This window comes from Leifsonia sp. EB41 (genome assembly GCF_041262565.1).
Lineage (GTDB): Bacteria > Actinomycetota > Actinomycetes > Actinomycetales > Microbacteriaceae > Leifsonia.
Genome location: NZ_JBGCCJ010000001.1, coordinates 789,740 through 901,429 on the forward strand (window position 1 = coordinate 789,740; position 111,690 = coordinate 901,429).

The following is a 111,690-nucleotide window of genomic DNA, read 5'->3' on the forward strand; positions in this document are numbered from 1 at the left end:
GACGAGCGCAGGCTCGTCGAGCTGCACCCACGGCGCGCCCGCCGCGGCCAGGCGGGCCAGCAGCTCGCGGTAGACCGGCAGCAGGTCGCCGAGCCGCGACAGCGGCCGGAAGCCCTCCGGCGCCTCGTCGCTAGCCTTGCTCAGCAGCAGGAAGGTGACCGGGCCGACGATCACCGGGCGGGTGACGTACCCGGCGGCGCGGGCCTCCTCGAACTCCCGGACGATGCGGTCGGACGCGAGCCGGAAGGCCGTCTCGGGACCGAGCTCGGGCACGAGGTAGTGGTAGTTGGAGTCGAACCACTTGGTCATCTCCAGCGGGGCCTTGTCGCCCTCGCCGCGGGCGATGGTGAAGTAGCCGGCCAGGTCGACAGAGCCGTCCGCCGCGGCGAGCCCGGCGAACCGGGACGGGATGGCGCCGACGGTCACAGCGGCGTCGAGCACCTGGTCGTAGAAGCTGAAGCTCTCCGGGATCGCGGCGTCGTCGCGGCCGAGCCCGAGCGCGGCGAGCCGCTCCCGGGTGGTGGCGCGCAGCGCGGCGGCCGTGGCCTCCAGCTCCTCGGCGGTGGTCTGCCCGGCCCAGAACGCCTCGACGGCCTTCTTGAGCTCACGGCGCCGGCCGATGCGCGGGTAGCCGATGATGGTGCCCACCGGGAAGGCGGAACGGGTGGTGGTGTCGGTCATGCGGGGTCGCCTGCTTTCTGCGAGGGGGTGGAGGTGGTCGATGTGGCCGGGTCCAGCAGCCCGACCCTCTCGAGGACCGAGAGGACGGCGGAGTGCTGGTTGAACGTGTAGAGGTGGATGCCGGGGGCGCCGCCGTCGAGCAGCCGCTGCGCCAGGCGCGCCGTCCACTCGATGCCGAGCTCGCGGCGGCCCTCGTCGTCCGGCTCGACCTCGAGCTGGATGGCGAGGTCGCTCGGGAGGTCCTCGCCGCTGAGCTCCAGCATCCGCGCGAGCCGCGCGGGCGAGGTGACCGGCATGATGCCGGGGAGGATGGGGAAGGCCACGCCGGCCTCCTTCGCCCGCTGCGCGAACGAGAGGTAGTCCTCGGCGTGGAAGAAGAGCTGCGTGATCCCGAGATTCGCGCCGGCCGCCTGCTTGGCGAGCAGGGCGTCGATGTCCTGCGACACGGACCGGGACGGGTGCCCGTGCGGGAACGCCGCGACCGCGATCTGCACGTGCTCGCGCTGCGAGAGCACGGCCTGCGCTCGCAGCCCCGGCACGGGGAGCGCGTCGTACGGGACGCGCTCGGCCTGCACCCGGTGAATGAGCTGCACGAGTTCCGCGGAGCTCTTGATATCGCCCAGGCCGTCGTCCCCGGGCTCGAGGCCCGCGGGCGGGTCGCCGCGCACCGCCAGGAAGCGCCGGATGCCGGCGTCCAGGAACTCGCGGATCAGCCGGTTCGCCTCGGTGTGCGTCGACCCGACGCAGGTCAGGTGCGCCATCGGGCTGACATCGGTCTGCTCCAGGATGTAGCGGAGCACCTCCAGCGACGACGACCGGGAAGAGCCGTTGGCCCCGTAGGTCACCGAGATGAAGTCGGGACCGGCGGCGGCGAGGCGGTCGATCGTCGCGGGCAGCGCGGCTGCGGCGCGTTCATTGCGCGGCGGGTACAGTTCGAATGAGAACCGCGCGTCGGTACAGTCCATGATTCCTCGGGTGTCGATCAGCGTCACAGGCGGCCTCCTCCGGTCGACGTCGGAACGTCGATATGGAGGGGGCGGGCGGGTGCCGGGCTCGGCTGTCGCACCACGTCAGCGGTCGCCCGCTTCGGTTGTGTAGGCACAGTAACAACGACGGAGGCCGGGCGGAACCCGCTGCGTCATCTGGCGACACAGTGGTTCCGCCCGGCCTCTTCTGCCGGCTTCTCGCCCGCTCTAGACGGCGAACGGCTCGAACACGGACTGGTACTCGGGCATGATCCGCGCCCGCACGCGCGTGCCGTCCTCCACGTACTCGGTGGAGAGCACGCGGCCGCGCTCGTGCAGCGCAGAGATGAGGTCGCCGCGGTCGTACGGGACGACGAGCTCCACCTCGACGGACGGGTCCGGCAGCAGGCGCGCGATCGCGGCGAGCACCTCGTCGATGCCCTCACCGGTCCGGGCGGACGCGAAGATCGCGCCCGGCTCCAGGCCGCGCAGCACGAGCCGGTCGTCGGCCGGGATGAGGTCGGCCTTGTTGAACACCACGATCTCCGGGATGTCCCTGGCGCCGACCTCTCCGATCACGTCCCGGACGGTCGCGAGCTGCGACGCCGGGTCGGGGTGCGAGCCGTCGACCACGTGCAGGATGACGTCGGAGTCGGCGACCTCCTCCAGCGTCGAGCGGAACGCCTCCACGAGCTGGTGCGGCAGGTTGCGCACGAAGCCGACCGTGTCGGCCAGCGTGTACAGCCGGCCGTCGGCGGTCACCGAGCGGCGCACGGTCGCGTCCAGCGTCGCGAACAGGGCGTTCTCGACGAGCACGCCCGCTTTGGTCACCCGGTTCAGGAGGCTGGACTTGCCCGCGTTCGTGTACCCGGCGATCGCGACGGAGGGCACCGAGTTGCGGTTGCGGTTCGCGCGCTTCGCCTCGCGCGCGGGCTTGAACCCGGCGATCTGCTTGCGCAGCTTCGCCATCCGCGAGTGGATGCGGCGCCGGTCGAGCTCGATCTTCGTCTCGCCCGGTCCGCGCGAGCCCATGCCGGCACCCGCGCCGCCCACCTGGCCACCGGCCTGGCGGGACATCGACTCGCCCCAGCCGCGCAGGCGCGGGAGCAGGTATTCGAGCTGCGCGAGCTCGACCTGCGCCTTGCCCTCGCGACTCTTGGCGTGCTGGCTGAAGATGTCGAGGATGACGGCCGTGCGGTCGATCACCTTCACCTTCACCACGTCCTCCAGCGCACGCCGCTGGCTGGGCGCGAGCTCCGTGTCGGCGATGACGGTGTCCGCGCCGAGCGCCCGGACGACCCCGGCCAGCTCCTCCGCCTTGCCGCGGCCGAGGTACGTGCTGGGGTCGGGATGCGGCCGCCGCTGGAGGAGGCCGTCGAGCACCGCGGCGCCCGCGGTCTCGGCGAGGGCGGCGAGCTCGCGCAGCGAGTTCTCCGCGTCCTGCAACGAGCCCTGCGAGTACACGCCGATGAGCACGACGTTCTCCAGCCGCAGCTGCCGATACTCGACCTCCGTGACGTCCTCGAGCTCGGTCGAGAGCCCGGCGACACGGCGGAGCGCCGCACGCTCCTCGCGCTCGTACTGCTCGCCGTCGTGGCCGTCGCCGTCGGTGTCGTTGGACTGGAGCGCCTGCGCTCCGGAGCCGAACAGCGTCACGGTGGCGCGGTTCTGCTGGGTGGCGAGCACGCGCGCGACGACGTCGTCGACGGTGTGTTCTGCGGTCTGCTCTGCGGTCGCTTCCGCGGTCTGCTCTTCGAAATCTGTTCGTTCGGTCATTCACTGTCCCCTGATCCAGGTGGGGTACACCCTAGTCGGTCTGTTCTGCCGTGTTTGTCTGAAGGTCCGCGTCCTGTACGGTCCTCTATATGGCCAGCGGAGATCACTACTTCTCACCCGCTCCCGAGAGCGAATTGAACCTGCGGCCGTTCACCGCACGCCTGGCGGGCCAGACGTACGAACTGGTGACGGCGAACGGGATCTTCAGCCCCGAGCGCATCGACATGGGTACGCGAGTGCTCCTCGACCATGTCCCCTCCGCGCCGCCCGGCGGTCAGTTCCTCGACCTCGGCTGCGGCTGGGGACCTCTGGCTCTCACACTTGCTCTCGAATCCCCTCATGCGACCGTCTGGGCGGTCGACGTCAACACCCGAGCACTGGACGTGGTGCGCCGGAATGCGCAGAAGCTCGGTCTCACCAATGTAAACCCCGTGACGCCGGACGATGTTCCCGAGTCGCTGGAATTCACGACGATCTGGTCCAATCCGCCCATCCGGGTCGGCAAGAACGAGCTCCACGACATCCTGGAGCGCTGGCTGCCGCGACTGGAGCCGGGGTCGGACGCGTGGCTGGTCGTGCAGCGCAACCTCGGCAGCGACTCGCTGCAGCGCTGGATCCAGGCGACCATGCCCGAGCTGACGACGACCCGCGCCGCCATCTCCAAGGGCTACCGCGTCCTCCGCACGCGGCGCGCGGCGGAGGCCTGAGCGCGCCTCAGCCACCGCAGCTCAGGCGAGTTCGAGGGTGCCCGTGTAGACCAGCTCGGCCGGGCCGGAGAGCGCGACGTGCTCGCCGTCCTCGGTCGGGAACATGCGCACGCCCACGGTGCCGCCCGGCACCTCCACGCGCCACTGGTCGGGAGCACCGGAGCCGGCCCAGTGCCGCACGGCCAGCGCCGCCGCGGCCGCACCCGTGCCGCAGGAGAGTGTCTCGCCGCTCCCGCGCTCGTGCACGCGCATGCGGATGCGGCCCACGCCGTCGCGCACCAGCGGGTCCTGCGGAACGACGAACTCGACGTTCGCGCCGTCCTCGGGCTCCGGCTCGATGTGCGGGATGTAGGTGAGGTCGGCGGCCTCCAGCTCGGACTCGTCGGCGACCGCGACGACCACGTGCGGATTGCCCATGTCGATGCCGAGACCGGGGCGCGCGACCGGCAGCTCCTTGGCGCGCACCAGCGGTTCGCCGCCGTCGAGGCTCCACCGGCCGAGGTCGACCTGGAACCCGGTCAGGTTGCGCTGCACATCGCGCACACCGGAGCGGGTGCCGATCGAGAGGGTGTCTCCGTCGGCGAGCTCGGCGAGCCCGGACGCCAGCAGGTAGCGCACGTACACGCGGATGCCGTTGCCGCACATCTCGGCGACGGACCCGTCGGCGTTGTAGTAGTCCATGAACCACTCGGCGCCGTCGTCCTCCGCCAGCGCCTCTGCGCCCTCCGGCAGGTGCGTGGATCGGACCGCGCGGATCACGCCGTCGGCGCCGATCCCGAAGTGCCGGTCGCAGATCGCGGCGATCTGCTGCGGCGTCAGCGGCTGTCGCCCGTCCGGGTCGGAATAGAGCACGAAGTCGTTGCCGGTCCCCTGACCCTTGGTGAAGTGGAGCGTCGCCATCGCTCCAGCCTATCGGGCGCCGGCTCAGCGAGTGCCGAGCGCGTCCAGGGCGGTGGCCGTCAGGTCCGGATCGTCGTAGCCGAGCCAGTGGATGCCGGCGTAGCGCTTGAACCAGCTCACCTGCCTGCGCGCGTACCGTCGGGTGAGCTGCTGCGTGGCCGCGACGGCCTCGGCACGGGTCAGCTCGCCCTTCACCTCCGCGAGCGCCTGGGCGTACCCGATCGCGCGGCGGGCGGTCACCCCGTCCTCCAGGCCGAGCGGGATCAGCCGCCGCACCTCATCGGTGAGCCCCTCGTGCCACATCCGCTCGACGCGCGCGTCGAGCCGGAGGACGAGCTCCTCGCGCGGCGCCGCAAGCCCGAGCACGACGGTCGGCCGCCAGTACTGCGGCTCGTCCGGGAGGGCGCCGCTGACGGACTGCCCGGTGAGCTCGGCGACCTCCAGCGCGCGGACGATCCTCCGCCCGTTGGACGACCCGATGCGCTGCGCCGCTTCCGGGTCGACCTCCACCAGCCGACGGAACAGTATCCCCGGCCCCTGCGCCGCGAGCTCCTCCTCCAGCCGTGCCCGGAGCTCCGGGTCGGTGCCGGGGAACCGGAAGTCGAAGATCACGCTGGACACGTACAGCCCGGACCCGCCGACGAGGATGGGCGTCGCCCCGCGCCCGAGGATCTCCTCGACCACCCGCCGCGCCTCCGGCTGGTAGCGCGCGACGGTCGCCTCCTCCGTCACGTCGAGGACGTCGAACAGGTGGTGCGGCACGCCGCGCCACTCGGCCTGCGGAAGCTTCGCCGTGCCGATGTCCATGCCGCGGTAGAACTGCATCGCGTCCGCGTTGACGACCTCGGCGGCGCGGCCGTGCGCGCGCAGGGCCTCCGCGAGTGCGAGCGAGAGCTCGGTCTTGCCGGTGCCGGTGGCGCCGACGATGGCGATGATGCCGGCCGGGGCCTCGGCGTCGCCGCTCAGCGCTGGCCGTCCGACGGGTCGTAGATCGGCATGGTGCCGACACCCGGCGAGGTCAGCGGGTCGCGCGGGCGCAGCGCGGGCAGGCCGAGCGACACCCGGCCGGCCGTCTGCGCTCCGTCGCCGTGGGACGGCACCGCGCACGACTCGGCCTCCGCACGGTCCCACGCGTCGCCCGCGCGGGTGCGGCGGATGGCGAGGGGCGCGCCGTCGACGCTGTCCGCGATCAGGTAGTGCGGCGCCGCCTGCGTGATCCTCACTGTGACCACGTCGCCGGGACGCGGGCCGTCGGAGCCGTCCGGCAGCTCGAAGTGGACGAGGCGGCTGTCGCGCGCCCGGCCGCTCAGGCGGTGCGTGTCGGCGTCCTTGCGGCCCTCCCCGTTGGCCACCAGCAGCTCGACCTCGCGCCCGATCAGGCGCTCGTTCTCCTCCAGGGAGATGCGCTCCTGGAGGGCGATCAGGCGCTCGTAGCGCTCCTGCACGATCTCCTTCGGCACCTGGTCGGCCATGTCGGCCGCCGGGGTGCCCGGGCGGATGGAGTACTGGAACGTGAAGGCGGACGCGAAACGGGCCTGCTCGACGACGCGCATCGTCTCCAGGAAGTCCTCCTCGGTCTCACCGGGGAAGCCGACGATGATGTCGGTGCTGATCGCCGCGTCCGGCAGCTTGGCGCGCACGCGGTCGAGGATGCCGAGGAACTTCTCCGACCGGTACGAGCGGCGCATCGACTTGAGGATGCGGTCCGAGCCGGACTGCAGCGGCATGTGGAGCTGCGGCATGACGTTCGGCGTCTCCGCCATCGCGTCGATGACGTCGTCCGTGAACGCGGCCGGGTGCGGGCTGGTGAAGCGGATGCGCTCCAGGCCCTCGATCTCCCCCGCCGCGCGCAGCAGCTTGCTGAACGCCTGGCGGTCGCCGAACTCGACGCCGTAGGAGTTGACGTTCTGGCCGAGCAGCGTGACCTCGATGGCGCCGTCCTCGACCAGCGTGCCGATCTCGGCGAGGATGTCGCCGGGACGACGGTCCTTCTCCTTGCCGCGCAACGACGGCACGATGCAGAAAGTGCAGGTGTTGTTGCAGCCGACCGAGATCGACACCCAGCCCGAGTAGGACGAGTCGCGTTTGGTGGGCAGCGTGGACGGGAAGGTCTCGAGGGACTCCAGGATCTCGATCTCCGCCGCGTCGTTGTGCCGCGCGCGCTCGAGCAGGCCGGGCAGCGAGCCCATGTTGTGCGTGCCGAAGACGACGTCGACCCAGGGCGCCTTCTCGAGGATGACGTTCTTGTCCTTCTGGGCGAGGCAGCCGCCGACCGCGATCTGCATGCCCGCGTGGCGGCGCTTGACCCCGGCGAGGTGGCCGAGGTTGCCGTAGAGCTTGTTGTCGGCGTTCTCGCGCACCGCGCAGGTGTTGATCACGACGATGTCCGCCTCGGCGCCGTCCGCCGGGACGTAGCCGGCGGCCTCCAGCGAGCCGCTGAGCCGCTCGGAGTCGTGCACGTTCATCTGGCAGCCGAACGTGCGCACCTCGTACGTCCGCGGACGCCCGTCCTCGGTGAGCGCGGCCGGCGACGGCTCGAAGACGCGGGAGTGTTCGGCGGTGCTCGACTCTGTGGTGCTCGGCTCGGCGCTGATCGACTCGATGGTGCTCATGATGCGTACGATTCTACGTTCGACCGGGACCGGAATCGAACGACCGCCCGGCCCCCGTTCGCGCCTACTGGAATCGCACTCCGCCGCGACGCCCACGCGTGGCGAACGCCGCGTCCATCGCCTGCCGGACCACCGAGGAGTCGTAGCCCTTGCGCGCGAGGAACGCGTGCAGCCGCCGACGCGCGGTCTCGTCGTCGTACGACGAGAGCTGCCCGATTCGTTTGACGGCCAGCTCGGTCGCCCGCTCCACCTCGTCCTCGTCCGCGATGTCGGCGAGCGCCTCCTCGATCAGCTCGGGAGCGATGTGCCGCCGCTTCAGGTCCAGCTCGATCGCCGACCTCCCGAGCCCTTTCCGGCTGTGCTGCGTGAACGCCAGCGACGCCGCGAGCGATGCGTCGTCGATCACGCCCATCGCGGCGAGCCGATCGAGCTCCGGACCGAACACTTCCGGAGCGATCTCACGTTTGGTCAGGAGCTGCTCCAGCTCCCACCGCGACATCCCCCGCCGCGCAAGCTGCCGGATCGTGACCCCCGACGCCTGCCGTGCCAGCCGCTCGGTCTCCTCGTCGTCCGCGGACGCCATGCCGGTTTCGGGCGAAGCGCTCGGGTCGGGCGAAGAGGTGGCATCCACCGCCGTGGAACGTCGCACCGGCTCACCCGCCCACGTGTTGTTCCACCGCTCGGACGCTTCATCCGAACCCGCAGCCGCAGCCTCCTGCGCTCCCGGAAGCTCCGCCACCGGCCGCACCACCCCCGGCTCACCCGAGCGCTCACGCTTCGAGCTCGCCGACCCCGACTTCGCCGCACGACGCAACGGCGTCACTGGAGCCACGTGGTCAGCCCCGTCGCCCCCGGTACCCGACGCTTCGGAAGGAAATCTCACGACCACGACGGCCCCTCCACATTCTTCTCCCGCTGACGTCAGTGCTGCTCGCTGTCGATGCCCGGCTCACGCCGAGCCCGCGATCACGCCCCCTTGCGAGCCTGCAGCTTCTTCTCCAGCGAGTCCACGTTGTCCGCTTCCGCCGGCGCCGCGACCGCATTCGGGTCCGCGACGATGCCGAGCTTGATCAGGATCTTCTTCTCGATCTCGGCGGCGATGTCGGGGTTCGCGATGAGGAAGTTGCGCGCGTTCTCCTTGCCCTGGCCGAGCTGGTCGCCCTCGTACGTGTACCAGGCGCCGGACTTCTTGACGATCGCGTGCTCGACACCGAAGTCGATCAGGCTGCCCTCGCGCGAGATGCCCACGCCGTAGAGGATGTCGAACTCGGCCTGCTTGAAGGGCGGCGCCATCTTGTTCTTCACGACCTTGACGCGGGTGCGGTTGCCGACCGCCTCGGTGCCGTCCTTCAGGGTCTCGATGCGGCGGATGTCGAGTCGCACCGACGCGTAGAACTTGAGCGCCTTACCACCGGCGGTGGTCTCGGGGCTTCCGAAGAATACTCCGATCTTCTCGCGCAGCTGATTGATGAAGATCATCGTGGTATTGGTCTGGTTGAGCCCACCCGTGAGCTTGCGGAGCGCCTGCGACATGAGGCGCGCCTGGAGACCGACGTGGGAGTCACCCATCTCGCCCTCGATCTCGGCGCGGGGCACGAGCGCGGCCACGGAGTCGATGACGATGAGGTCGATGGAGCCGGAGCGCACGAGCATGTCGGCGATCTCGAGCGCCTGCTCACCGGTGTCGGGCTGTGACACGAGGAGGGCGTCGATGTCGACGCCGAGCTTGCGGGCGTACTCCGGGTCGAGCGCGTGCTCGGCGTCGATGAAGGCCGCGATGCCGCCGGCCCGCTGGGCGTTGGCGATGGCGTGCAGCGTCAGCGTGGTCTTACCGGAGGACTCCGGACCGTAGATCTCGACGATGCGGCCGCGGGGCAGACCCCCGATGCCGAGGGCCACGTCGAGTGCGATCGACCCGGTGGGGACGACCTCGACGGGGGCGCGCTCGTCGCTGCCCAGTCGCATGACCGAGCCCTTGCCGAACTGACGGTCGATCTGGGCGAGCGCGGTCTCGAGCGCCTTCTCGCGGTCTGCGGGTGATGGCATTGCGGTTCTCCTTCGTGGGCTTCGCTGACGAGTTCGACTGTATGGCCGACCGCCGACACTCCGGGTGTCGGCCGATGGATCCGTGGACAACTCGTTTTCGATTGCTGCCTGTGCAGGAGTCTACCCAGTTCCGAACATATCTTCGAGCGACTCGCCCCGGCGTGTCGCTAGCGTTTCGGGGCCGGCTTGCCTGCGCCGTACCAGTGCGACTGCGGCACACCGGTCTCGCGGCACAGTGCGAACCAGACCTCGCGCGCCGGGGTGCCGGCGTTCAACGCATCCTGGGCGGTGCGTCCGCCGAGCTCGCCGAGCACCAGGTCGGTCAGCAGCGCCTGCCCGTATCCCGAGCCGAACTCGTCGGTGACGGCGCGCTGGAACTCGCTCAACTTCATGGGTTCACCTTAAACGAGGGGCGCCCCGCATCGTGCGGGGCGCCCTTTCGGAATGTCGTGGATGTTCAGCGGGAGACGAGGTTCGCGTCCATGGCGGAGACGAAGTCGTCGGGGATGGTGTCGGGGATGACCGGCTCGAGGCCTTCGAGCACCGCGATGCGGTCGCCGACCTCGCGCATGATGACGGAGACCGGAGTCTCCAGAGCGTCGGCCACGGAGGCGAGGATCTCGCTCGAGGCCTCCTTCTGACCGCGCTCGACCTCGCTGAGGTAGCCGAGGGCGACACTCGCCTTGCTCGCGACCTGGCGGAGGGTGCGGCCCTTCTGCAGGCGGAAGTCCCTGAGCACGTCGCCGATTTCCTGACGTACAAGAATCATTTCGGAGCCTCCTTCTTCTACCCTGCCGACGTATCGAATTGGATGCCAACTGTACCGCATCCATGTCAGTCACGATATCCGCGACGACTGGGCTTTCGTTGTGAATGCAAGGAGGTGTAACCGAACGGAAACACCAGCTATTCCCTGGGCTGCAGCCGAATCCGGAAGCACCCCCGAAGGGGTGTCAGCCCTCCACGATCCCGAGCTCCACGGCCAGTTCGCGCACCGCCCGCGAGACGGTCTGCGAGCGGATCGACTGCCTGTCCCCCGCGAGCCTCAGCTCGACGGAGCGCACTCCCGCCGCCGACGCGACACCGATGAAGACCGTGCCCACCGCCCGGCCGCCCTGCGGGTCGGGGCCGGCCACACCGGTCGTCGAGAGGCCGAGGTCGGCCGGCCGCCCGTCGATGGCGAGCCGCTCCCGCACCCCGGCCGCGAGCTGGCGCGCGACCTCGGGGTCGACGGGCCCCTCCCGCAGCAGGAGGTCGGCCTCCACCCCGAGCAGCGTGTGCTTGAGCTCGGTCGCGTAGACGACGGCCGCGCCGAGCACGACCGCCGAGGCGCCGGGGACGCGGGTCAGCTCGGCCGCCAGGCCGCCCCCGGTCAGCGACTCCGCGACGGCGATCGTCTGGCGGCGCTCGATGAGCGTGCGCACCACCCGGAAGGTGAGGTCGGCGTCGGCGACGTCGTCAGGCCCCCGCACGCTTGGCCCTCCGGCCGCGGTAGGCCTGCCAGAGATAGTCGAAGCCGGTCACGACAGTGAGGATCACGGCGGCGGTCATCAGGATGCCGTTCACCCAGAAGATCCAGTCGCCGAAGATCGTCCACAGCGGGAACAGCGCGAACGAGATGGCCACCGACTGCACGATGGTCTTGATCTTTCCGCCGCGGGACGCCGCGATGACGCCCTGGCGGATGACGACGAACCGATAGACCGTGATCCCGATCTCGCGCACCAGGATGACGATGGTGACCCACCAGGGCAGCTCGCCGAGGATCGAGAGGGACACCAGCGCGCCGCCGGTCAGCACCTTGTCGGCGATCGGGTCGAGCAGCTTGCCGAGGTCGGTGACCAGGTTGTTGCGTCGCGCGATGGCGCCGTCCACGCCGTCGGTGGCGATGGCGAGCACGAACAGCACCGCCGCCGTCCAGCGCAGCGGGCCGTCGTGGCCGGCGTCGGCGAGCAGCATCCAGATGAACACCGGCGCGAGGAGGATGCGCACCACCGTGATCAGGTTGGGCACGTTCCAGTTGCTCGCACGGTTCGTGCTGCCGTCCGCCGCGGCAGGCGGAGGCGCGTCAGGAACCGACATGCGATCTACTCCCTGTCGGTCAGCTGCCAGGCGTCCTCGTCCGAGTCGCCGTCCACCTCAGGATAGCCCTCGGTCATCGCAGCGACGGGATCGACCCCGTAGCGGTCGCCGTCGTCGTGGACGCCGGCGGTCGGCTGCGGGGCAGGCTGTCCGGCCGGCGCAGGCGCGGCGGCGGGACGCGACGGCGGCTCCTCCCCGCGCAGGCGTGCCAGCACCTGCGGGAGCTGCTCCGCTGTCGCCAGCACGTCACGGGCCTTCGAGCCCTCGGACGGCCCGACGATCTCGCGGGACTCCAGGAGGTCCATGAGCCGGCCTGCCTTGGCGAAGCCGACCCGCAGCTTGCGCTGCAGCATCGACGTCGAGCCGAACTGCGACGAGACGATGAGCTCGGCGGCCGCGAGCAGCAGCTCCAGGTCGTCGCCGATGTCCGAGTCGATCTGCTTCTTCTCGGCCCCGACCGTGACGTCCTGCCGGTACTCCGGCCGGGCCTGGCGGGTGACGTGCTCCACGACCTTCTGGATCTCGTCCTCGTTCACCCACGCGCCCTGCACGCGCAGCGCCTTGGAGGCGCCCATCGGCAGGAACAGTGCGTCGCCCTGGCCGATGAGCTTGTCGGCGCCCGGCTGGTCGAGGATGACGCGCGAGTCGGTGACGCTGGTCACGGCGAACGCGAGGCGGGACGGGACGTTGGCCTTGATGAGACCGGTGACGACGTCCACCGACGGGCGCTGCGTCGCGAGCACCAGGTGGATGCCGGACGCGCGCGCGAGCTGGGTGATGCGGACGATGGAGTCCTCGACGTCGCGCGGGGCGACCATCATCAGGTCGGCGAGCTCGTCGACGACCACGAGGAGGTACGGGTAGGGCTTGAGCTTGCGCTCGCTGCCCTCCGGCAGCACGATCTCGTTGTTGACGACCGCCTTGTTGAAGTCGTCGATGTGCCGGAAGCCGAAGCTCGCCAGGTCGTCGTACCGCATGTCCATCTCTTTGACGACCCACTGCAGGGCCTCCGCGGCCTTCTTGGGGTTCGTGATGATGGGCGTGATGAGGTGCGGGACGCCGCCGTAGATGGTGAGCTCGACGCGCTTCGGGTCGATGAGCACCATGCGAACCTCCGACGGCTTCGCGCGCATCAGGAGGCTGGTGATCATCGAGTTGACGAAGCTCGACTTTCCGGAGCCGGTCGAGCCGGCCACCAGGAGGTGCGGCATCTTCGCGAGGTTCGCGACCACGAACCCGCCGCCGACGTCCTTGCCGACACCGATGGTCATCGGGTGCACGCTCTTGGCGGCAGCCGGGGAGCGCAGGATGTCGCCGAGCGAGACGATCTCGCGGTCGCTGTTCGGGATCTCGATGCCGATGGCGGACTTGCCGGGGATGGGCGAGAGGATGCGGACCTCGTTGCTCGCGACCGCGTAGGAGAGGTTCTTGCTGAGCGCCGTGACGCGCTCCACCTTGACGCCGGGGCCGAGCTCGATCTCGTACTTGCGTGACTGTCGGGCCGCGGGAGTACCCGGTCACCTTGGCGTCGACGCCGAACTGGGTCAGCACCTCCGTGATCGCGGCGACGATCTCCTCGTTCGCGCTGGAGCGGGTCTTCGCGGGCGTGCCCGCCGCGAGCATGGAGGCCGAAGGAAGGTTGTAGGGCGCGGTCGGCTGTGCGACCCCCTCGTCGACCGCGACGGTCTCGTCGAAGTCGTCGGCGCCGGCCTGGAATCCGGGCAGCACCGCGGGAGCGGTCGGCACGAGCGGAGCAGCGGCCGCGGTCGGCGGCAGCTCGCCGGTGAAGCGCTGCAGCACGGTCTCGGCGTTGGCGAGCTCGCTGAGCACATCGGTGTTGTAGTGGTCGCTCGCCGGGTCGGGCTCCAGCGCGGAGGCGAACTCGCCCTTGCCGCGCGCGGGGGCGCCAAACACCTCGGTGAGGTCGGCAGGGGCCTCGTAGTCCGGGTCCTCCTCGCGCTGGGACTTGTTGCGCCGCCACCAGGGCAACGCGGTCTCGCCCTCCGGCTCGTCCAGGCCGTCGAGCTCGACCTGCTCCGTGCGCTGGTTCTTTCGCTCGTCCTTGGCCTCCTGGCGCTCCTCCTCCGTGGGGAGCTGCGCGCCGAACAGGTAGGCGTACAGCTCGCGGATGCGCGCGGGCAGCTTGTTGGGCGGCGTCTTGGTGATGATGAAGAGGCTCAGGATCAGCAGCAGGATGATGACCGCGGCGGCCCCGTACGGCGTGATCAGCCAGGAGAGCGGGGCGGCGATGAGCCAGCCGAGCATCCCGCCGGCCTGCGCCAGCGCGGCGACGCCGTCGGTGGGCGTCGGGTGGTGGCTGAACAGGTGGCAGAGGCCGGAGATCATCAGCAGCAGGATGCCGAGGCCGATCCCGATGCGCGTGTTGTCGTGCACGGAGCTGGGATGCCGGAACAGCCAGGCGGCGAAGACCACCATGATCACCGGGAGGGCGAACGAGACGCGGCCGAAGAGGAGGCCGAAGGTCCACGAGTCGAGCGTGCGGGCGACCTGGTCGTTGATCAGGAACCATTCGACGACGACCCCGGCGACGGCGAGCAGCACGAGGAAGAACGGGAAGCCGTCGCGGCGCTCCTCCTTGCTCAGCTTCTCCGGCCCGAGCGCGCGGAACGCGCCGCCGGTGAGGTGCGCCAGGCCCATCCAGGCGCGGACGAGCGGACTCGGCGCGTCGTCAGCTGCCGGGTACGCGACGGTCTTCTGGTTCTGCGTCTTCGTCGGGGTCTTGGCGGCCGTCTTGCGCGCCGTCGAGCCGCCGCGACCGGACCCCCGGGCGGACGAAGTCGACTTGGTGCTCGTAGCCATAGGTTCAACGCTACTTCGGACCCCCGGCAGGGGGACGGATCACGCGCTGATATCGGGGAAAATCGGCGGCGACGGGCGGGCTGTGAGGGACAGGCTGTGCGGGACGGGCCGCTCAGCGCACCGCGCGCATCATCGTGTCGGCCGTCGCGCGCGACTGGACCGTCACATACCCCTCGCTCACGTAGAGCCGCTGGGCGAAGTTCGCGCGCTCGACGCTGAGGCTCAACCGGTTCGCGCCCGAGGCGGCGGCCTGCCTGCCCAGCTCCTGGAGCAGAGCACGGCCGACGCCCTGCGCGCGCCACTGCGCGTTGACGCCGAGAGTCAGCTCCGGGACGCCGACGGCGACGAAGCCCTTGCCCGGCGCGTCGGCCGGGAACAGCCGTGCCCAGCAGGCTCCCACAGCGGCGCCGTGGGCGTCTTCCGCGACGCAGCCGAAGTCCCCCGGCCGCTTCCAGCCGGCGACATAGCGCAGGACGGCCGGGTCCTCCAGAACCGCGACGCGCGGACGTGCGCGCGAGACGTTCCAGTTCGCGGCCTCCACGAGCATGTCCGAGAGGACGCGCGCATCCTCGCGGTTCGCCGGGCGGATCCGGAACCCTGTCATGGCTGAACGCTACTCGCCGGCGTGTTTCGTGCGGGTTACAGGAGCGACTGGCCCCCTCCGGATCACGCCTCGATGACGAGCGGGACGATCATCGGCCGGCGGCGGTAGCTGGTGTTCACCCAGCGGCCGACCGTGCGGCGGACCACCTGGGAGAGCGCGTGCGAGTCGCGGACGCCGCTGTGGGCCGCGTCGGCGAGCGCCGCCGCGATCTTCGGCTTGACGGCGTCGAACACCGCGTCGTCCTCCGCGAAGCCGCGGGCGTGGATCTCCGGACCCGTGACGATGCGGCCGCTGGCGGCCTCCACCACCACGATGATCGAGATGAAGCCCTCCTCGCCGAGGATCCTGCGGTCCTTGAGGTCGGCGTCGGTGATCTCGCCGACGCTGGAGCCGTCCACGTAGACGAAGCCGAGGTCGAGCTGGCCGACCACGCGGGCGACGCCGTCGCGCAGGTCGATGACCGTGCCGTCCTCGGCGATGATCGTGTTCTCCTCCGGCACGCCGGTGTCCATCGCGAGGCGCGCGTTGGCGACCAGGTGGCGGTACTCGCCGTGCACCGGCATGACGTTGCGGGGCTTCAGGATGTTGTAGCAGTAGAGCAGCTCGCCCGCGGCCGCGTGGCCGGAGACGTGCACCTTGGCGTTGCCCTTGTGGACGACGTTGGCGCCGAGCTTGGTCAGGCCATCGATGACCCGGTAGACCGCGTTCTCGTTGCCCGGGATGAGGCTGGAGGCCAGGATGACCGTGTCGCCGTGGCCGACCTCGATCTGGTGGTCCATGTTCGCCATGCGCGCGAGCACCGCCATCGGCTCGCCCTGGGAGCCTGTCGACATGTAGACGATCTCGTCGTCCGGGAGGTCGGCCGCCTTCTTGTAGTCGATGAGCACGCCCTCGGGCACCTTGAGATAGCCGAGCTCGGAGGCGATGGTCATGTTGCGCACCATCGAGCGGCCGAGCAGCGCGACGCGGCGGCCGTTGGCGGCGGCGGCGTCGAGCACCTGCTGCACGCGGTGCACGTGGCTGGAGAAGCTGGCGACGATCACCCGGCGCGGGGCGCGCGCGATCACGTTGTCGAGCACAGGGCCGATGGAGCGCTCGAGCGGCGTGAAGCCGGGAACGTCGGCGTTGGTGGAGTCGGCCATGAACAGGTCGACGCCCTTCTCGCCCAGGCGGGCGAAGGCGCGCAGGTCGGTGATCCTGTCGTCCAGCGGGAGCTGGTCCATCTTGAAGTCGCCGGTGTGCAGCACCGTGCCGGCCGGCGTGGTGATCGCGACGGCGAGCGCGTCGGGGATGGAGTGGTTGACCGCGACGAACTCCAGGTCGAACGGGCCGAGCTGCTCGGTGCGGCCCTCCTTGACGGTGAGCGTGTACGGCTGGATGCGGTGCTCCTTGAGCTTCGCCTCCACGAGCGCGAGGGTGAGGCCGGAGCCGATCAGCGGGATGTCGGCGCGCAGCTTGAGGAGATACGGCACCGCGCCGATGTGGTCCTCGTGGCCGTGCGTCAGCACAACGCCGAGGATGTCGTCGAGACGGTCGCGAACCGGCTGGAAGTCGGGCAGGATCAGGTCGACGCCCGGCTGGTCCTGTTCGGGGAAGAGGACGCCGCAGTCGACGATGAGGAGCTTGCCTTCGTATTCGAAGACGGTCATGTTGCGGCCGATCTCGCCGAGACCGCCGGTGGGGATGATTCGGAGCGTTCCCGGTTCGAGTGCCGGGGGCGCGGAGACGAGGTTGGGCATCTGCCCTCCAATGTTCAGGTGTGTACGTGCGTCCGGGCGTCGTGCCCGGGGTGGATCCGGCCGCAGAGCGGCCCTAGCGTGTGGCGCCGGCGATCTTGGGCAGCGCGCCGCCGGCGGCGGCGTTGCGATCGGGGCGGAAGTTGCGGAAATCGGCGCCCGGGATGTCGCGGACGAGGTCGAGCTCGTCCTCGATCTGGGCGGCCTCCCACTCCTCCGGGCCGACCAGCGGGAGTCGGACGCGCGGGCTGGAGATGCGCCCCAGGCCGTGCAGGATGTACTTGGCCGCGACGGTGCCGGGAACGTGTGTCATGACGGCGCGGACCAGCGGCTCCAGCTTCTGGTGGGCGGCCGTCGCGGTGGCCAGGTCGCCGGCGTTGACCGCGTCCACGATCTGGCGGTACGGGGTCGCGGTGATGTTGGCGGTGACGCCGATGAGGCCCGTGGCGCCGATCGCCAGGTGCGGGAGGACGTTGGCGTCGTCGCCGGAGAAGTACATGAGGTCGGTCTGGTTGAGCACCCGGCTGACCTCGCTGAAGTCGCCCTTGGCATCCTTGATGGCGAGCACGTTGGGGTGCTTGGCGATGCGCAGGATGGTCTCGTACTTGATCGGGACGCCGGTGCGGCCCGGGATGTCGTAGAGGATCACCGGCAGGTCGGTGGAGTCCGCGATCATGCGGAAGTGCGTGAGGATTCCGGCCTGCGTCGGCTTGTTGTAGTACGGCGTGACGATCATGACGCCGTCGGCGCCGGCCTTCTCGCTCTGCTTGTAGAGCTGGATGGCGTGCGCGGTCTCGTTGGAGCCGCCGCCGGTGATGATCTTGGCCCGGCCTCCCGCGACGTCCTTGCCCACCTCGACCAGGCGCAGCTTCTCGGCGTCGGTGAGGGTGGAGGTCTCCCCCGTGGTGCCGGTGACGACGATGCCGTCCGCGCCGGCGACGATCACGTCGTCCATGTGCTTCTCCACGCCGGCCCAGTCGACCTCGCCGTCGGCGGTGAAGGGCGTGACCAGGGCGACGAGCACCTGGCCGAAGGGATTAGCGGGAGCAGCCATGAAGTAAAGGCTATCGGGTCGGGCCAGGCGACCGCTTCCCCGCCGTCCGATCTGTGGAGAGGTCGCGCCGGGGCCGGGGCTGTGGAGGACGAGGCCGTGGAGGACGCGGCCGTGGAGGACGAGGCTGTGGAGGACAGCCGCCGTCATGTTCGTTCACACTGCCTTCAGCCGACCCCGCGGCGCGCGTATCGTCACGCTCACCATGTCCGCATCCTCCGCCCTCCTCGTCCTGCTCGGACTGGTCGCCGTCGCGACGGCGGCCGGCCTCCTCTGGCGCGCCCGCACCGGCCGGGTCCGCTCGGCACGGGCCGACCGCGTGACCGCCGCCGAAGTGGGCGCGGCCGGGCTCGGCTCGCGCGCGACGCTCGTCCAGTTCTCCACCGCCTTCTGCGCCCAGTGCCCGTCGACTGCGCGTGTGCTGCACGGCGTCGCGGGCGAGCACGACGGCGTCGAGCACCTGGACGTCGACCTGACCGTCCGTCCGGAGCTCGCCCGCCGGTTCGGCGTGCTGCAGACACCGACCACCCTGCTGCTCGACGCCCGCGGCACCGTCCGTGGCCGCATCGCCGGGGCCGCACGGCCCGGCGATGTGCGCAGCGCCCTCGACCGCATCCTGACGGAGTGACCATGACCGACGCCCCGAAGACCGCCCGCACCACCCAGCAGGGCATCGACCCGCGCTCGCCGCGGTTCGGCGCCGCGATCACGGCCGTCCTGCTGCTGATCGACCTCTTCCTCGCCCTCACCGGCGCGACCGTCGCCGCCGCTGTGCTGCTGCTCCTGATCGCCGCCCTGTTCGCCTGGGGAGCCTTCGCCGGCGTGCGCCGCCATCCGTACGGCCTGCTGTACCGCGTGGCGGTGCGCCCCCGGCTCGCGCCGCCGACCGAGCTGGAGGACCCGGCTCCGCCGACGTTCGCGCAGGGTGTCGGGCTCGTCGTCACCGGCCTCGGCCTCCTGCTGTTCGTGCTGGGCGTGCCCGCCGCGCTGCCGATCGCCGCCGCGCTCGCGTTCGTCGCGGCCTTCCTGAACGCTGTGTTCGCGTACTGCCTGGGCTGCCAGATCTACCTGCTGCTCGTGCGGGCCGGCGTCATCCGGAGGCCCGCGAGCGCGGCCTGAGGGCCGAAACCGGGAATCCCCCGGACGGGGGTCGACGCGTCGGACGCCGCCAGTAGTCTGGTCGGACCCGCGGCATTCCGCCGAGGGAACAACAGGAGGTCTCATGGCAGTCACCAGCGAATCCACCACGGTCTGGACCGGCGATCTGAAGTCCGGCTCGGGGACGGTCTCGCTCGACTCGTCGGGAGCGGCGACGCTCTCGGTGAACTGGAAGGCGCGCTCGGAGGGCGGCGCGGAGACCTCCACGCCGGAGGAGCTGCTGGGCGCCGCCCACTCCGCCTGCTTCTCGATGGCGTTCTCGAACGTCCTCGCAGCCTTCGGCACCGCGCCGGAGAGCATCCGCACCACCGCCGCGGTGACCTTCGACCCCGCCGAGGGCATCACCGGCAGCCACCTCCTGGTCGAGGCGACCGTGCCGGGGCTCGGCGAGGAGGACTTCCAGCGCCTCGCCGACGAGGCGAAGCGCACCTGCCCGGTCTCGCGGGCGCTGGTCGGCATCCCGATCACGATCGAAGCCACGCTGGCCTGAGACGATGGCGTCTGAGCCGATGCGGGTGCTCGTGGCCGGCGCGTCCGGCATGATCGGCACCGAGCTCGTCCGCGCGCTGCGGGCGGAGGGCCACGTCGCCCTCCGCCTGGTGCGGCGGGAGCTGGCCGCCGCGGACGAGCGCGCCTGGGCCCCCTCGGCGCGGAGCATCGACCTGCGGCTGCTGGACGACGCGGACGCCGTGGTGAACCTCTCCGGGGCCTCCCTCAACCGGCTGCCGTGGACGGCCGCGCACAAGCGCCGCATCCTCGACTCGCGGCTGGCCGCGACGGGAACCCTCGCGGACGGGATGCGCCAGGCCGCGAACCCGCCGGGCGTCTTCGTCAGCGGCGCGGCGGTCGGGTACTACGGCGACCGGCCGGGACAGACCCTGACCGAGGACTCCGCCAAGGGAACCGGTTTCCTGTCGGACGTGGTGGAGGCCTGGGAGACCGCGGCGCACCTCGCGCCCACCGGCACCCGCGTCGTCACCCTCCGCACCGGCGTCGTCGTCGGGCCCGGCGGCGCGATGGCGCCGCTGCTGCCGCTCGCGAAGCTCGGGCTCCTCGGTCCGATCGCGGGCGGCCGGCAGCACTGGCCGTGGGTGAGCCTGCACGACGAGGCGGCCGCGATCGTCCACCTCCTGACCTCCGGCCTGAGCGGACCGGTCGATCTCGTCGGGCCGCAGCCCGCCACCGCCGGCGAGGTGCTGCGCGCGCTGGCCAAGGCGGTGCACCGCCCGTACGGCCTCCCGCTACCGCGGCCGGTCGTGACCCTCGCGCTCGGCGAGGCCGGGCGCGAGCTGCTGCTCGCGGATCAGCGGGTGCTGCCGCAGCGCCTGCTCGACGACGGCTTCGTGTTCCGCGACGCGACGGTGCAGGAGGCGATGGCCCGGCTGGTGGAGCGGGCGGCCTAGCGGGCCGTGCGCGCCTGCGACCGGTACAGCCCGATCGCCTGCCGCAGCGCCGCGCGCGCCCGGCGCCGGTCGCCGCTCGCGTCGTAGGCCAGCCCGAGCCGGAACCACGCGCGCCAGCTCTCGGGCGCGGCCTCCACTTCGGCCTTGAACTGCGGGAACTCCTCGTCGGCGGCGTCGCGCAGCGGGCGACCGGAGGCGCGGTGCGGGAGGTCGTCGACCGGCAGCGTCCCCTCGGCCGCCATCAGCTTGACGAGCTTCTCGGTGCGGAGGCCGAACAGCAGCTCGCGGACGAGCGCCCAGGCCGCGACGAGCCCGATCACGATCAGCGCGACGCTCATCGCGATGCCGACGGCCGACCCCGAGGCGAAGAGCAGCACGGCCCGCTGGAAGACCAGCACGAGGTACACGACGAGCAGCAGCGCCATGAACAGCGCCGAGAGACGGTTGCGCATCGGGCGGCCTACACCTCGCGGACGGTCGGGCGCGGCGGCTCCCCGTCCGGCTCGGAGATGCCGAGGTCGACCAGCTTGTCCAGGCCGACGAGCACGCCGGTGGTCGTCGCGGCGGCGCGGAGCGCGAGCAGGATGCCGGTCTCGTAGGCCTCCTGCCCGTTCGCGTCGTGGCGGATGGTGAGGGTCTCCCCCACCCCGCCGAAGATCACCTGCTGCTGGGCGGAGACGCCGCGCATCCGGAGGCTGTGGATCGGCACGCTGCCGACCTGCTGGCCGCGCGCCCGCTGGTCGGTGTGCGGCGCGTCCACCGGGCCGCGCTGCAGCCGGGCGGCCGCGATCAGCTCGGCGGTCCGCACCGCGGTGCCGGAGGGCGAGTCGACCTTGCCCGGGCCGTGCGTCTCGACGATCTCGATCGAGTCGAAGAACCGGGCGGCGACGGTCGCGAAGGCGGTGCCGAGCGCGGAGCCCAGGGAGAAGTTCGGGATGACGACGGCGCCCGCGCCCTCGTGCTCGGCGACACGGCGCTCCAGGTCCAGGATGCGGTCGGCCGACCAGCCGGAGGTCCCGACCAGCACGTTGAGGCCGTGGTCGACGGCGAAGGCGACGATCCCCGGGCTGACCTGCGGGAGCGTCATGTCCACCAGCACGTCGGCGCCGAGCATCGCGTCGAGCGGGGTGCGGGAGTCGAGGGCGGCCACCAGCTCCAGGTCGTCGGCCGCCTCGATGAGACGGACCGCCACGGATCCGAGCTTGCCGGTCGCCCCGGCAACGGCCACGCGAATAGTCACCCGTCCACCCTACCCGCGCACATTCTGCACGAATGCCGCATAACGCGCCGCCGAACGCGACATTCGGCACGAATGCCCGCCGGTTACGCTGGGACGATGGTGTCCTTTGCCGATGTCGCCGTCACCGACGCGACCGCCCACCGGATGCTCGCCGACTACTTCGCCGAGCGCGCCGAGACGTTCCCCGCCTCCCAGGGCGCGTACCGCACGACCTTCCCCGACCCCGGCCAGTTCGTCCCGCCGACCGGCGTCTTCCTGCTGGCGTACGACGACGGGGAGGCCGGCTGCGGCGGCGTCCGCGAGTTGAGCGTCCCGCTGTCGGAGACCGACGACGGAGAGCAGATCGTCCGCTACGAGATCAAGCATCTCTGGGTGGCGCCCGCGCACCGCGGTCAGGGCCTGGGCCGCGCCATCCTCGCCGAGCTCGAGCACCGGGCGCGCGGCTTCGGCGCGACCGAGGTCGTCCTCGACACCAACGCGAGCCTGGAGGCCGCCGCCGGCCTCTACCGCTCGCACGGCTACGAGAGCATCCAGCCGTACAACGACAACCCGAACGCGACGGACTGGTTCCGCAAGCGGCTCGGCCCGAACGTCACGCCGGAGTGAGTCGCTAGACCGGCTGCAGCTCCGGCAGGCCGGTGCGCAGCTCGACCGGCAGGTGGCCGAGGTCGTTGTGCACCACCAGCACGGGCGGCTTCGCCGAACGCACCCGGATGATGGTGAGCCCGCAGTTGGCCTGGTTGAGGCCGAGCCAGCGCCAGGCCGGCGCGTCGAACACGTGCCGGACGAACCAGCCGATCACGAAGTTGTGCGTCACCAGCAGGTCGTGCCTGTCGCCCATCGCCGGCGTCAGGAACTCGTTGACCGCGTCATCCATCTGGGCCCGGCCCGCGTCGATCTCGGCTTCCGTGACGGAGCCGAAGAACGACTCGAACGCCTTGGGCATGTCGGGCGTCGGCCCGGACGGGATGCAGTCGAACAGCAGGCTGGACGGCTCCGGCTCCACCGCCGGCATCCGTTCGGCGATGATCGAGGCCGTCTGCTCCGCGCGCACGAGCGGCGAGTGGTACATGCCGGTCAGCGGCAGCCCGCTCAACCGGTCGGCGATGAGCTGCGCCTGGCGCTTGCCGCGCGGCGAGAGCGGGCCGTCGGGGAGGCCGTGCTGGGCGTCCTGCTGCTCGCCGTGACGCACCAGGTAGAGGTAATGGGGCACCGGTAGACCTTTCGAGGTAACGGGAATGGAGGCAGGCGGTCAGGCCACGAGGCCCGCGAAGACGTCATCGTCGACGCCACCCACCGCGGAGATCGAGACCGGGCGGTCTGCCAGGTCACGTGCGAGTTCTTGGACGTCACCGGCGGTGACGAGGTGCAGCCGCCGGAGGCTCTCGTCGAGGTCGGCGAACTCCCCCAGGCTGATCTCGGCGCGGCCGAGCCGCGACATCCGGGTGTCGGAGTCCTCCAGCGCGAGCGCCGCCCCGCCGGAGAGCTGGCCGACGGCGCGGCGGAGCTCGTCCGCCGTCACCCCGCCGTCGGCGAGGCGGTGCAGCTCCGAGAGCATCAGCTCGGCGACCTGCCTGGCCTTCGCCGGGGCGCAGCCGGAGAACAGCCCGAAGACGCCGGCGTCGGAGTAGGAGCCGGAGAACGAGTAGACGGCGTAGGCCAGCCCGCGCTTCTCGCGGACCTCCTGGAACAGCCGGCTCGACATCCCGCCGCCGAGGATGGAGTTGAGCACGCTCATCGTGGTGCGGCGCTCGTCGGTCGCGACGATGCCGGGCATGCCGATGATGAGGTTCGCCTGCTCGATCGGCCGGGAGACGGTCACCACCGAGGCGCCGCGCTCGACGGTCGCGGCCGCGGTCGGGCGACGGTCGACCGGCACGGCCTCCTCGTCGCGGTCCCAGCCCGCGGCGTCGAGCGCGCGCCGCACGCCCGCCACGAGCACGTCGTGGTCGACCGCGCCCGCGGCCGTCACGACCAGGTCGCGCGGCCGGTAGTTGGCCCGGTAGTGGCTCCAGACGGCGTCACGGGTCGCGGCGCGGATGGTGTCGGGACGGCCGCCGATCGGCCGCCCGAGCGGATGGCCGCCGAGCACCGCGGTGAAGAGCCGCTCGTTGGCGACATCGGCCGGGTCGTCCTCCGCCATCGACAGCTCTTCGAGGATGACGCCGCGCTCGTTCTCGAACTCCGTCGAGTCGAGGACCGACGAGGTGAGCATGTCCCCGATGACCTCCACCGCCATCGGGAGGTCGCGGTCCTGCACCTTGGCGTAGTAGCAGGTGTACTCCTTGGCCGTCATGGCGTTGTGCTCGCCGCCGACCGAGTCGAAGGACACCGCGATGTCGAGGGCCGTGCGCGTGCGCGTGCCCTTGAAGAGGAGGTGCTCGAGGAAGTGCGTGGAGCCGAGGCTGCCCGCCACATCGGCGGTCTCGTCGCGCGAGCCGACGGCCACCCAGTAGCCGAGGGTCGCGCTGCGCGCACCGGGAACCTGCTCGCTGAGGATGCGGACGCCGTTCGGCAGAATCGTGCGGCGGACGAGGGCCTCACCGGAGGCGGCGAATGCGAGGTCGGCCAGACCGAGCGGGAGGTCGACTGCGCTGTTCATCCCCTCCACCCTACGCCAGCGGTCGTTCGAACGCGGAGACTGGGAAATTGAGGACAAACAGACTGGTCTGTCTACCACTATACTGAAGTGACCACCCCGACCGGTCGTCCCCCCTCGGACCGGTCGGGGGGTTCTCATGGACGAGTGGAGGCCGCCGGCCTCCCGGAGAAGAGGAGACGACCCGATGGTCATCAGTGCCCGCGCCACCATCCGGCCGCCCGCACCGTCGAAGATCAAGATCCTCGCGACCGCCGACGAACTCTTCTACGAGGAGGGCATCCACACGGTCGGCGTCGACCGCATCATTGCGGGCGCGCGGGTGACGAAGGCGACCTTCTACAAGCACTTCCGCTCCAAGGACCTCCTGATCATCGCCTACGTCGAGGGCCGGGACCGCCAGGTGCGCGACTGGTTCGCCGAGAAGGAGGCAGAGCTGTCCGACCCGACGGCGATCGCCCGCGCCCTCGTGGACTCCATCAACTCCGAGGCGGTGCGTCCCGGCTTCCGCGGCGACCCGTTCATCAACGCCGCCGCGCAGTTCGCCGACGAGACCCACCCCGTGCGGGTCGCCGTGACCGTGCACCGGGACTGGTACGCGAAGCGCATCGAGGAGCTGTTCCGTCAGATCGGTCACCCGCGGCCGGGCGACGCGGCGGACGACCTCATCCTCGCGCGCGACGGCGCCCTGGCCGGCGGCTACGTGGGCGACCCGATCGCGGCGGGCGCGGCTCTGCACCGCGCGCTGGACCACATCCTCTCCGAGTCGTAGGTCGCGGCTAACGGAGGACATCGGGCGCGCAGCACCTCCCGATCACTGCTACCGGAGGAGATCCGGCCTGGATTGGGGAGGAAGTCCTCCGTTGCTGACGCGCGAACGGAGGAGTTCGGGCCCGGATCGGGACGGGAGTCCTCCGTTAGCTGCGCAAGGGGCAGAGCTCCGGCCGGAAGTCCTCCGTTAGCGACGCGCTACTCGGAGACGCGGTCGAGGTCGAGCATCTGGGCCCGGGTGAGGCGGATGCCGGCTGCGGCCATCAGGCCGTCGACCTGCTCGGGGCGGCTGGCGCTCGCCACCGGGGCCACGATGGTGCGCTTGGCCAGCAGCCACGCGATCGCGACGCTCGCCGCCGACACGCCATGCTCGGCGGCGATGCGGTCGATGACCGCCAGCACGCGCATGCCCTTGCGGTTGACGTACGCCGAGGCGCGCACGCTGCGGGCGTCGGCGCTGAGGTCGGACTTCGAGCGGTACTTGCCGGTGAGGAAGCCGTTGGCCAGCGCGTAGTACGGCATCACGGCGAGGCCCTGGGCGGCCGCGACGATGCGCAGCGCGCTCTCGAACTCCGCACGGTGCATGAGGTTGTACTGGGTCTGGATGGCGACGAACTTCGGCAGGCCGGCCGACGCCAGCACGCGCGCCTCGATGAGGCGGTCCGCGCTGAAGTTGGACGCGCCGAGGTAGCGGACCTTGCCGGTCTCGATGAGCCACTCCGCGGTCGCCAGGCTGTCCTCCAGCGGCACCTCGGGATCGTCGTCGTGGAAGTACAGCAGGTCGATGTGGTCGGTCTGCAGGCGCTCGAGGGAGGCCTCCACAGCGCGCACGATGCTCACCGAGCCGAGGCCCTGGTTCTCGTGGTGGCGGCCGACCTTGGTCGCGACCACCAGGTTGTCGCGGTTGCGGCGCTCCTGCATCCACTTGCCGATGAGGACCTCGCTGCGGCCGCCGACGTAGCTGTCGGCGGTGTCGATGAAGTCGCCGCCGCGCGAGGCGAAGCGGTCGAGGATCGCCAGGGAGGTGTCGCCGTCGGCCGTCCAGCCGAAGACGCTGGCCCCGAGCGACAGCGGGTACACCGCGAGGTCGCTCTCGCCGATGCGGCGCGGGGCGATGATCGAGAGCGGGCCGGTGCGCTCCAGGCCGCTGTCGATGTCGAGGGGGCCGCCGGTGTCGGTGGACGGCTCGGAGAAGGTGATGGCCGGTGACGCGGGAGCAGGAGCGGCGGGCCGCTGCGAGGTCGTCGCGGGCCGCGCAGGCGCCGGAACCGATGTGCCGTCAGCGCCCGACGCGACCGCGGCGGCGGGAGTGCGGAGGCCGACGCTCTCGAGCAGGCGCAGGGGAAGAAGCTGTGGCATCTCGTCCCCCTTCCAGTCGTTCGAGCGGGTGTTCACGCTGCCGACCGATTCGTGGCTCGAATCGATTCGAGGGTGCTCTTCTCTGGAACGTTAAGGGCAGAGTACGGCATGCCGCCGACACGGCACGACCAAACCGGTGAACGGCGTAAAAATCGTTCATCACGGTTTCATCACAACGTGCTGGTCGCCCTCCGGAGCACCGATCGCGCGTGCGAAAGCACCGGTCCGTCGACCATCCGGCCGTTGTGGCGGAACACTCCCCCGCCTGCCGCGCGTGCCGCCTCCAGCAGCTCGACGGCCTCCGCCACCTGGGCATCGTCCGGCCGGTACGCGGCTCGCACGGTCTCCACCTGCGAGGGGTGGATGCACGCGGTCGCGGCGAACCCGACGGCGACCGCGTCCTCGGCCTCCGCGGCGAGCCCGTCGAGGTCGGCGATGTCGAGGTGCACCGTGTCGACGGCCGGTTTTCCGGCGGCTCCGGCGGCGAGCAGGACCGCGGACCGCGCGTGCACGGCGACGTCGCGGTACCTGCCGTCGGCGTGCCGGCTGGAGGTCCCGCCGAGGGAGGCGACCAGATCCTCCGCGCCCCACATCAGCGCGACGACCTCCTCCGCCGCCGCGAGCTCGGCCGCCGCGAGGACGCCGGCCGCGGTCTCGCACAGGGCGATCACGCGCAGCCCGGCGAGAGCACGCAGGTCGGCGGCACGCTCCGCCTTGGGCAGCATCACCGCGGTGTACGGGGTGAACGAGAGCGCGGCGAGGTCGGCTGCCTGGTCCTCACTGCCGGCCTGATTGACCCGCACGATCACCCGCGCAGGGTCGAGGTCGGAGGCGGCGAGCGCCTCCCTGGCAGCCGGCCGGCGTGCAGGGTCGACGGCGTCCTCCAGGTCGAGGATGACCGCGTCCGACCGCTCCAGCGCCTTGGCGTACCGGTCGGGCCGGTCGGCCGGGCAGAACAGCAGCGCGGAGCCCCACGGGAACGTCGTCATACGTCGCTCGTCCCGAGGTGCGCGTCGCGGCACCACACCATCACCTGCCGGATCGCGGAGGCGACCACCACGCCGTCCTGGTTGCGGCCGGTGTGCTCCAGCGTCACGATCCCCTGGCCCGGGCGGGAGGCCGACAGCCGCTTGGCCGTCACCGTCGTCTCCGAGTAGAGCGTGTCGCCGTGGTACAGCGGATGCGGGAAGGAGACCTCCGAGAAGCCGAGGTTCGCGACGATCGTGCCCTGCGTGAGCTGGGCGACGGATGCGCCGACGATCGTCGCGAGCGTCCACATCGAGTTCATCAGCCGCGTGCCGAACGGCTGCCGCGCCGACCACGCCGCGTCCAGGTGCAGCGCCTGGGTGTTCATGGTCAGCGTGGTGAAGAGGACGTTGTCGGCCTCGGTCACCGTGCGCCCGGGGCGGTGCAGGTAGCGGGTCTCCAGCTCGAACTCCTCGTAGTAGAGGCCGCGCTGCTCGATTTCTTTCATGATGCCGCCTCCAGCTCCACCGCGAGCGGCGCGCCCGTCGCGGCCACGACCTCCTCGACCGTCACGCCCGGAGCGGTCTCGCGCAGCACGAGCCCGTCCGGCGTCACGTCGATCACGGCGAGGTCGGTGATGATGCGGTCCACGCAGCCGGTGCCGGTGAGCGGGAGGCTGCACTCGGCGAGGATCTTGGGCCGGCCCTCCTTGTCGACGTGCTCCATCATCACGATCAGCCGCTTGGCGCCGAAGACGAGGTCCATCGCGCCGCCCATGCCCTTGACCATCTTGCCGGGGATCATCCAGTTGGCCAGGTCGCCCGTCGCCGAGACCTCCATCGCGCCGAGCACGGCGACGTCGACGTGGCCGCCGCGCACCATCCCGAACGACAGCGACGAGTCGAAGTAGGCCGCACCGCGCTTGACGGTGACGGTCTCCTTGCCCGCGTTGATCAGGTCGGGATCCACGTCGGCGTCGGCCGGGTACGGGCCGACCCCGAGCACGCCGTTCTCGGAGTGCAGGATGACCTCCACGCCCTCCGGGATGTAGTTCGGGATGAGCGTCGGCATGCCGATGCCGAGGTTGACGTACTGGCCGTTCTCCAGCTCCAGCGCCACGCGGGCGGCGAGCTCGGTGCGGGTGAGGCTCATCGGACGCTTCCTTCCTGGGCCGCGGCGACCGTGCGCCGCTCGATCCGCTTCTCCACGTCGGGCGCGTGCACGACGCGCTGGACGAAGATCCCGGGCAGGTGCACCTCCCCCGGTGCGAGCTCGCCGGGCTCGACCAGCTCCTCCACCTCGGCGATGGTGATGCCGCCGGCCATCGCGGCGAGCGGGTTGAAGTTCATCGCGGCGGCATGGAACACCAGGTTGCCGTGCCGGTCGCCCTTCGCGGCGTGCACGAGCGCGAAGTCGGGACGCAGCGAGCGCTCCAGCACGTAGGAGGCGCCGTCGAACTCGCGCACCTCCTTCGGCTCGCTCGCGACCGCGACCGACCCGTCCGCGTTGTAGCGCCGAGGGAGGCCGCCGAGCGCGATCTGCGTGCCGACACCGGCGGGTGTGTAGAACGCCGGGATGCCCGCGCCGCCCGCCCGCAGCTTCTCGGCGAGCGTGCCCTGCGGGGTCAGCTCCACCTCCAGCTCGCCGGAGAGGAACTGCCGCGCGAACTCCTTGTTCTCGCCGACGTACGAGCTGATCATCTTGCGGATGCGGCGCTGGGCGAGCAGGAGCCCGAGCCCCCAGTCGTCCACGCCGCAGTTGTTGCTGACCACCTCCAGGTCGCTCGTCCCGGCCTCCAGCAGCGCCTGGATGAGCGCACTCGGGATGCCGCACAGCCCGAAGCCGCCGACCGCCAGCGAGCTGCCGCTCGGGATGTCCGCGACGGCCTCCGCCGCGCTCCCCACCGTCTTATCGATCACGCTCTCACTCCCTTGTCTCTCGCCGTCGAGAAGGCACAAAATACGCCGTATCCCGCCGAGAAGGCAGATTATTCGCCTTCTCGGCGGGTGGATAGGTCACGCCTCGAAGCCGAGGGCGCGGGAGATGATCATGAGCTGGACCTCGCTGGTGCCCTCGCCGATCTCCAGGATCTTCGAGTCGCGGTAGTGGCGCGCGACCGGGTTCTCGTTCATGAAGCCGTAGCCGCCGAAGATCTGGGTCGCGTCGCGCGCGTTGTCCATCGCGGCCTCGCTGCCGACGAGCTTGGCGATGGAGGCCTCCATCTTGAAGGGGACGCCCGCCATCAGCTTGAACGCGGCGTCGTAGTACGCGAGGCGAGCCGCGTGCACCCGGGCCTGCATCCGCGCGATCTTGAAGGCGATGTACTGGTTCGAGCCGATCGACCGGCCGAAGACGTTGCGCGACTTCGCGTAGCGCAGCGCCTCCTCCAGGCATCCCTGCGCGGCGCCCGTGCAGAGGGCGGCGAAGGCGACCCGGCCCTCGTCGAGGGTCTGGAGGAAGTTGGCGTAGCCGCGGCCGCGCTCGCCGAGGAGGTTGGCCTCCGGGACGTGCACGTCGGTGAGCGTCAGCGGGTGGGTGTCGGAGGTGTGCCAGCCGACCTTGTCGTAGACCGGCTCGGCGACGAAGCCGGGCGTGCCGGTCGGGACGATGATCGCCGACAGCTCCTTCTTGATCGAGCCGTCAGCGCGCCGCTCCTCGCCGGTCACGGCCGTGATCGTGACCAGCTTGGTGATCTCCGAGCCGGAGTTGGTGATGAACTGCTTGGTGCCGTTCAGAATCCACTCGCCGTCGCGCAGGATCGCCGTGGTCTTGGTGCCACCGGCGTCCGAGCCGGCGTCGGCCTCGGTCAGGCCGAACCCGGCGAGCGCCTCGCCGCGGGCCAGCATCGGCAGCCACTCCTGCTTCTGCTCCTCGGTGCCGCCGCGGAAGATCGGCATCGCGCCGAGGCCGACGCCGGCCTCCAGTGTCACGCCGATGGACTGGTCCACCCGGCCGAGCTGCTCGACCGCGAGGCAGAGCGAGAGGTAGTCCTTGCCCTGGCCGCCGTACTCGACCGGGAACGGGAGGCCGAACAGGCCCATCCGGCCCATCTCGGCGATGATGTCGTACGGGAGGCTGCGCTTGGTGTCGTACTCGTACGCGGCGGGAGCGACGACGGTGTCGGCGAAGTCGCGCACCTCGTCGCGGAGCCGGCGCTGCTCGTCGGTGAGCTCGAAGCCGGCGACGGCGAGGTCGGGGCTGGACATCATGGTCATCGGAGATTCCTGTCTGTTGTGGTGACGGTCCCTGCCGCGGCGTGCTCGCCGAGGGGTGCGGGGGCCGATTCTGTCGGCTCTGGGATGTCCGCCGGGGTCGGCGGGACGTTCGGTGTGCTGGATGCGTCGTCCACTTCTGGCGCGTCGACGACGGCCACGAGTTGGTCGAGTTTCACGAGGTCGCCCGGCGCGACCTTGACGGTCACGGTGCCCGCGATGGGGGCGAGGAGGCGGTGCTCCATCTTCATGGCCTCCACGACCGCAACCGTGTCGCCGGCCGCGACCTCCGCACCGGACGCGATCGGCACGGCCACGACGGTGCCCGGCATGGGCGAGCGGACCTCGGGGTGCGCGGCCGCCTCGCCCCGCTCCCGGGCGGCGAGCGCCGCGGCCAGCCGCTCGGCGGGCGTGCGCAGCCGCAGGGCACGCGAGCGGCCCCCGTGTGCGAGCCAGACGGTGCCGCCGTCGCGGGCCGCGTCGAAGCGGGTGACCACTCCGTCGAGGTCGAGCACGACGGAGTCCGGCTCGCCGTCCGCACCGGGCTGCACGGCGATCCGGGCGGTGTGCTCGTACACCTCGTCGTCGGGCCCGGCGACGGTCACGCGGTCGCCGTCCACCTGCACTGTCGTCGCGTCCACGTCGTACCGGACCGGCCGCGCCGAGCCGAGCCGCCAGCCACTGGGCGCGCCCCACAGCGCGCCGACGCCGCCCGGGGTCGCGGTCTCCCGCTGCAGGTGCGCCAGCAGCGCCGCCGCAGCGAGCTCGGCGGCGGAGGCCGGAACCGGCTCCAGCGCGGAGAAGCGCCGGTCGATCAGCGTGGTGTCCATGCTGCCCGCGCGGACGTCCTCGTCGGCCAGGAGGTCGCGCACCCAGGCGATGTTGGTCACCAGGCCCAGCACGGCGGTGCCGGCGAGGGCGCGGTCGAGCCGGGCCAACGCGCCCGCACGGTCGGGCGCCCAGGCGATGACCTTCGCGAGCATCGGGTCGTAGTCGGTGACGACGCGCATCCCCGCCTCGAGGCCGCTGTCCACGCGAATGCCCTCGCCGGCCGGCTCGCGCAGCGCGAGCACCGCGCCGTCGCCGGGCAGGAAGTCGCGCTCCGGGTTCTCCGCATACACCCGCGCCTCGACGGCGTGGCCGGAGAGCCGGATGTCGTCCTGCACGAAGCCCAGCGGCTCCCCCGCCGCGACCCGCAGCTGCCACTCCACCAGGTCGACGCCCGTCACCAGCTCGGTGACGGGGTGCTCGACCTGCAGGCGGGTGTTCATCTCCATGAAGAAGAACTCGTCCGGTCGCTCGGCGGAGACCAGGAACTCGACCGTTCCGGCTCCGACGTAGCCGACGCTCGCCGCCACCCGGCAGGCGGCCTCGCCGATCCGGGAGCGCGTCGCCGCGTCGAGCAGCGGCGACGGCGCCTCTTCGACCACCTTCTGGTGGCGGCGCTGCAGGGAGCATTCGCGCTCGCCGAGGTGGACCACCGCGCCGTGACGGTCGGCGATGATCTGCACCTCGATGTGCCGGGGCGACTCCACCAGCCGCTCCAGGAAGAGCGTGTCGTCGCCGAAGGCCGCGGCCGCGACGCGACGGGCCGCGCGCAGCGCCTCCGGGAGGTCGGCGGCGACGTGCACCGCCTGCATCCCCTTGCCGCCGCCGCCCGCGGAGGGCTTGACCAGCACGGGGTAGCCGATGCGCTCGGCCGCCGCGACGAGCTCGTCGTCGCCGAGGCCGGGTTCCGCGATGCCGGGGATGGTCGGCACGCCGGAGCGGCCGACCTCCTGCTTGGCCGAGATCTTGTCGCCCATGACCTCCAGCGCATGCACGCCGGGGCCCACGAACACGATGCCGGCGGCCTCGCAGGCGTCGGCGAGCGCGGCGTTCTCGGAGAGGAAGCCGTAGCCGGGGTGCACCGCCGCGGCGCCCGTGCGGCGCGCGGCGTCGACGATCGCCTCGACGGAGAGGTAGCTCTCCCGCGCCGGAGCGGGCCCGATGCGGACCGCCGTGTCCGCGAGCCGCACGTGCGGGGCGTCTCGGTCGGCGTCGCTGAAGACGGCCACCGAGCGGATGCCGAGCCGGCGCAGCGTGCGGATGACGCGGCACGCGATCTCGCCGCGGTTCGCCACGAGCACGGACTCGAACGGAATGGAGGAGTAGTCGGTCATCGTCGTCACATCCGGAAGAGGCCGAAGGCCGTGTCGGGCAGCGGGGCGCGGGAGCAGACGTCGAGCGCCAGCCCCAGCACGGTGCGGGTGTCCGCGGGGTCGATCACGCCGTCGTCCCACAGCCGGGCGGTCGAGTAGTAGGGGTTGCCCTGGTCCTCGTACTGCGCGGTGATCGGCGCCCGGAAGGCCGCCTCGTCCTCGGCGCTCCACTCCTCGCCGCGGGCGTCGAGCTGGTCGCGCTTGACGGTGGCGAGCACGCTGGCCGCCTGCTGGCCGCCCATCACGGAGATTCGCGAGGCCGGCCACATCCAGAGGAACCGCGGCGAGTAGGCCCGCCCGCACATCGAGTAGTTGCCCGCGCCGAAGGAGCCGCCGATCACGACGGTGAGCTTGGGCACCCGGGTGGTGGCGACCGCGGTCACCATCTTGGCGCCGTTCTTGGCGATGCCGCCCGCCTCGTAGTCGCGGCCGACCATGAAGCCGGAGATGTTCTGCAGGAACACCAGCGGGATCCCGCGCTGGTCGCACAACTCGATGAAGTGCGCGCCCTTGAGCGCGGACTCGCTGAACAGCACGCCGTTGTTGGCGACGATCCCGACCGGGTGGCCGTGGATGTGGGCGAAGCCGGTCACCAGCGTGGTGCCGTAGTCCGGCTTGAACTCGCTGAACTCCCCCGCGTCCACCAGCCGGGCGATGACCTCGTGCACGTCGTAGGGCGCCTGCACGTCGACGGGGACGACGCTGTAGAGCTCCTCCTGGTCGGCGATGGCGGCGCGCGTGGCCAGCACCTCCCATGCCGGCGCGGCGGGCTGCGGGAGGGTGGCGACGATCTCGCGGACGATCCCGAGCGCGTGCTCGTCGTCCTCCGCCAGGTGGTCGACCACGCCGGAGGTGCGGGCGTGGAGGTCGCCGCCGCCGAGCTCCTCCGCCGTCACGATCTCGCCGATGGCGGCCTTCACCAGCGGAGGGCCGCCGAGGAAGATGGTGCCCTGGTTGCGGACGATGACCGTCTCGTCGCTCATGGCCGGGACGTATGCGCCGCCGGCGGTGCAGGAGCCGAGCACCGCGGCGATCTGCGGGATCTTCGCCGCCGAGAGCCGGGACTGGTTGTAGAAGATGCGGCCGAAGTGGTCGCGATCGGGGAAGACCTCGTCCTGCATCGGCAGGAAGGCGCCGCCCGAGTCGACCAGGTAGACGCAGGGGAGGCGGTTCTCAAACGCGATCTCCTGCGCGCGCAGGTGCTTCTTGACGGTCATCGGGTAGTAGGTGCCGCCCTTCACCGTCGCGTCGTTGCAGACGATCATGACGTGGCGGCCCTCGACGAGGCCGATGCCGGCGATGACGCCCGCCGCCGGGCTCTCGTCGCCGTACATCCCGGTCGCGGCCAGCGGGGCGATCTCGAGGAAGGGGCTGCCCTCGTCGAGCAGCGCGTCGATGCGGTCGCGCGGCAGAAGTTTGCCCCGGGCGACGTGGCGCTCGCGAGCGCGCTCGGGGCCGCCTGCCGCGGCGACGGCGAGGCGCTCGCGGAGGTCGGCCACCAGCGCGCGCTGGGCGGCATCGTTCCCCGCCAGCGCGCTCGCGCCCGCGGTGGTGCTCTGGTCGGGCATCGTGCTCAGGGCAGGCATCGTGCTCCCGTGTCCTCGTCGACATGAGTTAGTGGTCACTAACTCGAATTTAGGTTAGTGTTCATTAACCCGAATGTCCAGCCCGCACCTGGGAGTCCTAGAGAGAATGACCGAGACCGTACCGGCCGACCCGCTCGCGCGGCCGACCCAGCGCAGTCAGGCGAAAGCCGACCGGCGCGCCGCGCTCCTGGAGGCCGCGGCAGGCAAGTTCGCCGAGCGGGGCTTCAACGGCGTCTCGATCGAAGACCTGGGCGCCGCCGCCGGAGTCAGCGGCCCGGCCGTCTACCGGCACTTCGCGTCCAAGCAGGCCGTGCTCGCCGCCCTCCTGGTCGGCGTCAGCGAGACCCTCCTCGACGGCGGCGCCGCGGTCGAGCGGGAGGCCGCCGACCCCGCAGGCGCGCTGCGCGGGCTGATCGCATTCCACGTGCACTTCGCGCTGACCGAGGCCGACACCATCCGCGTGCAGGACCGCGACCTCGACGCCCTCGCCCCGGAGGACCGCCGAGCGGTCCGCACCCTGCAGCGCCGCTACATCGAGCTGTGGATGCGCGTGCTCGGCGAGCTGCACCCGTCGCTCGCCGCCGACGAGCTGCGCGTGCGCGTGCAGGCGACCTTCGGACTGATCAACTCCACACCGCACTCCGCACGCGCCGGAGCCGCGCACACGACCGACGCCTCGGTGCGCCCTGTGCTCGAACGGATGGCCTGGGCGGCGCTGACCTCGCGGTGACCTCCCGACCGCCCGAACCGCCTCTTCGGTACGACACCCGCGTGGGCTAGAGTCCGAACACGCGCCGGGCCACGCCCCCGGCGGATTCGACGGGAGGCGACGTGGGCGACGACACTCCCCGGCTGAGGCTGCACCATCGGGTGCTGCGGACGCTCGGAGTCACCCTCGCCGTACTGCTCGTCCTCGTCCTCCTCGCCGGCGGCCTCGCGGTGTGGACGGTCACCCTCTCGTTCCCGCAGACCTCCGGCTCGCTGCAGGTCCACGGCCTGAGCGCTCCGGTGACCGTGACGCGCGACTCCGCCGGCGTCCCGCAGATCACCGCGCGCACCGCCGACGACCTGTTCCGCGCGCAGGGCTACGTGCACGCGCAGGACCGGTTCTGGGAGATGGACTTCCGCCGCCACGTCACCGCCGGCCGGCTCTCCGAGCTGTTCGGAGCGAGCCAGATCCCCACGGACACCTTCATCCGAACGCTGGGCTGGCGGGACGTCGCCGAGCAGGAGGTGAAGCAGCTCGACAAGACGTCGCTGCGCTACTACCAGGACTACGCCGACGGCGTGAACGCCTACCTGAACACGCACTCCGGCCCGCAGCTGTCGCTGGAGTACGCCATCCTCGGCATCCAGAACCCGGACTACCACCCGGAGCAGTGGACGCCGGCCGACTCGATCGCCTGGCTCAAGGCGATGGCCTGGGATCTCCGCTCCAACCTGGAGGACGAGATCGACCGGGCGCTGCTGGCCACCAAGCTGACGCCCCAGCAGATCGCCGAGCTGCACCCCGCCTACGACTACAGCGCGCACCCGACGATCACGGCGCTCGGCGGCGGCACTCCCGCCACGATGACCCCGGACGCCGCCCCGGCCGGCTCGACGGCGTCGGCCTCCGCCGCGGCAGGCGACGCGGACGCGACGGCCGCGCTCGCCGGCGTGCCCACCGCCCAGTACCAGAACCGGCTGGAGCAGGCGGCCTCGAGCCTCGATTCCCTGCCGACCCTCATGGGGCCGGCCGGCGACGACATCGGCTCGAACTCGTGGGTCGTCTCCGGAGCACACACCGCGACCGGGAAGCCCTTGCTCGCCAACGACCCGCACCTCGGCGCGGTGATGCCCTCGGTCTGGTACCAGGTCGGCCTGCGCTGCGCGGTCGTCGACGCCCAGTGCCCGTTCGACGTCGCCGGGTTCAGCTTCTCCGGGCTCCCCGGCGTGATCATCGGCCACAACGACCGCATCGCGTGGGGGTTCACCAACCTCGGGCCGGACGTGGCCGACCTCTATGTCGAGAAGGTCACCGGGAACACCTACGAGTACGACGGCGCGCAGGTGCCGCTGACCATCCGGCACGAGACGATCGCCGTCGCGGGAGGCCCCGCCGTGCGGATCACCGTCCGCTCGACCAGGCACGGCCCGATCATCACCGACCTCAGCGACGGCTACGGCGTGATCGCGAAGGACCAGGCCGGGAAGCTCGGCGTCCCTGCGCAGGAGTTCCAGCTCTCCCTGGAGTGGACCGCGCTCACCCCCGGGCCGACCGCCGGGGCGATCTTCGCGTTCGACATCGCCCACGACTGGGCGAGCTTCCGGGCCGCCGCGGCGTCGTTCCAGGTGCCGTCGCAAAACCTCCTCTACGCCGACGTGGACGGCAACATCGGCTACCAGGCGCCCGGTCTCATCCCGGTGCGCGCGAAAGGCGACGGGACCGTCCCGGTTCCCGGCTGGACCAGCGCGTACGGCTGGGTCGGGACGATCCCCTACGACCAGCTCCCGAGCGTGCTGAACCCGCCGAGCGGGTACATCGTGACGGCCAACAACGCCGCCGTCGGCCCGCAGTTCCCCGCGATGATCACGCAGGACTGGGACGCCGGCTACCGCGCGAACCAGATCCAGCTCCGCCTCACGAAGCTGCTGAACGCGGGGCACAAGGTGACGTCGGAGGACATGTCCACCATCCAGGCCGACACTTACGACGCCAACGCGGCCACGCTCACTCCCCTGCTCATCGCGATCGGCGCTAAGGCCGACCCGACCTCCGGGGTCGCCAAGGGCGCTGCGCTGCTGCGCGGCTGGAACTACCACGACGACGGCGACAGCGCCGCCGCGGCCTACTTCGCGGTGTTCTGGAAGAACCTGCTGGCCGACGCGTTCGGCCGCAAGCTCCCGTCCGACGCGCCCCCGACCGGAGGCGACCGCTGGTTCCAGGTCGTCCAGGCGCTCGTGAAGCAGCCGGACTCGGCGTGGTGGGCGGACAGCCGGCTCGGCACGCTCGACCGGGACGACATGATCGAGTACGCGGCGAACCAGGCCTGGAAGGAGACCCAGAGCACCCTCGGCGGCGACCCGAAGAGCTGGCGGTGGGACCGCCTGCACACCCTGGAGCTCACCAACGCGTCGTTCGGGTCGTCCGGAGTCGCACCGATCGAGTGGCTGTTCAACCGCGGGCCGTACCCGGTGAGCGGCGGGTCGAGCGTCGTGGACGCGACCGGCTGGGACGCCTCCGACGGCTACCAGGTCGACCGGGCGCCGTCGATGCGGATGGTGGTCGACCTCGCCGACTTCGACCGCAGCACCTGGATCAACCTCACCGGCGCATCAGGGCACGCGTTCGACTCCCACTACGCCGACCAGGCGCGCCTCTGGGCGGTCGGCCAGACCCGCCCCTGGCCGTTCTCACCGAAGGCCACGCGCACCGCCGCGACCCAAACCCTCACCCTCACCCCCTGAAAAGCATCGAGGGGCACGTTGTTGTCGCTTTTCGGCGCGAAAAGTGACAACAACGTGCCCCTCGGTGGATGGGGGTGCGCGGTCAGCGGGCGGTGGGCCAGTTGCGCTCGGCGTCACCGACGTAGAGCTGCTGCGGGCGGCCGATCTTGGTGCTCGGGTCCTGCGTCATCTCGCGCCAGTGGGCGATCCAGCCCGGGAGGCGGCCGATCGCGAACAGGACGGTGAACATCCGGGTCGGGAAGCCCATCGCCTTGTAGATCACGCCGGTGTAGAAGTCCACGTTCGGGTAGAGGCGGCGGTCGACGAAGTACTGGTCGGCGAGCGCGACCTCCTCGAGCTCCTTCGCGATGTCGAGCAGCGGGTCGTGCACGCCGAGGGCGGCGAGCACCTCGTCGGCCGACTGCTTCACGAGCCGGGCGCGCGGGTCGAAGTTCTTGTAGACGCGGTGCCCGAAGCCCATCAGCTTGACGCCGGACTCCTTGTTCTTGACCCGCTCGACGAACTTCTGGACACTCTCGCCGGAGTCGCGGATGTCCGCGAGCATCTGCAGGACGGCCTCGTTCGCGCCGCCGTGCAGCGGACCGTAGAGTGCGTTGATGCCGGCCGAGACCGAGGCGAACAGGTTCGCTTGCGTGGAGCCGACCAGGCGGACGGTCGAGGTGGAGGCGTTCTGCTCGTGGTCCTCGTGCAGGATCAGCAGGCGCTCCAGCGCCCGCGAGAGAACCGGGTTCACCTCGTACGGCTCGGCCATGGTGCCGAAGTTGAGCCGCAGGAAGTTGTCCACGAAGCTCAGCGAGTTGTCCGGGTAGATGAACGCCTGGCCGATGCTCTTCTTGTGCGCGTACGCCGCGATCACGGGCAGCTTGGCGAGCAGGCGGATGGTCGAGAGCTCCACCTGCTCCGGGTCGCTGACGCTGAGCGAGTCCTGGTAGAAGGTCGACAGCGCCGAGACGGCGCTGGAGAGCACCGACATCGGGTGCGCGTCGTGCGGCAGCGCGCTGAAGAAGCGGCGGAGGTCCTCGTGCAGCAGGGTGTGGCGGCGGATGCGCTCGTCGAAGTCGGCGAGCTCGGCCGGCGTCGGCAGCTCGCCGTGGATGAGCAGCCAGGCGACCTCGAGGAACGTCGAGTTCTCGGCGACCTGCTCGATCGGGTAGCCGCGGTAGCGCAGGATTCCCGCATCGCCGTCGATGTAGGTGATCGCCGAGCGCGTGGCGGCGGTGTTGACGAAGCCGTAGTCCAGGCTGGTGAGCCCGGTCTGCTTGGTCAGGCTGGAGAGGTCGATGCTCGACGCGCCCTGCGTGCTCGGCAGGATCGGGAACTCCGCGACGCCGCCGGGGTAGCTCAGCCGGGCGGTGGCCGCGTCCTGGGCGGGTCCGCGCTGCTCCGCCTGCGGCTGCGCGGCAGTCCGATCGGTGCCGGCCTGCTCGGTGCCGAGTCCGCTCACAACGCCTCCTGAGTGGTTTGGGGATGCTTCGCGTGCCGATCGTGTCGACGACGCAGTGAAGCCGTGCTCGTACAGCCTAGCCAACCCACACGACAACTGTCGCATCGGGCAAAGGCTGCGGAGACCCTTTAGAGGGTGTCTCCAAAGGCGCGCAACCGGGAGGCCGCGGCGGCGATCCGCTCGTCCGTGGCTGTGAGCGACAGGCGCACATGCTCCGCATTGTGGTCGCCGTAGAATACGCCGGGACCGGCCAGGATGCCGAGGTCCGCGAGCCGGCCGATGCTCTCCCAGGCGTCGCGTCCCTCGGTCGCCCAGAGGTAGAGCCCGGCCTCGCTGCGGTCGATGCGGAAGCCCGCGGCCTCCAGCGCGGGCTTCAGCAGCGCGCGCCGCGCCCGGTAGCGCTCGCGCTGCTCCGCGACGTGCGCGTCGTCGCCGAGCGCGACGACCATCGCGGCCTGCAGCGGCGACGGCAGCATGAGCCCGGCGTGCTTGCGCACCGTGGTGAGGCGCGCGATCAGAGCGCGGTCGCCCGCGACGAACGCGGCCCGGTAGCCGGCGAGGTTGGACTGCTTGCTCAGCGAGTAGACGGCGAGCACGCCGCTGCGGTCGTCGCCGATCACGCGCGGGTCGAGCACGCTGGGGGTCGGTGCGACATCCCACGGCGCGTCCCAGCCGAGCTCGGCGTAGCACTCGTCACCCGCGACGACCGCGCCCAGCTCGCGGGCCCGAGTCACGGCCGCCCGCAGCTCCTCCACCGACAGCACGCGGCCGTCCGGGTTGCCCGGGCTGTTCAGCCAGACCAGCCGGGTGTTCTCCGGCCACTCGGCGGGATCGTCGCTCGCCACGGCCTCCGCGCCGGCGAACGCGGCGCCGATCGCGTACGTCGGGTACGCGGCGCGGGGGTGCACGACGGCATCCCCCTCACCGAGGCCGAGGAAGAAGGGCAGGAAGGCGACGAGCTCCTTGGAGCCGATGGTCGGGAGGACGTCCTCCGGCGCGAGGCCGGGCACGCCGCGGCGACGCTCGAACCACGCGGCGATCGCCTCGCGCAGCGCCGGCGTGCCGACGGTCTGCGGGTAGGCGTGCGCGTCCGTCGCGTGCGCGAGCGCGTCGCGGATCAGCGCGGGGGTCGGGTCGACCGGCGAGCCGATCGAGAGGTCCACTATCCCGGAGGCGTCGCCGAAGGGTTCGGCTGCTCGGGCGCGCGCCGCGTACGGCGCCATCAGATCCCAGGGGTATTCGGGCAGCTCCCCGAGCGCCACGTCAGTGCGCCTGCGGAGGCAGGGCGGCGATGAGGGCGTGGTCCTTGGCGATCACGCCGACCTTGGCGGCGCCGCCGGGCGAGCCGATGTCGTCGAAGAACTCCACGTTGGCCTTGTAGTAGTCGGCCCACTCCTCGGGGAGGTCGTCCTCGTAGTAGATAGCCTCGACAGGGCACACCGGCTCGCAGGCGCCGCAGTCGACGCACTCGTCGGGGTGGATGTACAGCGAGCGCTCGCCCTCGTAGATGCAGTCGACGGGGCACTCGTCGATGCAGGCGCGGTCTTTCACATCGACGCACGGGAGGGCGATGACGTAGGTCACTGTGGTTCAGGTTCCCTTCGGACGGCGGGTGGCTGTCCCTCTAGCTTAGGCCGTTCCGGCCCGGCCCGCGGCGCGCTTCACGTCCGGCCAGGACACGACGACGGCGGCGATGAGGATCGGCCCGACCAGCCAGATCTGCCCCCGCAGGTTGTTCGGGATGAACACGGAGCCGCCCGGGCTCTGCTGGGTGAAGACCAGGATGACGGCGATCGCCCCGAGCGCCGCGCACAGTGCGGGCCGGCGGGATCCGCCCAGCAACCGGAGACCGACCAGCAGCGCGGTGAAGCAGAGCAGCGAGCCGATCAGCCCGAGCGGGATCGTGACGCCCACCCAGGTGACCGTGAGCTGGTGCGCGACCGTGCCGATCCCGCCGATCACCGCTCCCGCGACGACCAGGAGGACGGCGTTGACGATCCGGCTCAGCATGCTCGAATCCTAGCTGGACACATCGGCCGGACGTGTTCTAGAGTCGAACAGGTAAGGTTAGCCTTACCAACATCCCCCACCTCCACTCGAAGGTCCTCTGTGCTCGCGAACTATCTGATCGGCCTCCGCGAAGGCCTCGAAATGGCGCTCATCGTCACCATCCTCGTCGCGTACGTGGTCAAGGTCGGACGGAAGGACGTGCTCTCGAAACTGTGGGTCGGCGTCGGCGTCGCGCTCGTCGTCCCGCTCGGGATCGGCGCGCTGCTGACCTGGGGTCCCTACGGGCTCAGCTTCGAGGCGCAGGAGATCGTCGGCGGCACGCTGTCCCTCATCGCTGTCGGCTTCGTCACCTGGATGATCTTCTGGATGGGCAAGACCGCCCGCAGCATGAAGTCCACCCTCCAGAACCGGCTCGACTCCGTGCTCGTGGGCACCGGCTGGGGCGTCGTGATCCTGGCCATGCTCAGCGTCGGCCGCGAGGGCATCGAGACGGCGCTCTTCGTCTGGGCGACGGTCGCCAGCATCGGCGGCGGCTGGGAGCCGGTGATCGGCGCGGTCCTCGGCCTCGTCACGGCCGCGGTGCTCGGCTTCCTCCTCTACCGCGGCATGGTCAAGATCAACCTCGGCTCGTTCTTCACCTGGACCGGAGCGTTCCTCATCCTCGTCGCGGGCGGCGTGCTCGCCTACGGCATCGGCGACCTGCAGGAGGCGGGCGTCATCCCCGGCGCCGGCATCCACGCCTACGACATCAGCGGCGTCATCCCGTCGTCGAGCTGGTACGGAACCGCGCTCGCCGGCATCCTCAACTTCAACCCCTCTCCGACCTGGCCGCAGGTCATCGCCTGGGCCGGCTACATCGTCGTCGTGACGTTCTTCTACGTGCGACAGCACCGGGCGTCGCACACGCGACCGGCCGCCACGCACGCGGCTCCGTCCGCCCCGGACACCCGGACGCCCGTCCACTCCTGATCCGCGGCCCCGTCGCCGCAGCACGCCTCAACCAGAGCAGAAAGCACAGCATCGCCATGCCCCGACACCGTCAGCTCGGCACGATCGCCGGCACCCTGGCCGCCGCCGCGGCCGTCGCGCTCGCCCTCACCGGCTGCGTCCCCAACAAGGCCGTCGCCGAGGCCGAGGCCATCCAGGTCACGCTCACCGACACCGCCTGCACCGTGTCGACCGCGACGGCTCCCGCCGGCCCCGTCACCTTCCAGATCACCAACACGGGCGCCGACGTGAACGAGTTCGAGATGCTCGCCCCGGACAAGCTGCGGATCGCCGCCGAGAAGGAGAACATCGGGCCGGGCACCACGGTCAACTACGTCGTCCAGCTCTCCGAGGGAAGCTACTTCACCGCGTGCCGCAAGGGGATGGTCGGCAAACCGACCTCTGTCGCGAAGTTCACGGTGGCAAAGGGCTCCGCCGACACGAAGACCGCGAGCGAGAGCAAGCAGGTCGCGCAGGCCGTGACCAACTACGTCTCCTACGTCAAAGACCAGGCCGGGGAGCTCCTCACCGCGACCACGACATTCGCGGCGGCCTACGAGGCCGGCGACAACGCGGCGGCCCGCGCCCAGTACCCCGTCGCGCGCTCCTACTACGAGCGGATCGAGCCGACCGCCGAGCAGTTCGGCGACATCGACCCGGCCCTCGACCTCCGCGAGGCCGACCTGGAGCAGGGCCAGGAGTGGACCGGCTGGCACCGCATCGAGAAGGACTTGTGGGCGCCCGCCGGGTTCACGGCCTCCGACGCCGCCGGCCGGAAGACGCTCGGCGACCGACTCGTCGCCGACACCCAGCGGCTCTACGACCTCGTGCACGCGAAGGACTTCAGCCTGACCCTCGACCAGATCTCCAACGGCGCCAGCGGTCTGATGGAGGAGGTCTCGCGCAGCAAGATCACCGGCGAGGAGGAGATCTTCTCGCACACGGACCTCTGGGACTTCCAGGCCAACGTGGAGGGCGCGGAGGTCGCCTACGGCAACGTCCGGGCGGTGCTGCTGGAGAAGGGCGCGACGGGAACGAGCACGGCGAAGAAGCTCGACGCCGAGTTCGCCACGATCGACACGCTCCTCGCCCAGTACAAGGAGGGCGACGGGTTCGTGAGCTACACGCAGCTCACGACCGCGCAGGTCAAGGAGCTCTCCGACTCGGTCAACGCCCTGAGCGAGCCGCTCAGCCGGCTCACCTCGATCCTGGTCAAGTGACGGTGGCCGACGACACAGGCGCCGGACGCTCCGGCCTCTCTCGGCGCGGGATGCTCGGCCTCGCCGGCGCGGCGGTCGGCGCCGGCGTCGTCGGGTTCGGCGCAGGTGCAGCCGTCGGCCACGCCGTCGCCTCCTCCCCCGACAGCGCGACGTACCCGTTCTACGGCGCGAATCAGTCCGGCATCGTCACGCCCACCCAAGACCGGCTGCACTTCGCCGCGTTCGACGTCGCGGCCGGGCTCGACCGTGACGGGCTGATCGAACTGCTGCAGGACTGGACCGTCGCGGCCGCGCGGATGACGCAGGGCAAGCCGGCCGGGAAGTACGGCCCGGCCTCGGGCCCGTCGGACGCTCCCCCGGACGACACCGGCGAGGCGCTCGACCTCCCGCCCGGCGGCCTCACGCTCACGTTCGGCTTCGGCCCGACGCTGTTCACGGCCGCCGACGGCACCGACCGGTTCGGGATCGCCGGCAAGCGCCCGGCCGCGCTGGTCGACCTCCCGCACTTCCCCGGCGACGCGCTGCTCGACAGCCTCACCGGCGGCGACCTGTGCGTGCAGGCGTGCAGCGAGGACCCGCAGGTGGCCGTGCACGCCATCCGTAACCTGTCCCGCATCGCGTTCGGCCGGGCGGCCATCCGCTGGTCGCAGCTCGGCTTCGGGCGCACCTCGTCCACCTCCCGCAGCCAGACCACGGCCCGCAACCTGTTCGGCTTCAAGGACGGCACCGCGAACATCAAGGCGGAGGACTCCTCGGTCGTGGCCGATCAGGTCTGGGCGGACCGCGGCGACGGCGCGGCGTGGATGCACGGCGGCTCGTACCTGGTGGCGCGGAAGATCCGCATGGTCATCGAGACCTGGGACCGACAGCAGCTCGGCGAGCAGGAGCGCATCGTCGGGCGGGACAAGGGCGAGGGCGCGCCGCTCTCGGGCGGCACCGAGTTCAGCGAGCCGAACTTCCTCGCGCTGTCGCCGGCCGGCGGCACCAAGATCGACCCGGACTCGCACGTCCGCCTGGCGCACCCGACGATGAACGACGGAGCGCAGCTCCTGCGCCGCGGCTACAACTTCGTGGACGGCAACGACGACCTGGGCCGGCTGAACGCCGGGCTGTTCTTCATCGCGTTCCAGCGCGACCCGCGCACGCAGTTCATCCCCATCCAGACCCGGCTCGCGAAGAACGACCTGATGAACGAGTACCTCAAGCACGTCGGCTCGGCGGTCTTCGCGGTCCCCCCGGGCGCGCGGGAGGGCTCCTACGTCGGCTCGGGGCTCTTCGTCTGACCTGCGGCTACGGCGTGGCCGTGGGCGTCGGGGTGTCGACGGCCGCGCGCGACACCGAGTAGTTCGCCACCCAGCCGTTGCTGCCGGCGTCGCTGACGACGACGAGGACGCCGAAGTCGCTGTTCGAGAACGTCCCGGTGCCGCCGCCGTCCGGGCCCTGGGCGCCGAAGCCGCCGTCGAAGCCGGCGTCCGCGAGCTGTTTCGCGATGTCCTGGTACGCCTTGGCGTCCGGCACCTTGATCGTCACGTTCCAGACCTTGCCGTGGCCGCTGCCGACGCTCGCGCCGAACACCACGGCGCCCTTCGCGAGCGGGACGGCCTTCGGGAAGTCGGCCGGGACCTTGTTCCCGCCCAGATCCACGTTGCCGCCGGTGACGTTCTTCACGACGGTCTGGAAGCTGCAGCCCGCGAGCGCCGGCGCGACCCCCACGAAGAGGAGGGCCGCGACCGGGAGCGCGAGCAGGCGGGAGCGTCTCATGAGTCGATTATGCGCGCCGCGGAGCCGACGGTGACGCTTACGCGTCCTGGCGCTTGAGGCGCGACGCGGCGCGGCCGCGGGCCGTCGCGTCGAGCTCCACCTTGCGGATGCGCACGGCCTCCGGGGTGACCTCCACGCACTCGTCCTCGCGGGCGAACTCCAGGCACTCCTCCAGCGTGAGCTGGCGGGACGGCGTCATCGACTCGAAGTTGTCGGCCGTCGACTGACGCATGTTGGTCAGCTTCTTCTCCTTGGTGATGTTCACGTCCATGTCGTCGGCGCGCGAGTTCTCGCCGATGACCATGCCCTCGTAGACCTCCTCGGTGGGGTTCACGAAGAACGTCATGCGCTCCTGGAGCGCGATGATCGCGAACGGGGTGACCACGCCGGAGCGGTCGGCCACGATCGAGCCGTTGCTGCGGGTGATGATCTGCCCGGCCCACTCGTCGTAGCCGTGCGAGATCGCGTTCGCGATGCCGGTGCCGCGGCTGATGGTGAGGAACTCGGTGCGGAAGCCGATCAGGCCGCGCGAGGGGACGATGAACTCCATGCGCACCCAGCCGGTGCCGTGGTTCGACATGTTCTCCATGCGGCCCTTGCGCGCCGCGAGAAGCTGGGTGATCGCGCCGAGGTACTCCTCCGGCACATCGATGGTCAGGTGCTCAAACGGCTCGTGAGTCTTGCCGTCCACCTTCTTGGTGACCACCTGCGGCTTGCCGACGGTGAGCTCGTAGCCTTCGCGGCGCATCTGCTCGACCAGGATGGCCAGCGCCAGCTCGCCGCGGCCCTGCACCTCCCATGCGTCGGGGCGGCCGATGTCGAGCACGCGCAGCGACACGTTACCGATCAGCTCGCGGTCGAGGCGGTCCTTGACCATGCGCGCGGTGAGCTTGTGCCCCTTCACCTTGCCGACCAGCGGGGAGGTGTTGGTGCCGATCGTCATCGAGATCGCAGGGTCGTCGACGTGGATGAGCGGCAGCGGCCGGATGTCGTCCGGGTCGGCCAACGTGTCGCCGATCATGATGTCGGCGAAGCCCGCGACGGCGACGATGTCGCCGGGGCCGGCGCTCTCGGCCGGGTAGCGGTCGAGGGCCTTGGTGATCATCAGCTCGGTCACGCGCACGTTGTGCACGTCGCCGTCGTGACGGACCCAGGCAACGGTCTGGCCCTTGCGCAGCGTGCCGTTGAAGATGCGCAGCAGCGCCAGGCGGCCGAGGAAGGGCGACGCGTCGAGGTTGGTGACGTGGGCCTGGAGCGGAGCCTCCGGGTCGTAGGTCGGCGCCGGGATGTGCTCGAGGATGGCCTCGAAGAGCGGCTCGAGGTCGCCGTTGTCGGGCAGCTCCCCGTTCTCGGGCTTGTTCAGGCTCGCCGCGCCGTTGCGCCCGGAAGCGTAGACGACAGGGACGTCGAGGATCGCGTCCAGGTCGAGGTCCGGCACATCGTCGGCGAGGTCGCTCGCGAGACCGAGCAGGAGGTCCTGGCTCTCGTGAACGACCTCGTCGATGCGCGCGTCCGGACGGTCGGTCTTGTTGACCAACAGGATGACCGGGAGCTTGGCCTCCAGCGCCTTGCGCAGCACGAAGCGGGTCTGCGGCAGCGGGCCCTCGGACGCGTCCACCAGCAGGACGACGCCGTCGACCATCGACAGGCCGCGCTCGACCTCGCCGCCGAAGTCGGCGTGACCCGGGGTGTCGATCACGTTGATGGTGATCGGGCCGTTCGCGGCGTGCTTGCCCTTGTAGGAGATCGCCGTGTTCTTGGCGAGGATCGTGATGCCCTTCTCACGCTCCAGCTCGTTGGAGTCCATCGCACGCTCTTCGACATGCTCGTGGTCGCCGAACGAGTTGGTCTGCCGCAGCATGGCGTCGACCAGCGTGGTCTTGCCGTGGTCGACGTGGGCGACGATCGCGACATTGCGCAGATCGTCGCGGTGGGCGACGGCGTTCTCGGACATGCGTGAGGGCTCGACTCTCGTCAGAAGGAAGAAGGGGAACGGTCTATTCTATCCCAGCGGCCGGGCGCCTTCGTTTACGGCCGATGACCGAGCGGGATGGCCGCTCCGGGAACGGCGTCGAGCAGGGCGCGCGTGTACTCCTCACGCGGCGTGGCGAGCACCTCCGCCGCCGTCCCGTGCTCCACCAGCCGGCCCCTCCGCATCACGCAGACGTCGTCCGCGATCCGGCGCACCACGCCGAGATCGTGCGTGATGAACAGGTAGGTCAGAGCCAGGTCGTCCTGGAGCTCGGCGAGGAGGTCGAGCACCTGCGCCTGGACGAGCACGTCGAGCGCCGACACCGCTTCGTCGAGCACCACGATGTCGGGGTTCAGCGCCAGGGCCCGGGCGATGGCGACGCGCTGGCGCTGGCCACCGGAGAGCTCGTTCGGGTAGCGCGCGGCGAAAGCCGCGGGCAGCGCCACGCGGTCCAGCAGCTCGACGACGCGCCGCCGCCGGGACGCCCGGTCGCCGACGCGGTGCACGGCGAGCGGTTCCGCGATGCTGGCGCCGACGCTGCGGAGGGGGTCGAGCGACCCGTACGGGTCCTGGAACACCGGCTGCATCCGGCGGCGGAGGGCGAAGACCTCCCGCGCGGTCAGGGCGCCGGTGTCCTGACCGTTGATCGCGACCCGGCCGCTGGTCGGCTCCTCCAGTCGCAGGATCAGCTTCGCGACCGTGGACTTGCCGGAGCCCGACTCGCCGACGAGTGCGGTGGTGGTGCCCCGCGGCACCGCGAAGCTCACGCCGTCCACGGCCGTGAGGCTCGAGGACCGGAGGCCGCCGCCGCGCACCCGGTAGACCTTCGTGAGCCCGCTGACCGCGATCGCCGGGGTCGGCTCAGCGGCTGCCGCCAGACGCCGGTCCCTGGAGCGCACTGGCCTCGCGGCGACGCTCGGGGCGGCCTCCACCAGGCTGCGCGTGTACGGGTGCGCAGGGCGCAGCAGCACCTCGCGGCTCGGCCCGGCCTCCACGACCCGGCCCTGGTGCATGACCACGACCCGGTCGGCGCGCTCGGCCGCGAGCCCGAGGTCGTGCGTGATCAGCAGCACCGTGGTGCCGAGCTCCCGCGTGAGCGTGCCGAGGTGGTCCAGGATGCCGCGCTGCACCGTCACGTCGAGGGCGGAGGTGGGCTCGTCGGCGATCAGGAGCTGCGGGTCGCCGGAGAGGCCGATCCCGATCAGCGCGCGCTGGCGCATCCCGCCGGAGAACTGGTGCGGGTACTGCCGGAGCCGGCTGCCCGCGTCGGCGAGCCCGGCCCGCTCGAGCACCTCGACCGCCTTCGCGCGCACCGCGCGGCGGCCGGTGGCGACGCCGTTCGCCCGGATGGCCTCCTGCACCTGGAAGCCCACGCTCCAGACCGGGTTCATGCTCGACATCGGGTCCTGCGGCACGAAGCCGATCTCCCGGCCGCGGAAGGCCTCCCACTCCCGGCGGCCGAGCGTCGTGAGCTCCACGCCGTCGAGTACGATCGATCCGCCGAGGATCCGGCCGGCGCCGGGCAGGAGCCCGATGATCGCCTGCGCGGTCGTGGACTTGCCCGAGCCGGACTCCCCCACGATCGCGACCGTCTCCCCGCGATGGACGGTGAGGTCGACGCCGTCGACCGCGGTGACGACGCCGCCGCGCGACGGGAACCCCACGCGGAGGCCCGACACGACCAGGAGCGGGCTCCCGTCGGCCTGCTTCGATGCTTCGCTCACCGGCGTGCCCTCGCCTTCGGGTCGAACGCGTCCCTGACCACCTCGCCGAGCATGACGAAGCTCAGGACGGTGACGGAGAGCGCCAGGGACGGATAGACGAGCGTCTGCGGCGCCGTCCGGAGGTCGTTCTGCGCCTGGCTGATGTCGTTGCCCCACGACATCACGTCGCTCGGCAACCCGACCCCGAGGAACGAGAGTGTCGCCTCCGCGACGATCGAGCCCGCGAGCGACAGCGTGGTCACGACGATGACCGGCGCGAGCGAGTTGGGCAGCACATGGCGCAGCAGGATGCGGAACCGCGAGAGCCCGATCGCCGTCGCGGCCAGCACGTGGTCGGCCGTCCTGACGCGCAGCACCTCCGCCCGGAGCACGCGCGCGGTCGCGGGCCACGCGAAGACCCCGATGGCGAGCGAGATGACCCAGACGTTCGCGAACTTCGCGAACACCGACATGATCAGGACGGCCGCCAGGATGTACGGGACCGAGAAGAAGATGTCGCCGACGCGCGACAGCACGGTGTCGATCCCGCCTCCGTAGAAGCCGGCCAGCGCACCGAACACGACGCCGAGGATCGCCATCAGCGCGGTCGAGAGCACACCCACCGAGAGCGACGTCCCCGTGCCGTGCACGATACGCGCATAGATGTCGCAACCCTGCTTGGTGAACCCGAGCGGGTGGCCGGGCGTCGGGCCGCCGTTGCTGTTGCCCAGCAGGCAGTCGTTGTTCGGCGCGGCCTGCGCGAAGAGGCCGGGGAACAGGGCCACGGCCGAGATCAGCGCGATGAGGACGACGGAGCACCAGAACATCGGGCGGCGGCGCAGGTCGTCCCAGGCGTCTGACCAGAGGGTTGCGGCCCGGGTGGCGGCCCGGGCCGACGGCGCGTCACGCATGGCGGATCCTCGGGTCGAGCACGGCGTAGAGGAGGTCGACGAGCAGGGTGACGACGAGGTAGAGCAGCACCATGACCGTGACGAAGGAGACCACCGTCGGCCCCTCGCCGCGGATGATCGCCTGGTAGAGCGTGCGCCCGACGCCGGGGACGTTGAAGATGCCCTCCGTCACCGTCGCCCCGACGAGCATCACGCCGAAGTCCGCCGCGAGGAACGTGACCACCGGGATGAGCGAATTGCGCAGCACGTGCGCCGGCACGATCCGGCGGCGTGGCAGCCCCTTGGCCGCCGCGACCCGGACGAAGTCCATCCCGTTCGTGTCGATGACGGACGAGCGGGTGAGCCGCACGATCTGCGCGAAGCTGATCGCCGCCAACGCCACCGCCGGGAGGACGAGGTCCTGGAGCGGCGCCCCCGGGCCGGCGGTCGGCCGCACCCAGCCGAGCCAGATCCCGAACACGTACTGGAGGACGAACGCGACAACGAAGATGGGAGCAGAGATGAGCAGCAGGCTCACGACGAGCGCGCCCGCGTCGAAGAGCCGGCCCTTCTGCAGCCCGCTCACGAGCCCGACCGCGATGCCGAGCACCATCTCGATCGCGAGCGCGAGCAGCGCGAGCCGCAGCGTGACCGGGAAGGTGCGCGCCAGGATCTCGCTCACGGGCTCGCCGGAGAACGACGTGCCGAAGTCCCCGCGCAGGATACCGCCGAGATAGTTGACGTACTGGACGAGGAAGGGCTGGTCGAGGAGGTAGCGGCTGCGCAGCTCCGCGAGCACCGCCGGGCTCGGCGTCCGGTCGCCGAACAGGGCGACGATGGGGTCCCCCGGCATGGCGAACACCATGAAGTAGATCAGCAGCGTCGTGCCCAGCAGGACGGGGACGGCCTGCAGGACCCGGAAGCCCAGGAAGCGGAGCATCGGCTAGGACGCGGAGCGCTTGGTGATCTGCTCGTAGAGCGGCACCGAGTTCCACCCGAACGTGACGTGATCGACCGCCGCGCTGTAGCCCCCTGTGACGTTCTGGTTCCAGAGCGGGATGGCCGGCAGGTCCCGCAGCAGGAGCTCCTGCGCGGCGCGGAAGTCCGCGTTCGCCGCCTCCACCTCCGGCTCGGCGAGCCCCTTCGCGAGGAGGGCGTCGAACTCCGGGTTCGCGTAACCGGAGTCGTTGGACAGCGCGCCCGTCCCGTACACCGGCCGGAGGAAGGTGAGCAGCCCCGGGTAGTCGCCCTGCCAGCCCGCGCGGAACGCGGACTCGATCGTGTGATCGGTGATCGCGGTGCGGAGCAGGGCGAACGTCGGCGAGGCCTCCCCCTTCGCGTCGATCCCGAGGGTGTTCTTGAGGTTGTTCGCGACCGCGTCGACCCAGCCCTGGTGGCCGCCGTCGGCGTTGTAGGCGATGGTGAACGTCCCCGTCCACGGCGAGAGCTTGTCCGCGTCGGCCCAGAGCTGCTTGGCCTTCTTCGCGTCGTGGTCGAGCACACCGGAGCCATCGAGGCGGCCGGACCAGCCCGGGATCACCGGCGACGTGAAGTCTTTGGCGGGGGTTCGCGTACCGTCGAAGATGACCGTGGTGATCTGCGGCCGGTCGATCGCCAGCGAGAGGGCCTTGCGGCGCAGTCTGCCCTCCTCGCCAGCGAAGTGCGCGATCCGCTCCGGGATCGCGATGTTCTGGAAGACGGCGGCGGGCTGATTGACCGCTCGGTCGCCGAGGTCCTTCTCGAAGGTGGACATCGCGGCGTCCGGGATCGCGTCGAGCACGTCGAGAGTCCCCGACCTCAGATCGGCGTACGCGGAGTCCAGCGAGGCGTAGAACACGAAGCGGAGTCCGCCGTTCTTCGCCTTCCGCGGCCCGGTGTAGCCAGGGTTCGGGACGAGGTCGATGCTCTCGTCATGCTTCCAGGCCTTCGCACTCGCGAGCGTGTAGGGACCGTTCCCGACCGGGTACGCGCCGAAGGCCGCCATGTCGTCGAAGGCGACGCTCGGCAGCGGGTAGAACGCGGAGAAGCCGAGCCGGAGCGGGAAGTCGGACACGGGGGTCTTCAGGTCGACCGTGAACTCCGTGTCGCTGACGACGGTGAGGCCGGTGAGCTCGCTGTCCGTCTCGGCGGAGAAGCCCTCGATGTCCTCGAAGAACGAGTTCAGGAGCTGCGCGTTGCTCTTCTTGGCGCCGAAGTTCCACGCGTCCACGAAGGAGCGGGAGGTGACCTTCTCGCCGTTGCTGAAGGCGCGGTCACCGTTGATCGTGATGGTGAAGTGCTGCGAGTCGCTCGTCTCGATCGACCGGGCGACGTCGTTGACCGGCTTGCCGTCGGCCTGGTAGGCCAGCAGCCCGGAGAACACGGCGTCGATGATCTTGCCACCGCCGGCCTCGTTCGTGTTGGTCGGGATGAGCGGATTCTGCGGCTCGCTGCCGTTCGCGGTGACGATGGCGGTCGAGTCCGCCGTGGATGCGGTGTCGGGGCTGGTGCACGCGGTGAGCACGAGCGCGCCGGCCGCAGCAAGGGCGGCCGCGGATCGGCCGAGAAGTCTGATGGACACGAATTCCTCCTGAGCGGGGTCGACTTCAGACCTTAGAGTTCCACGGCTGGTGTTGCAAGTGCTTCGGGTTAGATTGAAATTTCTGATTCAACCCGTTACGATCGTTGGCGTGCGAACCACACTTCCCTTCCTCAGATCCGCGACGTTCAGTGCAATGGCGCTCGCGGCCCTGTCGGTGGGGTTCCCAGGCGCCTCTGGCGTCGCATCCCCCGAACGGGCCGAACGGACCTCTGTCAGCGAGAGGCAGACCGTGGGATGCGGCGCCGGATTCGTCGAAGTGTCGTGGCAGAGTGACGCAGCCGTCCGCCTCACCGTGTACGAGAACAACACCGTGGGCGCGAGAGCCACGAGGGACGTTCCGGCATCTCCAGGCGAGCACTCGTACACCACCGTCCTCCACACGTTGACGTGGGCGTTCGCGGACGATGACGGGAATCCGGTTCCGGTCGTCAGTCACGCCCGCTGTGCGATGTATCACTAACGATTGGAAACAGACTGATGAAGACTTTCCAGCGCGTTGTTGCGGTCGTAGCTGTCTCAGCCGGCGTCCTGGCCGGCGGTGTTCTGACCGTCGCTCCGGCGACCGCCATGTCCGGCTTCGGGATCCGAACTCTCGGTTGCGGAGGCGGGAAGACCGCTCAGATCGATTGGAAGAGCACCGGCACGGTGAATCTCTTCACATTCACCTCCAACATGGCGTGGGCGCAGGACACCCTCGTACGCCAGGTCACGGCGAACGGTTCGTACTCGTACAACAGCGGGAAGAGCACACTGAACTGGGGCTTCGGAGTCTCGTCGGGCAACGTGACCAGCTACACGGAGAAGTGCGTCGCCTTCAACCGCTAGCAAACGAAAGTGGGCCGCGTCGAACGATGCGGCCCACTTCTCGTACAGGCTTACAGCCCCTGCGCCACCGGCGGCTCCGGCTGCTGCGGCAGACCCTCGTTGACCGGCACGACCTCGTCCGAGCCCGCGGCCAGCAGTTCCAGGCGCAGGGCGCGGCGGGCGCGCTGCTGCTCCGGGTCGGGCAGCGGGACCGCGGCGAGGAGGCGCTGCGTGTAGGCCTCCTTCGGGTAGCGGAGGATCTCGTCGCGCGTTCCGACCTCGACCAGGGCGCCGTGGTGCATCACCGCGATGCGGTCGGCCAGGACGTCGATGACGGCCAGGTCGTGGGTGATGAACAGGCACGCGAAGTTCATCTCGCGCTGGAGCTGCTGCATCAGCTCGAGCACGCGGGCCTGCACCGACACGTCGAGTGCGGAGGTCGGCTCGTCGGCGATCAGGACCGTCGGCTTCAGCGATAGCGCGCGGGCGATGCCGACACGCTGCTTCTGGCCGCCCGAGAGCTCGTGCGGGAAGCGGCTGCGGTAGGCGCGCGGCAGTTCGACGCTGTCGAGGAGGCGGTCGACCTCCTTCGCCAGGCCGGCGCCCTTCAGGCCCTTCGCCAGGCGCAGCGGCTCACCGATCGAGTCGGCGATCTGGAGGCGCGGGTTCAGCGACGACGACGGGTCCTGGAACACGATGCCGACGTTGCGGTGCAGCTTGCGGATCTCGTCGCGGCCCGCGTTGCTGATGTCCTGGTCCGCCACCACGAGCTTGCCGGAGTGGATCGGCAGCAGGCCGATCGCGGCGCGGCCGAGCGTGGTCTTGCCGGAGCCCGACTCGCCCACCAGGCCGACGACCTCGCCCTCGTGGATCTTGAGGTCGATGTCGGTCGCCGCGCGGAACGCGGGGACGCGGCCGTGCTTCGGGTACTCGATCGCGACCTTCTGGAAGTCGACGACGACCTTCCGCTTGTCCATCTCCGCCTCTTCGGCGGCGGCTGCGGCGATGCGCTCGTTCACGCGGATGCGCTCGGCGTACTCCGCGTCGGGGTTCTCCGTGCTGGCGGCGAGGGCGGCGGTCGTGTCGATCTCCTCGTCCTCGCGCTGGCCGAGGTGCGGCACGGCCTCGAGCAGGGCGATCGTGTACGGGTGCTGCGGCGCGTCGAAGACCTCCTTGACCGTGCCGGACTCGACGATGTCGCCCTTGCGCATCACGACGATGTTGTCGGCCAGGTCGGCGACGACGCCCATGTCGTGCGTGATCAGCAGGATCGCGCTGTCCAGGCGGTCGCGGAGGCTGCGGATCAGCTCCAGGATCTCGGCCTGCACGGTCACGTCGAGCGCGGTGGTCGGCTCGTCGGCGATGAGGAGCTTCGGGTCGCACGAGATCGACTGGGCGATCATGGCGCGCTGGCGCTGGCCGCCCGAGAGCTGGTGCGGGTAGGAGTTGAACGCCTTCACGGGGTCGGGCAGCTCGACCATGGCGAGCAGCTCCAGGGCGCGCTCCTTGGCCTCGTGCGGCGACATCCCGAAGTGGATGCGCAGCGTCTCGATGATCTGGGAGCCGACCGTGTAGACCGGGTTCAGCGCCGTCATCGGCTCCTGGAAGATCACCGCGACCTGACGTCCGCGCACGCGGCGCATCTGCGGCGGGGTCAGGCCGGTGAGCTCGCGCCCCTCCAGCTTGATCGAGCCCTGGACGCGGGCGTTCTCCGGCAGGAGGTCGAGGATCGCCATCGAGCTCGCACTCTTGCCGGAGCCGGACTCGCCGACGATGGCGAGCACCTCGCCCGCCTTGATCTGGTAGTTCAGCTTCTTGGCCGCGGGCACCCAGACGTTGTCGACGCCGAAGTCGACGGACAGGTCGGTGACCTCGAGCACGGGGGCGCCGACGACGACCCCGGCTTTGCCGGTGGTGTTCTCGGTCATGATTCGTGGTTCCTTTCGGGGGCGCGCTCGGGCGAGGCGGGGACGGTGCGGGATGAGAGCATGGACCCATGCCCTACGTCTCCCCCACCGAGCGCGAGGTTTTCGTGTCCCGGTTCAACCGGGTCCTTGCCGTTCTGATCTGGGCGGCCGCTGCCGCCCTCATCGTCGGCCTTCTGGTGAGCGTGCACGATGTGCGCCTGCTCTACGTCGTGCCGTGCGCGCTGTTCGCGTTCATCGGCTGGGCGCTGCTCTGGCGTCCGCGCCTGACGGTCTCCGACGACGGCATCGAGGTGATCAACGTCACGCGCACCATCGACATCCCGTGGCAGGCGCTCATCCACGTCGACACCAAGTACGCGCTCACCCTCTACACGCCTGGGCACAAGTACCCGGTGTGGTCCGCGCCCGCTCCCGGCACGGCGCGCACGCTGCGCGCCACCCGCCGGGAGACCACCGGTCGCGTCGGCAAGCCGAACGTCGCGGACAGCGTGCGCCGTCCGGGCGATCTGCTGTCGACCGAGTCCGGCGCTGCGGCAGAGGTCGTGCGCCGCCGCTGGGTCGAGCTTCAGCAGAGCGGCGCGGTCGACAGCGGCCTTGCGGACCAGACGCCCGTGACGGTCCGCTGGCACATCGTGTCGCTGGCCGTGCTGGCCGCGCTGGCGGTCGGCACGCTCGCCGCCCTGCTGGTGGCCTGAGGAGGCCACCAGCAGCGCAGCGCGCGCGGATGTCACAGCACGTCCTCCGCGAGGGCCGCGCCCGTGCGGGGTCCGGACTGGTCGTCCTCGCCGGGCTCAGGCTCCTGCTCGCGCATCTTGCGGAGGTTGAACCGGCGGTGGCGCGGGTCGAACGCGTCGCGCAGGCCGTCGCCGACGAAGTTGACCAGCAGGGCGAGGATCACGATGAACGAGCCGGGCCACCAGAACAGCCACGGACGGGTCTGGAACGCCGACTCGTTCGAGCTGATCAGGAGGCCGAGCGAGACGTCCGGCGGCCGGATCCCGTAGCCGAGGAACGACAGCGCCGTCTCCAGCAGGATGGCCGAGGCCATGATCAGCGTCGAGGCGACGATGACCACGCCGATGGCGTTCGGCAGGACATGCTTGAAGATGATCCGGGTGTCGGACGCGCCGGCGACGCGGGCCGCTTCCACGAACTCCCGCTCGCGGAGCGACAGGAACTCGCCGCGCACCAGACGCGCGATGCCCATCCACGAGAAGAAGCCCAGCATCAGCGCGAGGAAGAACGCGCCGAGACCGCCGAACATGTGACCGACGACCGAGCCGATGACCAGCGCCGGGATCACGATGAAGACGTCGGTGATGCGCATCAGGATCGCGTCGACGACACCACGGAAGTAGCCCGCAATGGCTCCGACGACGACACCGACGACGCTCGCGATGAGGCCGAGCACGACCATCACCAGCACCGAGTTCTGGATGCCGCGCATCGTCAGGGCGAAGTAGTCCTTGCCGATGCGGTCCTGGCCGAACGGGTGCTCCCAGGTCGGGGAGCCCTGCTGGACCTGGTCGTTCAGCTCGATGTAGTTGTACTTCCACCAGCCGGGGATCGGCCCGATGCCGATCGCGGAGATGGAGAACAGCACGATCAGGATGAACAGGATCGCACTGGCGACGGCGACCTTGTTGGACAGGAAGCGCTTCCAGATCAGCTTCCCCTGGCTGACGGGCGGGGAGCTCGGCTCCTGCAGCTCGTCGGCGATGACGGTTTCAGTGGTGGACATCAGCGGACCCTCACTCTCGGGTCGAGTGCGGCGTAGGACAGATCGGCGAGGAAGTTGAACAGGATCGCCATGATCGCGATGACGAGGAAGTACGCCATCACCGGGTTCAGGTCGCCGCGCGACAGTCCCGCGTTGAACAGGGAGCCCATGCCCGGGATCGCGAACACCTTCTCGGTGATGATCGCACCACCGAGCAGCGCGCCGACGTCGAAGGCCACGAGGGTCGTGATCGGGATGAGCATGTTGCGGAACGCGTGGCGGACCACGACCGTGCGCTCCGGCAGGCCCTTGGCGCGCGCGGTTCGGATGAAGTCCTGACCGAGCACCTCCAGCATTCCGGCACGCGAGTAGCGGGTGTACGACGCGAACGAGATCAGCAGCAGCGCGATCGTCGGGAGGGCCAGGTGCGTGAACGTGTCGAGACCCGTCACCCACATGTCGCCGGTCAGACCGGGCGTGGAGGAGCCGACGGTCGCGATCGGGCGGCCGTTGGTGTCCTGGAAGTACGCCGGCCAGGCCTGCATGAAGCGGTCGACGACGATCAGGAACCCGGACACGATGGTCACGATGACCGAGACCCGCATGTTCTGGCCGCGGTCGTAGCCGCCGACGAGCCAGCCGATGCCCAGGCTCACCAGGATCGCGACGATCGCCAGGATCGCGATCGTGGAGGGGGTCGAGATGTTGAACAGCCACTGCAGCCCGAAGTAGCAGACCAGCGCGACGGCGCCGGCGATGCTCGCGGAGATCAGCGCACGGCGGTTCTGAAGGCCGGCGGTCAGCGCGGTCGCGCCGATGACCGTCCCGGCGATCAGGAGGATCATCACGACCGGGCCGAGACCCGGGTGCAGGAACCAGTTGGAGACGCTCATCAGCAGCAGCACGCCCGCGGTCGCGACACCGGAGACGCCGAACGTCACCGCGCGCCTGCGCAGGTCGCCGCCTATCAGCGACTGCCAGATGAGTCCGGCCACCACCCCGATCAGCACCGCGACCCACCAGGGGATCGTCGGATTCGCCAGGAAGTTGTTGAACCCGATGGCCACGAACTCCTTGAGGAGCACGGCCACGAGGAACGCCGGCAGCGAGTACAGGAAGAAGCTGAGGAACGTGACGACGTTGTCGAGTCCGCTGTACTGCCGCAGGGCGGTCACGATGCCGATGGTGACACCGAGGAGGATCGCGAGGATGAGCGCGACGGTGACCAGCTGAACGGTCGAGGTGAGCGCCTGCGGGAGGATGTCCACCACCTTCGCGTTCGAGATGGTCGAGCCCAGGTCGCACGAGTTCGCGAACGGGATCAGGCACTTGGCCGCGCCTCCCAGCCAGAGCAGCCACCGCAGGGGCGGGACCACGTCGAGCTGGAGGAGCTGGATGCGCGCGTTGATGAGCGCGACCTTGTTGGGGGAATTGCTGCTTCGCAGATCCTGGAGCGGGTCGGCGCTGTAGGCCACCAGCATGTACATCAGGAACGAAGCGGCGATGATGATGAGCACTGAGACAAGGAGACGTCTCAGGATGAAACTCGCCATAGGTTCAAAACCTTCACTGACAGGGCGCGCCATTGCGGGTTGGCGGCGAGGTGCTCGCCTGGCGCGATTCGGGGGGACGACCGGATCACGGCCGTCGACTTACATGATAACGGGGCGTCGACTCGAAGCCGACGCCCCGTCGCAGCGGAGTGCCCGGGGGTCACCCGGGCACTCTCACTGTCGAGCGTTACTTCGCGGTCGAGGACTTGACGGTCCACTCCCAGAAGTTCCAGAACGGGCCGTTCTGGTTGCCCATGTACTTCACGCCGTCCACGCGAGCGTTGGCGCCGAAGACACCCGGGAGCTGGAACAGCGGCAGACCGTAGCCCTGCGCGAAGGCGGTCTTGTCGATGTTCATCTCGAGGGAGGTCAGCTTGCTGGTGTCCAGAGTGGTCTGGGTCGCCAGGGCGTCGGAGTTCGCAGCGGAGAAGCGGTTGTAGTTGCCGCCACCGTTGGTGGTGAACAGCTGCGGGATCTGCGAGGTGCCGGCACCGGGGCTGATCCAGCCGAAGAGCGACGCGTCGTAGTTACCGCCCGGGAGGAGCTTGCTCCAGTCCGGCGAGCCGGCGTCGACGACCTTGAAGCCGGCCTTGGCGGCGGACGCCGAGATGGCCTGGAACTCGTCGACACGGTTCGGGTTGTTCGTGTTGTACAGGATGCGGACGGTCGGGGTCGCACCGGCGAGCAGCGCCTTGGCGCCCGCGATGTCCACCTTGTCGTACGCGGAGGACCCGTTGTTCTTGATCGAGTCACCGTACATCGGCTGCTGGTTCGGCAGCCAGATCTGCGAGTTCAGGACCTTGGCCTTCGGGTTCACCGGGGTGACGATCGAGTCGAGGATCTGCTGACGCGGGATCGTCTTCAGGAACGCCTCGCGCACCTTCGGGTCGGCGAAGACCTGCGAACCGAAGTTCAGGTCGAGGTGGTCGTACGACGCCTGGTCGCCGGTCAGGACCTTCGCGCTGGTCTGCTTGAGGGCAGTCAGCGTGTCGGCCGAGGCCTGCGGGTTGATGATGTCGACCTCACCGTTCTGGAGAGCGGTGACCTGAGCGTTCGCGTCCGGGATGATGCGGAACACGATCTTGTCCACGGACGGCTTGAGGCCGCCGTCGTAGTACTTGTTCTGCGCCATGGTGAGCGACTGGCCCGGGGTCCACGACGACACGACGAACGGGCCGGAGGAGACCAGCAGGTCGGGGTCGGTCGGGAACGCGGTCACGTCGTAGCCGGTGTTGACGAACTTGGCCGCCTTCTCCAGCGTCGCGTTCGCGGCGACCGGGGCGTCCGGGTTGCCCGCGGGCAGCGTCTTCAGCAGCTTGGTCAGGTCGGCGGCCGAGGACAGGCCCGCCTTCTTGGCCACGATGTGCGCCGGCTGTGCGATCGGGTTGACGAGCTCCCAGTCCACGTACGGGGTGGAGTACTTCAGGGTGATCGACGTGTTGTTGTCGCCAACGGTCGGGAAGGCGGTCGAGTCGATGCCCGCCGTCGAACCCGCGATCGAGAAGTACTGGGTGCCGCTGGTCACGTTGCCCTGGTTGTCGAACTTCGCGGAGTCGTAGTGACCGGAGGCGATGGCCCAGGCGAGGATCATGTCGTCAGCGGTGACGGGCTGTCCGTCGGACCACTTGTCGTTCTTGTTCAGGGTGTACTTGACCGTCAGCGGGTTGTCCGAGAGCTTCTCGAACTTTCCGAACTTGTTGTCGTGGACGATCTTGTAGTTGTTGTCGATGTACTGGAAGCCAGTACCGTACGACCCGTCCAGGTAACCGACCTGGCCGTTGGTGTCCAGGTTGCCCTGCGGGGTCTGCGAGTTGAACGAGGTGAAGTCGTTCACGACAGCGACCGTCACGGTGCCGCCCTTGGCTGCGGACGAGGTCCCCGTGCTGCCGGTCGTGGTGCAGGCAGACAGAGCGAGCGCTGCAACGCCGGCGACGGCGACGGCGCTGACCGCGTACCTGACCTTTCTTCCCTTGATGTGCAATGTTCCTCCTGTGCGAAGTGTGCGGCAGCACGGGCATGCGAGAGCCCCGTACCCCGCGGGATAAGACTGACCCTAAGTACCGTTGAGGGTGAATGCAAAATGGGGCTGGAAAACGTTACACAGTGGTAACTCAGTCGGCGGATTATTGCGTCCACGCTACGAATTCGGTGGTCCGTGAGCGTGAAACGCAAGAAACCGCGCAGTTCCATCGGTTCGCGGGCCCGATTCACGGAGGCGTGTGCTCCCTGCGCGGCCCGCTCGGGCCTGGCAGGATGCACATATGAGCACTGAAGCGGTCCGGGCGGCCCGAACCACGCCCGGTCTCCCCACCTGGACCGGCGAGACCCCGGTCGAGCGCGCGGAGCGGCCCCGGCTGTGGTGGGAGGTCGCCATCGTCCTCGGCCTGTCCCTGGGCCAGTCCGCAGTCTACTCGATCGTCACGATCATCGACCGCTCGACGCAGAGCACTCCCCTCGCGGACCAGACCGCGCAGGTGAACCCGTCGCAGTCCAGCCGGGAGGTCTTCGACTTCCTCTACCAGTTCCTCGGCAACGCCTTCCCGCTGTTCGCGGTGGCGCTGGTGATCTTCATGCTCTGGCAGCCACGGCGGACCGGGTTCCGCCGGATCGGCTTCGACCTGAGCCGGCCGGGCCGCGACCTCGGCGGCGGCCTCCTGCTGTTCCTGGTGATCGGCGTGCCCGGCATCCTGTTCTACGCGCTCGGCCGGGTGCTCGGCCTGACGGTGCAGGTGCAGGCGTCGCCGCTCGACACGCACTGGTGGACGGTGCCGATCCTGGTCTTCGCCGCGCTGCGGGCGGGCCTCCAGGAGGAGGTGATCGTGGTCGGCTACCTGTTCACCCGGCTGCGCCAGCTCGGTTGGGGCAAGTGGTGGATCATCGTGGCCGCCGCGCTGCTGCGTGGCAGCTACCACCTGTACCAGGGCTTCGGGCCGTTCGTCGGCAACGCGATCATGGGCGTCGTCTTCGGCTGGTGCTACACCCGCTGGGGACGGGTCATGCCCCTCGTCGTCGCCCACGTCATCATCGACATCGTCTCCTTCGTCGGCTACCCCTTGGCCGTCGCGCTGTTCCCGCACATCTTCGGTTAGCCCTTCTCGCGGAAATCCTCGACGTCGCGCGCATGTCGCAGTTGCAGCTCTCGGTAGTCCTCATCGAGGCGGGCGACCACCGCTCCGGCCGCACGCACGTTCTCGTCGACGTCGTGCGAGATTTCCGCGAACACCGCCCTCAGCCGCGGGTCGTCCGCCCCGCCGTATCGGGAGGCGAGCTCGAAGAAGCCCTCCTCCAACGACCTCATCCTCGATCGGTAGTAGGAGACGTACTCGTCGGCCTGCTCGATGCGGCGGCGCGCTGTCGCGCTCTCGTCCCGCTGCGCGTCCTCCAGCTCACCCAGGGTGCGGTGGTCGTTCTGGTTCACGGTGTGATGCTCTCCACGGCTCGGGCGTAGTCGTTGTTCGATGCGATGCGCTCGAGCCCCGTCGTCACCTTCTTCTCGACCGCCCCGGAGAGGGCCGCCGCGACGTCAGCGCTACGGAGAGTGACGTTCACCGCAGTGGCGGCTCCCTCCACGACCACCCAGTTGACGCTCTTCACGACCGCGTACTGCGCGTGGACCATCGGCGGAAGAGCCGCGTCGAGCATCCTCCTCGCCGTCTGGTGCACGGCGTCGTCGATCGCGTGGATCGTCGCGTCCACCGTGTTCGTCACATCCCCCACCGCCTCGTCGATCAGGTCGCCCAGCCACGACATCATGAACCTCCCATCGGACCGAGTGCGTAGGCCTGCGCCCACCGCGCATCCTGCGCCGCTGCGTTCCTGACCGTGTTCATCACCCCGTGCGAGATCCGCCCCACGATGTCGATGTGCTCCTCCACGAGTTCGTTCACGGCCGCGACCGCCGACACGTCGATGTTCTTCTCCACCTGGAGGTCGTGCGCTCTCACACACTCCTCGATGTCAGCCTCCGTCACCAGCGGGTAGAGCAGGGCGGCTGCGCTCTTCACGTTCGTCAGCGCCGTGGTCATCGCGGGGACGAGTCCGTTGTTCACGTCCTTGATCGTCCCGAGGTGCCATGCGACTCCGCCGACGCTCGACGCCAGCCCCAGCGCCCCCACCGTGTCCACGGCGACGACGAGACCGGACAACGCTGCGCCCGCGGTGACCGCACTCACTCCGTTGACGGTCGATGCGACCCCGTTGAGAACCTGCAGCGTCTGTCCCTGGCCGGGACTGGCCGCGTCCACCAGTTCGGCCAGCTCCGCCATCGTCAGGCTCTCCCCGCCCAGGCCGAGCATGGCGCCGAAGGGATCGAAGGAGAACGCGGCGCCCAGGTCGTGATGCTCGATCACGCCCTTCCACAGGTCGTCCTCGATGAACACGCCCGCACCCGTCCCGTGTCCCAAGAAGTTCCCGATCAGGTCGAAACGGTTCACATAGTTGGTCAGCGGAGGTCGGCCACGCTTGCGCTCCGCCTGGACCCAGTCCTTCGCCTGCGGGGACAGCACATCCCACGGGTCCGGACCGTTGAAGCTGGTCGACGGCCAATGGTTCTCCGCCGCGACATACAGCGCGAGGAACCCGCCGAGGGAATGCCCCACCGTCTCGACCCGTGCCCCCGAGTGCCCGTCCGCCGTGAGCCTCTGCTGCACCCGCTCCGCAAACCTCTCGGCCTCGAAGACCTGGGTACCCTCCCCCGTCCTGCGCCCCACCACCGAGACCAGGTCCGCCACGACGTCGGCGCGGTCGTCAGGGTTGGTGCCGGCGAACGCGATGAAGACCTGGGAGTGGTCGGGGGTTCCGTCGACGACGGGGACGACCGCCATGCCTTGGAAGCCGGTGGTGGGGTCGGTGGCAGTGTCGTAGACTCTGAACTTCTGCCTGTCCTCGGCCGTCAATATGTCATCGCCCCGCACGAGGGGCGCGTTGCGCTGCAGTGGATCTACCCAGTACGACTTTGCGGCAATCGATGCATAGTCTTCGGGAGTCATTCGATCACCTCGGATGACTCATCGCTGTAGATCACAGTCACTGGTGCGGGCGCCGTCCCCGGAGCAATGCTCGGCAACGGGTTACCCCCTCTCGAGAACCTCTCGGTGCCCAGAATCTCGTTGTACTCCTCACCGTTGACGGTGACCACCGCATTGACCGCCCACGGCGCCCCGAAGCCCGATAGCCCGCCTTCCTGGGTGAATCTGATCTTCTCCACACCGCCCTGCGTTTCGAGGAAGGCGATGGCCGCCTCTCTCTGATTCGCGAGATTCGTTTCCTTGTTCACGGCATTTCCTCCCAACACACAGCCGCCCAAACTCAGTGCGAGCGCGACCGCAATCACGGAAATCAGGCGCCGCGTGCGGGTCGACGTCATTCGATCACCTCGGATGACTCATCGCTGTAGATCACAGTCACGGGTGCAGGCGCTGTCGCAGGAGGGATGGTTGGCAGGGGGTTGCCTATCCTGGAGTACCTCTCGATACCCAATATCTCGTTGTAGTCCTCACCGTTCACCGTGACCACTGCATTTACGACCCAAGGCGCTCCGAAGCCCGACAGCCCGCCCTCCCGCGTGAATCTGATCTTCTCCACACCGCCCTGCGTCTCGAGGAATGCGATGGCCGCCTTCCGTTGATTCGCAAGATTGGTCTGCATCCTCACGTCATAGCCCCCACTCGTGCAGCCAGTCGAAAACAGCACGAGCGCGGCCGCGATCATCACCATCCGGCATCGCGCGAGTGCCCCCGTCATGAGCATCAGGCTAACACTGCCAGTATGGAATCACACCGGTTAGAATTTATTACCTGACGCTTTGCAAGCATTATCGTTCGCAAAACGAAACCGCCGAGCCACGGAACATCCGTGGCTCGGCGGTTCGAGCGGTTTCTCGCTGTGGGGTTAGGCGAACGCCTCCGGCGGCGGGCAGGCGCAGAAGAGGTTGCGGTCGCCGTAGGCCTGGTCGATGCGGCGCACCGGGGGCCAGTACTTGGTCCTGACGAGGGTCGTCACGGGGTAGACGGCCTGCTCGCGGGAGTAGGCGTGGTCCCAGTTGGAGGTCGCGACCGACTCCGCTGTGTGCGGCGCGTTGCGCAGCGGGTTGTCGTCGGCCGGCCAGTCGCCCGCGGCGACCGCGTCGGCCTCGGCCTTGATGGCGATCATCGCGGTGACGAAGCGGTCGAGCTCCGCGAGGTCCTCGCTCTCGGTCGGCTCCACCATCAGCGTGCCGGCGACCGGGAACGACATGGTCGGCGCGTGGAAGCCGTAGTCGATGAGGCGCTTGGCCACGTCGTCCACGGTCACACCCGTGCGCTCGGTGAGCGGCCGGACGTCGAGGATGCACTCGTGCGCCACGAGACCGTTGTCGCCCGCGTAGAGCACCGGGAAGTGCTCGCGCAGCTTCGCGGCCACGTAGTTGGCCGACAGCACCGCGGCGCCGGTGGCGTCCGCCAGGCCCTGCGCGCCCATCATCCGGACGTACGCCCACGAGATCGGGAGGATGCTGGGGCTGCCGTAAGGGGCCGCGGAGACCGGAGCGCCGCCGTGCTCGATGCGGCCGTCCGGGCCGTTCGCGCCGACGAGCACGTGCGTGGCGTCCTGCGCGAGCGGGTGACCGGGCAGGAACGGCGCGAGGTGCGCCTTCGCCGCCACCGGGCCCACGCCGGGGCCGCCGCCGCCGTGCGGGATGCAGAAGGTCTTGTGCAGGTTCAAGTGGCTGACGTCGCCGCCGAAGTCGCCGAACCGGGCGTAGCCGAGCAGCGCGTTCAGGTTGGCGCCGTCGACGTAGACCTGTCCCCCGGCCTCGTGCACGGCGGACGTGATCGCGACGACCTCGTGCTCGTAGACGCCGTGCGTCGACGGGTAGGTGATCATCAGCGCGGCGAGGGTGTCGGCGTTCGCGGCGATCTTGGCGCGCAGGTCGTCGAGGTCCACGTTGCCGAGCTCGTCGGTCGCGACCACGACCACGCTCATCCCGGCCAGGACGGCGGAGGCGGCGTTGGTGCCGTGCGCCGACTGCGGGATGAGGCACACGGTGCGCTGCTCGTCGCCGCGCGAGCGGTGGTAGCCGCGGATGGCGAGGAGGCCGGCGAGCTCGCCCTGGCTGCCCGCGTTCGGCTGCAGCGACACGGTGTCGTAGCCGGTGACGTCGGCGAGCCAGCCCTCGAGCTGGTCGATGAGCTCCAGCGAGCCTGCGACGTCCGCCGCGGGGGCGAACGGGTGCAGCGCGGCGAACTCGGGCCAGGTGACGGCCTCCATCTCGGTGGCCGCGTTGAGCTTCATCGTGCACGAGCCGAGCGGGATCATGCCGCGGTCGAGCGCGTAGTCGCGGTCCTGCAGCTGGCGGAGGTAGCGCATCATGGCGGTCTCGGAGTGGTGCGTCGAGAACACCGGGTGCGTGAGGAAGTCCGACGTGCGAGTGAGCGCCGCGTCGAAGGACGGCTCGGAGCCGAACGCGAGCACGGCGTCGCCCTCCACCGTGCCGCCGAGCACCTCGATCAGGTCGCCGAGCGGGAAGACGCCGTCGCGCAGGTCGGCGGCGGTCTCCTCGTCCAGGCTCAGCGAGACCAGGCCGGCGTCGACGGCGTGCAGCAGGAGGCCGCGCTCGTGAGCGCGCGCGACGATCGTCGATGCGTCGTCCACCTCCACCACGAGGGTGTCGAAGAACGAGCGGGAGCGGACCTCCACCCCGGCGGCGCGCAAGGCATCCGCTACGGCGACGGCGGAGAGGTGCACGTGGCGGCCGATCGCGCGCAGGCCGGACGGGCCGTGATACACGGCGTACATGGCCGCCATGACGGCGAGCAGCACCTGGGCGGTGCAGATGTTGGAGGTCGCCTTCTCGCGGCGGATGTGCTGCTCGCGGGTCTGCAGCGTGAGCCGGTAGGCGGGCTTGCCGATCGCGTCCTGCGAGACGCCGACCAGGCGGCCGGGGAGCTGGCGCTCCAGGCCCTTGCGGACGGCCATGTAGCCGGCGTGCGGGCCGCCGAAGCCCATCGGGACGCCGAAGCGCTGGCTGGTGCCGACGGCGACGTCCGCGCCGAGCTCGCCCGGCGAGGTGAGCTGCGTGAGGGCGAGGAGGTCGGCGGCGGCCACGACGACTGCACCCGCCTCCTTCGCGGCGGCGATGACGGCGGACGGATCCCAGACCCGGCCGGAGGCGCCGGGGTACTGCACGAACAGGCCGAAGGCCTCCTGCAGCTCCGGGGCATCGGCCGGGGTGGAGGCGAGGTCGAGCACGACCAGCTCGATGCCGACCGCCTCCGCGCGGTTGCGCAGCAGCGCCAGGGTCTGCGGGAACGTGTCGGCGTCCACGACGAACTTCGCGCCGGGGGCCCGGGAGGCGCGGCGTGCCAGCAGCATGCCCTCCACCACCGCCGTGCCCTCGTCGAGCATCGACGCGTTGGCGGTGTCCAGCCCGGTCAGGTCGGAGACCATCGTCTGGAAGTTGATGAGCGCCTCCAGGCGGCCCTGGGAGATCTCCGGCTGATACGGCGTGTACGCGGTGTACCAGCCCGGGTTCTCCAGGACGTTGCGCTTGATCACCGCGGGGGTGATCGTGCCGTAGTACCCGAGTCCGATCAGGGTGCGGTTCACGGTGTTGCGCGAGGCGAGCGCCCGCAGCTCGCGGAGCGCCGCGCGCTCGCTGATCGGGGCGGGCAGCGCGGAGACGCGCCCCGCGACGGTGCGGATGGTGTCCGGCACAGCGGCGGAGACGAGGGCCTCCACCGATTCGTAGCCGAGGGCGGACAGCATGGTGCGCTGCGCGTCCCCGTCGGTGGCGATGTGACGCGTCTGGAACTGGTCGCTCATGTCTAGCGGTAGCCTTACTCGCCCGTGAGGGCCTTGTACTCGTCGAAGGAGAGGAGGCCGTCCGGGAGGGTGTTGAAGGTCACCTTGATGAGCCAGCCCTCGCCGAACGGGTCGCTGTTGACCAGCTCGGGCGCGTCGACCACGGCCTGGTTGGCCTCGGCGACGGTGCCGTCGACCGGGGCGAACAGCTCGCCGACCGACTTGGTCGACTCGATCTCGCCGACCACGCGGCCGACGGCGACGTCGCTGCCCTCCGCGGGGAGCTCGACGAACACGACGTCGCCCAGCTTCTCGGCCGCGTAGCTCGTGATGCCGACCGTCGCGGTGTCACCCTCGACGAGGAGCCACTCGTGCTCGGCGGTGTACTTCAGGTCCTGCTCTGCGGCCATTGTCAGTGCTTCTTTCTGCTGTAGAAGGGGAGGGCGGTGACGGTGAAGGGGAGGCTGCTGCCGCGCACGTCGACGTGCAGCTCGGTTCCGGGCTGGGCGAACCGCGGCGCGACGTAGGCCATCGCGATCGGGACGCCGATGGTCGGCGAGAGGGCGCCGGAGGTCACGACCCCGACCTCCTCCGCGGCGCCGTCCGCGGCGGGGGCGACGACCGGGTAGCCGGCGCGGGCGGCGCGCTTGCCGTGGCCCATCAGGCCGACGAGCACGCGGGCCTCGGCGTCCGGGCCGTCCTCGCTGGCGGCGCGGCCGACGAAGTCGGTGTCCTTGGCGAGATTGACGACGCGGCCGAGACCGGCCTGCGCGGGCATGGTGTCCACGCCCAGCTCGTGGCCGTAGAGCGGCATGCCGGCCTCCAGGCGCAGCGTGTCGCGGCTGGCGAGCCCGGCGGGGACGAGGCCCTGCTCGCTGCCCGCCTCCAGGAGGGCGTCCCAGAGGGCGCGCGCGTTATCCGGGGCGGTGTAGAGCTCGAAGCCGTCCTCGCCGGTGTAGCCGGTGCGGGCGACGAGGACCGGGTGGGTCTCGAACTCGCCCGGGATGCTCCAGTAGTACTTGAGGTCCGTGACCCGCTGGGCGAAGTCGTCGCCGTCGAGGTGGAAGCCGGGCGTGGCCAGCAGGACGCTCAGCGCAGCGGGGCCCTGGACGGCGATGAGCGCGATGTCGTCGCTCTCGTCGTAGACCTCGACGTCGAAGGGGGCGGTGCGGTCGCGTAGCTCCTCTGCCACGGCCTCGCGGTTTGAGGCGTTCGCGACCACCATGTAGCGGTCGTCGCCGGTGCGGTAGACGACCAGGTCGTCCAGGATGCCGCCCGCACGGGAGAGCAGCATGCTGTACTTCGCCTGGTCGAGCGCGAGCGACGACAGCTTGCCGGCGAGGGCGTAGTCGAGCGCCTGGCCGGCCTCCGGGCCGATGAGGACGATCTCGCCCATGTGCGACAGGTCGAAAAGCCCGGCGGCGGTGCGCACGGCGTGGTGCTCGGCGAGGTCGCTGGAGTAGCGGACCGGCATCTGCCAGCCGGCGAAGTCGGTGAAGGACGCGCCCGCGGCGGTGTGGGCGTCGTGCAGCGGGGAGGTGCGCTCCACTGCGTCGGCCTGCTCTGGGTTGGCCGTGTCGGCGTCGTTGGTCTGGCTGTCCTGCGAGCTCATGAGTTCTCCGTTCGCCGGCCGTGCCGGAGGGATGAACGGTAGCGCGCTGCGCGCTCCGTGTGAAGAACTCCCCCTCTGTCATCCGGCCTGAGAGTTTCACCTCGGCCGCGTGGATGCGGCCGTGGCTTTCACCGTGGGCGAGGGCGCGCGCGGTGTGCGCCGCCCTGCTTTTCAGAGTGGCCAGTCCGATGCGGTACGCGTACCTGAGAGATTGTCGGGGAGGATTGCTCCTTCGGTGCCGCCCGCTATCGCGCTCGGCTCTCCCGCATCGGCCTGAATGGCCCGGTATTCAATTGACTGGGCCAGCATAACCGGTCGGCGCGGCCGGTGCGCGCACGGCAACCGTTGCCGCCGGTTTTGCGTTCTGGTCACCATGACACTAAGATGGTCCGCAACTTAGGGTCACGGTGACCTTTAGTCGGACGGGAGGCCTGCGATGGCCGAGCACGAACGCGCGAGTGCGATGCTCGCCGTCTCGACGGTCATCTTCGCGCTGCGCTCCGACGAGGTGACGGGCGACCGGGCCCAGGTCTGGCTCCCCCTGGTGCGCCGCATCCGCGCCCCGTTCGAAGGTCGCTGGGCGCTGCCGGGCGGCCCGCTCCGGGTGGGCGAGGACCTCGCCTACGCCGCCGCCCGCACGCTCGGCGACACCACGGGACTGACGCCGCGCTACCTGGAGCAGCTCTACACGTTCGGCGACGCCATCCGCTCCCCCGGCGACGACCACGGCGAGCGCGTCGTCTCCATCGTCTACTGGGCGCTCGTCGGCAGCGCGGAGGCCGAGGCTGCGACGTCCGGCGAGAACGTCGGCTGGTTCTCCGCCGACGACCTCCCCGAGCTCGCTTTCGACCACAACGTCATCGTCGAGTACGCCCTGTGGCGGCTGCGCACGAAGATGGAGTACTCGCGGATCGCGCACGCCTTCCTCGGCGAGCGCTTCACCCTCGCCCAGCTCCGGGAGGTGCACGAGGCAGTGCTCGGCCGCCCGCTCGACCCGGCCAACTTCCGGCGGACCATCGAGTCCTCCGGCGCCGTCGTCGCCACCGGCGACTACCTGACCGGCACGCGGCACCGGCCGCCCCGGCTCTACCGCTACAACGACTCGATCGACCTCGCCGACGCGGGGCCGCTCCCCCGGCAGCAGCCGCCCTTCGGCCTGCGCCAGCACCGTCCCACCCCGGAAAGCGAGCAGTCATGACCATCGCATCGGTCGACACCACCATCCAGCTCATCTCGAGCGGCAGCCTCGACGGCGCCACCTGCGCCCCCGAGCTCGTCGACGGACCCTGGCTGTTCGACTCCGCTCCACCCTCCTACGGTCCCGGCGCCTCGCAGGACGACCCGATCCCGGCGTTCGCGCCGAAGCAGGGCGAGCTGCCCGAGGAGTACCGCACCGCGTCCAAGGAGGAGCTCGCCGAGCGCATCCGCGCCGCCAAGGCGACTCTCGGCGACCGCGTCGCGGTGATGGGCCACTTCTACCAGCGCGACGAGGTCGTGCAGTTCGCGGACTTCGTCGGCGACTCGTTCCAGCTCGCCAACTTCGCCAAGGCGCGCCCGGAGGCCGAGACCATCGTGTTCTGCGGCGTGCACTTCATGGCGGAGACCGCGGACATCGTGTCGCGGCCGGAGCAGAACGTCATCCTCCCGAACCTCGCCGCCGGCTGCTCGATGGCCGACATGGCCGACCTCGACTCGGTGCAGGAGTGCTGGGAGGCGCTGGAGGAGCTGTACGGCACGGAGCCGGACGCCGATGGCCGGGTGCCGGTCATCCCGGTCACCTACATGAACTCGTCGGCGGCGCTGAAGGCGTTCTGCGGCGAGCACGGCGGCATCGTCTGCACGTCGTCCAACGCGGCGACCGTGCTGCAGTGGGCCTTCGAGCGCGGCCAGCGCGTGCTGTTCTTCCCCGACCAGCACCTCGGCCGCAACACCGCCAAGGCGATGGGCGTCCCGGTCGAGCGGATGCCGCTCTGGAACCCGCGCAAGCCGCTCGGCGGCAACTCCGAGGCCTCCCTCGGTGAGGCGCAGGTCATCCTCTGGCACGGCTTCTGCTCGGTGCACAAGCGCTTCACGGTCGGCCAGATCGAGCACGCCCGCGCCGAGTTCCCCGGCGTCCGCGTGATCGTGCACCCCGAGTGCCCGATGGAGGTCGTGGACGCCGCCGACGAGTACGGCTCCACCGACTACATCGTGAAGGCGATCCAGGCGGCGCCCGCGGGCTCCACCTTCGCGATCGGCACCGAGATCAACCTGGTGCAGCGGCTCGCCGCGGAGTACCCGCAGCACACGATCTTCTGCCTCGACTCGGTGGTCTGCCCGTGCTCGACCATGTACCGCATCCACCCGGGCTACCTCGCCTGGGTGCTGGAGGGCCTGGTGCGTGGCGAGGTCGTGAACCAGGTGCGCGTGGCCGACGAGGTCGCCGCGCCCGCCCGGGTGGCGCTGGAGCGCATGCTCGCCGCCCGGCCGGACACCACGATGGCGGCCTGACATGGCCCGCGTCGTCGTCGTCGGGAGCGGCATTGCCGGGCTCGTCGCCGCTCTGCGGGCGGCCGAGCGCCACGAGGTGACGATCGTGACCAAGGGCGGCATCGCCGAGGGCAGCACCCGGTACGCACAGGGCGGGATCGCCGCCGCGGTGTTCGCCGACGACAGCGTGGCCGACCACGTCGCCGACACGCTGCGCGCCGGCGCCGGGCTCAACGTGGCGGAGGCCGTGGAGGCGCTCTGCGGCGACGGGCCGGCCCGGGTGCGCGAACTGATCGCGCTCGGCGTGGCGTTCGACCGTGACGGGAAGGGTCTCGCACGAGGGCTGGAGGCCGCGCACTCGAGCGCGCGCGTCCTGCACGCGGGCGGCGACGCGACCGGAGCCGAGATCGAGCGGGCGTTGGACGCGGCCGTCCGCAAAGCGGGCATCCGCGTGGTGACCGGGGCGTTCCTCCGCGACGTGCTCGTGACCGACGGGGCGGCCTCCGGGGTCGCCCTGAGGCTGGCCGACGGCACGGACACCGAGCTGGACGCCGACGCCGTCGTGCTCGCCACCGGCGGCTGGGGTCTGCTCTACGCGCACACCACCAACCCGGCCATCGCGACCGGCGACGGCGTCGCGGCCGCGTACCGCGCGGGCGCGCTGCTCGCCGATCTGGAGTTCACCCAGTTCCACCCGACCGCGCTGCGGCTCCCCGCGGCGGACGGCGGCTCCCGCACCTTCCTGGTGTCGGAGGCCGTCCGCGGCGAGGGGGCGGTGCTGCGCAACGAGCGCGGCGAGCGGTTCATGCTCGACGTGCACCCCGACGCGGAGCTCGCACCCCGTGACGTCGTCGCCCGCGGAATCGCGGTCGAGATGGCCGCGCAGGACGGCCTCCCCGTCGTGCTCGACGCGACCGCGCTCGGCGCGGACTTCCTGGCGCACCGCTTCCCGACCATCGACGCCGCCTGCCGCGCCGCCGGCATCGACTGGTCCCGTGAGCCGGTCCCGGTGACCCCCGCCGCGCACTACGCGATGGGCGGGGTCGCGACCGACATCCACGGCCGCACGAGCCTCCCCGGGCTGTTCGCGGTCGGGGAGGTCGCCTGCACCGGGGCGCACGGCGCCAACCGGCTGGCGTCCAACTCTCTGCTGGAGGGGCTGGTGTTCGCGCACCGCGCGGCCGAGGCGATCGGCGCGGCATGGCCGGAGCCGCCCGCGTGGGTCGCGGAGCCGGGCCTCCCCGCGGCGGCGACGACCGAGCTCTCGGAGGGCGACGAGCCGTTCGACCGCGCGCGCCTCCAGTCGATCCTCTGGACCGGCGCCGGCCTCCACCGCGACCGCGCCGGCCTCGAACGCGCCGCCCGCGAGCTCGCCGGCTTCCGGATGCCGGAGCCCGGCGAGGACGCGAACCTGCTGCAACTCGGCCGCCTCGTCGTCGCCGCCGCCCTGTCGCGCGAGGAGTCGCGCGGCGCCCACTTCCGTTCCGACTTCCCGCTGCCGGCGGCGGGCACACCCCGTCACACGGTGCTCGCTCCGCTGTCCGTTCCTACCGAGGTGACCGTTCCATGCTGACCCGCCAGACCATCCACGACGTCGTCCGAGCCGCTCTCGTGGAGGACGCACCCTGGGGCGACCTGACCAGCGAGCTGCTTATTCCCGAAACGGCATATGCCACCGCGCGCCTCTCCGCACGCGAGCCCGGCACGTTCTCGGGCGGCGCGGTGTTCACCGCGGCGATGACGCTGACGGACCCGGCCATCGAGGTCGACCTGGCCGTCGCGGACGGCGACGCGTTCGAGGCGGGCGACACGCTCGCGACGGTGACCGGCCCCGCCCGGGCTGTGTTGCAGGGCGAACGAGTCGCGCTGAACTTCGTGCAGCGCATGTCCGGGATCGCGACTCTCACGGCCTCCTTCGTCGCCGAGGTGGCCCACACCTCCGCCCGCATCGTCGACACCCGCAAGACCACGCCCGGCCTTCGCGCGTTCGAACGTCACGCCGTGCGCAGCGGCGGCGGGCACAACCACCGCTACTCGCTCTCGGACGCGGTGATGGCCAAGGACAACCACCTCGCGATCCTCACCGCGCAGTCCGGGCTGTCGGTGACCGACGCCCTCCGACGGGTGCGCTCCCAGCTCTCGCACACCACACACCTGGAGGTCGAGGTGGACAGGATCGACCAGATCGAGCCGGTGCTCGCCGCCGGGGTGGACACGATCATGCTCGACAACTTCACGCTGGACGAGCTGCGCGAGGGCGTGGCGATCGTCGGCGGCCGGGCGATCGTGGAGGCCAGCGGCAACGTCAGCCTCGCCACCGTGCGCGACATCGCGGAGACCGGGGTGGACGTCATCTCGTCCGGCGCGCTCACGCACAGCGTCCGCTCGCTCGACCTCGGCCTGGACGTGGTGCTGGAGAACGCATGACCGGGCTGCCCTCATGACCGGCCTGTACCTCGACGCCGCCGCGACCTCCGCGGTGCGCCGGGAGGTCCTGGAGGCGATGTGGCCGTACCTCACCGGCGACTTCGGAAACCCGTCGAGCCACCACGAGGTCGGCGAGTCGGCGGCCCGCGCCCTGGCCGCGGCGCGCGCGACGGTCGCCGAGTGGCTCGGCTGCCGGGCGTCGGAGGTCGTCTTCACCTCGGGCGGCACCGAGGCGGACAACCTCGCGGTCAAGGGGATCGCGTTCGGCGCGCCCCGGGGCCGGCACATCGTCACGACGCCCATCGAGCACGAGGCCGTTCTGGCCTCCGTCGACTATCTGGTGCGCGTGCACGGGTTCGAGGCGACGTTCGTCACGGTCGGGCGTGACGGCCTGGTCTCCCCCGACGACTTCGCGGCGGCGCTGCGGCCGGACACGACGCTCGCCAGCGTGATGCTCGCCAACAACGAGGTGGGCACCGTCCAGCCGGTCGCCGAGCTGGCGGCGCTGGCCCACGCGCAGGGCGTGCCCTTCCACACGGACGCGGTGCAGGCGGCGGGCTGGCTCCCGCTCGACGTGCGCGAGCTCGGCGTCGACGCGCTCAGTGTCTCCGGGCACAAGATCGGTGCGCCCAAAGGGATCGGCGCTCTGTACGTGCGAGGCAGGCTCCCGCTCGAGCCGGTGCTGCACGGCGGCGGCCAGGAGCGCGGGCGTCGATCCGGCACCGAGAACGTCGCGGGCGCGGTCGCGCTGGCCACGGCCGCACGGCTGGTCCTGCGCGACCGGGAGGCCAACGCCGCCCGCGCCACGGCGGCGCGCGACGCGTTCACGGCCGCGGTGCTGGCGCAGACCCCCGGGGCGGAGCTGACCGGCCACGCGTCGGCGCGCCTGCCGGGCACGGCCTCCTTCGTCTTCCCCGGCACCAACGGCGAGACGGTGCTGCTGGAGCTGGAGCGCCGCGGGATCGTGTCCTCCAGCGGCTCGGCGTGCGCGGCCGGCAGCGAGGATGCCTCGCACGTGCTGCTCGCGCTCGGCTACGACGAGGACGTGGCCCGCACGGCGGTGCGGTTCTCCTGGGGCCCCGACGTCACCGCGGACGCCCTCCTCGCCGTCGCCCCGGCTGTCGCGGAGGCCGTCCGCGAGGTCTCCGGACTGGCGTCCTGACGGCTCCTTTATTCCGGGTTAAGCGGAGAGTGAACGCGGGCCCGAGTTCATCTGTTCGAAACCCACGATGTCGGGGGTCGTGGATAGTGTGGACCAGTGACTGAGAAGACCTCACCTGCGCCCGCCGACACCATCGACACCGGCGCGCTCGCTGGGTCCCCCAGCGACGCGAAAGCACGGGAGGCGGAGCAGCCGCGCATCGCGCCGCGCGACCAGCGCGTCATCTGGCTGCTGCTCGCAGCCACGTTCGTCGTGATCCTCAACGAGACGATCATGAGCGTCGCAATCCCCAAGCTGATGGACGACCTCCACATCGACGCGCTCGCCGCTCAGTGGCTCTCGACCGCGTTCATGCTGACGATGGCCGTGGTCATCCCGATCACCGGCTTCCTGCTGCAGCGGTTCACCACTCGTCAGGTCTTCATCGCCGCGATGTCACTGTTCTCGCTCGGCACGCTCGTCGCCGCCCTCGCGCCGGGCTTCAGCATCCTCGTGGTCGCGCGCGTGATCCAGGCCTGCGGCACGGCGATCATGCTGCCGCTGCTGATGACCACGCTGATGACGCTGGTGCCGCCCGCGCTGCGCGGACGCACGATGGGCAACGTCTCGATCGTCATCTCGGTCGCGCCGGCGATCGGCCCGACCATCTCCGGCATCATCCTCAACTTCCTGGCCTGGCGCTGGATCTTCCTGATCGTGCTGCCGATCGCGCTCGTCATGCTGCTGATCGGAATGAAGTTCGTCGAGAACGTGACGGAGACCAGCAAGAGCCGGGTGGATGTGCTGTCCGTCATCCTTTCCGCGTTCGGCTTCGGCGGCCTGGTCTACGGCCTCACCCTGAGCGGCGAGACCGGACCGGCGGCGGCGGGCAACGCGCCCATCATGTGGACCTCCCTCGCGGTCGGCGTCGTCGCGCTCGCGGCCTTCATCACGCGGCAGCTCCTGCTGCAGCGCAAGGATCGTGCGCTGCTCGACCTCCGGACGTTCCGCAGCCCGATCTTCACGGCCGCGATCGTGCTCATGGCCATCACCACGGCCTCGTTGTTCGGCGTGATCATCGTCCTCCCGCTCTACCTGCAGCATGTACTGCACCTCGACGTGCTCGGCACCGGACTGCTCCTGCTGCCCGGCGGGCTGGTGATGGGCCTCGCGGCGCCGTTCGTCGGCCGGCTCTACGACCGGATCGGCCCGCGTCCGCTGGTGATTCCGGGGGCGATCCTGGTGAGCCTGGTGATGTGGTCGCTGACGATGGTGACCGAGACCACCCCGATCTACCTCGTGCTGATCGCGCACATCACGATGAGCCTCGGCCTGGCGCTGATGTTCACGCCGCTCTTCACGGCCGGCCTCGGCGCGGTGCCTCCGCACCTGTACTCCCACGGCAGCGCCATCCTCGGCACCATCCAGCAGGTCGGCGGCGCGGCGGGGACGGCGCTGCTGGTGGCTGTGCTCTCGGCGCAGACCGCGGCCCTCGCGGCGGGCGGGGCCTCGCTCGACGCGGCCACCGCGGGCGGCATCCGCGCGGCGTTCTTCGCGGCGGCGATCATCTCGCTGTTCGGGGTCGTCGGCTCGTTCTTCGTCAGCAAGCCCGCCGACGCCCCCTCCGAAGCAGCCTTCGCGCACTGACCCCAACCCGCCGAGGGGCACGTCGTTGTCACTTCCGGGCGCGACAAGTGACAACAACGTGCCCCTCGGCAGTGGTGCGCCCCGCTCTGGCACGGCCGTCCGCCGTGGTGGGACGATACTCCAGACGACGCGAGGAGGCAGCCGTGACCATCATCCAGACCCCCGACCCTGAGGACGCGACGGGGTGACGTCGCGGACATCTACGCGAAAGACGAGCGCGACCTCGGCTACGTGGCCGAGTACACGCGCGTGATGGCGTTCAATCCCGAGGCGTACCGCGCCTGGGAGCAGCTCGTCCGGGCGATCATCGCCCAGCTCGGCGTACGGCGCTTCGAGCTCGTGACGCTGGCCGCGGCGCAGGGCACGCACTCGCAGCACTGTCGGCTCGCCCACGGCCGCAAGTCGCTCGCCGTCATGGACGCGGACGACGTGGAGGCCGTGGCCCGCGACTTCCATGACGCCGGGCTCTCCGAGGCGGAGGTCGCGATGATGGAGTACGCCGAGCGCATCAGCACGAACGCCGCGTCGATGACGGAGGCCGACTCGCTCCGCCTGCGCGAGCTCGGCTTCACGGACCGCGAGATCGTGGACATCACGCTGGCCGCCGCGGCGCGCAACTACTTCAGCCGCGCCATCCAGGCGCTCGGCGTCGCGGTCGAGGTCCCGCCCGGGATCAGCGACGGCCTCCGCGACGCACTGCTGGCCCCGCTGTGAGCGCCGAGGAGGTCCCGCCGATCGACCGGGAGATCGTGCAGGACGTGACGCTCGCCAACCCGCGCCCGGTGGGCCGCATCCAGACCCGCCGCATCACGATGCAGCCGGGCGTCGCGGGCGGCCTCCACCTCCACAACGGCCCGGTGGTCGGATCGATCGAGCGCGGCTCGGCCCTGTACCAGGTCGAGGGCGGGGCCGTGGTCACCCTGGCGGCCGGTGACACCTTCTACGAGGAGGAGGGCGCCAGGATCGCGCGGTTCGACGCCGGCCCGGAGGGTGTCGTCTTCCTCGCCCACTTCCCGGTCGGCACCCACGAGGAGCCGACCCTCACAATGCTGTAGGAGTCCGCCATGGTCTATCGCGTCAAGCGCGTCTACGACCCGCCCGCCGTCGAGGACGGCCTCCGCGTGCTGGTCGACCGGCTGTGGCCGCGCGGCCTCACCAAGGAGAAGGCCAGGGTGGACCTCTGGCTCAAGGACGTCGCGCCCTCCACCGAGCTGCGCCGCTGGTTCCACCACGAGTCCCCGCTGTTCGACGAGTTCACCGCGCGGTACGACGCCGAGCTCGACGCGAACCCGGCGGTGGCCCAACTCCGTGAGCTGGGTGACACGCATCCGGTCGTCACGCTGCTCGTCGGCGCACGCGACCCGGAACTGAATCAGGGGGTGGTGCTCGAGAGATATCTCGAGCACCACCCCCGGTGACGGCAACCACAGCCGTCGACGCCGGCCACGCCCGGTTCAGACGGCCGGCGCCAGCTCCTCCTCGGTCTCCTGCTCCGCGTCGTCCACGAGGAACCAGGTGTACGCCGGGATGGTCAGGAAGGTCGGGAACTCCTCCGCGAGCGACACCTCGGCCAGCAGTTCGGCCGCGTCGTCGAAGCGGTCCGCCACTCCCCCGGTGCGCGCGGCGGAGCTGAGCCGCATGCACTCCTCGGCCAGGATCCCGGCGACGAGCGCCCGGTCGACCGGCGTGCCCTCCGCGGTGACGACCCGGTTCTCGATCCACTGCCGAAGCAGCGAACGGGAGATCTCCGCGGTCGCGGCGTCCTCCATCAGCCCGTCGATCGCGACGGCCCCTGTGCCGCGCAGCCACGCCTCGATGTAGCGGAGGGCGACCGAGACGTTCGAGCGCACGCCCGCGTCGGTGACCGTGCCGCCGGCTGTCGTGACGTCCAGCAGGTCGGCGGCCGTGACGTGCACGTCGTCGCGCTGCCGGGTGACCTGGTTCGGCCGGTCGCCGAGCACCGCGTCGAATTCGGCGAGCGCGGTCGGGATCAGGTCGGGATGGGCGACCCAGGTCCCGTCGAAGCCGTCGCCGGCCTCCCGGCGCTTGTCGTCGGCGACCTGCCCGAGGGCGCGCTCGGTCGCCTCGGCGTCGCGGCGGTTCGGGATGAAGGCGCTCATCCCGCCGATCGCGTGGGCGCCGCGCTTGTGGCACGTCGCAACCAGCAGCTCGGTGTAGGCCCGCATGAACGGGACCGTCATCGTGATGCCGCTGCGGTCGCCGAACGCGAAGCGCTTGCCGCGGCCGAGGAACGTCTTGATGATCGAGAAGATGTAGTCCCAGCGGCCGGCGTTGAGGCCGGCGCAGTGGTCGCGCAGCTCGTAGAGGATCTCCTCCATCTCGAACGCGGCCGGGATGGTCTCGATGAGGACCGTCGCCCGGACCGTGCCGACCGGCATCCCGATCCGCTGCTGGGCGAAGACGAAGATGTCGTTCCAGAGCCGCGCCTCCAGGTGCGACTCCAGTTTCGGCAGGTAGAAGTACGGCCCGCGGCCCGACGCGACCAGCTCCTCGGCGTTGTGCCAGAAGTACAGGCCGAAGTCGGTGAGGGAGGCGCTCGCCGGGGCGGTGCGCCCGGCGCGGTCGGTGAAGGCGAGGTGCTTCTCGACCAGGTGCCAGCCGCGCGGGCGCATCACGATGGTCGGGGTGTGCTCGTGCGGCGTGGTGACCCGGTAGTCCTTACCCTCGGGGCTGGTGAAGGCGAGCTGCCCGCGGACCGCGTCGTGCAGGGTGCGCTGGCCGCCGACGACGTTCGCCCAGGTGGGGCTGGTGGCGTCCTCCTGGTCGGCGAGCCAGACCCTGGCTCCCGAGTTGAGGGCGTTGATCGCCATCTTCGGGTCGGTCGGGCCGGTGATCTCCACGCGGCGGTCCTCCAGGCCGGGACCGGCGCCGGCGACCCGCCAGTGCGGGTCCTCGCGGATCGCCTCGGTGGCGGAGAGGAAGCGCGGGTCGCGGCCGTTGCCGGCCTCCCCGCGGCGGCGCTGGCGCTCCAGCAGGAGCTCCTGGCGGCGCGCGGCGAAGGCCTGGTGCAGGTGGTCGACGAAGGCGAGCGCCTCCGGGGTCAGGATGTCGTCGGTCCCGTCGACGCGGGGACCGGTGATCTCGATCATGGTCGTTGTCCTTTCGAGGTGTCCGCGGGGCGGATCAGAACTGGTGCTGTTCGGTGGAGCCGACGAGGGCGAGGGTGGCGCTGGTGGGGTTGAGCGCGGTCGCGATGCGGTCGAAGTAGCCGGTGCCGACCTCCCGCTGGTGGCGGGTGGCGGTGTAGCCGGAGCTCTCGGAGGCGAATTCGGCCTCCTGGAGGTCCACGTACGCGCTCATCTGCCGGTCGGCGTAGTCCTTGGCGAGCGTGAACATGGAGTAGTTGAGGGCGTGGAAGCCCGCGAGGGTGATGAACTGGAACGCATAGCCCATCGCCGCCAGCTCGCGCTGGAACCGGGCGATCGTCTCGTCGTCCAGGTGCTTGCGCCAGTTGAACGACGGCGAGCAGTTGTAGGCCAGCTTCTTGCCGGGGAACTGCGCGTGCACGGCCTCGGCGAACCGGCGGGCGAGCTCCAGGTCGGGCTCGGCGGACTCCACCCAGAGCAGGTCGGCGTACGGCGCGTAGGCGAGGCCGCGGGCGATGACCGGCTCGATGCCGTTGTTCACCTCGTAGAAGCCCTCCGCCGTGCGAGTCCCGGTGAGGAACGGCCGGTCGCGCTCGTCGTGGTCGCTGGTGAGCAGAGTGGCGGCGAGCGAGTCGGTGCGGGCGATCACGATGGTGGGGACGCCGGCGACGTCGGCCGCCAGGCGCGCGGCGTTGAGGGTGCGGATGTGCTGTCCGGTCGGGATGAGCACCTTGCCGCCCATGTGGCCGCACTTCTTCTCGCTCGCGAGCTGGTCCTCCCAGTGCACGCCCGCGGCGCCGGCCTGGATCATCCCGTGCATGAGCTCGTAGGCGTTGAGCGGGCCGCCGAAGCCGGCCTCCGCGTCGGCGACGATGGGCGCCATCCAGTCGGACACCGGGCCGTCGGTCCCTTCGACCTGGCCCGCCCGCAGCAGCGCGTTGTTGATGCGGCGGACCACCGCGGGGACCGAGTTGGCCGGGTACAGGCTCTGGTCGGGGTAGGTCTGGCCGGACAGGTTGGCGTCGGCCGCGACCTGCCAGCCGGAGAGGTAGATGGCCTCCAGGCCCGCGCGGACCTGCTGGACGGCCTGGTTGCCGGTGAGGGCGCCGAGCGCGGCGACCCACTTCGGGTCCTCCCCTGCGCCGTCGCGCTGGATGAGCTCCCAGAGCTTCTCGGCGCCGCGGCGGGCGAGCGTCTGCTCCTCGCGCACCGGGCCGCGGAGCGCCACCACGTCTTCGGCCGTGTAGTCGCGGCGGATGCCGGACCAGCGCGGGTCGGCGTCCCACTCGAGGCGGAGCTCGGCGGCGGTCTGCGTGGTGTCGCCGGGGCGGGCTTCGGGGTTCATGGTGACCTCCATCGGTCGGATCGTTTGACACGATCGTGGCCCGGCCGCAACAGGTCTGGGGAAGATCCGTCCACAGAAATTCACGGGTTCTTCTGTTTGCTAGAACTTCGCCGGAGTGTCAGCATGGCCTGCATGACCGACACCGCTGTCCGGATCGACGACGAGCCGACCGGAGCCGACGCGCTCACCCTCGGCCGGCGTGTGCGCGCGTTCCGCCTCGAGAGGGCGATGACCCTGGAGGCGCTCGCCACCGCGATCGACCGGGCGCCGTCGCAGGTGTCCGCGATCGAGAACGGCAACCGGGAGCCTCGGCTCGCCCAGCTTCGCGCGATCGCCGCCGCCCTCGGCGTGACGGTGGACGACCTTCTCGCCCCCGACGCACCGGACGAGCGCGCGGCCCTGGAGATCGCGGTCGAGCGGGCCCAGCGCGGGCCGGTGTTCGGCGCCCTCGGGATCGACCAGGTGCGGGTGTCCAAGTCCGTCCCCGACGCGACATTGCGGGCGATCCTGGCCCTGCACCAGGAGGTCGCGCGGCTGCACAAGGAGCGCGCGGCGACCCCCGAGGAGGCCCGCCGCGCCAACGCCGAGCTGCGGGCGACGATGCGCGCCCGCGACAACTACTTCGCCGACCTGGAGGCCATCGCCGCCGACCTGCTCGGCGCCGTCGGGCACACCGGTGGCCCGGTCTCGCACCAGACCGTGGCGGACATGGCCGACCGGCTCGGGTTCTCGCTGCACTACGTCGGCGACCTCCCGCACTCCACCCGGTCGGTGACCGACAAGCGCAACGGCCGCATCTACCTGCCGACCGAGCAGTCGGCCTCCCGGGACTCCCGCTCCCCCATCCTGCAGGCCTTCGCCTCCCAGCTCCTCGGTCACGACGAACCCGGAAATTACGCCGACTTTCTGCGTCAGCGAGTGGAGACGAACTACCTCACCGCCGCGCTCCTGCTGCCGGAGAAGGACGCGGTGTCGTTCCTGACCGAGGCCAAGAACTTCCGCCGCATCTCGATGGAGGACCTCCGGGACGCCTTCGCGGTGTCGTACGAGACCGCCTGCCACCGGTTCACCAACCTGGCGACCGCGCGGCTCGGCATCCCGGTGCACTTCATGAAGGTCCACGAGTCCGGGACGATCATCAAGGCGTACGAGAACGACTCGGTGGCCTTCCCGTCCGACGCGCTGGGCGCGATCGAGGGGACGCCGGTCTGCCGGAGCTGGACGGCCCGCACGGTCTTCGACGTCGCCGACCGGTTCAGCCCCTACTACCAGTACACGGATACCCCGCGCGGGACGTTCTGGTGCACCTCCCGGATCGAGAAGGCCAAGGAGGGCGACTACTCGGTGAGCGTCGGCGTGCCGTTCGCGCACGTGAAGTGGTTCCGCGGCCGCGAGACGACCCACCGGGCGGTGTCGCGCTGCCCGGACGAGTCGTGCTGCCGCCGGCCGTCAGGGGCGCTCGCCGACCGCTGGGAGGGGATGGCGTGGCCGGCGGCGCGCACCCCCACCTCCCTGCTGGCCGCGCTGCCGACGGGGACGTTCCCCGGCGTGGACTCGACGGAGGTCTACGACTTCCTCGAGCGCCACGCGCCGACGGCACTCTGAGCCGGACGTACGAAGAGTCAGACGTCCTTCATCGTCCACTCGACTACGACGGGAGCATCTGCGGTGCCCGCCATCGTGCAGATGACGACGATCGAGCCCACGCCCTCGATGGGCTGCGGAGGCTTGACGCTGACGATCATGATCACCGACCCGTCGCCGGCCGTGGTGAGCTGGTCCTTGGCCGGCTCGAATGGATTGATCGACGAACCCGGATTCTGGGCGACGTAGTTCTCGCGCGCGGTCTCCGCGCACGCGTTCCACGCGCTCTGGGCGTCGAGCGGCTGCGGCGCCGGTGACGACTCGACCACGGGCGGCGTCGTCGCCGTCAGCGTCGTGGCCGTCGGCACGCTGCTGACCGTCGCGTCCGCGGGCGCAAGCCCGGCCGAGCAGCCGCTCAGCAGGACGACGAGTGCAATGGCTGACACAGCGGCATAGACGGCCGAGAGAATCCCCCGATTCGACATGGCCAGAGCCTAGTGGATCGCCGGCGAGCGCTTGACCGCGCGCGATGTCAGTCGAACACGACCTCCCGCACCGCCACCCCGTACGGCGCGAGCGCCAGCTCCGCCGCCGGCTCACCGGTGAGCGTGCGCAACTCCCCCGCGACCTCCGGCCGCACGGTGACGCCTGTCGCATGCTGCGACACGAACACGGCGAAGCGCCGGCCGTCGTCGTGGACGATCGTGTCCACGAAGACCCGCGGGTCGTCGAGGCGCACATCGCGCTCCACGTCGGCCACCGAGGCCAGCGCGTCGTACAGCCGCCAGGTCTCCTCGGGGTTGCTGCGCGCCCGTGCGGACGCGAAGTACTCCAGCGGGTACGTCGACAGGACCGCGCGGCCCGCGCCGTGCTCCTTCACCACGATCGCCGGACGGCCGTGCGCGTCCACCGCGACGACGGTCCCGGAGGTCGCCCGCACCGGCAGGAACGTCCGGCCGTTCTCGTTGCCGGCCGCGGGGAAGGTCAGCACCGTTCCGGCCGGAAGGGGCCCGAAGTCGGCCGTGAACCGGATGGTCGCCGCCTCGTCGGTCACCGGCTCGGCGAGCCCGTACGCGCTCTGCGGACGGACGCCGAAGATCGCCTCCGTGTTCGTCCACCACGGCCCGCGCTGCACGCCGCTGTCGCCGTGCGAGTACGACGCGTACACGGTCGCCCCGTCCCGCGCCAGCTCCTCCAGCTGCAGCCACGACGTCGCGCAGAGCTGCTTGACCGACGGCAGCAGGTACAGGCCGTAGCCGACCGGGAGGCCGCCGTCCTCCCGCTCGCGGACCACCGCGACCGGGATGTGCGCCTCGTGGGCCGCCAGGTACGCCTGCTCACCGGTCGCGACGATGTGGGCGCGCTCGGTCTCGTTCGTGAACGGATAGTCCGCCTCCAGGTGCGACGGCACGACGATCGCGGCGTCCACCGGCGTGCGCCGCGCGTTCGGGAGGTCGATCGCGGCCAGGTCGGCGGCGAACCGGGCGAGCTCGCGCAGCGGCGGCTTGGGCGCGCCGTGCCGGTCGGTGATGCCGAAGTGCATCTCGAACGGGTGGTGGGAGTAGGGCCGCTGGTCGGCGAGGTCGTCGTAGTCGGTGTTGTTCCAGGCGATCCAGCCGGTCGCCCCGGCGAGCAGGGTCGTGTAGAGCAGCTGCCGGTAGTAGGAGGCAGCGCCCTCGTCGGAGACGAAGTCGCTGGTGAGGCCGAACTCCTCCATGATGACCGGCAGGCCGATGCCGGACAGCTCCGCGATGTACGCCGCCTTGAGGTGTTGGCGGGTCTGGTCGGTCTCCATCCGGTAGACGTGCGGGCCGACGAAGTCGGTGAACCGGGCGAGGTCGCGCACCGAGAAGCCGTTGTCGTGCCCGGTCGTCTCGATCCCCCAGGCCCCGTCGCCGACCGCGACCGGCTGGGTGCCGCCGCCCGCCCGGACGGCGTTCACCAGCAGGGAGGCCCAGGCGTCCACGATGGGCCGCGGCGCCTCCCCGCCGTAGATCGGCACCTCGTTGGTCAGCAGCCAGCCGGACACGGCGGGGTGCGCGGCGAACCGCGCGGTGAGCTCCCGCACGTACCAGGCCTGGCGGCCGACGAACCAGACGTCGCGGTAGAGGTCGCGCCCCTCCCGCCACACCGGGTCCCAGTTCTCGCCCGACATGTGCCCGACCAGGAAGGTCGGCACGGTGGTCATCCCGGTCTCGGTGTGCGCGTCGAGGAAGTCGGCGAAGTTCGCCAGGCACTGCTCGTCCAGCGTGTCCGGGGTCGGGTGGAAGTCCGGCCAGTAGAAGAACGACCTGGTCATGTTGAGGCCGTGGTCGGCAAGCACCCGCAGCTCCTGGCGGATGACCGCAGGGTCGTAGCGCGTCCACATGAGCGGTCCGCCGGTGCGCGACCAGAAGTTCGCTCCGAGCCAGACCACAGGCGTTCCGTCGACGGCGAGGAGGGGCGAAGGGCGGTCCATGATTCCTTTCGAGGGGTGCGCAGCTACTTGACGGCGCCGGCGGTGAGGCCGGCGACGAAGCTCCGCTGCAGGATGAGGAACGCGACCACGATCGGGATCGACACGACGAGCGAGGCCGCCATGATCTGGTTCCAGTACACGTTCGTCTGCGTCGAGTAGAGCTGCAGGCCGACCGCGAGCGTCCGGTTCTCGTCCGTCGTCATCACGGAGGCGAACAGCACTTCGCCCCAGCTCGTCATGAACGAGTAGATGGCCACCGCGATGAGGCCCGGCTTGGCCGCGGGCAGCACGACGTGCCAGAGCGCGCCCATCGGTCCGGAGCCGTCGACCATCGCGGCCTCGTCCAGGTCGCGCGGGATGCCGTCGAAGTAGCCGGCGAGCATCCAGATCGCGAACGGCAGCGCGAAGGTCAGGTAGGTGATGACCAGGCCCCAGCGTGTGCCGACGAGCTGGATGCCGACCGCCTGGTTGATGTTCACGAAGATGAGGAACAGCGGCAGCAGGAACAGCACACCGGGGAACATCTGCGTGGACAGCACCGTCGTGGTGAAGACGCCGCGGCCCTTGAACCGGTAGCGCGACACCGCGTAGGCGGCGAACACGGCGATGATCAGGCTGAGGATGGTCGCGGCGCTGGCGACGATGACGCTGTTGATGAAGTACGACGCCAGCGGCACGGTCGACCACATGTCGATGAACGGCTGGAACGTGATGTTCGTCGGCCACCAGGTGAACGCGCCTTGGACATCCGCCAGCGGCTTCACGGACGAGGTGATCATCACGTAGAGCGGCACCGCCGTGAACAGGGTCAGGAAGACGACGACGACCCAGCGGAAGACTTTGGACGAGACGGTCTCACGCATTGCGGTTCCTCCGGTTGAGCACGGTCAGATAGATGCCGGACACGATGAGCAGGAAGATCAGCAGCAGCACGCTCATCGCGGCTCCCGAGCCGAAGTTCCAGGTCAGGAACGACGCGTTGTAGATGTGGAACGAGATCAGGTCGCCGGCCGCGGGTTGGGCGTTGCCGAAGAGCACGTACGGCGTGTTGAAGTCGTTGAACGTCCAGAGGAACATCACGAGCAGCAGCACGGCGTTGACCGGCCGGAGCATGGGAAGGGTGATCGACCGCCACTGCCGGAACGGCTTGGCGCCGTCCACCGCGGACGCCTCGTAGACCTCGTCCGGGATGGACTGGAGCCCGGCCATCAGCATCAGGAAGGCGAACGGCCAGAGCCGCCAGATCGCGACGATGACGATCGACCAGAACGCGTTGTCGCCGATCAGCCAGAACGGCTTCTGACCGGGGAGGCCGAGGTTGTCGAACAGGAAGTGGTTGACCGCTCCGGTGTCCTTCTGGAGCATGAACTTCCACGTGATGATGCCGGCGTAGAGCGGCAGCGCGTACGGCACGAGGAAGAGGGTGCGGAAGAACCCGCGCCCGCGGAACCGGCCCTGCAGCGCGACGGCCGCGGCCATCCCGAGCGCCCAGGAGAGCCCGACCACGAGGATCGTGAACCCGCAGGTGATCAGGAACGAGGTCAGCAGGCCGGCGCCGATCGACGTGTTGAAGTCGAGCGCGACCTGGTAGTTCTTGAGGCCGACGAACGGCGCCTCGCTCCAGTTGGCGATGAAGAACTTGGTGAGCTGCAGGAAGCTGATCCAGATCCCGGTGAGCATCGGGATGACGTGGATGAGCAGCTCGAAGAGGATGGCCGGCGCCAGCAGCACCAGCGGAAGCCACCAGCCCTTGGGCCGCTTGCGGCGGGTCTTCGCCGGGGCCGGCGGGGCGGGGCTGGTCCGGACGGATGTCGTCGTCGACATGGAACTCCTTCGGTGGGTGCGGCGGCCGGGCGGGAGAGGCTCCCGCCCGGCCGTCGCGGTGGGGCTAGGCTACCTAGCCGCCGATCGACTGCTTCACCTGGTCCTGAGCCGTGCTCAGTGCCGACTTGATGTCGGAGTCGGAGACGGTGCCTCCGGTGGCGATCTTGGCGAACATGTCGTTCATGGCCTTGCCGACGGTGTTCTCGAACTGGTCCTCGGCCGGCACCAGCGGCAGCGGCTTGGACATCGTGTTGTAGATCTTCTGGAACGTGGCGGCCTCGTCCGCGTTGTCGGTGAAGTTCGGCTTGGCGCCGTTCAGCACCGGCAGCGTGGAGTACGGCTTGCCGAGGGTGGTCTGCACCGACGAGCTGGTCATGTACTTGACGAACTCGAGGGCGGCGTCCTTGTTCTTGGTGTTCTTGAAGATCGACAGGTTGATGCCGGCGACGTGGCTGGCGACGGCTTTGCCGCCCTCGGGCGACGGGAACGGCACGACGCCGTACTGGTCGGCCTTCATCCCGTTCGCGTTGATCGACGAGTCCGCGTTGTTCTGGCTGAGGATCATCGCGACCTTGCCGGTGGCGAAGTCGTTCACCGCCTGCACGCCGTTGTCGTACTGGGCGTTGGAGGTGTTGACGACCTTGTCGGTCTGCATCAGGTCGAGGTAGCGCTTGACGCCGTCGATGTTCGCCTGGCTGGTGAACGTCGGGTTGCCCTTGCTGTCGAACCAGGACCCGCCGTTCTGCGCCGAGTTGATGAACGCGAAGTGGGCGTTCTCGGTGTAGCTGCCGGCCGCGAGCGAGAAGCCGTACTGCGTGCCGGTCGTCAGCTTCTTGGCGTCGGTGACCAGCTCCTCCCAGTTGGTGGGCGGTTGCACGCCGGCGTCGGTGAACATCTTCTTGTTGTAGTACAGGCCGTAGGCGAGACCGTAGAGCGGGACGCTCGTCACCGTCTTGCCCGGCGCGCCGCCGGTCTCCAGCGCGGTCTTCACGAACTTGTCGCTGCCTCCGATCGCCTTCATCTCGCTGTCGCCGAACGGCAGGAACGCACCGGTCGCCTGCAGGGAGGCGGCCCAGGTGTTCCCGATGTTCAGGACGTCGGGCCCCTGCCCGGATGTGACGGCGGTCTGGATGCGCGTCTGCAGGTCGTTCCAACCGATCACCTCGAGCTTGACCTTCACCCCGGTCTGCTTGGTGAAGTCGTTCAGCACGGGGGTCAGGACCTGCTTGTCGTTGTCGAGGCTGGTGCCCTGGTTGCTCGCCCAGTAGGTGATGGTCGACCCGCTGGCCGACGAGGTCGAACCGGTGCTGCTGCAACCTGCCGCCACGAGCGAGATCGTGGCCGCCAGTGCCGCGGCGGCGATGACGCGTTTCCTCATTGTGACTCCTTCGTCTCTTGATGGGCGCCCGCCGCTCCCGTCCCCGGGGAGCGCACCTGACGCCACGGCGACTATAACTGAACCGGTTCAGTAATTCCAGCGTTGACACCTCAGGTATCGAGGGTATACAGCGCGGTCTCCCCGTTTGCTGGTCACACGGTCGCCGGGACACTGGTCGACCGCACCACCAGCTCCGAGGGGCGCGCGGTGCGCGTCGCCGTCTCGACGCCGGCGAGCTCGTCCAGCAGCATCCGGGTGGCGCGCCTGCCCTGCTCCTCCGGGAACCGCGCCAGCGCGGTCAGCGGCCGCGAGCCGAGGCGGCAGACCAGGGAGTCGTCCCAGCTCACCAGGGCCACGTCGTCGCGGCCCGCGCGGCGGAGGGCGGCCTGCGCGCCGAGCGCGAGGAGGTCGTTGGAGGTCACCAGCGCGGACAACTCCGGGTCGCTCGCGTGACCCGCGGCGATCCGCTCGCCGGCCTCCATCGAGTAGTCGGACGGCTCGGAGGTCGCCTGCATCCCGTGTTCGGCCGCGAAACGCGCGATCGCGTCGGCGCGCTCCCGCTCGTGCTCGAACTCGGCAGGCCCCTGCACGTGCAGGATGCGCCGGTGGCCGAGCCCGTGCAGGTGGTCGACCAGGAGGTGCGCGTCGCCCCACGCGTCGTAGAGCAGCACACGCCCCGGCGCGACGCTCTCGTCGTTGCCGTGCAGCACGAACGCCAGACCGAGCTCGTCCAGGAGGGCGGGCCGCGGGTCGCCGACGGTGATGTCGAACAGCATGACGCCGTCGACGCGCTGCTCTGCGCTCCAGCGGCGGTAGGCCGCGAGGTCCTGCCCGTTGGAGGTGCCGACCATGCGCAGCAACAACGACTGCCCGCTCTCGGCGAGCTCTGCCTCCACCCCGGCCAGCAGGCTCATGTAGTACGGCTCGGTGCCGAGCAGCCCGGGATCGCGGCGCAGCACGATCCCGATCGCGTCGGACCGGGCACGGGAGAGGGCGCGGGCGCTGGAGCTGGGATGCCAGCCGAGCTCGTCGGCGAGGTCGAGCACGCGCCGCCGCGTCTCGTCGCTCACACCGGGCTGGCCGTTGAGCGCGTACGACACCGACGCCTTGGAGAGCCCCAGCCGGTCGGCGAGGCCGCCGATCGTCACCCGGGTCGCTGTCCCCACGTCGTGCTCCTCTCGCACCGGCCGCTCCGCGCGGTCGATCGGGGAAAGAGTACATCGAACTGAAGCGGTTCAGCCCTCGTGTCGTCTGCGAGGTCCTGCACGTCCGCGCGCCGGACGGTCTGCCCGGAGTCGGGTCGGATTCGCGACGGACATCCGGAGTGCCACCCGGCAGAATGGGCGGCAGTCACCTCATCAGCACCCCATCAGCACCCCATCAGCACCGACGACCGCACCAGGAGGGCATCGCCGTGGCGACCACCGTGTTCGAACGACAGGCACCCCCGGCCGCCGTGGTGAGCCACGCGCTCGCCCCGGCCCGGCAGGCCGTGTTCTGGATCGAGGACGCCCCCGGCGACCGCTACCCCCGGTTCCGCGGCGACATCGAGTGCGACCTCGCCGTCGTCGGCGGCGGCTACACCGGACTCTGGACGGCCCTGCTCGCCAAGCGGGAGAACCCGTCCGCGCGCGTCGTGCTGCTGGAGGGCCGCCGGATCGGCTGGGCGGCCTCCGGGCGCAACGGCGGCTTCTGCGAGGCGAGCCTCACGCACGGCGACGAGAACGGCAGGACCCGCTTCGGCCGGGAGTTCGACCAGCTTCAGCGGCTCGGGATGGCGAACCTGGACGAGATCGAGGCGACCGTCGCCGAGCTGGGCCTCGACGCGGACTTCGAGCGCAACGGCGCGATCGACCTCGCGACCGAGCCGCACCAGGTCGAGTGGCTGCGGGAGGCCGCCGACGGCGAGCACGCGCGCTTCCTCGACACGGAGGCCGTGCAGGCGCAGGTGCACTCCCCCACCTATCTCGGCGGCCTGCTCCGCACCCGCGACTCGGCGCTGGTCCACCCCGCCAAGCTCGCCCGCGCGCTCGCACGGGCCTGCGAGGCGGCCGGGGTCGAGCTGTTCGAGCACTCGCCGGTGGAGGGCATCGGCGACGGCACGACCCTCTACACGCCGGAGGGCGTCGTGCGGTCGAAGCGCACGGCCCTCGCCACGAACGTGTTCCCGAGCCTGCTCAAGCGCAACCGGCTCGCGACCGTGCCGGTCTACGACTACGTGCTGATGACCGAGCCGCTGACCGCCGAGCAGCTCGCCTCGATCGGCTGGTCGGGGCGCCAGGGCCTCGGCGACTCGGCCAACCAGTTCCACTACTACCGGCTCACCCGGGACAACCGCATCCTGTTCGGCGGCTACGACGCCGTGTACCACTACGGCGGGCGGGTCCGGGAGCGCTACGAGGACCGGCCGGCGACCTTCCGGAAGCTGGCCGCGCACTTCTTCACGACCTTCCCCCAGGCGGAGGGCCTCACCTTCACGCACCGCTGGGCCGGCGCGATCGACACGTGCAGCCGGTTCTGTGCCTTCTTCGGCGCCGCCCGCGGCGGCACTGTCGCCTACGCGACCGGCTACACCGGGCTCGGGGTCGCCGCGACCCACTTCGGCGCGCAGGTGATGCTCGACCTGCTCGCCGGCCGGGAGACCGAGCGGACGAGCCTGGAGATGGTGCGCAGCCGTCCGCTGCCGTTCCCGCCGGAGCCGGCGGCCTCCCTCGGCATCAACCTGACCCGGTGGTCGCTCGACCGGGCGGACCATCGCGAAGGACGGCGCAACGCGTTCCTGCGCACGCTCGACGCGGTCGGGCTGGGGTTCGACTCGTGAGCGGCGCACTGGACGCGACCGGGAGCATCCGCGCCTCCGGGCTGCCGCTGGAGAGGTCGGCGGACGACCCACTGACGGCCGCGGCGGAGCTCGGCCGGTTCGCCGGGCTCGAGATCGGAGTCTGGGAGATGGCTCCGGGGACGACCACCGACGTGGAGGCCGACGAGGTGTTCGTCGTCATCGCCGGTCGCGCGCGGGTCGACTTCCCGGACACGGGTCGGAGTCTCGAGCTTGCCTCCGGCGACGTGGTGCGGCTGACGGCAGGCGACCGGACCGTGTGGACGGTGACCGAGACGCTGCGGAAGGTCTACCTGGCGCCGGCAGACTGACGCGACGCCTCAGCCTCGGATCCGGCGGGCGAGCACCGCGGCGTGCAGCGCACCGATGGTCTCCCCGTCGTCCAGGTCGAGGCCGAGCAGGTCCTCGATGAGCGCGATCCGCTGGTAGAACACCGACCGGGACAGGTGGCTCGCCACGGCCGCCCGCGTGCGGTTGCCCGGGTGGCTCAGGTATGCGCGCAGCACCTCGATCAGGTCGCCGTCGTTGGCGATGTCGTACTCGATCAGGGGCCGCAGCATCCGCTCGGCGTACTCCTGCAGCCGAGGGTCGTCGCCGAAAGCCGTGACCAGGCGCAGCAGCGGACGGCTCTCGGCGCGCTGCACGACGGCGTGCCTGCCGCGACCGCCGCCCCCGCGGCCGGTCAGCTCCACGGCCTCCTCCACCGACGACAGCAGTCCCGGGATGCCGTGGGCGTCCGAGCCGACCCCCACCACCGCGGCATCCCCGCCCGCGAGGGCGTCGGCGACCGCGTCCGCGCCGGGCCGCCCTGGCCGGGACGACACGGCGACCACGAGGAGCCCGGGAGCCGCGGGATGCGGCGCCGCGATGGCCTCCGACCCCGCCGCGCGTGCCGCCTCCAGCGCCCGCGCCGCGGCAGTGGCCTCCACCCGCCCCGAGCGCGTGCGGACGGCGACCCCGGCGAGCAGCCGCCCGGCGACCGGGAACCCGGACGCCTCGAACCGCGCGGCCATGCCGCCGTCGCCGGCGAAGCGCCTGCCCAGCAGCGCGCCGAGCAGTGCGTCGTGGCTGCGGCGCGTCCACTCCTCCTCGTCGCGGTCGGCCAGACGGCTGAGCGCCAGCGCGACGGCCGCCTGCTCCAGCACGCTCGACCGGCCGGCGGGATGTGGCTCGCCCGGAAGAGCGACGAGGTGGCCCCAGCGCATCCCGCGCGCCTCCACGGGCGTCAGCGTCCAGCCCGGCTCGCCGCCGCGATGGGCGGCCCGGGAGCGCTGCTCCCAGCTGTCCAGCTCGGCCTCGCCATCGCCGACGTTCTCGGCGACGAGCACCTGGTGGCCGGTGTCCTCCAGCACTACAGGGCAGCCCAGCACGCGCGCGGCCTGCGCGACGATGAAGTCGGCGGGGCTGCCGCGCAGGCTGAGCCCGGTGAACAGTTCGCGGATCTCGTCCCGCGCCCGGAGGGCGACGGTCTGGTCGTCGATGATCCGCGCGTGCACCGCCTCGGTGACCGCCACGAAGCGCGCCTCGCGGTGCAGGACGACGAACGGCAGCCCGGCCGCGCGGAACTCCTCCAGCAGCGGCGCCGGCGCCTCCGGCGTGCGGTCGCCCAGCTCCAGCACGAGGCCGGCGATCTCGGCCTCCGCCAGGTCGCGGCCCAGCGCCCGGAGCGCGCGGGCGTCGCGCGGCCAGCCGAGGCCGGTCGCCAGCAGCAGCTCGCCCCCGGAGACCAGCCGCGCCACATCGGCCGTTTCGGCCACGTGGACCCAGCGCACCAGGGTGTCGAGCGCGCCCTCGCCCGCCAGGACCTCCGGCAGCGCGTCGGCCATCGGGTCCATCCGCAGCACCTCGCGGACGGTCGGCAGGAGCATCCGGTCCCGCTCCGGACGAACTGTTTCGTCTTGTCCGAACGTCCGACGATCTGGTCTCATCGTTCGGCCTTCCGCTCTGTGATCATGGGGATTGCAAGCCTACTTCCCCGCCGGGCATTCCGTCCGGCGCAGCACCTCCAGGAGGATTCCGTGGCCCTCATCCGCCATTTCGTGAACGGCGAGGAGTCCGGCGACCCGGCCCGTCTCGGCCCTGTCTTCGACCCCGCCACCGGCGTCCGGCAGCACGACGTCGTGCTCGCCAGCGCCGCCGAGACCGCTGCCGCCATCGCCGCGGCGAAGGCCGCCCTCCCGGGCTGGCGCGCCACCAGCCTCACCAAGCGCGCCGACGTGATGTTCCGGCTCCGCCACCTCCTCACCGAGCGCCGCTCCGAGCTCGCCGCCATCGTGACGAGCGAGCACGGCAAGGTGCTGTCCGACGCCGCGGGCGAGATCGCGCGCGGGCTCGAGAACGTCGAGTTCGCGTCCGGCCTGATCGACAAGCTCAAGGGCGAGTACAGCGAGCAGGTCTCCACCGGCATCGACGTGCACAGCGTCAAGCAGCCGGTCGGCGTCGTCGCCTGCATCACCCCGTTCAACTTCCCCGTCATGGTGCCGCTGTGGATGGTCGCCAGCGCTATCGCCTGCGGCAACACCGTCGTCCTGAAGCCCAGCGAGAAGGACCCGTCCGCCTCTGTCTTCCTGGCGAAGCTCTTCGCCGAGGCGGGCTTGCCGGCCGGCGTGCTCAACGTCGTGCATGGCGACAAGGAGGCCGTCGACACCCTGCTCGACTCGCCCGACGTCGCGGCCGTCTCCTTCGTCGGCTCCACGCCGATCGCCCGCTCGATCTACCAGCGCGCCGCCGCCAACGGCAAGCGCGTCCAGGCGCTCGGCGGCGCCAAGAACCACATGGTCGTCTTGGAGGACGCCGACATCGAGGCCGCGGCCGACGCCGCCGTCTCGGCCGCCTACGGCTCGGCCGGCGAGCGCTGCATGGCGGTCAGCGTGCTGGTCGCGGTCGGCGAGGCGGGCGACCGGCTCGTCCCCGCCATCCAGCGCCGCCTCGGTGGCCTCGCGATCGGCCCGGGCACCGACCCGGCCAGCGAGATGGGCCCGCTCATCACGCGCGAGCACCGCGACAAGGTCGCCTCCTACGTCGCTGCGGCCGCCGCCGAAGGAGCCACCGTCGTGGTGGACGGCACCGCCCAGGAGTTCGACAGCGACGGCTTCTTCGTCGGCGTCAGCCTGATCGACCACGTGAAGCCGGGCACCGCGGTCTACGACGACGAGATCTTCGGGCCCGTCCTGTCGGTCGTCCGTGTCGACACCTTCGACGAGGCCGTCGCGCTCATCAACGCCAACCAGTACGGCAACGGCGTCGCGCTGTTCACCCGCGACGGCGGCGCCGCCCGGCAGTTCGAGTTCGACGTGGAGGTCGGCATGGTCGGCATCAACGTCCCGATCCCCGTCCCGATCGGCGCGTACTCGTTCGGCGGCTGGAAGAACTCGCTGTTCGGCGACTCGCACATCTACGGCCCCGAGTCCTTCCACTTCTACACTCGCAGCAAGGTCGTCACGACGCGCTGGCCCGACCCGGTGCACTCGAAGATCGAGCTCGCGTTCCCCGGCAACTCCTGAAGCCTGAAAGAAGTCACCCCATGACCGACACCATCGACACCGCCCTCCGCACGGGCTTCACCGACCGCCGAGGGGTCGAGCACCCGTTCGGGGACGCCGACGCCGAGACCCAGGTCCGCAGCGACGACCGCAGCCACGTCTTCCACTCCTGGAGCGCCCAGGCGCAGATCGCCCCGCTGCCGATCGCCGCGGGCGAGGGCTCCACGTTCTGGGACTACCAGGGCAACGCGTACCTCGACTTCAGCTCGCAGCTGGTCAACCTCAACCTCGGCCACCAGCACCCCGACCTCGTCGCCGCCATCCAGCAGCAGGCCGGCCGCCTCGCGACCATCCAGCCGTCGATGGCGAACGACGTTCGCGGCGAGCTCGCCCGCCGGATCGCCCGCGTCGCGCCGGGGACACTCAACCGGGTGTTCTTCACCAACGGCGGCGCCGACGCCAACGAGTACGCGGTGCGGATGGCCCGCCGGGTGACCGGTCGCCGCAAGGTGCTCTCCATGTACCGCTCGTACCACGGCGGCACCGCGACCGCGATCTCGCTGACCGGCGACCCGCGCCGCTGGGCGAACGAGCCGAGCGACCCGTCCGTCGCGCACTTCTTCGGCCCGTACCTCTACCGCTCGGCGTTCCACTCCACCACCCCGGAGGACGAGACGCAGCGCGCGCTGGAGCACCTGGAGAGCGTCATCGTCCTGGAGGGCGCCGCCACCGTCGCCGCGATCATCATCGAGACGATCGTGGGCACGAACGGCGTGCTGATGCCGCCGCCCGGCTACCTCGCCGGCGTGCGCGCGCTCTGCGACAAGTACGGCATCGTCTACATCGCCGACGAGGTGATGGTCGGCTTCGGCCGGGTCGGCGAGTGGTTCGCGGTTGACGCGTTCGACGTGGTGCCCGACCTGATCACCTTCGCGAAGGGCGTCAACTCCGGCTACGTCCCGCTCGGCGGTGTGGTCATCTCGGACGCGATCGCGGACTTCTTCGACGACGTCTCCTTCCAGGGCGGCCTCACCTACTCGGGCCACCCGCTGGCGTGTGCGGCCGGTGTCGCGACGTTCGACGTGTTCGAGCGCGACGGCATCCTGGAGCGCGTGCGTGACCTCGGCGAGCGCGTCGTGGAGCCCGAGATCACCTCCTGGCTCGACCGGCACCCGTCGCTCGGCGAGGTCCGCGGCCGTGGGCTGTTCTGGGCGCTGGAGCTGGTCCGCGACCGCGGGACGCGCGAGCCGCTGGTGCCGTTCAACGCGGCCGGAGCCGACGCGGCCCCGATGGCCGAGGTGGCCGCGGCCTGCAAGGCCGCGGGCGTCTGGCCCTTCACACACTTCAACCGCATCCACATCGCCCCGCCCCTGGTGATCGCCGAGGACGACCTGCGCCGCGGCCTCGCCGCGATCGACGCCGCCCTCACCGTCGCCGACCGCTACGCGCTCTGAGCCACCTCATCCTGGGGACGCGACACGCCGCTCCGCCATGCGCGGGGCGGCGTGTCGCGTCCCCTGTGTGCGTCCACTACGGGATGGGGCCGGGACGGCGGAGCATCCCCGGGATATCGTGACAGCATGAGTGAACCTGGAGACGGCCGTGTCGCGGTCTACATCGACTTCGACAACATCGTCATCTCGCGTTACGACCAGGTGCACGGGCGCGGGTCGTTCATGCGGGACCGGCAGAAGTCCGGCACGCAGCCCAAGCCCGCGTTCGTCGCGAAGCTCGCCGAGGCGCGCGTCGACCTCGGGGCGGTGATCGACTTCGCGTCCTCGTTCGGCACCCTCGTTCTGACGCGCGCGTACGCCGACTGGTCCGCCGCCGTGAACGCCGAGTACCGCGGCCAGCTCGTCGGCCGAGCGGTCGACCTGGTGCAGCTCTTCCCTGCAGCGGCCTACGCGAAGAACGGCGCCGACATCCGCCTGGCGGTCGACGCCGTGGAGGACCTGTTCCGGCTTCCCGAGCTCACGCACGTCGTGATCGTGGCGGGCGACTCCGACTACATCCCGCTGGCCCAGCGGATCAAACGCCTCGGCCGGTATGTCATCGGCATCGGCGTCGCCGGCTCGACGGCGCGCTCGCTCGCGGCCGCGTGCGACGAGTTCGTCAGCTACGACGACCTCCCGGGCATCGCCCGTGATGAGGCGGCCGAGACGGACGCCGCTCTCGCGGAGACAGCGGACGAGGAGACCGTCACGGCACCGGAGGCCGCTCCCGCAGCCACTGCCGCAGCCGGCACATCCCGTTCCCGCGGACGAGGCGCCCGCTCCACCGCGACCTCCGCCGATGAGGCGGCGGTCGCCGAGGAGCCGGCGGCGGCCGAGGAGCCGGCCGAGCCCGCGAAGCGCCCCACCCGCAAGCGCAAGGCCGCGACGCCCGAGCCGGAGGCCGACGAGGACGAGGAGACCGCGGAGGACCCGCAGGTCGTCGCCACGCGCCTCCTGGCCCGGGCGATGCAGCTCGGCCACGAGAAGGACGACTCGGAGTGGCTGCACTCGTCGACGGTGAAGGGCCAGATGAAACGCATGGACCCGTCCTTCAGTGAGAAGGCCCTCGGCTACCGGTCGTTCAGCGACTTCATCAAGTCCCGCAATTACCTCGTGGAGCTCGACGACAGTTCCACCGCCCAGGTGCTCCGGCTCGTGCCCGCCCGATCGCGACGGGTCCGGCACAGCGGCAAGGCCTCGGACACGGTCTCGGCGCAATGAGCACCGGCGACGCGGACCAGCCCAACGCCGACCGTCCCGGCGTCGTGACCGCTGTCGCCATCCTCTGCTGGCTGGTCGGGACGGTGGAGCTCATCCTCAGCGTGCTGCTGATCGTGCTCGCGGCGATCCGCGGCGTCCTCCCCGCGAACGAGACCGGGAACATCCTGGTCTCCACGATCGGCTACCTGATCGTCGCTATCGCCTACCTCGCGGTCGGGTTCGGCGTCTTCCGCGGCGCGGACCTCGCGCGCGTGATCGTGCTCCTCGCGAGCGTGGTGCACCTCGGCGTCGGACTCTACACAGCGCTCACCACGCAGCCGGTCGCCGGCATCCTCTCGATGGGCCTGGCGGTCGCGATCGCGCTGCCGCTGTGGGTCGGGCGCGGTGCGGCCTGGTTCGGTCACGGGCGCACGGGCGTGGCCGGGTCCTGAGCGCACACTGAGCCGCCACCCAGCCTCACCGCGTTGACTGGGCGGCATGGCACGAGTGTGGTTGGCAGAGCAGTGGGGTTCCCCCGACACGTGGACGTTCGCCGAGCGGGAGGTCCCGCGGCCGGGTCCGGGCGAGGCGACGATCCGGGTGCGCGCCGCGGGTGTCAACCCGGCGGACTACAAGCACGTCGCCGGTCCCCGTCCCGGCCTCGACCTTCCCGTGCCGATCGGCTACGAGGTGGCGGGCGAGCTGGTCGAACTCGGCCCCGGCACCGAGCTGGCCTCGGGCGGCGGCGCGCCGGGTGACGCTGTCGTGGCGTTCCGGATCCAGGGCGGGTACGCGACAGAGGTCACGGTTCCCGCGTCCGACGTCTTCGCCAAGCCGGCGGCACTGTCGGACGAGGAGGCCGCCAATCTGCTGCTGGCCGGGGCGACGGCGGCACAGATGCTCGACGTCACGCACGTGGGCGCCGGGGACACGATCCTGGTGCACGGCGCGTCCGGCGCGGTCGGCGTGAGCGTGCTGCAGCAGGCCGCCGAGCTCGGCGCGCACGTGATCGGCACTGCGAGCGAAGGGAGTTTCGCTCGCGTGCGGAGGTTCGGCGGCGTTCCCGTCGCCTACGGTGCCGGTCTCGCCGACCGGGCCCGGGATGCCGCGCAGGGCCCGATCGCCGCCGCGCTCGACACCGTCGGCACGGACGAGGCGGTGGACGTCTCGCTCGAACTGGTCGGGGACCGCGACCGCATCGTCACGATCGTCGCCTCCGGACGTGCCGGGACGGACCGCTTCCACTCGATCTTCGGCGCGCAACCGGAGAGCGCCGCCTTCCGCGACGCGGTGCGGCCGAGACTGCTGGCGCTGGCGGCGGAGGGGCGGCTGCAGGTCCCGATCGCGCGCACGTATGCGCTGGCCGAAGCCCCGGAGGCGCTGCGCTTCCTCGCCGAGGGGCACCCGGGAGGGAAGATCGCGCTGCTTCCCTGATCCGCTGCTGCGGGGTCCGCATCCGCCGTCGCGCGCCCGCGCTCAGTGGTGGAACGCCACCCGGTCCGGCCCCGGCATCGGCGCCTTCAGCTCGTCCAGCTCCTGCACGCTCGTCCGGATCGCGTCCACCAGCCCGCCCGCGAGGTCGCGGCTGAGCCCGTTCCTGACCACCGCGCGCTGCACCGTCACGTCGGTGAGTGCCTCCGGCATCGGGTAGGCGGGCACCAGCCAGCCGCGCGTGCGCAGCCGCATCGACAGGTCGTAGAGCGTCCAGGGCGCGTCGTGGCCGGCCTTCACCTGCCACGCCGCGACCGGGATGTCGCTTCCGTCCGTCCAGATGTCGAAGCGCCCCAGCGCCTGCACCTCGTCGGCCAGATAGCGGGCGACATCCCGGGAGGCGGCCTGCACGCGCTTGTAGCCGTCGAACCCGAGGCGCAGGAACTGGTAGTACTGCAGCAGCACCTGGGCGCCCGGTCGGGAGAAGTTGATCCCGAAGGTCGGCATCTCGCCGCCGAGGTAGCTGACCTTGAAGATGAGCTCCTCCGGCAGCAGGTCTGCCTCCCGCCACACGACCCAGCCGATCCCGGGATAGACGAGCCCGTACTTGTGCCCGGACGTGTTGATGGAGGCGACCCGCTCCAGGCGGAAGTCCCAGACGACGTCGGGCTGGATGAACGGCGCGACCATCGCCCCGGAGGCGCCGTCCACGTGGATCGGGATGTCGAGCCCGGTCGTCCGCTGGATCGCGTCGAGCGCGTCGCTGATGGCCTGCACCGGCTCGTACATCCCGGTGTAGGTGACGCCCATGATGGCCACGACGCCGATGGTGTTCTCGTCCACGTACCGGTCGAGCCCGTCGCCGTCGAGCGTCTTGTGGTCGAGCGAGATGGGCACGAACCGCGGCTCGACCTCGAAGTAGTTGCAGAACTTCTCCCAACACACCTGCACGGCTGCGCTCATCACGAGGTTGGGCTTCTCGGTGGACTGCCCGGCCGCGCGCCGCCGCTGCTGCCAGCGCCGCTTGAGCGCGAGGCCGCCCAGCATGCACGCCTCCGAGGACCCGATCGTGGAGGTCCCGATCGAGCGCTCCGGGTCGGGCGCGTTCCACAGCCCGGCGAGCATCCGCCAGCACCGGGTCTCGATGGCCGCGGTCTGCGGGTACTCGTCCTTGTCGACGATGTTCTTGTCCACGGCCTCCGAGTAGAGCCGCCCGGCCTGATCCTCCATCCAGGTGCCCACGAACGTCGCGAGGTTCAGCCGCGCGTTCCCGTCGAGCATCGCCTCGTCGTGCACCACCTGGAAGGCGGTGTCCGGCAGAGACTCGCCGTCCGGGAGGGTGAACCGGGCGAACTCGGTCGCCTCCCCGGCCCGCGAGAAGACGGGGTTCAGACCGACGGGTTCCTCAGGGGACTCGTAACCGTGACGCATGGGGCGAGCCTATGCCTGGGGGCGCGGATGGCGCAGGGCCAGCGGCTGATAGTTTCGGGAGGGGATGTTTCGGGTGTCTCAGATTCGGGGGCGGCGCACAACTCCCCCTGACGCTCACGGCCCGGCCGCGAGCGCTCAACACCGGTCGCCTATTCGACCTGCAACTGCGTCCGCGCCGGCGACGGGCAGATCAGGAACGCATGACCGTGGTCGCGTTCGATCTCGTGCTCGTCGATGCGGCGGCTGCAGAGCGGGCACGTCGCAGCTTCCGTCCTCGGTGTCTCCTGGCCGTAGGGGCCGAGCGGAGGCGGACCGAGGACCGGGAGCAGCTTCGCGTCCAGCCATTCGGCCGCGCGCTCGGCGCGAGAGCCTTGGCGGCCCTCCACCTTGTCCATGCTTCGATGGTAGGCCGGCCGATAGCATCGGTGGATGCGTGCCGTCCCCGACACCCTCGACCCCGCCGTCGTCGCCGAGATCGACCTGCGCCTCGACGGGGTCATCACCGCGCACGGCGTGACCATCCCTCTCGCGATCGAGAGCGGCAGCAGGGCATGGGGGTTCCCGTCGCCCGACAGCGACTACGACGCGCGGTTCCTGTTCCTGCGACCGGTGGAGGACTACCTCCGGCTGACCCCGCTGCGGGATGTGGTCGAGACACCGCTGGACGCCGTGTTCGACGTGAACGGCTGGGATGTGCGCAAAGCTCTCGGGCTCCTTGTGCGCGGTAACGCGACCGTGGTCGAGTGGCTGCGTTCCCCCATCGTCTACGGCGGCGACCCAGCGTTCCGCGAAGGGATGCTGGAACTCGCCGGCCGGATCCTCGACCGCGAGCGCCTGCTCGACCACTACCTCCACATCGGCGCCCGGCACGCGGCGGCGCCGGACGGCAAGCTGAAACGGTTCTTCTACGCGCTGCGCCCGGCCGCGACGCTGCGCTGGCTGCGCGTCCACCCCAACCTGGCGGTTGCCCCGATGGACCTGCCGACGTTGATCGCCGAGAGCGACCCCGCCGCCGACGTCGCGGCGGCCGTCGCCGAGCTGATCGCGATCAAGGCCGTCACCCGCGAGTTGGGCGGCGGCGAGCCTCCCGCGGTGCTGCGCCGGTTCGTGACGGACGAGCTCGCGGCCGCTGCGGACCGCGCGGCGACGTCCCGCTCGGACCTCGTCGCAGCATCGGCAGAGGCGGACACCTACTTCCGCACTCTCGTGCTCCCGTAGCGGAGGCGACGACTAGACCGGCCCCCCGCCCTCCACCGAGTCCTCCGGCATGATCACCATGCCGCCGGTGCGCTGGCTGGTCTGCAGCAGCGCCTCCATCCAGTGCTCGTTGAGCGCGGGAGGCCGGGAGCCGTTGAACACGAACGCGAGTGGGATCTCGCGGCTGATCCAGAGGCTCATCCGGCCGCCGCCCTGCTCGACCGGGATCTCCCAGTTCAGCAGGAAGCTCTCGTGGCGGCGCAGCTTCGTGACGAGGGCGATCTTCACGTGCGAGAGCGTCCGGTCGTCGAACTCGTACTCGCGGCCGACCCCATAGATCAGTTTGCCCATCTCAGTCGGCCTGCTTCTTCGTGCGCGACTCGCGGAAGCTGCCCTCGGGGACTTCCCGGCGGATCTCGGCGCGGAGCTCGTCCTCCAGCATCAGGCCGGCGTTGCCGTTGGCCTTCTCGGTGAGGATGGCCAGCCACTCCCGGTTGAGCTCGGGGAGGGCGTTGTGGGTGAAGGCGAACTGGAGGCTGATCGACGGGTCGAGCCAGATCGAGCGCAGCGTGGGCTCCGTGCCTCCCGTGCGGTCGGACCAGATGAGCAGGAAGCCTTCGCGACGGCGCAGCTTCGTGGCGATCACCGCCTGAAGATGAGCGAGCACCCGGTCGTCGAAGGTGAAGCCGTCGGCCCCGTCGTAGATCAGCGTTCCCATTGGTGTCCTCTCCGATATCTCACTTTCGCCGTCCGCCCGCGCGCCGTCAAGATGTCGCCCCGGCGCGGCGTAGCGTCTGGTCATGGACGCTCTCACGCGAACCATCAAAGCGGCGCTCCTCTACGAGGACGGCTGCACCCTGGACAGCGTCGTGGTCGTGCCCCTGATCGGAGGCTGTCCGCCGGGCGAGATCCGCGTCGCCACCCTGTTCGCCGGCGCCCTCGCGTACGACGTCTACGAGCTGGACGACGACGAGGAGTTCTCGTCCATGCCCGCCTACCCCTACCGTTCGACGATCCCGCTGACCACGGCCGACCTCGCCGACTGACGGGCGGACCCGGGAGGCTGCCTGGCCCGGGAGCACGCCCGCCTGCCGCGTAGGGTGGACGGGTGACCGACGCACCGCCCGACAACGCCCGCACGGGCCGGGCGGTGGCCGCCCTCAGCCTCGGCACCCTCCTCAACCCGCTGAACTCCTCGATGATCGCCGTGGCCCTGGTGCCGCTGCAGCGCGACTTCCAGGTGACCGTGACGACGGTGACGTGGGTGATCACCTCCTTCTATCTGGCCTCCGCCGCCGGGCAGCCGCTGATGGGGCGGTTCGCCGACCGGTTCGGGCCGCGGCGGCTGTTCCTGTTCGGGATGCTCGTGGTGGTGCTGGCCTGCGCGCTCACTCCGCTCTCGTCGTCGTTCGCCGCCGTCTGCGCCGGCCGGGTCGCGCTCGCGGTCGGGACGGCGACGGCCTTCCCGTCGGCGATCGCGATGCTGCGGACGGTCTCGGCGCACACGCGCGTCGGGACGCCCCGGCTGCTCGGCCGCATCCAGATCGCCAACACGTCGGGCGCCGCGATCGGCCCGGTGCTGGGCGGCGCGCTGGTCACCTTCCTCGGCTGGCAGGCGATCTTCTGGGTCAACGTGCCGCTCGCCGTGCTGGCCTTCCTGGGGGTGCGGTTCTTCGCACCGAGGGACGCTCCGCGTGAGCGGGTGCCGCTGCGCCGGGTGGTGGCGGAGTCGGACGTGCCGGGCATCCTCCTCTTCATCGCGACCCTGACCGCGCTGCTGGTGTTCCTGCTCGACCTCCGCCCGCAGCCGCTGTGGTGGCTGCTGCCGCTCGTGCCGATCGCCGGCGCGCTGTTCGTCTGGCGCGAGCTGCGCACCGCGCACCCGTTCCTCGACCTGCGGCTGCTCGGCGCGAACCACCGGCTGCTGATGGTCTACCTGTGCTTCGCGGTGTTCAACACGGTCTACTACTCGGCGTTCTTCGGCCTCCCCCAGTACCTCCAGGAGCACGGCGGCTACTCGGCGGGCGTGACCGGACTGCTGATGTTCCCGCTGGCGGCGGTGACGATCGCGGTCACGCCGTTGGCTGCCCGTGCGATCGAAGGGGTCGGGCTGCGGCCGACGCTGCTCACGGGAGCGGCGGCGCTGATCGTCGGGGCGGTCCTGCTCGGGTTCGCGGCCGCCACGACGGCGCCGTGGGTGGTGCTGCTGATCACGGCGGCTCTCGGCGTCCCGTACTGCGTGGTCAGCATCGGCATGAACCAGGCCCTCTACGCCGCCGCCCGCCCGCAGGACGCGGGCGTCGCGGCAGGCATCTTCCAGACCTCGCGTTATGTCGGCGCGATCGTGGCGACGACGGTGCTCGGACTGCTCTTCAGCGCGGGAACGACCCCGGCGAGCTGGCTGGCGGCGGTGGGCGTGGCAAGCGCGCTGGCGGTGGTGCACCTGTGCCTGCTGGTGTTCGTGCGGCGGCGGTCGCAGCCGGGCGGGGCGCCGGGGGGTGCCACGGAGGCCGCACCCTCCTAGACTCCGCGCCATGAGCGGGAGGGTCCCTGAGCGGGAGCGCCCCTTGACGGGGAGCGCAGCATGAGCGGCTGGCTGCCCTCCGCGGCGCTCATCCCGCAGCTCCTCGCACTGCTGCTCGCGTTCGTGCTGTCGGCCGTGATCGGCGTCGAACGCGAGCGCCAATTCAAGAGCGCCGGGCTGCGCACACACATCCTCGTGGGGCTGGGCTCGGCGCTGTTCACGCTGGTGTCGGCGTTCGGCTTCACCTCGTTCGGGCTCCCCGCGACCGACCCGGGCCGGATCGCGGCGCAGGTCGTGACCGGCATCGGCTTCGTCGGCGCGGGCGTCATCTTCGTGAACCGCGGCAACGTGGTCGGCCTCACCACCGCGGCGTCGATCTGGATGACCGCGGCCGTCGGCATGGCGTGCGGCGCCGGGCTCCCCCTGCTCGCGATCGCCGGGACGGCCCTCCACCTTATCGCCCTCGGGTCGCTGCCGACCGCCGAGCGGCTGATCCGGCAACGCGCGGAGAGCCGGCTCGTGGTGCGGGTCGACCGTTCGGGCGAACCTCTCGCCGTCGTGCTGGACCGGCTCACCGCGGACGGCCTGCAGGCGCGCGTGGACGGCCTCCGCCGCCTCCCGGACCAGGACCTCGAGCTCGCCGTCTACATCCGCGGCAAGCAGGAGGAGGCCGACCGCCTCCTCACCGACCTGGGCCGGATCGACGGCGTGGTGAGCGTCAAGGCGGGGCCGTTGCGTGGTTAGCGCTCCGCCGTCAGGTCGCCGCCGTCGCGGGCTGAGCGGGGCGCAGCACCGCGGGGCGCGGGGAACGGAGCACCCCGTGGAAGGTGACGGGGCGCTCCGCCGGGAGGGCTAACCCTCCTCGTCGGGCACAGCGGCCGAATGGGCCTCCTCGTGCTGCGCCTTCGGGTAGTTCCCACTCCTCAGGTGGGTGCTGCGCACGAGGGGCGGCCTGCCCTCGCGCTCGGAGCCGACGTAGGCTCCGGCGACCTCCGAGTCGGGGCCGAGGTGCCCCTCCCCTTCGGTGTATTGACCGTGAACGACGCGCTCTTCGGCTGTCTCCGGCTCGGCCTGTGTGTACCGGCCCTCGACCACGTCGCGGTCCTGTGGTTCGACCATGACGATCGCCTCCTTGGTTGCGATAACGCAATTATCCCGCTTCCGCGCACTATGCGGTAGTGCTCGCGGGGCACTCGGAGCGTGTTCGCACACCCGATTCAGGACACGCGCGGCCCCGTCTCCGGGGTCACACTGATGCACGAGCCCGGTGATGCACGGTACAACTGGAGAGTGGACCTCGAAGAACAGCACCCCGGCGACGTCGACGCCGCCCTCCAGGCGGCCGACGTGATGATGCGGGTCGCCGCCCGCTCGGTGTCGGAGGTCGAGGACATCGTCACCTCGCCGCAGCTCCGGGTGCTCGTGATGGTCGCCACCCGTGGACCGCAGACCCTCGGCGGCGTGGCCGCCGAGCTCGGCGTGCACGCGTCCAACGCCACCCGCACCTGCGAGAAGCTCGTGCGGCTGGGACTGGTCGAGCGGACCGAGGACCCGAACGACCGCCGCTTCGTCAGGGTGGCCCTCACGCCGGAGGGCCGCGCGCTCGTCGAGCGCGTCATCGGGCACCGGCGCTCGGCGCTCGCCGAGGTGCTCGAGGGGATGGAGCCGGACGAGCGGAACAAGGCCGTGGCGTCGTTCCGGGCGTTCGCGATGGCGGCAGGCGACCTCCCGAGCGCGGACGGCCGGTTCACGCTGCTGCTCCCCGGGGCCGCTGCCGGCATCTAGCGGGTCGCTGCCAACCGGGTCAGGCCGGCGGATCGGCGTCGCAGCGCGGGCACGGGCCGTCGCCGTCGCGCATCGCCCCGCACTCGGGGCAGACGGAGGCCAGCCAGCAGGCGGAGTCGCCGCCGGCCTCCCACAGCTCCCAGGCGTCCACGTCGAAGGCCGAGCCGGCGTCCGTGCCGGCGTCAGCGCCGACGCCCTCAGCGGGGTCATCCGGCACCCCCGCAGCGAGCTCGGCGAACACCTCGGACGCGTCCTCGAACCGGGAGAGCCCGGCGCTCTGCCCCATCCACAGCGACAGCAGCTCGGGCTGCCCCGCGGCCGACGCGGCTCGGCGGAACACGCCGGTGAGGATGTTCTGCAGCGGGAAGCTCGCTCCGGCTCCACTGCTCTCGATCGCGCGGACGGCATGGTTCGGCAGGCCCCGCGCGAGCCTTCCGCTCATCGCCCGCGTCAGCACGGTGTCGCTGGCGAGCGCCGCGCGAATCCGCTGGCGATGGATGGCCGGGGCGGCGGACTGGCTCGTCGCCAGGAAGGCCGTCCCCGCCTGCACGCCGGACGCGCCCAGCGCGAAGGCCGCCGCGACGCCGCGCCGCTCGGCGATGCCGCCTGCCGCGATGACCGGCACACTCACCGCGTCCGCCACTTGCGGGATCAGCGACAGGCCGCCGACCAGGCTGTGCTCGGATTCGATCAGGAAGGAGGGCCGGTGCCCCGCGGCCTCGGAGCCGGACGCGACGATCGCGTCGACCCCTCCGGCCTCCAGCACGCGCGCCTCGGCGACGGTCGTCGCCGCGCCGATCACGAGGATGCCGCGCGTGTGCGCCGCCTCGATCACGTCCGGCGCGGGCATTCCGAACACGAAGCTCAGGGCGGCCGGGCGCGCGTCGAGCGCGGCCTCCAGCTGCTCGTCGAAATCGGGGAGCGGCGCGACCGGCCACTCGGGCGGCAGCACCCCGGCCTGCGCGAACAGCCCGGCCATCCCGGCGACGGCGCGGTCGAACTCGTCGCGGTCGAGCGCATCCTGCTCGCCCGTCTCCCGGTGCGGAAGCCAGAGGTTGAGGGCGATGGGACGGGCGGTGGCCTCCCGCAGTTCGGCGGCGACCGAGCGGATGCGCGCGCCGTCGTAGCCGTACAGCCCGTACGAGCCGAGGCCTCCCGCCTCGCTCACGGCCGCGGTCAGGGCGACGGACGACAGCCCGCCGAACGGGCCGAGGACGATCGGCGCGTCGATCCCCAGCATGGTGCTCAGACTCATCCGCAGGACTCCCGCCTCAGAAGCGATGACGCCGTCGAATACAATTGCGTATCCGCAACTGTTGGCGTGACACTGATTATATCGGCGCGCGATCCTTCCGGAGGGGACAGCGACGCGCCGGGATGCGCGCGGCCCCGGTTCGAGGATGCGGCGGGAGCGCGACACCCGCCAGCGGCGGCACCCGCTAGCCTCAGGGGCGTGGATGTGGACGTTCCGACCTCCGCCGGGCCCGGCCGGCTGGTCGTCGCGCCCGCCGAGCACCCCCGCGCCCTCCTCTGGCTCGGACACGGCGCGGGCGGTGGCATCGGCGCCGCCGACCTGACCGCGCTCGCGGCCGAGCTGCCCGCGCTCGGCGTCACCGTCGCGCGCTACGAGCAGCCGTGGCGAGTCGCGGGCAAGAAGGTCGCCTCCCGGCCGCCCGCGCTCGATGCCGCCTGGCTGGAGACCGCGCCCGTGGTCGCCGAGCTCGCCGCCGGCGTGCCCGTGATCGTCGGCGGCCGAAGCGCCGGAGCGCGGGTGGCGTGCCGCACCGCCGCCGAGACGGGCGCCGTCGCGGTCGTGTGCCTGGCGTTCCCGCTGCATCCCCCTGGCCGTCCCGACGTCACGCGCCTGGAGGAACTCCTCACGCCGGCCGTCCCCATGCTGGTCCTCCAGGGCGACCGGGACGCCTTCGGCGGCGCCGACCTCCTGCGCAGCGAGGTGGCGGCCGCGCCCGGCGACCACGCGAACGTGCGGATCGCGACCGTCGCGGGCGCCGACCACGGGATGAAGACGTTGAAGGCTTCCCCACTCACTGCGCGCGACGTGCGCGAGCTAGTGGTGGCGACGACGGCGGCGTTCGTCGATGAGGTGCTCGGCTCGGCGCACTGAGCCCGCGCAGGAGTTCTGCTCCAGGACTCCTTCCCAACGGCATTGGGAAGGAACTTTCGCGCGCGTCGCCGCCATTTCTCCTTTTCCAGAAAAAGTCGGTATTCAGTGTTGCTATCTACCGGTACTCGGCGTTACTATCTAGTGGTAGTCAACAGCACTGAGTAGTTGGAAAGGGGCGTCATGGGCAAGCAGACCACCGAGATGCTCAAGGGCACGCTCGAGGGCATCGTCCTCGCCATCCTGTCGGGCCGGGCCGCATACGGGTACGAGATCACCTCGTGGCTGCGCGACCAGGGCTTCGAGGACATCGCCGAGGGCACCGTGTACGCCCTGCTGGTCAGGGTGGAGCAGCGCGGCCTCGTGGATGTCGAGAAGGTCCCGTCGGAGAAGGGGCCGCCCCGCAAGGTGTACTCGCTCAACGCAGCGGGACGCGAATATCTGGACGAGTTCTGGAGGACCTGGAGCTTCCTCACGGAACGACTGGAACAGCTCCGAGACGGAGGAAACTGAAATGGCACCGAAGTGGATCGAGCTGGTCACCGGATCGCTCGAGCAGAAGAAGCAGTACCGGCAGATCAAGGGCCGGCTGGACAGCCTCCCCGAGCCGTACAACGGCGTCGCGAAGGCGCTCAACCGCTACCTCATGTACAACGGCGGGATCGTCGACGGCGACACCATCCTCACGATGATGACCGACTTCGTCGAGCTCTGGGAGCGCGCGGCGGCCGACGGCACGCCGGTCCGCGACATCGTCGGGGACGACCCGGTCGAGTTCGCCGAGGCCTTCGCCGCGGCGTACGTCGGCACCCGCTGGATCGACAAGGAGCGCGCCCGCCTCACCGAGGCGGTCGACGCGGCCGAACGGGAACAGGAGAAGGAGTCATGAGCGCGACCACCACGACCGGCCCCGCCATCCAGGTGCGCGGCCTCCAGAAGTCCTACAAAGACCTGCACGTGCTGCGCGGCGTCGACTTCGACGTCCAGCCCGGCAGCATCTTCGCCCTCCTCGGCTCCAACGGGGCAGGCAAGACCACGGCGGTGAAGATCCTCTCCACTCTGCTGAAGAGCGACGACGGCACTGCCACCGTCAACGGGTTCGACGTGGCCCGCAACCCGGACGAGGTGCGCGACTCGATCAGCCTCACCGGCCAGTTCGCCGCGGTGGACGAGGTCCTCAGCGGCCGGGAGAACCTGATCCTGGTCGCCCGGCTCCGCCACCTGAAGAACCCGGCCGGGATCGCGGACGAGCTGCTGGCGCGCTTCGCGCTCACCGACGCGGGAGGCCGCAAGGTCGGCACGTACTCGGGCGGCATGCGCCGCCGGCTCGACATCGCGATGAGCCTCATCGGCCAGCCGCCGGTGGTGTTCCTCGACGAGCCGACCACCGGCCTCGACCCGCAAGCCCGAATCGAGGTCTGGGAGACGGTCAAGCGTCTCGCGGGCCGCGGCACCACGGTGCTGCTCACCACGCAGTACCTGGACGAGGCCGAGCAGCTCGCCGACCGCATCGCGATCCTCCACGAGGGCCGCATCATCGCGAACGGCACCCTCGCCGAACTCAAGGCGCTCCTCCCCCCGGCGAAGGTCGAGTACGTGGAGAAGCAGCCCAGCCTGGAGGACGTGTTCCTCGCCATCGTCGGACCCTCGGCCCCGGCATCCGCCGACGCCCCGGCTCCCGAACCCTCGAAGGAGTCCTGATGTCCACCGCGAACTTCGTCGCAGACACCACCGTCCTCACCGGGCGGTCCATGAAGCACATCACGCGCAGCCTGGACACGATCATCACCGTCACCATCGTGCCGATCGCCCTCATGCTGCTGTTCGTGTTCGTCCTCGGCGGGGCCATCAACACCGGCCCCGACTCGGGCTCGTACGTGAACTACCTGCTCCCCGGGATCATGCTGATCACGATCGCATCGGGCATCTCCTACACCTCGTACCGGCTGTTCATGGACCTCCAGGGCGGCATCTTCGAGCGGTTCCAGTCCATGCCGATCGCCCGGTCGAGCGTCCTCTGGGCGCACGTGCTCACCTCGCTGGTCGCCAACATGATCTCGGTCGTGCTGGTGGTCCTGGTGGCGCTCCTGATCGGCTTCCGCACCGGCGCGAGCGTGCTCGCCTGGCTGGGGGTCGCGGGCATCCTGGTGCTGTTCACCCTGGCGCTGACCTGGGTGGCCGTGATCGCCGGGCTGTCGGCGAAGAGCGTGGACGGCGCGGGCGCCTTCGCCTACCCGCTGATCTTCCTCCCGTTCATCAGCTCGGCGTTCGTCCCCACCAACACGATGCCGGCACCGGTCGCCTGGTTCGCCGAGCATCAGCCGGTGACACCGATCGTGGACACCATTCGGGCGCTGTTCGCGGAGCAGCCGGTCACCGGGGACATCTGGATCGCCCTCGCCTGGTGCGTCGGCATCCTGGTGGTCGCCTACGGTTTCGCCACCGCGATCTACCGGCGGCGGATCAGCCGGGGGTGAGTCCTCCGCCCTCCCCTCGGTTGTGGAACGGCCGCCGGCCCGGTTCGGGTCGGCGGCCGTTCTGCGTGCGGTGGCTCAGCCGAGCTCCCGCCGCATCACCCACCGCACCGACCCGCCCGAGTGCGCGTCCGTCTCCCGCAGCCGCGCGAACCCGTGCTTCTCGAACAGCTCGACCGTGCCGACGTAGCCGCTGATCACATCCACCCGCTCGCCGCGTGTCTCGACCGGGTAGCCCTCCACCAGGCGGGCGCCTGCCGCCCGCGCGTGCTCCACCGCCCCGTCGAGGAGCTCGTGCATCAGCCCGCGCCCGCGGAACCCGCCGCGCACGACGAAGCAGACGATCGACCACGGGTCGAGCTCCTCGTCGAGGTGCGGGATGGTGCGGGAGTTCATCAGCCGCCGGTACGTGGACTTGGGCGCGACCGAGCACCAGCCCGCGACCTCCCCGTCGGCGTACACCAGCACGCCGGGTCCCGGCTCGGTCTCGCACTCGTGATGCATGTATTCGATGCGCTCCGGCATCGGGAGGCGCGCGTCGCGGTACGACATGCACACGCACCCGCCGGCGCCGGCCTTCCGCGGCACCATGAACGTCGCGAAATCGTCCCAGCGCCCCGTCGCGGGGAGCACCTCGATGGCCATGCCCGAAGCGTACCGGTCACCACCGACGCCGCTGCCCGTTGCGATTCGTGCCGAATGTCGCGATTGCAGCGCCCATTTCCGCGATTCGTGCCGAATGTCGCCGGGGCGTTGCGGCAGGATCGTGGGGTGTCCAGCGACCTGCTCATGCGCATCCACTCCCCCGAGTTCCAGGCCATGTCGGAGCGCGTGCTGCGTGCGACCGAGCTGACCTCCCGCCTCAACGTGCTGCCCTTCGACGACGAGGCCGGAAAGGCGGCGCTCTTCGAGGAGATCCTGGGCCGCCCGCTTCCGGAGCGCGTGACGATCTACCCGCCGTTCTTCACCGACCACGGCCTGAACCTGGAGCTTTCGGAGCGGGTGTTCATCAATCAGAACTGCACATTCCTGGACTACGCCGGCATCCGCCTCGCCCCACGCGTCATGGTCGCCCCGCGGGTCACCTTCATCACGGTCGGCCACCCGGTCGACGTGGAGGACCGCCGCATCTGGCTGACCGGAGGCCCGATCGACGTCGCCGAGAACGTGTGGATCGGAGCCGGGGCGACCATCCTCCCGGGCGTCAGCATCGGCCGGGACGCCGTGATCGCGGCCGGAGCGGTCGTCGCGGAGGATGTGCCGGCGGGCACACTGGTGGCCGGCCCGAAGGCGACGGTGCTGCGCGAGTTCTGATCCTCTGATCGCCTATCCCCGCGGGCGTTCCGGCGGCGTAGGGTGCGGCACCATGGACAGCATCCCTTCCTCGCCTGGCAACACTCCCCGGCGCCCCGACCGCGCCGAGCTGGCCGACTTCGCCGACCGA

At 70.6% G+C, this 111,690-nt stretch carries 110 protein-coding genes, 1 pseudogene and 1 riboswitch (2 of these 112 only partly in view); of the genes and pseudogenes, 45 read left to right on the plus strand and 66 right to left on the minus strand.

Annotated features, from left to right (window positions below; translation table 11 throughout):
* The 3 genes from metE to hflX form a co-directional block, all read right to left on the minus strand.
* Positions 1-681, minus strand: partial view of a 5-methyltetrahydropteroyltriglutamate--homocysteine S-methyltransferase gene (gene metE, locus ABH923_RS03835; RefSeq protein ID WP_370054054.1) — the start only. Its footprint begins 1,671 nt before the window's first position; 681 of the gene's 2,352 nt are visible here — the first part of the coding sequence; its start codon is at positions 679-681; its stop codon lies off the left edge, out of view.
* On the minus strand, positions 678-1,646 hold the full coding sequence (locus ABH923_RS03840) for a methylenetetrahydrofolate reductase (RefSeq protein WP_370054055.1): 969 nt from the start codon (positions 1,644-1,646) through the stop codon (positions 678-680). The genes metE and ABH923_RS03840 overlap by 4 nt, the downstream gene beginning before the upstream one ends.
* 228 nt (positions 1,647-1,874) lie before the next feature.
* On the minus strand, positions 1,875-3,422 hold the full coding sequence (gene hflX / locus ABH923_RS03845; RefSeq protein WP_370054056.1) for a GTPase HflX: 1,548 nt from the start codon (positions 3,420-3,422) through the stop codon (positions 1,875-1,877).
* Positions 3,423-3,511: 89 nt separating this feature from the next.
* On the opposite strand from hflX, the gene ABH923_RS03850 reads away from it, so the two are divergent.
* Positions 3,512-4,129, plus strand: a complete 618-nt coding sequence (locus ABH923_RS03850; protein ID WP_370054057.1) for a class I SAM-dependent methyltransferase — start codon at positions 3,512-3,514, stop codon at positions 4,127-4,129.
* A 21-nt stretch (positions 4,130-4,150) separates the two neighbouring features.
* On the opposite strand, the gene dapF is transcribed toward ABH923_RS03850, so the two are convergent.
* From dapF to dapA, 13 genes and pseudogenes are all read right to left on the minus strand, one after another.
* Positions 4,151-5,029 carry a diaminopimelate epimerase gene (dapF, locus tag ABH923_RS03855; RefSeq protein ID WP_370054058.1) on the minus strand — a complete coding sequence of 293 codons (879 nt, stop codon included), beginning with the start codon at positions 5,027-5,029 and terminating at the stop codon, positions 4,151-4,153.
* Positions 5,030-5,053: 24 nt separating this feature from the next.
* A complete protein-coding gene (miaA, locus tag ABH923_RS03860) occupies positions 5,054-5,995 on the minus strand; it encodes a tRNA (adenosine(37)-N6)-dimethylallyltransferase MiaA (RefSeq protein ID WP_370057290.1) in 942 nt (313 codons plus the stop codon).
* Positions 5,992-7,641, minus strand: coding sequence for a tRNA (N6-isopentenyl adenosine(37)-C2)-methylthiotransferase MiaB (gene miaB, locus ABH923_RS03865; RefSeq protein ID WP_370054059.1), 1,650 nt, complete (start codon positions 7,639-7,641; stop codon positions 5,992-5,994). Before miaB ends, miaA begins: the two co-directional genes overlap by 4 nt.
* A gap of 64 nt (positions 7,642-7,705) precedes the next feature.
* Positions 7,706-8,473 (minus strand): regulatory protein RecX, encoded by a 768-nt coding sequence (locus ABH923_RS03870; protein WP_370054060.1) that lies wholly within the window; start codon positions 8,471-8,473, stop codon positions 7,706-7,708.
* A 134-nt stretch (positions 8,474-8,607) separates the two neighbouring features.
* Positions 8,608-9,687, minus strand: coding sequence for a recombinase RecA (gene recA, locus ABH923_RS03875; protein ID WP_370054061.1), 1,080 nt, complete (start codon positions 9,685-9,687; stop codon positions 8,608-8,610).
* A 167-nt stretch (positions 9,688-9,854) separates the two neighbouring features.
* Positions 9,855-10,079, minus strand: a complete 225-nt coding sequence (locus ABH923_RS03880; RefSeq protein ID WP_370054062.1) for a DUF3046 domain-containing protein — start codon at positions 10,077-10,079, stop codon at positions 9,855-9,857.
* A gap of 65 nt (positions 10,080-10,144) precedes the next feature.
* Positions 10,145-10,456, minus strand: a complete 312-nt coding sequence (locus ABH923_RS03885; protein ID WP_345834619.1) for a helix-turn-helix transcriptional regulator — start codon at positions 10,454-10,456, stop codon at positions 10,145-10,147.
* A gap of 184 nt (positions 10,457-10,640) precedes the next feature.
* Positions 10,641-11,159 (minus strand): CinA family protein, encoded by a 519-nt coding sequence (locus ABH923_RS03890; protein WP_370054063.1) that lies wholly within the window; start codon positions 11,157-11,159, stop codon positions 10,641-10,643.
* On the minus strand, positions 11,146-11,769 hold the full coding sequence (pgsA, locus tag ABH923_RS03895; protein WP_370054064.1) for a CDP-diacylglycerol--glycerol-3-phosphate 3-phosphatidyltransferase: 624 nt from the start codon (positions 11,767-11,769) through the stop codon (positions 11,146-11,148). The genes ABH923_RS03890 and pgsA overlap by 14 nt, the downstream gene beginning before the upstream one ends.
* Positions 11,770-11,774: 5 nt before the next feature.
* A pseudogene (locus tag ABH923_RS03900) lies at positions 11,775-14,589 on the minus strand (DNA translocase FtsK 4TM domain-containing protein).
* Positions 14,590-14,701: 112 nt separating this feature from the next.
* Positions 14,702-15,193, minus strand: a complete 492-nt coding sequence (locus ABH923_RS03905) for an N-acetyltransferase family protein (protein WP_370054065.1) — start codon at positions 15,191-15,193, stop codon at positions 14,702-14,704.
* 62 nt (positions 15,194-15,255) lie between these two features.
* On the minus strand, positions 15,256-16,932 hold the full coding sequence (locus ABH923_RS03910) for a ribonuclease J (RefSeq protein WP_370054066.1): 1,677 nt from the start codon (positions 16,930-16,932) through the stop codon (positions 15,256-15,258).
* Between the two features lie 73 nt (positions 16,933-17,005).
* Positions 17,006-17,983, minus strand: coding sequence for a 4-hydroxy-tetrahydrodipicolinate synthase (dapA, locus tag ABH923_RS03915; protein ID WP_370054067.1), 978 nt, complete (start codon positions 17,981-17,983; stop codon positions 17,006-17,008).
* A gap of 202 nt (positions 17,984-18,185) precedes the next feature.
* Here dapA and ABH923_RS03920 point away from each other — a divergent pair, with 202 nt between their 5' ends.
* The 4 genes from ABH923_RS03920 (at position 18,186) to ABH923_RS03935 (ending at position 20,541) form a co-directional block, all read left to right on the plus strand.
* Complete coding sequence (locus tag ABH923_RS03920) at positions 18,186-18,608, plus strand: thioredoxin family protein (protein WP_370054068.1); 423 nt, start codon at positions 18,186-18,188, stop codon at positions 18,606-18,608.
* Between the two features lie 2 nt (positions 18,609-18,610).
* Entirely contained in the window at positions 18,611-19,099 is a 489-nt protein-coding gene (locus ABH923_RS03925) for a DUF4395 family protein (RefSeq protein WP_370054069.1), read from the plus strand.
* A gap of 103 nt (positions 19,100-19,202) precedes the next feature.
* Positions 19,203-19,628 carry an OsmC family peroxiredoxin gene (locus tag ABH923_RS03930; RefSeq protein ID WP_370054070.1) on the plus strand — a complete coding sequence of 142 codons (426 nt, stop codon included), beginning with the start codon at positions 19,203-19,205 and terminating at the stop codon, positions 19,626-19,628.
* A gap of 4 nt (positions 19,629-19,632) precedes the next feature.
* Positions 19,633-20,541: a TIGR01777 family oxidoreductase gene (locus ABH923_RS03935; RefSeq protein WP_370054071.1), complete on the plus strand. Its 909-nt coding sequence runs from the start codon at positions 19,633-19,635 to the stop codon at positions 20,539-20,541.
* Here ABH923_RS03935 and ABH923_RS03940 read toward each other — a convergent pair.
* Positions 20,538-20,993, minus strand: coding sequence for a hypothetical protein (locus tag ABH923_RS03940; protein WP_370054072.1), 456 nt, complete (start codon positions 20,991-20,993; stop codon positions 20,538-20,540). The genes ABH923_RS03935 and ABH923_RS03940 overlap by 4 nt on opposite strands.
* A gap of 8 nt (positions 20,994-21,001) precedes the next feature.
* Positions 21,002-21,781, minus strand: coding sequence for a 4-hydroxy-tetrahydrodipicolinate reductase (gene dapB, locus ABH923_RS03945; RefSeq protein ID WP_370054073.1), 780 nt, complete (start codon positions 21,779-21,781; stop codon positions 21,002-21,004).
* A 96-nt stretch (positions 21,782-21,877) separates the two neighbouring features.
* Here dapB and ABH923_RS03950 point away from each other — a divergent pair, with 96 nt between their 5' ends.
* Positions 21,878-22,387, plus strand: coding sequence for a GNAT family N-acetyltransferase (locus ABH923_RS03950; RefSeq protein ID WP_370054074.1), 510 nt, complete (start codon positions 21,878-21,880; stop codon positions 22,385-22,387).
* A 4-nt stretch (positions 22,388-22,391) separates the two neighbouring features.
* On the opposite strand, the gene ABH923_RS03955 is transcribed toward ABH923_RS03950, so the two are convergent.
* Together ABH923_RS03955 and ABH923_RS03960 are read right to left on the minus strand one after the other, a co-directional pair.
* Complete coding sequence (locus tag ABH923_RS03955; protein WP_370054075.1) at positions 22,392-22,994, minus strand: histidine phosphatase family protein; 603 nt, start codon at positions 22,992-22,994, stop codon at positions 22,392-22,394.
* Between the two features lie 39 nt (positions 22,995-23,033).
* Positions 23,034-24,383, minus strand: coding sequence for a M16 family metallopeptidase (locus ABH923_RS03960; RefSeq protein ID WP_370054076.1), 1,350 nt, complete (start codon positions 24,381-24,383; stop codon positions 23,034-23,036).
* Between the two features lie 184 nt (positions 24,384-24,567).
* Here ABH923_RS03960 and ABH923_RS03965 point away from each other — a divergent pair, with 184 nt between their 5' ends.
* Positions 24,568-25,152: a TetR/AcrR family transcriptional regulator gene (locus ABH923_RS03965; RefSeq protein ID WP_370054077.1), complete on the plus strand. Its 585-nt coding sequence runs from the start codon at positions 24,568-24,570 to the stop codon at positions 25,150-25,152.
* Positions 25,153-25,349: 197 nt separating this feature from the next.
* On the opposite strand, the gene ABH923_RS03970 is transcribed toward ABH923_RS03965, so the two are convergent.
* The 8 genes from ABH923_RS03970 to ABH923_RS04005 form a co-directional block, all read right to left on the minus strand.
* Positions 25,350-26,510 carry an aldo/keto reductase gene (locus tag ABH923_RS03970; protein WP_370054078.1) on the minus strand — a complete coding sequence of 387 codons (1,161 nt, stop codon included), beginning with the start codon at positions 26,508-26,510 and terminating at the stop codon, positions 25,350-25,352.
* A gap of 170 nt (positions 26,511-26,680) precedes the next feature.
* Positions 26,681-27,499 (minus strand): CoA ester lyase, encoded by an 819-nt coding sequence (locus ABH923_RS03975; protein WP_370054079.1) that lies wholly within the window; start codon positions 27,497-27,499, stop codon positions 26,681-26,683.
* Positions 27,496-27,984, minus strand: coding sequence for a MaoC family dehydratase (locus ABH923_RS03980; protein ID WP_370054080.1), 489 nt, complete (start codon positions 27,982-27,984; stop codon positions 27,496-27,498). Before ABH923_RS03980 ends, ABH923_RS03975 begins: the two co-directional genes overlap by 4 nt.
* On the minus strand, positions 27,981-28,628 hold the full coding sequence (locus ABH923_RS03985; protein ID WP_370054081.1) for a CoA transferase subunit B: 648 nt from the start codon (positions 28,626-28,628) through the stop codon (positions 27,981-27,983). The genes ABH923_RS03980 and ABH923_RS03985 overlap by 4 nt, the downstream gene beginning before the upstream one ends.
* Entirely contained in the window at positions 28,625-29,395 is a 771-nt protein-coding gene (locus ABH923_RS03990) for a CoA transferase subunit A (RefSeq protein ID WP_370054082.1), read from the minus strand. Before ABH923_RS03990 ends, ABH923_RS03985 begins: the two co-directional genes overlap by 4 nt.
* 96 nt (positions 29,396-29,491) lie before the next feature.
* Positions 29,492-30,685, minus strand: a complete 1,194-nt coding sequence (locus tag ABH923_RS03995) for an acyl-CoA dehydrogenase family protein (RefSeq protein ID WP_370057292.1) — start codon at positions 30,683-30,685, stop codon at positions 29,492-29,494.
* Between the two features lie 2 nt (positions 30,686-30,687).
* On the minus strand, positions 30,688-32,850 hold the full coding sequence (locus ABH923_RS04000) for a biotin carboxylase N-terminal domain-containing protein (RefSeq protein ID WP_370054083.1): 2,163 nt from the start codon (positions 32,848-32,850) through the stop codon (positions 30,688-30,690).
* Between the two features lie 5 nt (positions 32,851-32,855).
* On the minus strand, positions 32,856-34,457 hold the full coding sequence (locus ABH923_RS04005; protein WP_370057293.1) for a carboxyl transferase domain-containing protein: 1,602 nt from the start codon (positions 34,455-34,457) through the stop codon (positions 32,856-32,858).
* 124 nt (positions 34,458-34,581) lie between these two features.
* On the opposite strand from ABH923_RS04005, the gene ABH923_RS04010 reads away from it, so the two are divergent.
* Together ABH923_RS04010 and ABH923_RS04015 are read left to right on the plus strand one after the other, a co-directional pair.
* Positions 34,582-35,205 carry a TetR/AcrR family transcriptional regulator gene (locus tag ABH923_RS04010; protein ID WP_370054084.1) on the plus strand — a complete coding sequence of 208 codons (624 nt, stop codon included), beginning with the start codon at positions 34,582-34,584 and terminating at the stop codon, positions 35,203-35,205.
* A 101-nt stretch (positions 35,206-35,306) separates the two neighbouring features.
* The gene (locus ABH923_RS04015) at positions 35,307-37,925 is read left to right on the plus strand and encodes a penicillin acylase family protein (protein WP_370054085.1); all 2,619 of its coding nucleotides are present in this window, start codon (positions 35,307-35,309) and stop codon (positions 37,923-37,925) included.
* Between the two features lie 82 nt (positions 37,926-38,007).
* Here the strand turns inward: ABH923_RS04015 and ABH923_RS04020 are convergent, their stop codons facing one another.
* The 4 genes from ABH923_RS04020 to ABH923_RS04035 all read right to left on the minus strand — a co-directional run bounded on the left by ABH923_RS04020 (position 38,008) and on the right by ABH923_RS04035 (position 41,379).
* Positions 38,008-39,270, minus strand: coding sequence for a citrate synthase (locus ABH923_RS04020; protein ID WP_370057295.1), 1,263 nt, complete (start codon positions 39,268-39,270; stop codon positions 38,008-38,010).
* A 227-nt stretch (positions 39,271-39,497) separates the two neighbouring features.
* Positions 39,498-40,631, minus strand: coding sequence for a succinyldiaminopimelate transaminase (gene dapC / locus ABH923_RS04025; RefSeq protein WP_370054086.1), 1,134 nt, complete (start codon positions 40,629-40,631; stop codon positions 39,498-39,500).
* A 1-nt stretch (position 40,632) separates the two neighbouring features.
* Positions 40,633-40,953: a ferredoxin gene (fdxA, locus tag ABH923_RS04030; protein ID WP_345834588.1), complete on the minus strand. Its 321-nt coding sequence runs from the start codon at positions 40,951-40,953 to the stop codon at positions 40,633-40,635.
* Between the two features lie 45 nt (positions 40,954-40,998).
* Positions 40,999-41,379: a hypothetical protein gene (locus ABH923_RS04035; protein WP_370054087.1), complete on the minus strand. Its 381-nt coding sequence runs from the start codon at positions 41,377-41,379 to the stop codon at positions 40,999-41,001.
* Between the two features lie 99 nt (positions 41,380-41,478).
* Here ABH923_RS04035 and efeU point away from each other — a divergent pair, with 99 nt between their 5' ends.
* Genes efeU through efeB form a run of 3 tightly spaced genes read left to right on the plus strand, consistent with a single transcriptional unit; the run spans position 41,479 to position 44,869 of the window.
* A complete protein-coding gene (gene efeU, locus ABH923_RS04040) occupies positions 41,479-42,348 on the plus strand; it encodes an iron uptake transporter permease EfeU (RefSeq protein ID WP_370054088.1) in 870 nt (289 codons plus the stop codon).
* A gap of 56 nt (positions 42,349-42,404) precedes the next feature.
* Positions 42,405-43,586, plus strand: a complete 1,182-nt coding sequence (efeO, locus tag ABH923_RS04045; protein WP_370054089.1) for an iron uptake system protein EfeO — start codon at positions 42,405-42,407, stop codon at positions 43,584-43,586.
* Positions 43,583-44,869 (plus strand): iron uptake transporter deferrochelatase/peroxidase subunit, encoded by a 1,287-nt coding sequence (gene efeB, locus ABH923_RS04050; RefSeq protein ID WP_370054090.1) that lies wholly within the window; start codon positions 43,583-43,585, stop codon positions 44,867-44,869. Before efeO ends, efeB begins: the two co-directional genes overlap by 4 nt.
* A gap of 7 nt (positions 44,870-44,876) precedes the next feature.
* On the opposite strand, the gene ABH923_RS04055 is transcribed toward efeB, so the two are convergent.
* From ABH923_RS04055 to ABH923_RS04080, 6 genes are all read right to left on the minus strand, one after another.
* A complete protein-coding gene (locus tag ABH923_RS04055; protein WP_370054091.1) occupies positions 44,877-45,347 on the minus strand; it encodes a hypothetical protein in 471 nt (156 codons plus the stop codon).
* Positions 45,348-45,384: 37 nt separating this feature from the next.
* Complete coding sequence (gene typA / locus ABH923_RS04060) at positions 45,385-47,301, minus strand: translational GTPase TypA (protein ID WP_370054092.1); 1,917 nt, start codon at positions 47,299-47,301, stop codon at positions 45,385-45,387.
* A gap of 74 nt (positions 47,302-47,375) precedes the next feature.
* On the minus strand, positions 47,376-49,043 hold the full coding sequence (locus tag ABH923_RS04065) for a dipeptide ABC transporter ATP-binding protein (protein ID WP_370054093.1): 1,668 nt from the start codon (positions 49,041-49,043) through the stop codon (positions 47,376-47,378).
* On the minus strand, positions 49,040-49,933 hold the full coding sequence (locus ABH923_RS04070; RefSeq protein ID WP_370054094.1) for an ABC transporter permease: 894 nt from the start codon (positions 49,931-49,933) through the stop codon (positions 49,040-49,042). Before ABH923_RS04070 ends, ABH923_RS04065 begins: the two co-directional genes overlap by 4 nt.
* Entirely contained in the window at positions 49,926-50,852 is a 927-nt protein-coding gene (locus tag ABH923_RS04075; RefSeq protein WP_370054095.1) for an ABC transporter permease, read from the minus strand. The genes ABH923_RS04070 and ABH923_RS04075 overlap by 8 nt, the downstream gene beginning before the upstream one ends.
* Before the next feature lie 3 nt (positions 50,853-50,855).
* A complete protein-coding gene (locus tag ABH923_RS04080) occupies positions 50,856-52,472 on the minus strand; it encodes an ABC transporter substrate-binding protein (RefSeq protein WP_370054096.1) in 1,617 nt (538 codons plus the stop codon).
* Positions 52,473-52,581: 109 nt separating this feature from the next.
* Between ABH923_RS04080 and ABH923_RS04085 the strand changes: the two genes are divergently transcribed.
* The gene (locus ABH923_RS04085) at positions 52,582-52,953 is read left to right on the plus strand and encodes a hypothetical protein (RefSeq protein ID WP_370054097.1); all 372 of its coding nucleotides are present in this window, start codon (positions 52,582-52,584) and stop codon (positions 52,951-52,953) included.
* A gap of 17 nt (positions 52,954-52,970) precedes the next feature.
* A complete protein-coding gene (locus ABH923_RS04090) occupies positions 52,971-53,318 on the plus strand; it encodes a hypothetical protein (protein ID WP_370054098.1) in 348 nt (115 codons plus the stop codon).
* 50 nt (positions 53,319-53,368) lie between these two features.
* On the opposite strand, the gene ABH923_RS04095 is transcribed toward ABH923_RS04090, so the two are convergent.
* Positions 53,369-55,225 carry a dipeptide ABC transporter ATP-binding protein gene (locus ABH923_RS04095; RefSeq protein WP_370054099.1) on the minus strand — a complete coding sequence of 619 codons (1,857 nt, stop codon included), beginning with the start codon at positions 55,223-55,225 and terminating at the stop codon, positions 53,369-53,371.
* A gap of 68 nt (positions 55,226-55,293) precedes the next feature.
* On the opposite strand from ABH923_RS04095, the gene ABH923_RS04100 reads away from it, so the two are divergent.
* Positions 55,294-55,920 (plus strand): PH domain-containing protein, encoded by a 627-nt coding sequence (locus ABH923_RS04100; protein WP_370054100.1) that lies wholly within the window; start codon positions 55,294-55,296, stop codon positions 55,918-55,920.
* A gap of 32 nt (positions 55,921-55,952) precedes the next feature.
* Here ABH923_RS04100 and ABH923_RS04105 read toward each other — a convergent pair whose 3' ends face one another.
* The 3 genes from ABH923_RS04105 to ABH923_RS04115 form a co-directional block, all read right to left on the minus strand.
* Positions 55,953-56,966, minus strand: a complete 1,014-nt coding sequence (locus ABH923_RS04105; RefSeq protein WP_370054101.1) for an ABC transporter permease — start codon at positions 56,964-56,966, stop codon at positions 55,953-55,955.
* Positions 56,966-58,498, minus strand: a complete 1,533-nt coding sequence (locus tag ABH923_RS04110) for an ABC transporter permease (protein WP_370054102.1) — start codon at positions 58,496-58,498, stop codon at positions 56,966-56,968. The genes ABH923_RS04105 and ABH923_RS04110 overlap by 1 nt, the downstream gene beginning before the upstream one ends.
* 187 nt (positions 58,499-58,685) lie before the next feature.
* Positions 58,686-60,479 carry an ABC transporter family substrate-binding protein gene (locus tag ABH923_RS04115; RefSeq protein ID WP_370054103.1) on the minus strand — a complete coding sequence of 598 codons (1,794 nt, stop codon included), beginning with the start codon at positions 60,477-60,479 and terminating at the stop codon, positions 58,686-58,688.
* A 280-nt stretch (positions 60,480-60,759) separates the two neighbouring features.
* Here ABH923_RS04115 and ABH923_RS04120 point away from each other — a divergent pair, with 280 nt between their 5' ends.
* Positions 60,760-61,587, plus strand: a complete 828-nt coding sequence (locus ABH923_RS04120; protein WP_370054104.1) for a CPBP family intramembrane glutamic endopeptidase — start codon at positions 60,760-60,762, stop codon at positions 61,585-61,587.
* Here the strand turns inward: ABH923_RS04120 and ABH923_RS04125 are convergent.
* From ABH923_RS04125 to gcvT, 8 genes are all read right to left on the minus strand, one after another.
* Positions 61,584-61,916 (minus strand): hypothetical protein, encoded by a 333-nt coding sequence (locus ABH923_RS04125; protein ID WP_370054105.1) that lies wholly within the window; start codon positions 61,914-61,916, stop codon positions 61,584-61,586. The two genes, ABH923_RS04120 and ABH923_RS04125, sit on opposite strands and share 4 nt — an antisense overlap.
* Complete coding sequence (locus ABH923_RS04130) at positions 61,913-62,251, minus strand: hypothetical protein (RefSeq protein ID WP_370054106.1); 339 nt, start codon at positions 62,249-62,251, stop codon at positions 61,913-61,915. Before ABH923_RS04130 ends, ABH923_RS04125 begins: the two co-directional genes overlap by 4 nt.
* Positions 62,248-63,411 carry a hypothetical protein gene (locus tag ABH923_RS04135; protein WP_370054107.1) on the minus strand — a complete coding sequence of 388 codons (1,164 nt, stop codon included), beginning with the start codon at positions 63,409-63,411 and terminating at the stop codon, positions 62,248-62,250. The genes ABH923_RS04130 and ABH923_RS04135 overlap by 4 nt, the downstream gene beginning before the upstream one ends.
* A gap of 71 nt (positions 63,412-63,482) precedes the next feature.
* On the minus strand, positions 63,483-63,863 hold the full coding sequence (locus ABH923_RS04140; protein WP_370054108.1) for a hypothetical protein: 381 nt from the start codon (positions 63,861-63,863) through the stop codon (positions 63,483-63,485).
* Positions 63,860-64,240: a hypothetical protein gene (locus ABH923_RS04145; protein ID WP_370054109.1), complete on the minus strand. Its 381-nt coding sequence runs from the start codon at positions 64,238-64,240 to the stop codon at positions 63,860-63,862. Before ABH923_RS04145 ends, ABH923_RS04140 begins: the two co-directional genes overlap by 4 nt.
* Positions 64,241-64,387: 147 nt before the next feature.
* Positions 64,388-67,297, minus strand: a complete 2,910-nt coding sequence (gene gcvP, locus ABH923_RS04150) for an aminomethyl-transferring glycine dehydrogenase (protein WP_370054110.1) — start codon at positions 67,295-67,297, stop codon at positions 64,388-64,390.
* Between the two features lie 14 nt (positions 67,298-67,311).
* On the minus strand, positions 67,312-67,686 hold the full coding sequence (gene gcvH / locus ABH923_RS04155; protein ID WP_370054111.1) for a glycine cleavage system protein GcvH: 375 nt from the start codon (positions 67,684-67,686) through the stop codon (positions 67,312-67,314).
* A gap of 2 nt (positions 67,687-67,688) precedes the next feature.
* The gene (gene gcvT / locus ABH923_RS04160; RefSeq protein ID WP_370054112.1) at positions 67,689-68,888 is read right to left on the minus strand and encodes a glycine cleavage system aminomethyltransferase GcvT; all 1,200 of its coding nucleotides are present in this window, start codon (positions 68,886-68,888) and stop codon (positions 67,689-67,691) included.
* Between the two features lie 181 nt (positions 68,889-69,069).
* A riboswitch (glycine riboswitch) is annotated at positions 69,070-69,164 on the minus strand.
* A 160-nt stretch (positions 69,165-69,324) separates the two neighbouring features.
* Here gcvT and ABH923_RS04165 point away from each other — a divergent pair.
* The 9 genes from ABH923_RS04165 (at position 69,325) to ABH923_RS04205 (ending at position 77,990) form a co-directional block, all read left to right on the plus strand.
* On the plus strand, positions 69,325-70,086 hold the full coding sequence (locus ABH923_RS04165) for an NUDIX domain-containing protein (protein ID WP_370054113.1): 762 nt from the start codon (positions 69,325-69,327) through the stop codon (positions 70,084-70,086).
* Positions 70,083-71,378, plus strand: a complete 1,296-nt coding sequence (nadA, locus tag ABH923_RS04170; protein ID WP_370054114.1) for a quinolinate synthase NadA — start codon at positions 70,083-70,085, stop codon at positions 71,376-71,378. Before ABH923_RS04165 ends, nadA begins: the two co-directional genes overlap by 4 nt.
* Position 71,379: 1 nt before the next feature.
* Positions 71,380-72,930: an L-aspartate oxidase gene (nadB, locus tag ABH923_RS04175; protein WP_370054115.1), complete on the plus strand. Its 1,551-nt coding sequence runs from the start codon at positions 71,380-71,382 to the stop codon at positions 72,928-72,930.
* Positions 72,924-73,784: a carboxylating nicotinate-nucleotide diphosphorylase gene (gene nadC, locus ABH923_RS04180; RefSeq protein WP_370054116.1), complete on the plus strand. Its 861-nt coding sequence runs from the start codon at positions 72,924-72,926 to the stop codon at positions 73,782-73,784. The genes nadB and nadC overlap by 7 nt, the downstream gene beginning before the upstream one ends.
* A 13-nt stretch (positions 73,785-73,797) precedes the next feature.
* On the plus strand, positions 73,798-74,946 hold the full coding sequence (locus tag ABH923_RS04185) for a cysteine desulfurase family protein (RefSeq protein WP_370054117.1): 1,149 nt from the start codon (positions 73,798-73,800) through the stop codon (positions 74,944-74,946).
* Positions 74,947-75,042: 96 nt separating this feature from the next.
* Positions 75,043-76,572, plus strand: a complete 1,530-nt coding sequence (locus ABH923_RS04190) for an MDR family MFS transporter (protein ID WP_370054118.1) — start codon at positions 75,043-75,045, stop codon at positions 76,570-76,572.
* A 198-nt stretch (positions 76,573-76,770) separates the two neighbouring features.
* A complete protein-coding gene (locus tag ABH923_RS04195) occupies positions 76,771-77,286 on the plus strand; it encodes a carboxymuconolactone decarboxylase family protein (protein WP_370057296.1) in 516 nt (171 codons plus the stop codon).
* Complete coding sequence (locus ABH923_RS04200) at positions 77,283-77,627, plus strand: hypothetical protein (protein ID WP_370054119.1); 345 nt, start codon at positions 77,283-77,285, stop codon at positions 77,625-77,627. The genes ABH923_RS04195 and ABH923_RS04200 overlap by 4 nt, the downstream gene beginning before the upstream one ends.
* Before the next feature lie 9 nt (positions 77,628-77,636).
* Positions 77,637-77,990: a DUF488 domain-containing protein gene (locus ABH923_RS04205; RefSeq protein WP_370054120.1), complete on the plus strand. Its 354-nt coding sequence runs from the start codon at positions 77,637-77,639 to the stop codon at positions 77,988-77,990.
* 36 nt (positions 77,991-78,026) lie between these two features.
* On the opposite strand, the gene aceB is transcribed toward ABH923_RS04205, so the two are convergent.
* Together aceB and aceA are read right to left on the minus strand one after the other, a co-directional pair.
* Positions 78,027-79,682, minus strand: coding sequence for a malate synthase A (gene aceB, locus ABH923_RS04210; RefSeq protein ID WP_370054121.1), 1,656 nt, complete (start codon positions 79,680-79,682; stop codon positions 78,027-78,029).
* 34 nt (positions 79,683-79,716) lie between these two features.
* Positions 79,717-81,036: an isocitrate lyase gene (gene aceA, locus ABH923_RS04215; protein ID WP_370054122.1), complete on the minus strand. Its 1,320-nt coding sequence runs from the start codon at positions 81,034-81,036 to the stop codon at positions 79,717-79,719.
* 120 nt (positions 81,037-81,156) lie between these two features.
* Here aceA and ABH923_RS04220 point away from each other — a divergent pair, with 120 nt between their 5' ends.
* On the plus strand, positions 81,157-82,629 hold the full coding sequence (locus tag ABH923_RS04220) for a helix-turn-helix domain-containing protein (RefSeq protein WP_370054123.1): 1,473 nt from the start codon (positions 81,157-81,159) through the stop codon (positions 82,627-82,629).
* A gap of 17 nt (positions 82,630-82,646) precedes the next feature.
* Here the strand turns inward: ABH923_RS04220 and ABH923_RS04225 are convergent, their stop codons facing one another.
* The 6 genes from ABH923_RS04225 to ABH923_RS04250 all read right to left on the minus strand — a co-directional run bounded on the left by ABH923_RS04225 (position 82,647) and on the right by ABH923_RS04250 (position 89,434).
* Entirely contained in the window at positions 82,647-83,093 is a 447-nt protein-coding gene (locus ABH923_RS04225; protein WP_370054124.1) for a hypothetical protein, read from the minus strand.
* Positions 83,094-83,140: 47 nt separating this feature from the next.
* Positions 83,141-85,066: a cellulase family glycosylhydrolase gene (locus tag ABH923_RS04230; RefSeq protein WP_370054125.1), complete on the minus strand. Its 1,926-nt coding sequence runs from the start codon at positions 85,064-85,066 to the stop codon at positions 83,141-83,143.
* Between the two features lie 23 nt (positions 85,067-85,089).
* Positions 85,090-85,929: a carbohydrate ABC transporter permease gene (locus tag ABH923_RS04235; RefSeq protein ID WP_370054126.1), complete on the minus strand. Its 840-nt coding sequence runs from the start codon at positions 85,927-85,929 to the stop codon at positions 85,090-85,092.
* Positions 85,922-86,890 (minus strand): carbohydrate ABC transporter permease, encoded by a 969-nt coding sequence (locus ABH923_RS04240; protein WP_370054127.1) that lies wholly within the window; start codon positions 86,888-86,890, stop codon positions 85,922-85,924. Before ABH923_RS04240 ends, ABH923_RS04235 begins: the two co-directional genes overlap by 8 nt.
* 73 nt (positions 86,891-86,963) lie before the next feature.
* Positions 86,964-88,268, minus strand: a complete 1,305-nt coding sequence (locus tag ABH923_RS04245; protein WP_370054128.1) for a sugar ABC transporter substrate-binding protein — start codon at positions 88,266-88,268, stop codon at positions 86,964-86,966.
* A gap of 152 nt (positions 88,269-88,420) precedes the next feature.
* A complete protein-coding gene (locus ABH923_RS04250; RefSeq protein WP_370054129.1) occupies positions 88,421-89,434 on the minus strand; it encodes a LacI family DNA-binding transcriptional regulator in 1,014 nt (337 codons plus the stop codon).
* Between the two features lie 248 nt (positions 89,435-89,682).
* Between ABH923_RS04250 and ABH923_RS04255 the strand changes: the two genes are divergently transcribed.
* Positions 89,683-91,089 carry an NAD(P)/FAD-dependent oxidoreductase gene (locus ABH923_RS04255; RefSeq protein WP_370054130.1) on the plus strand — a complete coding sequence of 469 codons (1,407 nt, stop codon included), beginning with the start codon at positions 89,683-89,685 and terminating at the stop codon, positions 91,087-91,089.
* Entirely contained in the window at positions 91,086-91,418 is a 333-nt protein-coding gene (locus ABH923_RS04260) for a cupin domain-containing protein (RefSeq protein WP_370054131.1), read from the plus strand. The genes ABH923_RS04255 and ABH923_RS04260 overlap by 4 nt, the downstream gene beginning before the upstream one ends.
* A 9-nt stretch (positions 91,419-91,427) precedes the next feature.
* Here the strand turns inward: ABH923_RS04260 and ABH923_RS04265 are convergent, their stop codons facing one another.
* Entirely contained in the window at positions 91,428-92,975 is a 1,548-nt protein-coding gene (locus ABH923_RS04265) for a PucR family transcriptional regulator (protein ID WP_370054132.1), read from the minus strand.
* A gap of 150 nt (positions 92,976-93,125) precedes the next feature.
* Between ABH923_RS04265 and ABH923_RS04270 the strand changes: the two genes are divergently transcribed.
* From ABH923_RS04270 to ABH923_RS04290, 5 genes are all read left to right on the plus strand, one after another.
* Positions 93,126-94,610, plus strand: coding sequence for a CoA-acylating methylmalonate-semialdehyde dehydrogenase (locus ABH923_RS04270; RefSeq protein ID WP_370054133.1), 1,485 nt, complete (start codon positions 93,126-93,128; stop codon positions 94,608-94,610).
* Positions 94,611-94,630: 20 nt separating this feature from the next.
* Positions 94,631-96,043, plus strand: coding sequence for an aspartate aminotransferase family protein (locus ABH923_RS04275; protein WP_370054134.1), 1,413 nt, complete (start codon positions 94,631-94,633; stop codon positions 96,041-96,043).
* A gap of 126 nt (positions 96,044-96,169) precedes the next feature.
* On the plus strand, positions 96,170-97,303 hold the full coding sequence (locus ABH923_RS04280; RefSeq protein ID WP_370054135.1) for an NYN domain-containing protein: 1,134 nt from the start codon (positions 96,170-96,172) through the stop codon (positions 97,301-97,303).
* A complete protein-coding gene (locus ABH923_RS04285) occupies positions 97,300-97,734 on the plus strand; it encodes a hypothetical protein (protein ID WP_370054136.1) in 435 nt (144 codons plus the stop codon). Before ABH923_RS04280 ends, ABH923_RS04285 begins: the two co-directional genes overlap by 4 nt.
* Before the next feature lie 46 nt (positions 97,735-97,780).
* Complete coding sequence (locus tag ABH923_RS04290) at positions 97,781-98,716, plus strand: zinc-binding alcohol dehydrogenase family protein (protein WP_370054137.1); 936 nt, start codon at positions 97,781-97,783, stop codon at positions 98,714-98,716.
* Positions 98,717-98,758: 42 nt separating this feature from the next.
* Here the strand turns inward: ABH923_RS04290 and ABH923_RS04295 are convergent, their stop codons facing one another.
* A complete protein-coding gene (locus ABH923_RS04295) occupies positions 98,759-100,144 on the minus strand; it encodes a glutamate decarboxylase (protein ID WP_370054138.1) in 1,386 nt (461 codons plus the stop codon).
* 149 nt (positions 100,145-100,293) lie between these two features.
* A complete protein-coding gene (locus tag ABH923_RS04300) occupies positions 100,294-100,539 on the minus strand; it encodes a hypothetical protein (protein ID WP_370054139.1) in 246 nt (81 codons plus the stop codon).
* 34 nt (positions 100,540-100,573) lie between these two features.
* On the opposite strand from ABH923_RS04300, the gene ABH923_RS04305 reads away from it, so the two are divergent.
* A complete protein-coding gene (locus ABH923_RS04305; RefSeq protein WP_370054140.1) occupies positions 100,574-101,362 on the plus strand; it encodes a DNA polymerase beta superfamily protein in 789 nt (262 codons plus the stop codon).
* 12 nt (positions 101,363-101,374) lie between these two features.
* On the opposite strand, the gene ABH923_RS04310 is transcribed toward ABH923_RS04305, so the two are convergent.
* Together ABH923_RS04310 and ABH923_RS04315 are read right to left on the minus strand one after the other, a co-directional pair.
* Positions 101,375-101,692 (minus strand): hypothetical protein, encoded by a 318-nt coding sequence (locus ABH923_RS04310; protein WP_370054141.1) that lies wholly within the window; start codon positions 101,690-101,692, stop codon positions 101,375-101,377.
* A 1-nt stretch (position 101,693) separates the two neighbouring features.
* A complete protein-coding gene (locus ABH923_RS04315; RefSeq protein ID WP_370054142.1) occupies positions 101,694-102,059 on the minus strand; it encodes a hypothetical protein in 366 nt (121 codons plus the stop codon).
* 82 nt (positions 102,060-102,141) lie between these two features.
* Here ABH923_RS04315 and ABH923_RS04320 point away from each other — a divergent pair, with 82 nt between their 5' ends.
* From ABH923_RS04320 to ABH923_RS04330, 3 genes are all read left to right on the plus strand, one after another.
* Positions 102,142-102,387, plus strand: coding sequence for a hypothetical protein (locus tag ABH923_RS04320; protein WP_370054143.1), 246 nt, complete (start codon positions 102,142-102,144; stop codon positions 102,385-102,387).
* A 62-nt stretch (positions 102,388-102,449) separates the two neighbouring features.
* Positions 102,450-103,865 (plus strand): MFS transporter, encoded by a 1,416-nt coding sequence (locus ABH923_RS04325; protein ID WP_370054144.1) that lies wholly within the window; start codon positions 102,450-102,452, stop codon positions 103,863-103,865.
* A 60-nt stretch (positions 103,866-103,925) separates the two neighbouring features.
* The gene (locus ABH923_RS04330; protein WP_370054145.1) at positions 103,926-104,609 is read left to right on the plus strand and encodes an MgtC/SapB family protein; all 684 of its coding nucleotides are present in this window, start codon (positions 103,926-103,928) and stop codon (positions 104,607-104,609) included.
* A gap of 108 nt (positions 104,610-104,717) precedes the next feature.
* On the opposite strand, the gene ABH923_RS04335 is transcribed toward ABH923_RS04330, so the two are convergent.
* Entirely contained in the window at positions 104,718-104,984 is a 267-nt protein-coding gene (locus ABH923_RS04335) for a hypothetical protein (RefSeq protein WP_370054146.1), read from the minus strand.
* 171 nt (positions 104,985-105,155) lie between these two features.
* On the opposite strand from ABH923_RS04335, the gene ABH923_RS04340 reads away from it, so the two are divergent.
* Positions 105,156-105,650 carry a MarR family winged helix-turn-helix transcriptional regulator gene (locus ABH923_RS04340; protein ID WP_370054147.1) on the plus strand — a complete coding sequence of 165 codons (495 nt, stop codon included), beginning with the start codon at positions 105,156-105,158 and terminating at the stop codon, positions 105,648-105,650.
* 19 nt (positions 105,651-105,669) lie between these two features.
* On the opposite strand, the gene ABH923_RS04345 is transcribed toward ABH923_RS04340, so the two are convergent.
* Positions 105,670-106,905, minus strand: coding sequence for a DUF561 domain-containing protein (locus tag ABH923_RS04345; protein ID WP_370054148.1), 1,236 nt, complete (start codon positions 106,903-106,905; stop codon positions 105,670-105,672).
* Positions 106,906-107,103: 198 nt separating this feature from the next.
* Between ABH923_RS04345 and ABH923_RS04350 the strand changes: the two genes are divergently transcribed.
* The 5 genes from ABH923_RS04350 (at position 107,104) to ABH923_RS04370 (ending at position 110,249) form a co-directional block, all read left to right on the plus strand.
* Complete coding sequence (locus ABH923_RS04350) at positions 107,104-107,775, plus strand: alpha/beta family hydrolase (protein ID WP_370054149.1); 672 nt, start codon at positions 107,104-107,106, stop codon at positions 107,773-107,775.
* A 180-nt stretch (positions 107,776-107,955) separates the two neighbouring features.
* Complete coding sequence (locus tag ABH923_RS04355) at positions 107,956-108,285, plus strand: PadR family transcriptional regulator (RefSeq protein ID WP_370054150.1); 330 nt, start codon at positions 107,956-107,958, stop codon at positions 108,283-108,285.
* A 1-nt stretch (position 108,286) separates the two neighbouring features.
* A complete protein-coding gene (locus ABH923_RS04360; RefSeq protein WP_370054151.1) occupies positions 108,287-108,661 on the plus strand; it encodes a DUF1048 domain-containing protein in 375 nt (124 codons plus the stop codon).
* Complete coding sequence (locus ABH923_RS04365) at positions 108,658-109,473, plus strand: ABC transporter ATP-binding protein (RefSeq protein WP_370054152.1); 816 nt, start codon at positions 108,658-108,660, stop codon at positions 109,471-109,473. Before ABH923_RS04360 ends, ABH923_RS04365 begins: the two co-directional genes overlap by 4 nt.
* Positions 109,473-110,249 (plus strand): ABC transporter permease, encoded by a 777-nt coding sequence (locus ABH923_RS04370; RefSeq protein WP_185276925.1) that lies wholly within the window; start codon positions 109,473-109,475, stop codon positions 110,247-110,249. Before ABH923_RS04365 ends, ABH923_RS04370 begins: the two co-directional genes overlap by 1 nt.
* A gap of 75 nt (positions 110,250-110,324) precedes the next feature.
* Here ABH923_RS04370 and ABH923_RS04375 read toward each other — a convergent pair whose 3' ends face one another.
* Positions 110,325-110,891, minus strand: coding sequence for a GNAT family N-acetyltransferase (locus ABH923_RS04375; RefSeq protein ID WP_370054153.1), 567 nt, complete (start codon positions 110,889-110,891; stop codon positions 110,325-110,327).
* A gap of 126 nt (positions 110,892-111,017) precedes the next feature.
* Here ABH923_RS04375 and ABH923_RS04380 point away from each other — a divergent pair, with 126 nt between their 5' ends.
* Both ABH923_RS04380 and ABH923_RS04385 read left to right on the plus strand, forming a co-directional pair.
* A complete protein-coding gene (locus tag ABH923_RS04380; RefSeq protein WP_370054154.1) occupies positions 111,018-111,560 on the plus strand; it encodes a DapH/DapD/GlmU-related protein in 543 nt (180 codons plus the stop codon).
* Positions 111,561-111,612: 52 nt separating this feature from the next.
* Positions 111,613-111,690: the start of a hypothetical protein gene (locus ABH923_RS04385; RefSeq protein WP_370054155.1), read on the plus strand. Its footprint extends 528 nt past the window's final position; 78 of the gene's 606 nt are visible here — the first part of the coding sequence; the start codon lies at positions 111,613-111,615; the stop codon falls past the right edge of the window.

What these genes read in the sequence shown, in the direction of transcription:
- ABH923_RS03840 (WP_370054055.1), bottom strand. Translation starts at nt 1,646, where the DNA reads ATGGACTGTACCGACGCGCGGTTCTCATTCGAACTGTACCCGCCGCGC.
- hflX (WP_370054056.1), bottom strand. Translation starts at nt 3,422, where the DNA reads ATGACCGAACGAACAGATTTCGAAGAGCAGACCGCGGAAGCGACCGCA.
- ABH923_RS03850 (WP_370054057.1), top strand. Translation starts at nt 3,512, where the DNA reads ATGGCCAGCGGAGATCACTACTTCTCACCCGCTCCCGAGAGCGAATTG.
- dapF (WP_370054058.1), bottom strand. Translation starts at nt 5,029, where the DNA reads ATGGCGACGCTCCACTTCACCAAGGGTCAGGGGACCGGCAACGACTTC.
- miaB (WP_370054059.1), bottom strand. Translation starts at nt 7,641, where the DNA reads ATGAGCACCATCGAGTCGATCAGCGCCGAGCCGAGCACCACAGAGTCG.
- recA (WP_370054061.1), bottom strand. Translation starts at nt 9,687, where the DNA reads ATGCCATCACCCGCAGACCGCGAGAAGGCGCTCGAGACCGCGCTCGCC.
- ABH923_RS03880 (WP_370054062.1), bottom strand. Translation starts at nt 10,079, where the DNA reads ATGAAGTTGAGCGAGTTCCAGCGCGCCGTCACCGACGAGTTCGGCTCG.
- ABH923_RS03885 (WP_345834619.1), bottom strand. Translation starts at nt 10,456, where the DNA reads ATGATTCTTGTACGTCAGGAAATCGGCGACGTGCTCAGGGACTTCCGC.
- pgsA (WP_370054064.1), bottom strand. Translation starts at nt 11,769, where the DNA reads ATGTCGGTTCCTGACGCGCCTCCGCCTGCCGCGGCGGACGGCAGCACG.
- ABH923_RS03905 (WP_370054065.1), bottom strand. Translation starts at nt 15,193, where the DNA reads ATGACAGGGTTCCGGATCCGCCCGGCGAACCGCGAGGATGCGCGCGTC.
- ABH923_RS03910 (WP_370054066.1), bottom strand. Translation starts at nt 16,932, where the DNA reads ATGCCCAACCTCGTCTCCGCGCCCCCGGCACTCGAACCGGGAACGCTC.
- dapA (WP_370054067.1), bottom strand. Translation starts at nt 17,983, where the DNA reads ATGGCTGCTCCCGCTAATCCCTTCGGCCAGGTGCTCGTCGCCCTGGTC.
- ABH923_RS03920 (WP_370054068.1), top strand. Translation starts at nt 18,186, where the DNA reads ATGTCCGCATCCTCCGCCCTCCTCGTCCTGCTCGGACTGGTCGCCGTC.
- ABH923_RS03925 (WP_370054069.1), top strand. Translation starts at nt 18,611, where the DNA reads ATGACCGACGCCCCGAAGACCGCCCGCACCACCCAGCAGGGCATCGAC.
- ABH923_RS03930 (WP_370054070.1), top strand. Translation starts at nt 19,203, where the DNA reads ATGGCAGTCACCAGCGAATCCACCACGGTCTGGACCGGCGATCTGAAG.
- ABH923_RS03935 (WP_370054071.1), top strand. Translation starts at nt 19,633, where the DNA reads ATGGCGTCTGAGCCGATGCGGGTGCTCGTGGCCGGCGCGTCCGGCATG.
- ABH923_RS03940 (WP_370054072.1), bottom strand. Translation starts at nt 20,993, where the DNA reads ATGCGCAACCGTCTCTCGGCGCTGTTCATGGCGCTGCTGCTCGTCGTG.
- ABH923_RS03950 (WP_370054074.1), top strand. Translation starts at nt 21,878, where the DNA reads ATGGTGTCCTTTGCCGATGTCGCCGTCACCGACGCGACCGCCCACCGG.
- ABH923_RS03960 (WP_370054076.1), bottom strand. Translation starts at nt 24,383, where the DNA reads ATGAACAGCGCAGTCGACCTCCCGCTCGGTCTGGCCGACCTCGCATTC.
- ABH923_RS03965 (WP_370054077.1), top strand. Translation starts at nt 24,568, where the DNA reads ATGGTCATCAGTGCCCGCGCCACCATCCGGCCGCCCGCACCGTCGAAG.
- ABH923_RS03970 (WP_370054078.1), bottom strand. Translation starts at nt 26,510, where the DNA reads ATGCCACAGCTTCTTCCCCTGCGCCTGCTCGAGAGCGTCGGCCTCCGC.
- ABH923_RS03975 (WP_370054079.1), bottom strand. Translation starts at nt 27,499, where the DNA reads ATGACGACGTTCCCGTGGGGCTCCGCGCTGCTGTTCTGCCCGGCCGAC.
- ABH923_RS03980 (WP_370054080.1), bottom strand. Translation starts at nt 27,984, where the DNA reads ATGAAAGAAATCGAGCAGCGCGGCCTCTACTACGAGGAGTTCGAGCTG.
- ABH923_RS03985 (WP_370054081.1), bottom strand. Translation starts at nt 28,628, where the DNA reads ATGAGCCTCACCCGCACCGAGCTCGCCGCCCGCGTGGCGCTGGAGCTG.
- ABH923_RS03995 (WP_370057292.1), bottom strand. Translation starts at nt 30,685, where the DNA reads ATGATGTCCAGCCCCGACCTCGCCGTCGCCGGCTTCGAGCTCACCGAC.
- ABH923_RS04000 (WP_370054083.1), bottom strand. Translation starts at nt 32,850, where the DNA reads ATGACCGACTACTCCTCCATTCCGTTCGAGTCCGTGCTCGTGGCGAAC.
- ABH923_RS04005 (WP_370057293.1), bottom strand. Translation starts at nt 34,457, where the DNA reads ATGCCCGACCAGAGCACCACCGCGGGCGCGAGCGCGCTGGCGGGGAAC.
- ABH923_RS04010 (WP_370054084.1), top strand. Translation starts at nt 34,582, where the DNA reads ATGACCGAGACCGTACCGGCCGACCCGCTCGCGCGGCCGACCCAGCGC.
- ABH923_RS04035 (WP_370054087.1), bottom strand. Translation starts at nt 41,379, where the DNA reads ATGCTGAGCCGGATCGTCAACGCCGTCCTCCTGGTCGTCGCGGGAGCG.
- efeO (WP_370054089.1), top strand. Translation starts at nt 42,405, where the DNA reads ATGCCCCGACACCGTCAGCTCGGCACGATCGCCGGCACCCTGGCCGCC.
- ABH923_RS04055 (WP_370054091.1), bottom strand. Translation starts at nt 45,347, where the DNA reads ATGAGACGCTCCCGCCTGCTCGCGCTCCCGGTCGCGGCCCTCCTCTTC.
- typA (WP_370054092.1), bottom strand. Translation starts at nt 47,301, where the DNA reads ATGTCCGAGAACGCCGTCGCCCACCGCGACGATCTGCGCAATGTCGCG.
- ABH923_RS04070 (WP_370054094.1), bottom strand. Translation starts at nt 49,933, where the DNA reads ATGCGTGACGCGCCGTCGGCCCGGGCCGCCACCCGGGCCGCAACCCTC.
- ABH923_RS04075 (WP_370054095.1), bottom strand. Translation starts at nt 50,852, where the DNA reads ATGCTCCGCTTCCTGGGCTTCCGGGTCCTGCAGGCCGTCCCCGTCCTG.
- ABH923_RS04090 (WP_370054098.1), top strand. Translation starts at nt 52,971, where the DNA reads ATGAAGACTTTCCAGCGCGTTGTTGCGGTCGTAGCTGTCTCAGCCGGC.
- ABH923_RS04095 (WP_370054099.1), bottom strand. Translation starts at nt 55,225, where the DNA reads ATGACCGAGAACACCACCGGCAAAGCCGGGGTCGTCGTCGGCGCCCCC.
- ABH923_RS04100 (WP_370054100.1), top strand. Translation starts at nt 55,294, where the DNA reads ATGCCCTACGTCTCCCCCACCGAGCGCGAGGTTTTCGTGTCCCGGTTC.
- ABH923_RS04105 (WP_370054101.1), bottom strand. Translation starts at nt 56,966, where the DNA reads ATGTCCACCACTGAAACCGTCATCGCCGACGAGCTGCAGGAGCCGAGC.
- ABH923_RS04110 (WP_370054102.1), bottom strand. Translation starts at nt 58,498, where the DNA reads ATGGCGAGTTTCATCCTGAGACGTCTCCTTGTCTCAGTGCTCATCATC.
- ABH923_RS04120 (WP_370054104.1), top strand. Translation starts at nt 60,760, where the DNA reads ATGAGCACTGAAGCGGTCCGGGCGGCCCGAACCACGCCCGGTCTCCCC.
- ABH923_RS04130 (WP_370054106.1), bottom strand. Translation starts at nt 62,251, where the DNA reads ATGATGTCGTGGCTGGGCGACCTGATCGACGAGGCGGTGGGGGATGTG.
- ABH923_RS04140 (WP_370054108.1), bottom strand. Translation starts at nt 63,863, where the DNA reads ATGACGTCGACCCGCACGCGGCGCCTGATTTCCGTGATTGCGGTCGCG.
- ABH923_RS04145 (WP_370054109.1), bottom strand. Translation starts at nt 64,240, where the DNA reads ATGACGGGGGCACTCGCGCGATGCCGGATGGTGATGATCGCGGCCGCG.
- gcvP (WP_370054110.1), bottom strand. Translation starts at nt 67,297, where the DNA reads ATGAGCGACCAGTTCCAGACGCGTCACATCGCCACCGACGGGGACGCG.
- gcvH (WP_370054111.1), bottom strand. Translation starts at nt 67,686, where the DNA reads ATGGCCGCAGAGCAGGACCTGAAGTACACCGCCGAGCACGAGTGGCTC.
- gcvT (WP_370054112.1), bottom strand. Translation starts at nt 68,888, where the DNA reads ATGAGCTCGCAGGACAGCCAGACCAACGACGCCGACACGGCCAACCCA.
- ABH923_RS04165 (WP_370054113.1), top strand. Translation starts at nt 69,325, where the DNA reads ATGGCCGAGCACGAACGCGCGAGTGCGATGCTCGCCGTCTCGACGGTC.
- nadA (WP_370054114.1), top strand. Translation starts at nt 70,083, where the DNA reads ATGACCATCGCATCGGTCGACACCACCATCCAGCTCATCTCGAGCGGC.
- nadB (WP_370054115.1), top strand. Translation starts at nt 71,380, where the DNA reads ATGGCCCGCGTCGTCGTCGTCGGGAGCGGCATTGCCGGGCTCGTCGCC.
- nadC (WP_370054116.1), top strand. Translation starts at nt 72,924, where the DNA reads ATGCTGACCCGCCAGACCATCCACGACGTCGTCCGAGCCGCTCTCGTG.
- ABH923_RS04185 (WP_370054117.1), top strand. Translation starts at nt 73,798, where the DNA reads ATGACCGGCCTGTACCTCGACGCCGCCGCGACCTCCGCGGTGCGCCGG.
- ABH923_RS04205 (WP_370054120.1), top strand. Translation starts at nt 77,637, where the DNA reads ATGGTCTATCGCGTCAAGCGCGTCTACGACCCGCCCGCCGTCGAGGAC.
- aceB (WP_370054121.1), bottom strand. Translation starts at nt 79,682, where the DNA reads ATGATCGAGATCACCGGTCCCCGCGTCGACGGGACCGACGACATCCTG.
- aceA (WP_370054122.1), bottom strand. Translation starts at nt 81,036, where the DNA reads ATGGAGGTCACCATGAACCCCGAAGCCCGCCCCGGCGACACCACGCAG.
- ABH923_RS04220 (WP_370054123.1), top strand. Translation starts at nt 81,157, where the DNA reads ATGACCGACACCGCTGTCCGGATCGACGACGAGCCGACCGGAGCCGAC.
- ABH923_RS04225 (WP_370054124.1), bottom strand. Translation starts at nt 83,093, where the DNA reads ATGTCGAATCGGGGGATTCTCTCGGCCGTCTATGCCGCTGTGTCAGCC.
- ABH923_RS04230 (WP_370054125.1), bottom strand. Translation starts at nt 85,066, where the DNA reads ATGGACCGCCCTTCGCCCCTCCTCGCCGTCGACGGAACGCCTGTGGTC.
- ABH923_RS04235 (WP_370054126.1), bottom strand. Translation starts at nt 85,929, where the DNA reads ATGCGTGAGACCGTCTCGTCCAAAGTCTTCCGCTGGGTCGTCGTCGTC.
- ABH923_RS04240 (WP_370054127.1), bottom strand. Translation starts at nt 86,890, where the DNA reads ATGTCGACGACGACATCCGTCCGGACCAGCCCCGCCCCGCCGGCCCCG.
- ABH923_RS04245 (WP_370054128.1), bottom strand. Translation starts at nt 88,268, where the DNA reads ATGAGGAAACGCGTCATCGCCGCCGCGGCACTGGCGGCCACGATCTCG.
- ABH923_RS04265 (WP_370054132.1), bottom strand. Translation starts at nt 92,975, where the DNA reads ATGCTCCTGCCGACCGTCCGCGAGGTGCTGCGGATGGACCCGATGGCC.
- ABH923_RS04275 (WP_370054134.1), top strand. Translation starts at nt 94,631, where the DNA reads ATGACCGACACCATCGACACCGCCCTCCGCACGGGCTTCACCGACCGC.
- ABH923_RS04280 (WP_370054135.1), top strand. Translation starts at nt 96,170, where the DNA reads ATGAGTGAACCTGGAGACGGCCGTGTCGCGGTCTACATCGACTTCGAC.
- ABH923_RS04285 (WP_370054136.1), top strand. Translation starts at nt 97,300, where the DNA reads ATGAGCACCGGCGACGCGGACCAGCCCAACGCCGACCGTCCCGGCGTC.
- ABH923_RS04290 (WP_370054137.1), top strand. Translation starts at nt 97,781, where the DNA reads ATGGCACGAGTGTGGTTGGCAGAGCAGTGGGGTTCCCCCGACACGTGG.
- ABH923_RS04295 (WP_370054138.1), bottom strand. Translation starts at nt 100,144, where the DNA reads ATGCGTCACGGTTACGAGTCCCCTGAGGAACCCGTCGGTCTGAACCCC.
- ABH923_RS04300 (WP_370054139.1), bottom strand. Translation starts at nt 100,539, where the DNA reads ATGGACAAGGTGGAGGGCCGCCAAGGCTCTCGCGCCGAGCGCGCGGCC.
- ABH923_RS04305 (WP_370054140.1), top strand. Translation starts at nt 100,574, where the DNA reads ATGCGTGCCGTCCCCGACACCCTCGACCCCGCCGTCGTCGCCGAGATC.
- ABH923_RS04310 (WP_370054141.1), bottom strand. Translation starts at nt 101,692, where the DNA reads ATGGGCAAACTGATCTATGGGGTCGGCCGCGAGTACGAGTTCGACGAC.
- ABH923_RS04315 (WP_370054142.1), bottom strand. Translation starts at nt 102,059, where the DNA reads ATGGGAACGCTGATCTACGACGGGGCCGACGGCTTCACCTTCGACGAC.
- ABH923_RS04320 (WP_370054143.1), top strand. Translation starts at nt 102,142, where the DNA reads ATGGACGCTCTCACGCGAACCATCAAAGCGGCGCTCCTCTACGAGGAC.
- ABH923_RS04330 (WP_370054145.1), top strand. Translation starts at nt 103,926, where the DNA reads ATGAGCGGCTGGCTGCCCTCCGCGGCGCTCATCCCGCAGCTCCTCGCA.
- ABH923_RS04335 (WP_370054146.1), bottom strand. Translation starts at nt 104,984, where the DNA reads ATGGTCGAACCACAGGACCGCGACGTGGTCGAGGGCCGGTACACACAG.
- ABH923_RS04345 (WP_370054148.1), bottom strand. Translation starts at nt 106,905, where the DNA reads ATGAGTCTGAGCACCATGCTGGGGATCGACGCGCCGATCGTCCTCGGC.
- ABH923_RS04355 (WP_370054150.1), top strand. Translation starts at nt 107,956, where the DNA reads ATGGGCAAGCAGACCACCGAGATGCTCAAGGGCACGCTCGAGGGCATC.
- ABH923_RS04360 (WP_370054151.1), top strand. Translation starts at nt 108,287, where the DNA reads ATGGCACCGAAGTGGATCGAGCTGGTCACCGGATCGCTCGAGCAGAAG.
- ABH923_RS04365 (WP_370054152.1), top strand. Translation starts at nt 108,658, where the DNA reads ATGAGCGCGACCACCACGACCGGCCCCGCCATCCAGGTGCGCGGCCTC.
- ABH923_RS04370 (WP_185276925.1), top strand. Translation starts at nt 109,473, where the DNA reads ATGTCCACCGCGAACTTCGTCGCAGACACCACCGTCCTCACCGGGCGG.
- ABH923_RS04375 (WP_370054153.1), bottom strand. Translation starts at nt 110,891, where the DNA reads ATGGCCATCGAGGTGCTCCCCGCGACGGGGCGCTGGGACGATTTCGCG.